Here is a 113304-nt window from a genome sequence, read left to right on the forward strand (position 1 = left end):
GAGGCCACCCAGAGCTGGGTGGCCTCTTTCGCGTTAACGGCCGTTCAGCCCACGACCGTGGGCATCACGAGGCTCACCGCGATGCCGATCATGACGACGGCGATGAGCGCATCCAGGACGCGCCAGGCGCGGGGTGTGCTGAGCCAGCGGCCCAGGTAACGGGCACCGAATCCCAGCGCGGTGAACCAGACGGCGCTCGCCACGATCGCGCCGCAGGCGAAGAGCCAGCGTGCGTCGCCGTGGGTCGCGGCGATCGAGCCGAGCATCAGGACGGTGTCCAGATAGACGTGCGGGTTGAGCCAGGTGAGGGCGAGGACGGTGAGCACGACCGGCGCGAGAGCGGTGCGCTGCGTCATGCGAACGGTTCCGCCGGTCGAGATCGTTTCGGGCGTCTCCTGCTCGGCGGCGGATCCCGCGCCGGTGGCTTCCGCGGTTTCCAGACCCTGACCCGTGCCGCGCCACGCGCGCCCGGCGGCGAGCAGGCCGTAGCCGAGCAGGAACACCGCGCCGAGCCAGCGTGCGGCGTCGACCAGCCAGGGCACGGACTCGAGCACATATCCGAGCCCCGCGACGCCGGCGACGATCAGCGCGGCGTCGGAGATCGCGCACACGAGGACGACCGGCAGAACGTGCTCACGACGGATGCCCTGCCGAAGGACGAAGACATTCTGCGCCCCGATGGCGACGATGAGCGAGAGTCCGAGCCCGAGGCCCGCGAGGAACGAGATCATGCACCCACGCTACGTACGGGCCTTCATTAGGTACAGCGAAGAGATCTAACCGCGCATTAGGCTGGTTTATGTGCAGGCGAGGATCCCTCTGGACGCCGCGGTCACGGTCGCGGCCATCGTCGACGGCGGGAGCCTCGACCAGGCTGCTCGGGCGCTGAACATCACGCCCTCGGCGGTGAGTCAGCGGCTGAAGGCTCTCGAAGAGCAGCTGGGACGCGTGCTCATCGTCCGCGGACGTCCCGCTCGGCCCACCTCGGCGGGCGAGGCCATCGTCCGGCTCGCACGGCAGCTCGCCCTCCTCGAGCACGATGCGCTGTCGGGCTTCGGTCTCGACGATGCCGAGGACGCCCGGGTGTCCGTTCCTCTGGCGGTGAACGCCGACTCGATGGCGACGTGGTTCCTGTCGCCTCTCGCGCGTCTGGCCGAGCGCCACGGCATCGACTTCGACCTGCATCGTGACGACCAGAACTTCACCGCACGGCTCCTGGAGGCAGGCACCGTGATGGCGGCCGTCACCTCGGAGGACAACCCGGTGGCCGGCTGCACCGTGACCGCTCTGGGCGTGCTGAGCTATCGCGCGATGGCCACGCCGGCGTTCATCTCCCGCTGGTTCCCTGACGGGGTGAACCGGACGACGCTCCGCCGTGCGCCCTTCGTGGACTTCGACCGGCGTGACTCGCTGCAGCACGCTTGGCTGGCGTCTCAGGGTGTCGACGAGCACGGGGTTCCCCGGCATTACGTCCCCGCATCGCACGACTATGCGCAGGCGGTGCGGCTCGGCCTGGGGTGGGGGATGGTGCCGTCACTGCAGGCCGAGGAACCCGGGACGCCGGGCCTCGAGCACCTCGGCGGCCGGACCGTGCGCGTGCCGCTGTACTGGCAGCAATGGAATCTGCGCTCGGAACTGCTCGACGCGATCGCCGCGGAGATCGCGGTCGAGGCGCGGCAGGTGCTCGAGCGCTGAGGGATCAGTCCGACAGAGCGAGCGCGCGGAACATGTCACGCTCGCGCAGCGCGTCACGGCGGGTGTCGGCGGGGGCGATGCGGGACGGCGGGCGCTGGCCTGTCGTGCGATGGTAGAGCTCGTCGATCAGCCGGGTCGCCATGTGGACGAGTCGGCCGATCTCCTTGTCATCGCGGTCGATCCACACGCATCGCGGCTCGTCGTGGACGGGGCGGAACTGATCGTGCTCCTCCCAGACGAACAGCGTGCGCTCGGCGCCGAGCACATGCTGCTGCCACCAGACCTGACGAAGATATGTGCGCGGGATGGATCGCCAGTCCTTGTTGGTGGTTTTGATCTCGGCCAGCGTCACGCGCCCCGCCGCGTCCTGGGTGATCCCGTCCGGGGTCGCGAGATGGCGGTGCTCCAGCTCGGCACGGAACAGAGCGGAGGACGGCTGGATGCCGTGCGTGGCCGCGACCCAGGCGGCGATCTCCGGCTCGCGCCTGCGCCCGTGGTCGGTGAAGGCGTTGCCGCCGAAGCGCGCCCCGCCGCCGAGCTTCGCATCCGCGGCGCGGGTGATCGACTTCTCGCCGGACAGACCTGCGACGTCGGTCGCGGTGATGCCCCGGGCCCTGGCGCGAAGCCAGGCGACGCGGTCGCGGGAGTCCGCGATGATGCGCGCTTGGAGTTCCGGAGTCACCCTTCGACCATAACCCCGATGGCGGACGCCGTCCGCCCGACGCACCGTCCGGTCAGCGGGACGACGCCCAGTCGGCGGGTCCCGCGGACCCGGCCTGGTAGTCCTCCAGCGGCACGTCACCGCGCTCCCAGACTGCAGCGATCGGCTCGAGGATCCGCCAGCACTGCTCCGCAGCGTCTCCCCGGACGGCGAGCATGGGGTCGCCGTCCAGGATGCTGGAGAGGACCTCCGCATAGGCGCGCAGCGCCCCTTCGCCGAGCTCGGCCGACAGCGTCGTCCGTTCGAGCTCGAGAGGATCATCGGCCCCGTTCACGTTGATCTCGAGGTCCATCCGATCGGGCCCGAGCCAGAACCGCAGCACGGCACCGTCGGCGGAGCCTGTGAAACCGGAGGGCAGGTGCCGCACGGGTCGGAAACGGACCTCGACGACCTGGCGCGGTTCGCCGATCGCCTTGCCCGAGCGCAGTGTGAACGGCACCCCCGCCCAGCGGGAGTTGCGCACCTCGAAGGTCGCCTCGGCCAGCGTCTCGGTGCGGCGTTCGCGGTCGACGCCCGGTTCGTCCACGTAGTCCGGCATCCTGACGTCGCCCACCCGACCGGCCGTGTACCGCGCACGACGGGACGAGGAGAGAGGATCATCGCCCCACACATGCGTGGCGCGCAGGACCGCGGTCGTGGACTCGCGGAAGTCGATCTCGTTCAGGGCGGCCGGCTCCTCCATGGCGAGGACGGCGAGCACCTGAAGCAGATGACTCTGGATCATGTCGTCCATCGCGCCGGCGTGGTCGTAGTAGCCGGCGCGGCCCTCGAGGCCGAGTCGCTCGTCGTACACGATCTCCACGGACTCGATGTCCTCGGCGGACCACACGGGGGCGAGGAGACGGTTCGCGAAGCGGGCGCCCAGGAGGTTCAGCGTGGTCGACCGGCCGAGGAAGTGGTCGACGCGGAAGATCTGCCGTTCGGGCACCAGCCTCGCCAGCGTCGCGTTGAGCTCGGCAGCGCTGCGCTGATCCGTGCCGAAGGGCTTCTCGAGCACCAGCAACGTGCCGGCCGGGAGGTCGTCGGGATCCAGCGCCGCGCACGCGGCCGCGGCCACCGACGGCGGCACCGCGAAGTAGAGGGCCGAATTCGCCGGGATCGCTGCGAGGAGCTCGCGGACCTGGTCGGGGTTCATCAGGTCGCACTGCCGGTAGGCGATCGCCGTGCGGTCCACGGCGGGCGCGGCATCCGTGGTCGAGAACGACGAGGAGACGACGTCGCGGAGCCGTTCGTCCGACCAGTCCTCGCGATCCGCGCCGATCAAGGACACGCGCCGGGACGACTCGCGCTGGAGCAGCTGACCCAGCGCGGGAAGCAGCAGGCGGGCGCTCAGGTCTCCGCAGACGCCGAAGACGACCAGTGTCGTCGCATCCCCCTGAGCGGCCTCGTGCTGCATGCTGTCACCGTAGACGTCCGGTCCCGGCTCCGCCACCCCGTTGCCGGGCTGGTACCCGCGTGCCACAATCGTGCCCCATGCCGGCTCCGATCGAAGACTATGCCCTGCTCAGCGACTGCCGGACGGCCGCGCTCGTCTCGAAGGACGGCAGCGTCGACTGGTTGTGCCTCCCGCGGTTCGACTCCGCTTCGGTGTTCGGCGCACTGCTCGGTGAACCGACGCACGGATGCTGGAGCCTTCGACCGTCGGCGGGCGAGGCGCGCGTGACACGGCGGTATCTGCCGGACACCTTCATCCTCGTCAGCCGCTGGGAGACGCCGGACGGCGTGGCCGAGGTGCACGAGTTCCTCTCGATCGACGAGGAGCAGACGCACCTCGTGCGACGCGTGGTGGGCGTGTCCGGCGCCGTCGACATGGACACCGAGCTGCGGCTGCACTTCGACTATGCGCGGGCGCTTCCGTGGGTGCGTCAGATCGGGACGGAGACGGAGCCGGCGCTCTGGGCCACCGCCGGTCCCGACGCCGTGGTCGTGCGCGGTGCGAGGTTCCAGGCGAGCGACCATGCCCACGTCGGCGCGTTCACGATCGCTCAGGGGGAGATCCGCGACCTGGTCCTCAGCTGGTTCCCCTCCTCGGAGCCCGTGCCGGAGCCGCTGGACGTCGAGCGGGCGATCGCCGGGACCAGGTCGTGGTGGCAGGGGTGGGCGAGCGGGATCCGTCACGAGGGGGAGCACCGCGACGCCGTCACGCGTTCGCTGCTCGCGCTCCGCGCTCTGACGCACCGCGACACCGGCGGCATCGTCGCGGCGGCGACGACGTCCCTGCCCGAGGACTTCGGCGGATCGCGCAACTGGGACTACCGCTACGTCTGGCTGCGGGACGCCGCGCTGACGCTCGAGGTGCTCATCACGCACGGATTCCTCCTGGAGGCGGAGCACTGGCGGCGCTGGCTGCTGCGCGCGGTCGCGGGCGAGCCGCAGGAGGTGCAGATCATGTACGGGATCGCCGGCGAGCGGGACCTGCCGGAGCGGGAACTCGCCTCCTTCCCGGGGTACGGCGGCGCCGCTCCCGTGCGCATCGGCAACGGGGCGGTGTCCCAGTATCAGGCCGACGTGATCGGCGAGGTCCTCGTCGCGCTCGAGGCCGCGCGGCTCGCGGGCCTGGAGGAGACCGAGTTCTCCTGGCCGCTGCAGAGGGCGCTCATCGAGCGGGTGATCGCCGGGGCCGGGCAGCCGGACAACGGCATCTGGGAGATCCGGGGGGTGCCGCGCTGGTTCACGCATTCCCGGGCGATGATGTGGGCGGCGCTCGACCGCGGAGTCCGGGCCGTGCGCGAACACGGCCTCGCCGGAGACGCCGATCGGTGGGCGGACATGCGAGACGGCCTCCGCGCGGAGATCGAGGAGCGCGGAGTGCACCCCGACGGGTACTTCGTGCAGCACTACGACACGGACGAGGTCGACGCATCGCTGCTCGTGCTGCCGCAGGTCGGCTTCTGCGCCGCGGACGACGAACGGATGCTGCGCACCGTGGCGCGGATGGAGCAGACGCTCCTGCGCGACGGGCTGCTGCTGCGCTACCGGGCATCGACCGGTGTCGACGGGCTTCCCGGGGACGAGCATCCGTTCCTGGCCTGCGGCTTCTGGCTGGTCGAGCAGTACGCCGCCAGCGGGCGGGCCGCGGATGCCGAGGCGCTCATGGACAGACTGTGCGCCCTCGCCAGCGACGTGGGCCTGCTGTCCGAGGAGTTCGACGTCGACGCGCACCGCCAGGCCGGGAACACCCCGCAGGCGCTCTCGCACCTCGCGCTCGTCCGCGCCGCGGACGCCCTCGCGGGGCACCCGGGACGGGCGGCCGATCGGCACTGAGCCCGATTTGCCGGGGGTGGCGCGGGTCGGGTAGCATGGACCCAACCGAAGACCGCTGGTCATCGCCGTGCGCGAGCGCGACGATCGAAGCACTGCATCGCAGGGGCCCGCGCAGGTGACACGAACTCTTCAGCTCCGTGCGCTTGCGCCGGAGCTTTTCTGTTGCCGTGAAGGTCGAGGTCGGCGCCCCACCACCGTGAGGTGCCTCGTACACATCAAGGAGTGACCATGGCACAGAAGGATGCAACGGTCGCCGAGCTCACGAAGTCTTTCGAGAACTCGAGCGCCGTCCTGCTGACCGAGTACCGCGGTCTGACGGTCGCCCAGCTCAAGGAGCTGCGCAACAGCATCCGTCAGAACGCCGAGTACGCCGTGGTGAAGAACACGCTGACCAAGATCGCCGCGAACAACGCGGGGATCTCGGACCTGGACGACGACCTCAAGGGTCCGTCGGCCGTCGCTTTCGTGCACGGTGACTTCGTCGCCACCGCGAAGGCTCTGCGCGACTTCGCCAAGGCCAACCCGCTTCTCGTGATCAAGTCGGGCGTCTTCGAGGGCAACGTCCTCACCGCCGACGAGGTCAACAAGTACGCCTCGCTCGAGAGCCGTGAGGTTCTGCTGGCGAAGGCTGCGGGCATGATGAAGGCGACGATGGGCAAGGCCGCCGCCACCATCGACGCGCTTCGCGAAAAGCTGGAGACCGCCGAGGCCGCGTGAGCGACCGGCGATCTTTTTCCCACACAACCCCATCAATCTAGGAGATACATCATGGCTAAGCTCACCACTGAGGAGCTGCTCGAGCAGTTCGCCGGCCTGACCCTCATCGAGCTCAACGAGTTCGTCAAGGCGTTCGAGGAGAAGTTCGAGGTCACCGCCGCTGCCCCCGTCGCCGTCGCAGGCGCTGCCGGCGGTGCCGGCGAGGCCGCTGCCGAGGAGGAGAAGGACTCGTTCGACGTCATCCTCGAGGCTGCCGGCGACAAGAAGATCCAGGTCATCAAGACGGTCCGCGAGCTCACCTCGCTGGGCCTCGGCGAGGCCAAGGCCGTCGTCGACGGTGCTCCGAAGGCCGTCCTCGAGGGCGCCAACAAGGAGACCGCCGACAAGGCGAAGGCCGCTCTGGAAGAGGCCGGCGCGACGGTCACCCTCAAGTAATCACCGCGTCTGACGCTCGAAAGGCCCCGGGTCCGCCCGGGGCCTTTCTGCGTCCTTGAGGCCCGATCAGGATGCCGGGGACACGGTCGAGCTGCGCATCACCAGGGCGGACGGCGCGGCGACGTGCTCGATCGCGGCATCCGGATCCTCCAGTCGAGCGAGCAGCAGCCGGACAGCTTGGGCGCCCTGATCGCGCGGTCGCTGCCGGATGGTCGTGAGCGCGAACATCTCGGCGTCGCGATGGTCGTCGATGCCGATCACGCTCAGCTGGGCCGGGACGGCGATGCCGAGCCGGCGGGCGGCGATGATCGCCCCGATCGCGGCCTCGTCGCAGACCCCGACGACGGCGGTGGGGCGCGTGCGCCGGTCGCTCAGCAGGTCTGCGGCGGCCGCGTAGCCGCTCGACATCGTGGACTCGGCGAAGGCGACCCGGATGCGGGCTCCGGCGGCCGACATCGCCTCGCGATACCCGGCCAGGCGCCTCTCGTCGCCGACACCGCCGTCGCCGTGCTCGCCGGTTCCGACGAAGGCGATGTCGGTGTGGCCGAGATCCAGCAGGTGCTCGGTCGCGATGCGCGCGGCGCTCGTGTCATCGATCGAGACCGCGCTCGCGCCCTCGCTGTAGGGGCCGACGCCGACCACGGGGCGGTCGAGGCGGAGCAGGCGGTCGAGCTCCTGAGCGCTGGGCTGGATGCCGGCCGCGATGAGACCGTCGAAGCGTCGTCGGGGGAGGACCTCGGCGAACACGCGCTCCCTGGTGCGGCTCCCCTCGCGGAGGTCGTACAGCGCGAGATCGAGATCGGCCGCGAGCAGTTCGTCCTGGATGCCGGCGACCAGTTCGGTGAAGAACCAGCGGTCGAGCGTCGGCACGATCACGGCGACGGTCCCCGTGCGCCCGGTCGCGAGGCTCGTCGCGGAGGAGTGCGCGACGTAGGACAGCTCGGCGGCGGCGTCGACCACGCGCTGCCTCGTCGATGCGGAGACGTAACCGCGTCCGCTGAGTGCACGGCTGGCCGTCGCCTTGGACACCCCGGCGCGCGCCGCGACATCCGCGATGGTGCTCATGCGTCCTCCTCGACACCGCGCGCGTCGGCGCGCACGGTGTCGAGGATAGCCCTGCGCGAGATGAAACGGAACCGGTTCCACACGAATTCCAAGGGAGCGCTCCCATGGGACGGATCGCGGCGCGGCAAAAGGTTGTGCGGTTGTGATGATTCCCCATTGTGCCCGGCACGGTGGGCCAAGTAGGTTGGCCTGGAATCGGTTCCCGATTCGGTCGCGTTCGCCGCGATCGATTCCGCTGGGGACGTGAACTCGAGGAGGAGAAATCACATGGCTCTTTCGCAGCGCAGAAGGCTGATCCTGCCGCTCGCCCTGATCGGTGCGACGGGGATCGCCCTGGCGGGGTGCGGTGCTCCCGGCGCCCCGAACGGCGGCGGCGGAGGCGGGGACGTCGAAGGCGAGACCGTCACCATCTACGGCACGATCGTGGATGCCGAGGCCGAACTGCTTCAGGAGTCCTGGGCGGACTTCGAGGAGGAGACCGGCATCGACATCAAGTACGAAGGCAGCCAGGACTTCGAGACGCAGCTCGGAACGCGTGCGCAGGGCGGCAACCCGCCCGACATCGCGATCTTCCCGCAGCCGGGTCTGTTCGCCGACTTCGCGTCGCGCGACTTCCTCGTTCCTGCTCCCGAGGCTGTCGCCGAGAACGCCAACGAGTACTGGTCCGAGGACTGGGTGAACTACGGCACGGTGGACGGCACGTTCTACGGTGCGCCGCTCATGGCCAGCGTCAAGGGCTGGATCTGGTATTCGCCCACGAAGTTCGCCGAGTGGGGCGTCGAGGTTCCGACCACGCTCGCCGAGCTCAACGAGCTGACCGCGACGATCCAGTCGACGACGGGCACGCCGCCGTGGTGCGCGGGTTTCGAGTCCGGCACGGCGACCGGATGGCCTGGAACGGACTGGATCGAGGACTACGTGCTCCGTCAGTCCGGCACCGAGGTCTACGACCAGTGGGCGGCGGGTGAGGTGCCCTTCACCGATCCGCAGATCAAGTCCGCGTTCGACGCGGTCGGCGAGATCCTGCTCAACCCCGACTACGTCAACGCCGGGTTCGGCGACGTCCGCTCGATCAACTCGACGGCGTTCGGTGACGTGGCACCGGCGCTCGCGAGCGGCGAATGCGCGCTGACGCACCAGGCCTCGTTCCTCTCCGGCTTCTACCCCGAGGGGACGAACGTCGCCGAGGACGGCGACGTGTGGGCGTTCATCCTCCCCGGCGAGGCCGAGGGCGAGACGACCGTGACCGGCGGCGGCGAGATCGTCGGCGCGTTCAGCGACTCCGAGGCGACGCAGCAGGTGCTCGAGTACCTGTCGAGCCCCGAGTGGGCGAACTCGCGGGTGAGCCTGGGCGGTGTCGTGTCGGCCAACAGCGGCCTCGACCCGGCGAACGCCCAGGATCCGATCCTCCAGGAGACCGTCAAGATCCTGCAGGACCCGGAGACGACGTTCCGCTTCGACGCGAGCGACCTGATGCCCGGTGCGGTGGGCGCCGGAACGTTCTGGAAGGGCATGGTCGACTGGGTCAACGGCACCGCGACCGACGACGTGCTCACGCAGATCGAGACCGGCTGGCCGAGCGAATAGTCGGCAGCGACGGGCCGCCCCCGCTCCGGCGGAGGCGGCCCGTCCCGCACTCCGATGCGCGCATCGTGGCGCGCATCGCTCCACTCCGCGTCATGAAAAGGGGACTGCGTGAACGCGACAATGTTCTTCGACTGGATCAGCGCGATGCCGCCGGTCCTGCAGGCCGTGGTGGTGGTGATCGCCTTCGCCGTCGTGGTGGCGCTCATCCTGCTGCTGGTCGACATCGCGCCGCGACGGGGCGCGATCTACACCTGGATCCGCCTGGCGATGTGCCTTCTCATCCCGCTGGCGGTGATGTGGTTCTTCAACTCCTGGTACTGGGCGATGGGCGTCGCCGTCGCCGTGGGAGCGCTGTTCTTCTTCCTCGACTACCGATCCCGTGACGGAGCGGGGTACCTGATCCAGCTGGTCGCCTTCATGGCGCCCGCCATGCTGCTCCTGCTCGTGGGGCTCATCCTCCCGTCCATCCAGACCGTGTACGCGTCGTTCTGGAACTCGACGGGCAACGACTTCATCGGCTTCGCGAACTACATCTGGATCTTCACGCAGTCCGACGGGATCACGGCCGTGGTGAACACGATCGTGTGGGTGCTGATCGTGCCGGTCGTCTCGACGCTGGTCGGTCTCGCCTACGCCGTGTTCATCGACCGGACCCGCGGCGAGAAGATCTACAAGGTTCTCGTGTTCATGCCGATGGCGATCTCGTTCGTCGGTGCCAGCATCATCTGGCGGTTCATGTACGAGTACCGCGGTCCCCAGTACGACCAGATCGGTCTGCTCAACCAGATCGTCGTCTGGCTCGGAGGACAACCGCAGCAGTGGCTGCTGAACGAGCCGTGGAACAACCTGTTCCTCATCGTCGTGCTCATCTGGGTGCAGACCGGATTCGCGATGGTCGTGCTGTCCGCGTCGATCAAGGGAGTCCCGGCCGAACTGCTCGAGGCCGCCGAGCTCGACGGTGCCAATGCGTGGCAGCGGTTCTGGTCGGTCACGGTCCCGTCGATCCGTCCGGCGCTCATCGTGGTGCTCACGACGATCTCGATCGCCTCGCTGAAGGTCTTCGACATCGTCCGCACTATGACCGCCGGAAACTACGGCACCAGCGTGCTCGCGAACGAGATGTACACGCAGTTCTCGAAGTTCGAGGCGGGGCGCAGCGCGGCCCTGTCCGTGATCCTGTTCATCCTGGTGCTGCCGATCGTCATCTACAACGCGCGCCAGATCAAGAAGCAGCGGGAGATCCGATGAGCGACACCGTCAAGCTCGACCCCTCGAGCACCCGCGCGATCACGACGGGCGGGAAGTTCGAAGCATCCGCCGCGCGCACGCGCAAGCGGCTGAGCAGGCCCTGGGCCACCGTCGCCTCGATCGTCATCGCGGTCCTGTGGACCATCCCGACGCTCGGGCTGTTCATCTCCTCGTTCCGCCCGCGGGACGACATCAACACGACCGGGTGGTGGACGATCTTCGCCGACCCCCAGTTCACGCTGGAGAACTACGTCGAGGTGCTGCAGTCGGGTACGACCCAGCTGACGATCCTGCAGTCCTTCGTCAACTCCATCGCGATCACGATCCCCGCGACGCTGATCCCCCTCATGATCGCGGCCATGGCGGCCTACGCGTTCGCGTGGATCGACTTCAAGGGACGCAACGCGCTGTTCGTGTTCGTGTTCGCGCTGCAGATCGTTCCGATCCAGATGGCGCTGGTCCCGCTGCTCACCTCGTTCTCGCGCGGCATCAACCTCTTCGGGGTGCAGGTGACCGAGTCGATCGACGCATCGCAGGGATACGCGCAGGTCTGGATCGCGCACACCATGTTCGCGCTGCCACTGGCGATCTACCTGCTGCACAACTTCATGTCCGAGATCCCCTCGGAGATCATCGAGGCCGCCAGGGTGGACGGGGCGTCCCGCGGACAGATCTTCTTCCGCGTCGTGCTCCCGCTGACGATGCCGGCGATCGCCTCGGTGGCGATCTTCCAGTTCCTGTGGGTGTGGAACGACCTGCTCGTGGCGCTGGTGTTCGCCGACGGACCGGCAGCGCCGATCACCAAGGTGCTCGCCGAGATCACCGGACGCGGCGAGGGGTGGTACCTGCTCACGGCCGGGGCGTTCGTGTCGATCATCATCCCGCTGATCGTCTTCTTCGCCCTGCAGCGCTACTTCGTGCGCGGCCTGCTGGCCGGCTCGACGAAGGGCTGATCGCCTGTCGCGGGACGTAACAGGCGCGGGTGACGAGGGAGCATCGGACGTAGGCTGAGGCCATGTCCGAGCACTCCTTCGCCACCCGCGCCATCCACGCAGGGCAAGCGCCCGATCCGCAGACCGGCGCGATCATCCCGCCGATCTACCAGGCCTCCACGCACGTCCAGGACGGCATCGGCGGATTCCCGCGCGGTTATGAGTACAACCGCGCGGGGAACCCGACCCGCAGCTCCCTGGAGACCCAGCTGGCGGCACTCGAGGGCGGCTCGGCAGCGCTGTCCTTCGCATCCGGTCTCGCCGCCGAGGACGCCCTGCTGCGCGGCATCCTGAAGCCCGGCGACCACGTCGTGCTCGGCAACGACGTGTACGGCGGCACGTACCGCCTGCTCACCAGGGTGCTCGCACCGTGGGGCATCGAGACGTCCACCGTGGCGCTCGAGGACGCCGACGCGATCCGCGCGGCGATCCGCCCCGAGACGCGGATCGTGTGGCTCGAGACGCCGAGCAACCCGCTGCTGAAGATCGTGGACATCGCCGTCATCGCCGAGATCGCGCACGCCGCCGGCGCCGTCGTCGTCGTGGACAACACCTTCGCCTCGCCGGCGCTGCAGCAGCCCCTGGCGCTCGGTGCCGACCTCGTGGTTCACTCGACGACGAAGTACCTCGGCGGTCACTCGGACGTGCTCGGCGGGGCGATCGTGTTCGGTGACGACCGCCATTACGAGCCGATCGCCTTCCAGCAGTTCGCCGTCGGAGCCGTCTCGGCTCCCCTGGACGCGTGGCTCACGACGCGCGGCATCAAGACGCTCGCCGTGCGCGTGCGCCAGCACAGCGAGAACGCGCAGGCCATCGCCGAATGGGCGGCGGAGCGGCCGGAGTTCGAGACCGTCTTCTACCCCGGACTCGCGACCCACCCCGGTCACGACGTCGCCGCACGACAGATGAGCGGATTCGGAGGCATGCTGTCGCTCGCGCTGAGCGCAGGACCCGAGGCCGCGCGGGCGTTCGCCGAGAGCACCCGGCTGTTCCAGCTCGCGGAGTCGCTCGGCGGCGTGGAGTCGCTGATCGGTTACCCGCCGGAGATGACGCATGCGTCCGTGCGGGGCACGGCGCTCGCCGTCCCCGAGAACGTGGTCCGGCTGTCCGTCGGCATCGAGGACGTGCGCGACCTCATCGCCGATCTGGAGCAGGGCCTGGAGCGCGTCGCCGGCTGAACCCGATCCCGAGGTCCGGAGGGCAGGGGAGTAGCATGGTCGGATCGACGTTCTCGAATCGATTCGAACCCCGCGCCCCGGAAAGCTCTCTTGACCGACTCATCCCGCCACGACATCCCTACGACTGACACGAACTCCGACACGCCACAGCCTCCGGCATCCGACCGCACACCCAGCGGGACGATCCGGACCATCACCGGCAGCATCCGCACGTCGACCGCGACCGGCGCCATCCGCACCCTCGGCCCGAACCCGGCGACCGCGCCGATCATGCTGCACCCGGGCGATGCGATCTCGACCGGGCGCCGCACCGTCTACATCATCCTGCTCGGCGCGCTCACGGCGCTCGGACCGTTCACCATCGACCTCTACCTGCCGGCGTTCCCGCTGCTGGAGAGCGACTTCCAGACGACGGCGACGGCGATCCAGCTCACGCTGACCGGGACGATGATCGGCTTCGCGATCGGACAGCTCGTGGTCGGCCCGCTCAGCGACAAGGTCGGCCGGCGGGTCCCGCTCATCTCCGTCACGGCTCTGCACGTGCTCGCCAGCGTCGCGGCGGCGCTCGCGCCGGATCTGCTCCTGCTCGGCGCCGCGCGGGTGTTCATGGGCATCGGCGCCGCGGCCGGCGGCGTGGTCGCGATGGCGATCGTCCGCGACCTGTTCGGCGGACGCCGGCTCGTGGTGATGCTGTCGCGACTGGCTCTCGTCTCGGGCGTCGCGCCCGTGGTCGCACCCCTGGCCGGATCTGCTCTGCTGGCGGTCATGGACTGGCGTGGCATCTTCGTCGTGCTCGCCTGCTACGGCGGCGTCATGCTCGTCTCCGGGCTGTTCCTCATCCCGGAGACCCTGCCGCGCGAACGCCGCCACGATCGCGGCTCGTCCACCGTGCTCCAGCGCTACAAGAGCGTGTTCTCGGACCGGGTGTTCCTCGGCGTGCTCGTCATCGGCGGCATGACGTTCTCGGGGCTGTTCTCGTACCTCTCGGCATCCCCCTTCCTGTTCCAGCAGACGCACGGGCTCGACCCGCAGCAGTACGGCTGGCTGTTCGCGGCGAACTCGATCGGCGTCGTCGTCGGGGTCCAGACCGCGTCGCGGCTCGCGGCGCGGTTCGGCCCGCAGTGGGTGATGGCGATCTCGACCGCGGGACTGCTGCTCTCCGGAGTCGCGATCATCGTGACGGACCAGCTCGGCCTGGGACTGTGGGGCACGGTGATCCCGCTGTTCCTGTTCATGACCTCGTGCGGTTTCACGTTCCCCTGCGTGCAGGTGCTCGCCCTGGACCGGCACGGCAAGGCCGCAGGCACCGCGGCATCCGTGCTCGGCGCCTGCAACAACGGCGTCGCGGCCATCATCTCGCCGGTGGTCACCCTCCTCGCCGGAGGAGCGGGCATCACGGCCACGACCATGGCGTCGGTCATGGTCGGCTGCGCGGTCGTCGCGATCCTGGCGCTCTGGCTGATCGTGCGCCCGCGCACGGTGGGAATGCTCAACCCCTGAGCCGGATGCCGCGTCCGCGCACGCCGCACGGCAGAATGGCCGGATGAGACGGCACCTTCTGTGGTGGGGCATCGGCACCCTGCTCGCGGCCATCGCGCTCGGGGCGTATCTGACGATCGACGGCGGCGCGGACGATCCGTCCACGCTCGACGCCTGGTGGCACGACGCGATGGTCGATGCGCGGCCCGATGCCCTCGTGGCCTTCTCGCACGTCATGAACCGTATCGGCGGCGGCTGGATCGCGGTGTTCGCCGTGCCCGGGATCGTCGCGGTCGCGTTGCTGATCGCGCGACGGTGGAGGTCGGCGATCTTCGCGCTCGCCGCGTTCATCACGAGCGCGGCGCTCGTGCAGCTGCTCAAGCAGCTGTTCGGGCGTGCGCGTCCGGAGGACATGCTCGTGATCAGTGACTACGGCTCCTACCCGTCGGGGCACACCGCCAACGCCGCGACGATCGCGATCGTGCTTTGGGTGCTCTTCCCCCGGGTGTGGATGGCCGTGCTGGGGGCGGCCTGGGTGCTGGCGATGGCGCTGTCGCGGACGGTGCTCTCGGTGCACTGGCTGACGGACACCGTCGGGGGAGCGCTCGTCGGGGCATCCGCCGCGCTGCTGGTCGCGGCACTGCTGCTGCCGTGGGTGCGCGGCGACGCGCCCGTCGCCGTCACGGCAGCGATCGCCGGCGGGACGGATAGGGTGGATCCGGCCGTGACGACCGCCGGCCGAGAACTCGCAGAGGAGTCCGCCGTGCCGCAGATCCGCCCGTACCGCCCCGAGGACCGCGACGGCCTGTTCGACGTCTGCGTCAGGACGGCGGATGCCGGAGCCGACGCGACCGGGATGTTCACGGACGACGATCTGTGGGGTCTGCTCTTCGCCGTGCCGTACGCCGAGCGGGATCCCGGGCTGTGCTGGGTCGTCGAGGCCGAGGACGGCCGCGTGATCGGCTACATCGTCTCGACCGACGACACCGACGCCTTCGAGCAGTGGTTCCGCGACGAATGGTGGCCGCGCTACACCGACCGGTTCCCGAAGCCCGCCGACCCGCAGACGGCCGAGGAGCGGATGCTCGCCTACGCGTACGGTCGAGGCCCCGGCCGCGAGCCGAACGCCGCCGAGTATCCGGCGCATCTGCACATCGACCTGCTGCCGGAGACCCAGGGGAAGGGGCTCGGACGCCGGCTGCTGGAGACGCTGTTCGCCGAGCTGCGCCGTCGCGGCGTGCCCGGCCTCCACCTCGGCATGAACCCGGCCAACACGGGGGCCGCGGCCTTCTACGACCGCGTCGGGATGCACCGTCTGCCGAGCCCCGAGGGGTCCTGGGTGTACGGGGTGCGGTTCGACGGGTGACGGCGGGGAACGGGCGGTGATGCGCCGAAGCGCGGCGGTGACGGCGGGACTCCGGTACTCGCTGCGCTCGTGCCTCCCCGAATCCCACAGCACGGGATAGACGAAGGAAGGGCCCCCGCTGACGCGGAGACCCTTCATTCGTCTGGCGGTGACGGCGGGACTCCGTCGCTCGCCTGCGGCGTGCTCCTCCCCGAATCCCACAGCACGGGATAAACGAAGGAAGGGCCCCCGCTGACGCGGAGACCCTTCATTCGTCTGGCGGTGACGGCGGGATTCGAACCCGCGGTTGCTTGCACAACACACGCTTTCCAAGCGTGCTCCTTCGGCCGCTCGGACACGTCACCAGGGAACAACCTGTCCATCTTATCCGATCGCCCGCGGGCTCGTGACCACGCCGGATCCTCGAACCTCGGCCGGGCGCCTAGAATCTCGGGGTGGCAACTCCCAAGATCGTGCTGTTCTACGTGTTCACCCCGCTCGCCGACCCCGAGGCGATCCGGCTGTGGCAGCGCGACCTCGGCGAGGCACTGCGCCTGCGCGGACGCCTGATCATCTCGAAAGACGGCATCAACGGAACCCTCGGCGGCGATCTTCCCGCCCTGAAGAAGTGGGCGCGATCCTTCCGCTCCTATGCGCCGTTCGCGAAGGCCGACATCAAGTGGAGCGAGGGGACCGGCATCGACGAGACCGGACACAGCACCGACTTCCCCAAGCTCAGCGTCAAGGTCCGCGACGAGATCGTGTCGTTCGGTGCGCCCGGCGAGCTCCGCGTCGACGAGAACGGGGTCGTCGGAGGCGGAAGACGGCTGACTCCGGAACAGTTGCACGAACTCGTCGCCGACCGCGACGACGTCGTCTTCTTCGACGGGCGCAACGCCCTCGAGGCGCAGATCGGCCGCTTCCGCGACGCGATCGTCCCGGATGCCGAGACCACCCGTGATTTCGTCCGGTTGCTGGACTCGGGGGCCTACGACGACCTCAAGGGCAAGCCCGTCGTCACCTACTGCACCGGCGGCATCCGCTGCGAGGTGCTGTCCAGCCTCATGACCGCGCGCGGCTTCGGCGAGGTGTACCAGCTGGAGGGCGGCATCGTCCGCTACGGAGAGGCCTTCGGCGACGACGGCCTCTGGGACGGGTCGCTGTACGTGTTCGACGGGCGCGGTTCGGTCGACTTCTCCGACCACGCCGCCGTCATCGGGGAATGCGCCGGATGCCGCCGGCCCACGAAGCGCACCGCGAACTGCCCCGACGCGTCGTGCCGCGTGCAGCAGGTGGTCTGCGAGGAATGCGTCTCCCTCCCGTGCCCCGCTCACGTGCGCGACGGACAGCCCACCGGCTGAAGGGCGCCTCACGCCGCGATGACCGCTGACGGACGCTGTGCGAACAGCGACCGCGGCGCGAACAGCGCCTTCAGACGCGACCGGGTGTCGACCGACTCGCGCACCTGATGCAGCACCCCGGTCAGGGGCTCGGCCAGGTCCCCGGCATCCGAAGCGGTCGGCGCGTAGCTCGCCCGCTCGATCGACCGCACCAGCGGAGCGAGGAGCGCAGGATCGACGTCGTTCTCCGCCGAGAGTCCCGAGGCGCGCACGCGCGGACTCTCCGCCTCGGACGGGTTCAGACCGAGGTCGACGAGGCTGTCGCGCAGCTCCGCCCACGCGCTCGCCGCGTCACCGCTGCGCGCCCGGCCGATCCGCACGGCGCGGCGGAGAGCGCGCACCATCAGAGGCAGCAGGAGCACGACGATCACGCCGCCCGTCACCAGCAGCACCGGCGTCGGGTCCAGGCGTTGCAGTGCGCCCCCGCCTGTCCCCGCGGCGCCGGCGTCATCCGGGGCGATCGTGGGGCCCGTCGTCGGCGCGGCCGAGGGGGCGGTCGTCGGCGCCGGCGTCTGCCCCGGTCCGTTGCCCGTACCGCCGGCGGTCTCCGCGCGCGCGAACGCGGTCGGCACGCCGAGCGTCGCGGTCGGCTCGAACGGCACCCAGCCGATGCCCTCGAAATGGACCTCCGGCCAGGCGTGCAGCTGGTCGCTCATGACGGCGTAGACGTACTCGTCTCCGCGCTTCTCGTCGGTCAACTGCCCCGGGAGGTATCCGACCACGACACGAACCGGCATCCCCAGCGTCTTCGCCATCAGCGAGAACGCTCCGGCGAAATGGACGCAGTACCCGGACCGGACCTCGAGGAACGTCGCCACGGCGTCGGCGCCGGTCCCGTCGAAGTCCTCCTCCACGGGAGTGTCGACCGAGTACTCGAACTCGCTGCGGAACCAGTTCTGCAGCGCGATGAGCTTCTCGTAGTCGCTCGCGGCCTCCGCGGTGATCTGCATGGCGGTCTGCGCGATGACCGGAGGCAGCTCGGCGAGGTCGGTGCCGTCGTCGTCGCCACCGGCCGCGCGGGAGGCCGTGATCTGCTCGAACGTCGGCTGAAGCTGCGCCGACGTGACGGTATAGTCCCGACCGGATGCGTCCGCGACCTCGGACAGCACCGTGCGGTTGGAGGTCATCACCTCCCACCCCGTGGAGACCCCCACGATGCGCTCGGCGGGGAACGGCACAGGAAGGCGCGAGCTGGATAGCCCCAGCACCCGGATCGACGTCAGCCGGTCCGTTCCGGTGAGCTCGTCGTTCCACTCGGGATCGCCGAATCCCTCCGACACGGGCTGCGTGTCGGAGGTGTCGGGGCGCCAGACCTCGCCGGTGAAGCGTGACAGGGTCGCGATGCGGAGGTACGGTGCCGTCTCCGACGTCGTCGCGAGCGACATCACCTGAGTCGGGTTCGGGCGGCGCAGGTCGTCGCCCAGGCGCAGAGAGGCGTCCACGGTGACCCCTGCTCCCGGCACCATCCAATTCGCCGACACGGGCAGACCGGGCACCACGATCAGCGTCGCCGCCACCGCCGCGGCTCCGACACCGGCGGTGACGGCCGCGGAGGTGCGACGCGCGGAACGACGATCACGGCGGGCACTGCTGCGCAGCAGCAGGAGCACCAGCACCGCGAGCACGACGAACCACACGACGTTCGGATCGCCGAGCGTGATGATCATCGGCAGCGCCCCGACGACCGTGACGGTGATGATCGCCAGCAGCGCGAGGCGCTGCGCGACGAGGTGGTCGATGAGGATGATGACGACCGCGAACGCCGCGCCGAGCATGCTGCGCAGCGCCAGGGTGTCCTGCAGCGGTGCGCTGCCGTTGTACACCTCGGCGGCCGCCTGGGTCGCGAGCTCGCCGAACGCGATGAGCGTGGCCGGGGTCGGGACGACCCCGAGCAGCGCGGTCTGCGGCAGCAGCATGGCCGTCAGCAGGGCGACCGACGCCGCGACCTGCACGAGAAGGGCCGAGAGCTCCCGCGCCACCGCCGAGCGCCGGGCGAGCATCGTGCGCACCACGATCCCGGCGAGGGCGACGACGAAGATCAGGGTGCTGATCACGAAGCTCCAGGGCCCGGCCTGCACGACGGGGATGTACGGCCACAACGCCACGACCCCCGCGAACGCCGCCAGCAGCGCCCGGGTCACGACGCCCTCCCGGGGCGGCGACACGTCCAGCGCCCACGCGCCCGTCGGAGACTCAGCGCGGGACACGTCCGCCTCCGGTCAGCATCCGCTCCGGCAGCGCGAGCTCCCAGGAGGCCGATACGTCGTCCGTGAGCACGGCGCCGGTCCACCCCATCGAGGAGGCCGCGACCAGGGCGCCTTCGGCGGGATGGGTCGCGAGCAGGATCGGGACGGCGGCGCCGCCGTGGTGCAGCAGATCCCGCTCCTCGACGGACAGGCGCCCGGTGAGCACGACGAGGGGTCCCGGCGGCGTGCCGCCGACCACGGCAGCCAGGTCGCGCGCGTCTCCGCGGGGAGTGAGGATCGCGAGCGCGACCAGCAGCTCGTCCCGGTCGTCCTCGTGCCCGCGCAGAGCGCCGATGAGGGTGCCCGCGCTGTCGACGACGTCCACGCTGTATCCCTCGCCCGCCAGATGCAGCGCGATCGAGGCGCACGCCGACACGGCGGTCTCGAAAGCGGGGTCGATGCCGCGATCCGCACGAGCCCACCGCGCGGCCGCGCGATCGATCACGACGATCGCGTCGGGGCTGGATTCCTCCTCCTCCTGGCGCACCATGAGCTCTCCGCGATGCGCGGTCGCGCGCCAGTGGATCCGCCGCATCGAGTCGCCCGAAACGTAGTGCCGCGGCGACAGGTTGTCGCTTCCCTGTCCGAGCCGACTCGACGCCGTGTGCGCGGTCCCGCCGGCGGCGCCCCAGTGCGCTGCGAGCGGCGCGAGGGGGATGACCTCCGGTACGACGGTGACCGTCCGGGTGGAGCCGAACTCCTGTTCGCGCTGAGCGAGGCCGAACGGATCGGTCGTGCGGAGCACGAGCGGGCCGACCGGCCACACACCCCGCCGCACGCCCGTGATGGGGTAGCGCAGCACCCCCGTCTCCGGCGGGTACTCTCCCGCGGCGTGGCCGGTCACGGCATCCGGCAGCACGTCGCGCCACAGGCCGTGCGGGATCCGCAGCGAGCGCAGGGCGAAGCGCACCGTGACGCGCGACTCCTCGCCGACGGTCAGCAGGTCCGTGGAGATCTGGCGGCTCACGGTGCCGCTGCGGCGCGGCACGTGCACCACGAGCACAGCCAGCGCCGTGAGCGCGAACAGCAGCACCGCGACGTACAGCAGGATCGGTGCCGAGACGATGTTCGCGGCGATCACGAGGAGCAGGCCGATGAGCAGGGCACCGGCGCCCCGGAGGGTGAGGACATGCCGGCGACGGGCGGACACGAGGGCTCCGTTCAGGCCCGTGTGGCCACGGGCACGCGCACCCGCTCGATGATCTGCGAGAGGGCGGCCTCGACCGGCTGAGCGCCCGCGCGGTGGACTCCCCGCGCCGGGAGCAGGCGGTGGGCGAAGACCGGCACCAGCAGATCCGTGAGGTCGTCGGGGATGACGAACTCGCGGGCGTCCAGCGCCGCCCACACCTTCGCGGCGCGGACGAGCTGCAGCGTGGCCCGCGGACTCGCGCCCAGGTGCAGGCTCGGGTCCGAGCGCGTGGCCTGGGCGAGCGCGACGGCGTACTCCTCGATGCTCGGGGCCACGTATACGGCTCTGGCGCTCTCGATCAGTGCGCTGACGTCCTGCGCGCCGACCACGGGCCGGATCGCCTGGAGCGGGTTGACCGTGTCGCGCTGCCGGAGCATCAGCGCTTCGGCGGCGGCATCCGGGTATCCCATCGAGATGCGCATCATGAAACGGTCGCGCTGTGCCTCGGGGAGCGCGTAGGTCCCCTCCATCTCCAGCGGGTTCTGCGTCGCGACGACGAGGAACGGATCCGGCAGCGGGTGCGTCCGGCCATCCACCGTGACCTGCTTCTCCTCCATGGCCTCCAGCAGCGCGGACTGCGTCTTGGGGGAGGAGCGGTTGATCTCGTCCGCGATCACGATGTGCGCGAACACGGCGCCCTGCTTGAACTCGAACTCGCGTTCCACCGGGTTGTAGACGCTCACGCCGGTGACGTCTCCCGGAAGCAGGTCCGGGGTGAACTGGATGCGCCTGACCGTCGCGTCGACGCTCGCGGCGAGGGCCCTGGCGAGCATCGTCTTGCCGACACCGGGGACGTCCTCGATGAGCAGGTGCCCCTCGGCCAGCAGGCACACCAGGGCGCTGCGCACGGCATCCGCCTTGCCGTCGATCACCTCACCGACGGAGGCCAGGATGGCGGAGGTCTGCTCCGCGAATCGCTCTGCCGTCATGACGGATGCGTCGTGCATGCGTCCCCTTTCGCCCTGCCCCTCCACCCCTCGTCGGGTGTGAACCGATCGTAACCCGCGGAGGGCACCGGCGGACCCGCGGATGCCGCGCATTCCTGGCGATCTCCCGCACCCTGCGGTTAGCCTCGAGTCATGGGACTGTTCCGGAACGACCCCCAGCGCGTGCGAATCGAGACGCGGGACGTGGAGCTGACCGCCACACGAGCCCCGTGGAGCCTGTGGGCGGACGGGTTCGGCAAGCTCGGCATCCGCGCGATCCAGATCATCGTGGTGGTGGCCGTGGCGGCCGGGATCATCTTCGCGATCCAGCAGCTCACCCTCGTGACGATCCCGCTCGTCATCGCGCTCATCCTCGCGTGCGCGTTCACGCCGGTGATGTCCTGGATGCGCCGGCGCGGTGTGCCCTCGGTGCTCGCGACCATCATCACCCTGCTCGCGATCGTCATCATCCTGGGGCTCCTCGGCTGGCTGATCGTGTGGGCCGTGCGCGACCAGTGGGACGATCTCTACACGCAGGCGGAGGACGGATTCCAGCATCTGCTGGCGTGGGTGCAGACGCTGCCCTTCGACTTCCTCCAGCCGGAGCAGATCGATGAGTGGATCGGTCAGCTCACGGACTTCGTCACGAGCGCGCAGTTCGGCTCCGGCGCGATCGCGGGTGTGAGCGCCGTCGCCAACTTCGTGACCGGCTTCGTGCTCATGGTCACGATCCTGTTCTTCTTCCTCAAGGACGGACCGCAGATGTGGGAGTTCCTCCTGCGTCCGTTCCGCGGCGAGAACTACCGGCGCGCTCGCCGCATCGGCGACAAGACGGTCAGCACCCTCGGCTCCTACGTCCGCGGCACCGCCACGGTCGCCGCGGTGGACGCGATCGGAATCCTGATCGGCCTGCTCATCCTCCAGGTGCCGCTGGCGATCCCGCTGGCCGTGCTGGTCTTCCTGCTCGCGTTCATCCCGATCGTCGGGGCGACCGTGGCGGGCATCCTCGCGGCCCTCGTCGCGCTGGTCGCGAACGGATGGGTGAACGCCCTGTTCGTCGTCGGGGTCGTGGTGCTCGTGAACCAGCTGGAGGGGAACTTCCTCCAACCGTTCCTGATGGGCCGGTCCATGAAGCTGCACGCGTTCGTCATCCTCGTCGCCCTGACGGTCGGCACGGTCCTCGGCGGCATCGTCGGCGCGGTCCTCGCGGTGCCGATCGCGGCAGCGATCTGGGGCGTGATCCAGGTGTGGGACGGCCCGGACACCCCTGCGCGCTGGGCGCGGGCGAAAGCACCGGTCGAAGCCGGGTAGACTGGTTCCAGCCCTCCGCGTGACGGCATCCAGGCCAATTCCCCCAGGACGGAAACGTAGCAAGGGTAACCGGGCTCTGCCGGGTGCGCGGAGGGTCTTTCCGTCCCCGGGCGCCGTCGCTTTCAGCATCCTCCTGGCAGGCACTGACAGGATCACGACGTGACCACTCCCTCGGCCCCCGCGCGACGCGGACTCGTCGCGCGCTTCGCGTCCCCGGTGATCCTGCTGGGGCTGATGTGGGTCGTCCAGACGGCCGACGCCGTTCTTCCCGGATCCTTCACGGGCTTCGGACTGCGGTCGTGGGACCTCTCAGGGCTCGGCGGGATCGTCGTCAGTCCGCTGCTGCACGCGAGCTGGACGCACCTGATCGCGAACTCGCTGCCCTTCCTGGTGCTCGGCTGCCTCGTCGCGATCGAGGGGGCCGCGCGCTTCTGGCTCGTGACCGCGATCGTGGCGCTCGTGGGCGGGGCCGGCACCTGGCTCGTGAACGCCCCCGGCACGCTCACGGTCGGAGCGTCGGTGCTCGTGTTCGGATACTTCGGCTACGTCGTCGTCCGGGTGTTCGCGCCGGGGAGGGTGTCGCATCGCATCGGCTACGCCGTCATCGCGATCGTCGTGATCGCCCTGTACGGCACGGCCATGGTCGCCGGCGTCTTCGGCGCGGCCGACGGCGTGTCCTGGCAGGCGCACCTGTTCGGCGCCGTCGGCGGTGCGCTCGCCGCCTTCGCGGGACGCCCGAGGAGTGCGGGGGCGTGAACCCGAGAAGGACGCGGTCGCGCCGGGCAGCCTCGAAGGGGCGGAGCACGGCGAAGCGCCGCGGATCACGCCGGGGGACGGCGAAGAGGCGCCCGAGCGGCCGCCGACGCCTCAGTGCGCGCGAGCGCGCGTCGCGGCGCGTGCGGCGCACCCGGCTGCTGCGCCGCATCCTCATCGGAGCGGGCGCGGCCTCGGCGGTGGTGGCCCTCGCGGTGCTCGTGCCGCTGTCGACAGCACAGGCGCCGGTGTGCGCATCGGAGCCGGCGACCTTCCCCGCGGCGGGTGTCGAGGGCTGGGAGGGCGAGCAGCTCGAGAACGCCGCGACCATCGTGCTCACCGCCCGAGGGCTCGGCTTCGGGCGGGACGGGCAGGTGGTGGGCGTGATGGCGGCCATGGGGGAGAGCTCGCTGCGCGCGATCGAGTACGGCGACTGGGAGACCGCCGGGGTCACCAATCCCGACGGATCGCGCACGACGAGCATCGGCCTGTTCCAGCAGCAGGAGTGGTGGGGCAGTGCCGAGGAGCGCCTGGACCCGGCATCCTCGGCCGCCCTGTTCTTCGACCGGCTCGCGCGGCTGCCGGGCTGGGAGGACATGGAGCCCTCCCACGCCATCCACCGCGTGCAGGTCAACACCGATCCCGAGCACTACGCCCGGTTCCAGGAGGATGCCGAGGCGGTCGTCGACGCGCTGTCGGGCGCCTGCACGCCGACCGACTGAACTTCTCCGGCCGGCGGCCCTCCGCCACGGGGACGAACGCGCATAGGCTGGGAGCGTGGCGCGGAGCATCTACATCACCTCGGCCGAGGGGCACACCGGGAAATCCACGATCGCCCTGGGCGTGCTCGATGCGCTCATGCGGGTGACGCCGCGCGTCGGGGTGTTCCGCCCGATCGCGCGATCGTCGGCCGAACGCGACTACGTCCTCGAACTGCTGCTCGCCCACGACGGCGTCCAGCTCGACTACGAGGACTGCATCGGCGTCACGTACGACGACGTCCGCGCGGACCCCGACCGCGCGCTGTCGACGATCGTCGCGCGCTTCAAGGCGGTCGAGGCGCAGTGCGACGCCGTCGTCATCATCGGCAGCGACTACACCGACGTCGGAAGCCCCGCCGAGCTCGGGTTCAACGCGCGGATCGCCGCGAATCTCGCCGCCCCCGTGCTCCTCGTGCTGTCCGGCCGCGACCAGCAGCACCGGGCCGAGCAGCTGGGCACGACCTCGGCGCGGACGCCTGCCGCCGTCAGCCAGCTCGCGGCGCTCGCGCTGGCCGAGCTCGCCACGGAGCGCGCCGAGCTGTTCGCCGTGATCGTGAACCGGGCGGATCCGGATGCCGCGCAGGACACGATCGACGCCGTGCACGCCGTCCAGTCCGACGCCACGCCCGTCTGGGCGATCCCCGAGGACCGCTCGCTGGTCGCGCCGTCCATCCGCGGCATCCTGTCCGCCGTCGAAGGGCGGCTCGTCAAGGGCGACGACGCCCTGCTCACGCGGGAGGCGCTGAGCGTCGTCGTCGCGGGCATGTCGATGGTGAACGTGCTTCCCCGGCTCACGCCGGACTCGGTCGTGATCATCCCCGCCGATCGCACCGAGGTGCTGCTGGCGACCCTGCTGGCGGATTCCTCGGGGACGTTCCCCTCGATCGCCGGCATCGTCCTCAACGGCCCTTTCCCGTTGCCCGAGTCGATCGAGCAGCTCCTGGACGGGCTGGCGTCCCGCGTGCCGATCATCGCGACGGATCTCGGCACCTACGAGACCGCCGTGCGGGTGATGGGCGCACGGGGCCGGCTCGCGGCGGATTCGCGCCGTCGCTATGACACGGCGCTCGGGCTGTTCCAGACGCATGTCGACATCTCCGAGCTCACTCGTCAGCTCGGCCTCGCCGAGGCGACGGTCGTCACGCCGCTCATGTTCGAGTACGCGCTGATCGAACGCGCGCGGTCGGATCGCAAGCGCATCGTCCTGCCCGAGGGCGACGACGACCGCATCCTGCGCGCCGCGGCCACGCTGCTCGCACGGGATGTCGCCGACCTCACGATCCTCGGCGACGAGAGCGCGATCCGCGCACGCGCGGTGGAGCTCGGCGTCGACATCGCCGAGGCGCAGATCATCAGTCCGACGGACCCGGAGCATGTCGAGCGCTTCGCGGCCGAGTACGCGCGACTGCGCGCCCACAAGGGAGTGACCGTCGCGCAGGCCGCCGACACAGTCACGGACGTGTCGTACTTCGGGACCATGATGGTCCATCTCGGGCTCGCCGACGGCATGGTCTCCGGCGCCGCGCACACCACGGCGCACACGATCCGCCCCTCGTTCGAGATCATCAAGACGCGTCCGGGGGTGGACGTCGTCTCGAGCGTGTTCCTCATGGCCCTCGCGGATCGCGTGCTCGTGTACGGGGACTGCGCCGTGATCCCGGATCCGACGAGCGTGCAGCTCGCCGACATCGCGATCTCGTCGGCGCAGACCGCGCGGCAGTTCGGCATCGATCCGCGCGTCGCCATGCTGTCCTATTCGACGGGGGAGTCCGGGTCCGGAGCGGACGTCGACAAGGTGCGCGAGGCGACCGCCCTCGTGCGGGAGCGCGCCCCGGAGCTGCTCGTGGAAGGGTCGATCCAGTACGACGCGGCGGCTGACGCCGCGGTCGCGAAGGCGAAGCTGCCGGAGTCGGCGGTCGCGGGGCGAGCCACGGTCTTCGTGTTCCCCGACCTGAACACGGGCAACAACACCTACAAGGCGGTGCAGCGCTCCGCGGGGGCCGTCGCGATCGGCCCGGTGCTCCAGGGGCTCAACAAGCCGATCAACGACCTGAGCCGCGGAGCCCTGGTGGAGGACATCGTGAACACCGTCGCCATCACCGCGATCCAGGCGCAGGGCGGTGCGGCATGAGCGTCGTCCTCGTGATCAACAGCGGCTCGTCGTCGCTGAAGTACAGCCTGATGGACATGCAGCGGGAACTGCCGCTCGGCGAGGGGCTGATCGAGCGCATCGGACAGGAGTCCGGGGACATCACCCACACGGTGCGCCGCGTGTCCGAGGGGGAGGCGGCGCCTGCCGTGCTGGACCGGAAGCACCGCAGCGCGCGCCGGATCGCCGATCATGACGAGGCGTTCGCCGTCATGCTCGAGCAGTTCGCCGAGCACGGCCCGGTGCTCGAGGAGCATCACCCCGTCGCGGTCGGACACCGCGTCGTGCACGGGGGTGCGCGCTTCTTCGCCCCGACCCCGATCGACGCCCTGGTCGAGATCAACATCGAGGACCTGTCCGAGCTCGCCCCGCTGCACAACCCGGGAGCCGTCGCCGGCATCCGGGCGGGACGGCGCGCGTTCCCGGACGTGCCGCACGTCGCGGTGTTCGACACCGCCTTCCACCAGACGCTGCCACCCGCCGCCTACACGTACGCGATCGACAAGGCGGTCGCGGAACGGCATCGTGTGCGGCGCTACGGCTTCCACGGCACGAGCCACAAGTTCGTGTCCGAGCAGGCGGCGGCCTTCCTCGGCCGCCCGCTCGCCGAACTGCGGCAGATCGTCCTGCATCTCGGCAACGGCGTCTCGATGACGGCGATCGACGGCGGGCGCTCGGTCGAGACGTCGATGGGAATGACGCCGCTCGAAGGGCTCGTGATGGGCACCCGCTCAGGGGACATCGACCCGGCCGTGCTGCTGCACCTGTCCCGCCGTGCGGGAATGAGCATCGACGACCTGGACGCGCTGCTGAACAAGCGCAGCGGCCTGCTGGGCCTCGCGGGGCGCAGCGACATGCGTGACATCCTCGCGGGCGTGGAGGACGGGGAGGATGCCGCGACGCTGGCGTTCGAGGTCTACATCCATCGGCTGCGCGCCTATGTCGGGGCCTACGTCGCCCAGCTCGGAGGAGTGGACGTCATCTCGTTCACAGCGGGCGTGGGGGAGAACGCTGCGCGGGTGCGCGGCGAGACGCTGGCGACCTTCGGCTTCCTCGGTCTGGAGATCGATCCCGAGCTCAACGAGCGGCCCAGTCCCGGCATCCGTCGCATCTCGACCGCCGGCTCGAGCATCGAGGTCCTCGTCGTCCCGACGAACGAGGAGCTCGAGATCGCCCGTCAGGCCCTGAGCCTGGTCTGAGCGGCACGGCTCGCCCGCCCCACGGTGCGGAGCGTCGGTCCGGCGTGCCCGCGCAAAACGCTCGAAGTAAACAGATAACAACAGGTTCGAACACTCTGTTACCCAAGCGTTACCGCCTCGAATTGACCTGATCCGCCCGCTCCGCGATGCTTGAGCGGCACCCTTCCGGGATCTGCCCCGCAACAGCGATCGAGTCCGCACAGAGACGTGGGAAACATGACTTCACAAACAATCACAGAAGTGAACAAGCCGAGACGCATCTCGGACAAGCTGTTCGCCTTCCTCCTCGTCGTCCCGGGACTCGCACTGCTCGCCGCGGTGGTCGTGTACCCGTTGATCACGAGCCTCATCACGGCCTTCTTCGAGCAGAGCCTGTTGTACCCCGGACGCGAGTTCGTGGGACTGCAGAACATCATCGACGTGCTGCAGGGCGAGTTCCTGACGCTGTTCGGACAGACGATGGTCTTCACCCTGGGGACCACGCTCCTGCCCTTCGTCATCGGGTTCGCCCTGGCGCTCGCGCTGAACACCCGCATCGCCGGTTCCAAGGTCATGCGCGGTCTGATGCTGATCCCGTGGCTGGTCCCCGGCGTCGTGGTGTCCTTCCTGTGGATGTGGATCTTCAACGCCAACTACGGCGTCATGAACGCGCTGCTGCAGGCGCTCGGCCTGATCGACGAGCCACAGGCCTGGCTGGCGCAGCCCGGAACGGCCATGCTGGCCGTCATCATCGCCAAGACGTGGCAGTCGTTCCCGTGGATGATGGTGATGCTCCTGGCCGGCCTGCAGACGGTGCCCCGCGAACTGCACGAGGCCGCTGAGATCGACGGCGCAGGCACCGTCCGCCGCTTCTTCGCGATCACCGTTCCGCAGATGCGCGGCATCATCGGCCTCGTCCTGCTGCTGGAGTTCATCTGGAACTTCCAGCACTTCGACATCATCTACGTCCTCACCGGCGGCGGCCCGGCCGGCAGCACCCAGACCTTCGCCACGGCCGTGTACGAGACCGCCTTCCAGGGCTTCGACCTCGGGCACGCCGGCGCGCTCGGACTGCTCTGGCTGCTGCTGCTGATGATCCTCGTCGTGGTGTACGTGCGCTTCTCGGAGAAGGGGGAGAGGAAATGACCGCCACTCTGCTGCCGGAGACCCCGGCGTCCCCCGACGCCACCGCCGCCCAGGTGCTCCCGGCGCGGCGCACCCGCAGGCCGCGCCCCGCCTCCGCCGAACGCCGCGAGCGGCCGGGCGTGCGGATCGCGGCGTGGATCGCCGTCATCGTCTGCGGCGGATTCGCGCTGCTGCCGGTGTACTGGCTGCTCGCGACGTCGCTCACCCCGAAGACCGAGGTCTTCTCGTACCCGCCCAAGATCTTCCCGACCGAGATCTCCTTCGAGGCGTACGCGTCGCTGTTCACCAACCCGCAGCTGTTCGTGTACCTGCAGAACAGCGTCATCGTGTCGGTGATCACCGCGATCCTGTCGGTGCTCGTCTCGGCGTACATGGGGTACTCGTTCTCCAAGTTCCGCTACACCGGCCGCCGGTCCCTGATGTACTTCGTCCTGGCGTCGCAGATGTTCCCGCAGGCGCTGCTGCTGGTGACGCTCTACACGGTGTTCTCGGCGTACAACCTCCTCAACACCTACACGGCACTGGTGCTGTCCTTCACGACCTTCACGCTGCCGCTGTGCGTGTGGATGCTGAAGGGGTTCTTCGACACCATTCCGGACGAGCTCATCGAGGCGGCCCGTGTCGACGGCGCATCGCGGCTTCGGATCATCCACTCGATCGTGCTGCCGCTCTCGGCGCCGGGACTGGTGGCCGCGGGGCTGTTCGCCTTCGTCCGCGGCTGGAACGACTTCATCTTCGCCCTCACCCTCGCCGGTCCCGAGAAGCAGACTCTGCCGCCCGGTCTCGTCAACACGTACGTCGGCGAAGCCTCCACGGCGTGGCCCGAGCTCATGGCCGCGTCCCTCGTGGTGTCGCTTCCGGTCGCCGTCGCCTTCATCCTGCTCCAGCGCTTCCTCGTCAGCGGCATGACCGCCGGCGCGGTCAAGGGCTGATCCGCCCACCTCTCCGCACGACACATCGACAAGGAGGACGATATGTCCGATTCATCCCTCATGAGCATCGAGTTCAGCAGGCGCCGCGCCCTGCAGCTGTTCGGCATCGGCGCCGCGGCGGTGACCCTGGCCGCCTGCGCGCCGACCGGCACGGGGTCGGGCACCGGCACGGGCCCGGCGAGCGGCTCCGCCGCCGGCCTGAACGGCGCGGACCCCACCGACTTCTCCTTCGCGTCCTGGTCCTTCACCGAGGAGGCCGCGGCGCCCGCGCTGGAGGCGATCGTCGCGTCGTACCAGGACAAGCAGTCCGTGACGGTGGACGACGTGTCCTTCCCCTACAACGAATACTTCAACCAGCTCATGCTGCAGGTGCGCGGCGGGCAGTTCACCGGCGCCGCGCACGTGGACGTCGCGTGGCTCGGATCGCTCGCCGCGCTCGGCAAGCTCCAGGACCTCTCGTCTCTCGCGGAGGGCAGGGGATACACGGATGCCGCGCTGAAGGCCGCCCAGTTCGACGGCACGCAGTACGCGCTGCCCTGGACGATCGGGGCCATCGGGCTGGTCACGAACGCGGAGATCCTGGCGAAGGTCGGCGTCGCCCCCGAGGAGTTCCCGACAACGATCGACGCCTACGAGAAGACCCTCAAGGACCTCAAGGGCCTCGGCGGAGGTCTCATCCCGTACGCGGCGTCCACGAAGGCGGCCCAGCTCAAGGACATCCTCATCTGGATGCAGACCTTCGGGAGCCCCCTCGTCGACGGGGGCACCGTGACGATCGGCGACGACGCCTCGATCGAGGCCGTCACCTGGTACAAGGGCCTGTACGACCAGGGGCTCATCGCCGCCGACGTCGACCGCTTCGATGCCCGCTCGCTGTTCGCGCAGGGCCGGGCCGCCATCTACGACGACGCCCCGGTGGGCCGCAACGCCGTCGTCGGCGAGTCTCCGGACCCCGATCTCGCCGACAAGCTCGCCCCGGTGTCGCGTCCGGTCCTGAAGGACGGCGACACTCCCCGCGCCCTGGTCTGGGGCGGCGCCATCGCCGTCGTGGACGGCGACGGGGCGCCCACGGCCGGCGACTTCGCGCAGTTCGCGACCAGTGACCTGGACACGGTGCTCGCGGACTACGCCGTTCGCGGCCTGCCGCCCGTGACCACCGAGGCGCAGGAGTCCGCGGTCGTGAAGGACGACGTGTTCGGCACGCTGTTCAGCGAGCGCATCACCGCGACGGCGACGTCGAACCCGTTCTGGGCGTTCACCAGCTACTCGCAGATCGAGACCGAGATCGCCGAGCAGGTGCAGGCGGTCCTGGTCGGCTCCGCGACTCCCGCCGACGCGATGAAGGCGGCCGGCGAGGCCGCCCAGAAGCTCATCGGCTGACCCGGCATCCGCCCCGCACACACCCCACAGGAAGGAACCCATCGTCATGCGCACGCAGTCCGTCGAGACCGACGTCGTCGTCGTCGGAGGAGGTCTCGCCGGCGTCGCGGCGGCCGTCTCAGCCGCCCGGCTCGGACGGCGCGTCGCACTGATCGGGAACCGGCCGGTCCTCGGAGGGAACTCCTCCTCCGAGGTCCGGGTGTGGGTGTGCGGGGCGACCGCGCACGGCAACCAGCGCTGGGCGCGCGAGACCGGGGTCATCGGGGAGCTGTACGTCGAGAACCAGTACCGCAATCCCGAGGGCAACCCGATCCACTGGGATGACGTGGTTCTGGACGCCGTGCGGGCCGAAGACAACATCGAGCTCTTCCTCAACACCGACGTGCGGGAGGTCGCGGCGCACGGGCCCGAGGAGGCGCGCGTGATCGACGCGGTGACGGGGTGGACCATGGGCTCCGAGATCACGACGACCTTCACGGCCCCGGTGTTCCTGGACTGCACCGGCGACGGGCTGGTCGGACACCTCGCCGGCGCGCGCTACCGGCTCGGCAAGGAGGGCAGGAGCGAGTTCGGCGAGGACTGGGCTCCGGAGGAGCCCAAGCGCGAGTTCCTCGGCTCGACGCTGCTGTTCTATTCGAAGGACCTGGGGCGCCCCGTGGACTTCGTCGCGCCGGATTCCACCATCGACATCACGCAGACGCCGATCCCCGAGTCGCGCATCATCCGCTCCGGCGACAGCGGCGCTGCCTACTGGTGGGTCGAGTGGGGCGGCGAACTCGACATCGTGGACGACAACGAGCGCATCCGCGACGAGCTGCGCGGCGTCATCCTCGGGATCTGGGACTACATCAAGAACTCCGGACGCTTCGACGCCGAGACCCTCGACCTGGAGTGGATCGGCAACATCCCCGGCAAGCGGGAGTATCGGAGATTCATCGGCGACTACACGCTGCACCAGGGCGACATCGTCGGCCAGACCTCGTTCGAGGACGGCGTCGCCTTCGGCGGCTGGTCGATCGATCTGCACCCGGCGGGCGGGATGTACGCGACGGGGTCGGGCGCCGTGCAGCGCTTCTCGAACGGGGTGTTCGAGATCCCCTACCGCTCGCTCTACTCGCAGAACGTCGGCAACCTGCTCATGGCCGGCAGACTCGTCTCGGCCACGCACATCGCGTTCGGCGCCGCCCGCGTCATGGCCACCTGTGCGGCGATGGGAGAGGCGGCCGGCACCGCCGCGGCGATCGCCGTCGCGGAGAGCACGACGCCGCGCGGCGTCCACGATAGCCATCTGGCGCGGCTGCGGCAGACGCTGCTCCGTCAGGACGCGACGCTCATCGGCGTGGCGAACGATGACCCCGACGATCTCGCCCGCCGGGCGACCGTCACGGCGTCCAGTCACACGCGGAGCATCGCCACGGGGGAGGAGGGGCAGCCCCATCCGCTGGCCGACGACCTCGGCATCGTCGTGCCGGTGAGCGAGGAGCTCGGAGGTCTCTCGCTGCACCTGGAGAGCACAGCGGACACGACCCTCGTCGTCGAGGCGTACCTCACGGATCTGCCGCAGAACGTGATCCCGGTGCACCGCGTGGCGGCGGCATCCGTGCCGGTCATGGCGGGCGGTGCACGGTGGATCGACGTCGAGCTGCCGTACGCCGCGGATCGTCCGCGCAACGTGATCGTCGTCGTGCGGGCGGACCCCGCCGTGACCGTCTTCACGACGACGCAGCTCCCGCCCGGCGTCCTCACCCTCGTCCACCGCGTCGACAACGACGACCAGAACGTCGAGATCAGCCGGGACGAGCTCATCGTGCAGTGGCCGACCAAGCCGCTGCGCGGGCGCACGGTGCTGTTCCGCGCCTACCCGGAATCGGCCGTGCTGGCGCCGGAGCGCGCCACGAGCGGATACAGCCGTCCGTACGACGGTCCGAACATGTGGGCGTCGGAGCCGATGTCCGAGGGGCGCGACGAGTGGCTGCGCCTGGACTGGGACGAACCGGTCACCGCGCGGGAGGTCCGTCTCGTCTTCGACGACGACGTCGACCTCGAGCTCAACACCCTGCATCACCATCGCAGTCCCGACCGCGTGATCCCGCAGCTCGTCAGGGACTACCGGGTCGAGGTGCAGTCGGAGGCCGGATGGGTCGTGGTGGCCGAGGTGGCCGGCAACCGCCGCCGCCAGCGCGTCCACGCGCTCCCCGACGACCTCGGCGCGTTCTCCGCCGCCCGGCTCGTGATCTCCGCGACCAACGGCGCCCGGGAGGCGCGGGTGATCGCCTTCCGGGTGCAGAGGTGAACGGCCGGTGGACGGTAGCGTGAGATCCAGGAGCATCTCGGCGAGGAGCGGGACCGTGAACGAAATGCGGGCGCGACGCAGCGCACCGGTCAGCCGGCGCGAGCGCACCGGCATCGTCGCGCTCGCCGTCCCCGACCTGAACGAACCGTACTTCGCCGAGCTCACGTCCCTGTTCGTCACGCGGGCGCACGAACGCGGGCTGTCGATCCTCATCCAGCAGACCGCCGGCGGACACGAGCGCGAGGTCGACATCGCCAACGGCGTGGGGCTGCCGCCCATCGACGGGCTCATCCACATCCCTCGTTCGCTCACCGTGGGCGACCTGACCCGGCGCACCGCGCCGGGTCCCATCGTGCTGCTCGGCGAGCACATCCAGGTCAGCCCGTTCACGCATGTCACGGTGGACAACAAGGCGGGCACGGATGCCGCGACCGCTCACCTCGCCGCGGCGGGCTGCCGGAGAGTCGCCTTCGTGGGGCGGCGCGACGCGCGCCCGTCGGACGCGGCCGACCAGCGCTTCGCGGGATACCGTCAGGCCGTGGCGCGGCTGGGCCTGAGCGAGGACGTCGAGCTGATCGCGACGGTCGACGCCTTCACCCCTGAGGAGGGGCGTCGGGCGATGTCCGAGATGCTCGGCCAGGGGGTGCGCTGCGACGGTGTGGTGTGCTCCAACGACTCGCTCGCCTTCGGAGTGCTCTCCGCTCTGCAGGACGCCGGCCTCGTCGTGCCCCGGGACGTCGCGGTGATCGGCTTCGACGACGTGCACGCGGCGCGGTTCTCGACGCCGGCGCTGTCATCGGTGGCGCCCGACGACAGCGCTCTGGTGGAGGCCGCTCTGGACGAGCTGGAGCGTCAGATGAGCACCCCGCCCGGCATGGACATGCCGGTGCGCAACGTCGTCGTGGGCGCCCGCATCGAGTCCAGGGCATCGACGGCGCGCTGACTCATTGCGCGGCAGGCTCCTCGAGCGGCGCCAGCGTCAGCGCCACGTGCTCGGAGAGCTGCCCGGCGGCCTCGGAGTCGAGTCCGTCGTCCATGATCAGGCGGTCGACATCGTCGACGTCGGCGATCGTCGTGAGTCCGACGGCGCCCCACTTGGCGTGATCCGCGAGCACGACCGACGTGCTCCCGGTGGCGATGAGCGCACGATCGGTCTCCGCCTCCAGAAGGTTCGAGGTCGTGAGTCCCGCCTGCAGGTCGACCCCGCGCACCCCGAGGAAGACGAGGTCGCAGTGCAGGACCTCCAGCGCTCGGACCGCGATCGGCCCGACCAGCGCGTCGGCCGGCGTCCGAACGCCTCCGGTGAGGACCACGGTCTGCGTGTAGGGCTCGTCGGCGCGATCCGGCCGGGCGAACACGTCCGCGACCGGAAGGGAGTTCGTCACGATGGTCAGATCGGGGATGCCGCGCAGCGCCTGGGCCAGCGTCCAGGCGGTGCTCCCGCCGGAGAGACCCACGGCCATGCCCGGCTCGACGAGGCCGGCCGCGCGGCGCGCGATCGCGCGCTTCTCGGCCACGTGCAGGCGCGCCTGGGACGTGAAGTCGGCATCCACGCGGTCGGTGATCCGCGGTGTGGTGGCGCCACCGCGCACCCGGTCGATCACGCCCTGTTCCGCGAGCACGTCGATGTCGCGCCGGACCGTCATCTCGCTGACCTTCAGCGCGGTCGCGAGCGCCGACACCTGCGCGGCACCCGCGCGGCGCACCTCGGACACGATGCGTGAACGGCGTTCGGCAGCGAGCACCTGGACCCCTTTCGATCTGCACGTCAGTCTGCCATGCGGCGAGGGGCGGCCTGCGGACGGAAGACGCGCGTGCCCGGCGTGGCGTCCGGCTCGGACGCGCACTACGCTGACAGAGGCACACGGAGGTGCCGGCCCGAACTCCCTCGGATCCCCCTTGGAGGCACGCGTGTCCGACACCCTTCCCGACCTGCGCACGACGTCCGGCGTCCTGTTCGACCTGGACGGCGTCCTGACGCCCACCGCCGAGGTGCACATGCGCGCCTGGAAGGCCGTCTTCGACGACGTGTTCGCCCAGTGGGGCATCGCACCGGCCTACACGGACGAGGACTACTTCGCCTACGTCGACGGCAAGAAGCGCTACGACGGCGTGGCGAGCCTGTTGCGCAGCCGCAACGTCGAGATCCCGTGGGGGTCGGTCGAGGATCCGCCGACGGCGGAGACGATCTGCGGGATCGGCAACCGGAAGAACGCCGCGTTCTCGGCATCCCTGCGCGCCGAGGGGATCGCCCCGTATCCCGGCTCGCTCGCGCTGCTCGAGCACCTGCGCGCGGCCGGGATCCGGATGGGCGTGGTGTCGAGCTCCAAGAACGCCGAGGAGGTGCTCGCCTCGGCCGGCATCCGCGACTTCTTCGAGATCGTGGTCGACGGCGTCGTCGCGGAGCGCGACGCACTCGTCTCCAAGCCCGCCCCGGACATGTTCGCGGCGGGCGCCGCAGCACTCGGCGTCGACCCCGCCTCGGCGGCCGCCGTCGAGGACGCCGTGGCCGGCGTCGCCTCGGCCGCAGCCGCCGGATTCGCGTCCGTCGTCGGCGTCGACCGCGGCGCCGGGCCCGACGCGCTGCGCGAGGCCGGCGCCACGAGTATCGTCGATGACCTCGCCCGGCTCCTCCCGCCCTCCCCGGAGACCGCTGGCGACGAACTGAGCGACTGGAAGGAATCGAAGTGATCGATCGCGACCGCTTCCCCGTCGACCCCTGGCGTCTGGTCGAGACGCGCTACACGGAGGACGGCGTCTCCGAGACGCTGTTCGCCGTCGGCAACGGCTACCTGGGTCTGCGCGGCAATCACATCGAGGGACGCGGCGCCCACGAGCACGGCACCTTCATCAACGGGCTGCACGAGACCTGGCCGATCCGTCACGCCGAGCAGGCGTACGGCTTCGCGGAGGTCGGGCAGACGATCGTCAACGCGCCGGACGCCAAGGTCATGCGGGTGTACGTGGACGACGAGCCGATCTCGTTCGACGAGGCGGACGTCCGCGAGTACTCCCGCGTCCTCGACATGCGCACCGGCATCCTGACCCGCGACCTGGTGTGGGAGACCCCCTCCGGAAAGCGCGTCCGGATGCGCGACGAGCGCCTGGTGAGCTTCGAGGAGCGCCACCTGGCCGTGCTCCGGCTGGACGTCACGGTGGAGAACGCCGACGCGCCGGTCACGATCAGCTGCCAGATCCTCAACCGGCAGGACGGCGGGAACGTGTACGGCGGTACGCCCGCGGCCGCGCAGAAGGCGGGCTTCGACCCGCGGCGCGCCGAGAAGATCACGCAGCGGGTGCTCCAGCCTGTGGAGTACTGGCAGGACGGGCTGCGCTCCGCGCTGTCGTATCGCGTGACCGAATCGGGGATGACGGCGGCTGTGGTCGCCGATCACATCATCGAGACCGACAACGACTACAGTGCGCGTCAGCTCATCGAGCAGGACATCGCGAAGAACGTCTTCCGGGTGCAGGCGAAGGCCGGCATCCCGATCCGGATCACCAAGCTCGTCAGCTATCACACGTCCCGCGGCGTGCCGGCGCGCGAGCTCGTCGACCGCTGCCGCCGCTCGCTCGATCGCGTCGCCGTCGAGGGCGTCGACGCGCAGTTCCGCGCCCAGACCGACTGGCTCGACGCGTTCTGGGAGCGCAGCGACGTGCGCATCGAAGGTCAGGACGCCCTGCAGCAGGCCACGCGCTGGTGCCTGTTCCAGCTCGCGCAGGCCTCGGCGCGCGCCGACGGGGCCGGCGTCCCCGCCAAGGGCGTCTCGGGGTCCGGCTACAGCGGCCACTACTTCTGGGACACCGAGATCTACGTCCTGCCGTTCCTCACGTACACGTCGCCGCAGTGGGCGCGCAACGCGCTGCGCGCCCGCGTGCTGATGCTGCCCGCGGCGAGGCGCCGCGCCGCCCAGCTGAACGAGGCGGGGGCTCTGTTCCCCTGGCGCACCATCAACGGCGAGGAGGCCTCGGCGTACTACGCGGCGGGTACCGCGCAGTACCACATCAACGCGGACGTCAGCTTCGCGCTCGGCAAGTACGTGCGCGCCACCGGGGACATCGACTTCCTGCGCCGCGAGGGCGTCGACATCGCGGTGGAGACCGCCCGGCTCTGGGCGACGCTCGGATTCTGGCGCGGGACGAACGGGGACGCCACGTTCCACATCCACGGCGTCACCGGACCCGACGAGTACACCACGGTCGTCAACGACAATCTCTTCACGAACGTCATGGCCCGCTACAACCTGCGCTACGCCTCCCGGGTCGTCCGCGAGATGGCCGCGAGCGATCCGCGCGCGTTCGACGCGCTCGTGGAGCGCACCGGCCTCGACGCCGGCGAGCCGGATGCCTGGGAGCAGGCAGCCGCGGCGATGTACATCCCCTTCAGCGAGAGCCTCGGCATCCACCCCCAGGACTCGCTGTTCCTCGAGCGCGAGGTCTGGGACCTCGCGCACACGCCCGACGATCAGCGTCCGCTGCTGCTGCACTTCCACCCCCTGGTGATCTACCGGTTCCAGGTGCTGAAGCAGGCGGACGTCGTGCTCGCGCTGTTCCTGCAGGGCAACCACTTCACGGATGCCGAGAAGCTGGCCGACTTCGAGTACTACGACCCGCTCACCACAGGCGACTCGACGCTGTCCGCAGTCGTGCAGGCCATCCTCGCGGCCGAAGTCGGCTACCAGGACCTGGCCAGGGAGTACTTCGAGCAGTCGCTGTTCGTGGACCTGGGCGACCTGCACCACAACGCCGCGGACGGCGTGCACGTGGCGTCGGCGGGCGGCGTGTGGACCGCTCTCGTGAGCGGGTTCGGCGGCATGCGCGATCACGGCGGCGAGCTGAGCTTCGACCCCCGTCTGCCGGTGGACTGGCCGTCGCTGTCGTATCCGCTGCAGTGGCAGGGGACCGCGCTGGACGTGCACGTGACGCGCGACGAGCTGAGGGTGAGCGTGCGGGTCGGTGACCCGGTGCCGTTCACGGTGCGCGGTGCGTCGTACACGGCCGCCGAGGGGGCGGACGTCGTCGTGCCGCTGGCCGACCAGGGGCCGGTGATCCCCGGGCGGCCGACGCTGCGGAAGTTCGCGGATGCGCGTCGCGACGACGGCACCCTCATGTCGGCCTCGGTCCCGGTCGTCACGAGCGCGATCCCGGTGATCACGGGTTACCCGGACTGACCCGGCCGGCTCCGCGCGCAGGAGCCGGCCGAGCGATCCGAATGTCGGCGGCACGCCGTAGGCTGGACGGGTGACCACAGCCCTTTACCGCCGCTATCGGCCTGAGACCTTCGCGGAGATGATCGGGCAGTCGCAGGTGACCGAGCCGCTCATGACGGCGTTGCGCGGTGACCGGGTCGGGCACGCCTATCTCTTCTCCGGCCCGCGCGGCTGCGGCAAGACCACATCGGCGCGCATCCTCGCGCGCTGCCTCAACTGCGCCGAAGGGCCGACCGACACCCCGTGCGGCGTGTGCCCGAGCTGCGTCGAGCTGTCCCGCAGCGGTGGCGGCTCCCTCGACGTCGTCGAGATCGACGCGGCCAGCCACAACGGCGTCGACGACGCCCGCGACCTGCGCGAACGCGCCACTTTCGCGCCCAGCCGCGATCGCTTCAAGATCTTCATCCTCGACGAGGCGCACATGGTGACGCCGCAGGGCTTCAACGCCCTGCTCAAGCTCGTCGAAGAGCCTCCGGCGCACGTGAAGTTCATCTTCGCGACGACCGAGCCCGAGAAGGTGCTCGGCACGATCCGCTCGCGCACGCATCACTACCCGTTCCGGCTGGTGCCGCCGGCCGCGATGCTCGAATACGTCGAGAAGCTCTGCGCGGAGGAGGGGGTCCGGGTCGAGCAGGGCGTACTGCCGCTGGTCGTGCGGGCCGGCGGCGGATCGCCCCGGGACACGCTCTCGCTGCTCGACCAGCTGATCGCCGGCTCCGACGGAGACAGCGTGGCGTACGAGCGCGCGGTCGCGCTGCTGGGCTACACGCACGCCGCCCTGCTGGACGAGATCGTGGACGCCCTGGCCGCCGGCGACGCCGCGGCGGCGTTCCCCGCCGTCGACCGCGTCGTGCAGACCGGCCAGGACCCGCGACGCTTCGTCGACGACCTCCTGGAGCGGCTGCGCGATCTCATCGTGATCGCCGCGGTCGGAGACGGGGCGTCGGCCGTGCTGCGCGGCATCCCGGCCGACGAGATGCAGCGGATGCAGGATCAGGCCGCCGCCTTCGGTCCGTTGCGGCTGTCGCACACCGCCGACATCGTGAGCGCCGCGCTGGACGACATGTCCGGGGCGACGTCGCCGCGCCTGCACCTCGAGCTCATGATCGCGCGGGTGCTCGCCCCGTCTGCGGGCGTGGCCGCACCGGCTCCGACGACCGCACCGGGCACGCCGGCCGCGTCGACGCCGGCTGCCACGCGGCCCGCCGCTCCGACACCCGCCCCGGCGGTTCCCACCGCGCCCGCACCGGAGCGTGCCGTGTCCGCGGCCCCAGCCGGGACGCAGGCCCCGGAGGCCGCGCCGAACCACGGTCTCGACGCGCCGGAACCGGCGGCGACGACTGTCTCCGTCGACACAGGAGGGGCCGCCTCCGGTCCGTCCGCGCCTGCCGATCGGGCAGAGGCGCCGGGGACCGGCGCGGCTCCCGCCCCGGCGGAACAGGCGGCTCCGTCCGGGGCTGCTCCCGCATCGTCGCCCGCCCGCGCGGAGGGACCGGTCGACTTCGACCGCATCCGTGCCGCCTGGCCGGCCGTCCTGACCCGGCTCGAGACGATCAGCCGCTCGGCCTGGCTGATGGTGACGGCGATCCAGCCGCTGGCCTACGACACCGACTCCGAGGTGCTGACGCTCGGCTTCACGAGCCCGCAGGACGTCGCGCGGTTCAAGGGGACGACGCCCGGCACCGGCACGCCCGATCACCTCCGCACCGCGATCGAGCAGGAGCTCGGGGTGAAGGTGAAGTACAAGCCCGCTCCGCTGCCCGCTGGCGGCTCGACGGCCGCCTCCGCCTCGTCTCCGCCGTCCGCGCCGGCATCCGATCCTGCCCCGCGGCCGAGTGCGTTGTCCTCGGCGCCCGTGACCGAGTGGGCCGTCGCGCCGATCCCGAAGGGCAACGAGCCCGCCCAGACCCCCCTGCCGGTGGACGAAGAGCCGGCGGATGCCGAGTCGGCGTCCTCCGCGCCGCAGCCCCCCGTCGACGGAGGCATCTCGGACGAGGAGCCGCCGCTGCCCGGCGACGACGAGGCTCCCGACGAGGACGAGCCGCCGTACGAGCCTCCCTATGACGCGGGGCCGAGCGTTCCCGCCGGTGGACCGGCTCCGGCCGCTCCCGCCGTTGCCTCCCGGCCGGCTGCGATGCCCGCGGCGGCCTCATCCGCCGCGGTCGTGAACGCGCCGGCAGGTCCCGCGCCGCAGGCGCCCGTCGTCACCGCGCGCTCCGCGGCCCCCGACGGCATCCAGCGCTACGGCGAGGCCGTCGTGCGCCAGGTGCTCGGCGCGACGTTCGTGCGCGAGGAGCCGTTCGAGCCCCCGACGGCGACGAGGTTCAGCTGATGTACGACGGCATCGTCCAGGAGCTCATCGACGAGTTCGGCCGTCTCCCGGGGATCGGTCCGAAGTCGGCTCAGCGCATCGCGTTCCACATCCTCCAGACGCCGTCCTTCGACGTCGCGCGTCTCGCGGAGCTGCTCACCGAGGTGCGTGCGCGCGTGCGGTTCTGCGAGATCTGCGGCAATGTGTCCGAGCAGGACCGCTGCGCGATCTGCCGCGACCCCCGCCGCAACGCCGCGCTGATCTGCGTCGTCGAGGACGCGAAGGACGTCGCCGCCATCGAGCGCACCCGCGAGTTCCGCGGTCTCTACCACGTGCTCGGCGGCGCGATCAGTCCGATCGCCGGCGTCGGTCCGGATGACCTGCGCATCGCTCAGCTCATGACGCGCCTCGCCGACGGGACGGTGCAGGAGGTCATCCTCGCCACCAACCCGAACCTGGAGGGCGAGGCCACCGCGAGTTATCTCAGCCGCCTGCTCACGACCATGCAGATCACGGTGTCGCGTCTCGCCTCGGGCCTTCCCGTGGGCGGCGACCTCGAGTACGCCGACGAGGTGACGCTCGGCCGGGCCTTCGAAGGCCGGCGCACGCTGTGACGGTCCGCGACGCGATCGGCGTGCCCGCGTGAACGCGCATTCCGCGGTCACCCGGCGCGGCTGGCTGCTGTTCGGCGCCATGGCGCTGCTGTGGGGAGTGCCGTACCTGTTCATCCGCATCGCGGTGGAGTCCTACTCCCCGCCGGCGATCGTCGCGGGGCGCACGCTCATCGCGGCACTGCTGCTGCTGCCGTTCGCGCTCCGCAGCGGGGCGCTGCGGCCGGCCCTGAAGAAGTGGCCGTGGGTCCTCGCCTTCGGACTCGTCGAGATGGGCGGACCCTTCGTGCTGCTCGGCCACGCCGAGCAGACGCTGCACTCCGGGCCGACGGGACTGCTGGTCGCCACGGTGCCGCTGTTCGCCGCGCTCATCGCGCTCGGCGGAGGAGACCGGACCGTGCTCAGGCCGCTGCGCCTGGCGGGCCTGCTGGTCGGGTTCGCCGGCGTGGCGATCGTGGTCGCCGGTCCAGGACTCGCCTCCGGGGACCTGCTCGCGGCGGGGGAGGTCCTGCTCGTCGCCGTCCTGTACGCGATCGCGCCGTTCATCGTCGCGCGCAAGCTGGCCGACGTGCCCTCCCTCGGGACCATCACCCTCGCCCTTCTCGCGATCGGCATCATCTACCTGCCGATGGCCTTCGCGACGCAGCACGAGGTGCCCACGCTCGAAGCCACCGGCGCGCTGCTCGTGCTGGCCGTCGTGTGCACCGCGGTCGCCTTCCTCGCCTTCTTCGCCCTCATCCGCGAGGTCGGTCCGGTACGCGCACCGCTGTTCACCTACGTCAACCCGGTGGTGGCGATCATCCTGGGGGCGATCGTGCTCTCCGAGCCGATCACGCCCGGTCTGCTGATCGGCTTCCCGCTCGTGATCGTCGGATGCTGGTTCGCCGCGACCGGCGGACGCCTGCGCCCCGCAGCGCCCGTCACGCCCGCACCGCCGCAGACGCTCTGAGGCGCCCCGATCCCGGCGCCGTCACATGCGCAACGGGGCATATGGCACGAAAGTAGAATGTGCGGTGGGCGGATCCGCCCGTCATCCCTGGGAGTGATTCGTGGCCCTCATCGTGCAGAAGTACGGCGGCTCGTCTGTCGCCGACGCAGAGAGCATCAAGCGCGTCGCCAAGCGCATCGTCGACACCCGCCGCGCCGGACACGACGTCGTCGTCGCGGTCAGCGCCATGGGCGACACGACCGATGAGCTGCTGGACCTCGCCGCCGAGGTCGCGCCCATCCCCGCGCCGCGCGAGATGGACATGCTCCTGTCCAGCGGTGAGCGCATCTCGATGGCGCTTCTGGCGATGGCCATCCATTCGATGGGCTTCGAGGCGCGGTCCTTCACCGGCCCGCAGGCGGGGATGCGCACCGACGACAAGTACGGCTCCGCGCGCATCGTCGAGGTGAATCCGACGCGCGTGCGCGAGGCGCTGGACGAGGGCGCGATCGTCATCGTCGCCGGCTTCCAGGGCCTCAACGACGACACGCAGGACATCACGACCCTGGGGCGCGGCGGGTCCGACACGACGGCGGTCGCGCTCGCCGCGGCGCTGGATGCGGATGTGTGCGAGATCTACAGCGACGTCGACGGGATCTTCACCGCCGACCCGCGGGTCATCCCGAGGGCCCGCAAGCTCGACCACGTCTCCAGCGAGGAGATGCTGGAGCTCGCCGCGAACGGTGCGAAGGTCCTCTACATCCGCGCCGTCGAGTACGCGCGCCGTCACGGCGTCCTCATCCACGCCCGCTCGTCGTTCTCCGCGGCGGAGGGCACCTACGTTCTTGGTCGGGGGATGCTCAACCCCCGCGAATCCGAGGGAGAAGTCATGGAAGAACCGATCGTCGCCGGTGTCGCCACCGACCTCAGCCAGGCCAAGATCACGATCATCGGCGTTCCCGACGTGCCTGGCAAGGCCGCAGAGATCTTCCAGCTCGTCGCGAAGTCGGGTGCGAACGTCGACATGATCGTGCAGAACGTGTCGGCGGCCGCGACCGGCCGCACGGACATCTCCTTCACGCTTCCGAAGGCGGACGCCGCGACCGCGCTCAAGGCGCTCGCCGGCGAGCAGGAGGACATCGGGTTCGAGAGTCTCGTCCACGACGACCAGATCGGCAAGCTCTCCGTCGTCGGCGCCGGCATGCGCACGCACTCCGGCGTCTCCGCGAAGCTGTTCGAGGCGCTGTCGATCGCCGGCGTGAACATCGAGATGATCTCGACCTCGGAGATCCGCATCTCGGTGGTGCTGCGCGGCGACGAGCTCGCGGACGCCGCGCGCGCCGTCCACACGGCCTACGGCCTGGACAACGAGATCGAGGCCACGGTCCACGCCGGCACCGGACGCTAGGAGACTGCGCAGCGACTCCAGCGGATCACTGCCGCGCGGATCCTGCTCGGCGTCGTGCCGGGATCCGGAAGGACGCACGAGAGACGGAGAACCGCGCTCTGTTCCTCCGGATCTCGTGCCTTGCTCCGGAACCCGTGACGCCCGTCCGCAATGTCGGAGTTCCGGGATGCCGAGGGCGCCGGTGCATCGCGCCGTCACGACCACGCACTTCGGCCGGGGGACTCCCGTGCGGCTGCCGTGGACGCCGACGCTCCGGGAGCACGGTAGACTCGCCGAAACCCTGACATCGGCGCCAGGCGCGGCATCCGCACTCCGACGCCGCGCCGGGCGCCTCGCCTGCAGTTCTGCACCACGCTCGAGGAAAGCCCATGACCCGCATCTCCGACTCAGGATTCTCCGTCGCCATCGTCGGCGCCACCGGACAGGTGGGCACCGTCATGCGCGAGATTCTCAGCGAGCGGTCGTTCCCGATCCGGGAGCTGCGGCTGTTCTCCTCGGCGCGGTCGGCAGGCATCGCGATCGAGTTCGGGGGAGTGACGGTGATCGCCGAGGACGTCGAGACCGCCGACCCCGCGGGCATCGAGATCGCACTGTTCTCCGCCGGGGCGACGGCCAGCCGTGCCTATGCTCCGCGCTTCGCCGAGGCCGGCGCCGTCGTGATCGACAACTCCAGCGCATGGCGGAACGACCCCGAGGTCCCGCTGGTCGTCAGCGAGGTCAACCCGCACGCCATCGACGATCGGCCCAAGGGGATCATCGCGAACCCGAACTGCACGACGATGGCGGCCATGCCGGCGCTCAAGGCTCTGGATGCCGAGGCAGGCCTCGAACGCCTCATCGTGTCGACCTACCAGGCGGTCTCCGGCTCGGGGCTCGCCGGCGCGCAGGAGCTGCTCGGGCAGGTCGAGGGCGTGCTGGCGCAGGGAGACACGCTGCGCCTCGTGCACGACGGCTCCGCGCTCGACTTCCCGCAGCCGGAGAAGTACGTCGCGCCGATCGCGTTCGACGTCATCCCGCTCGCCGGGAACCTGGTCGATGACGGCCTGAACGAGACCGACGAGGAGAAGAAGCTCCGCAACGAGAGCCGCAAGATCCTCGAACTGCCCGACCTCCGCGTCGCCGGCACGTGCGTGCGCGTCCCGGTCTTCACCGGCCACTCGCTGTCGATCCACGCCGAGTTCGCGCGGGACATCTCGCCCGAGCGAGCGCGCCAGGTCCTGGACGCGGCGCCCGGGGTCGCCCTCGAAGAGGTGCCGACGCCGCTGCACGCGGCGGGCAAGGACCCGAGCTTCGTCGGGCGCATCCGGGCCGACCAGTCCGCGCCCGAAGACAAGGGGCTCGTGCTGTTCATCAGCAACGACAACCTGCGCAAGGGAGCCGCGCTGAACGCCGTCCAGATCGCCGAGATCGTCGCCGAGCGCCTCCGCGTACCGGCCTGACCCGCCGCACGCCCCGCGGTACGGATGTCAGGGCCGTGCTCGGATGTCGGGCGATCCGGCATCGTCCGGCCCGGCATCCGGGGGATCTCCCGACATCCGTACCCTGATCGCGTCTGGCCGGGCGGATCGCCGGCCGGTCGGGGCACGCGCCGGGGCGAACTAGACTGGTCGAGTGACTGAATCCGTCGACGTCGTCCTCATCGGTGGCGGCATCATGAGCGCCACCCTCGGAACGCTGCTTCACGAACTGCAGCCCGACTGGAAGATCGTCGCCTTCGAGCGGTTGAGCGACGTGGCGCAGGAGAGCTCCAACCCGTGGAACAACGCGGGCACCGGGCACGCCGCGCTCTGCGAGCTCAACTACATGCCGAGGAACCCGAACGGCCCGCTCGACCCGGCGAAGGCGGTGTCGATCAACGAGCAGTTCCAGCAGAGCCGCCAGTTCTGGTCGTCGCTCGTGGACAAGGGTGTGCTGGACGCGCCGTCGACCTTCATCAACGCCACGCCGCACATGACGTTCGTCCGCGGCGAGAAGGACGTCGCCTACCTCAAGGAGCGCTACGAGGTCCTCAAGCAGCAGCCGCTGTTCGAGGGCATCGAGTACAGCGAGGACTCCCGGGTCATCAACCAGTGGGCGCCGCTGCTCATGCAGCGCCGTCGCAAGGGCGAGCCGTTCGCTGCGACGCGGGTCCCGGCGGGCACTGATGTCGATTTCGGAGCGCTGACGCACCAGTTGTTCGACCACCTCACCGCCAAAGGCGTCGCCTTGCGCACCAACCAGGAGGTGCACAGCCTCAAGCGCCAGAAGGACGGCACCTGGCTGGTCAAGTACCGCACGACCCTCGGCCGCACGCCGGGCGAGATCAAGGCGCGATTCGTGTTCGTCGGGGCCGGAGGCTGGGCCCTGAAGCTCCTGCAGCGCTCCGGGATCCCCGAGATCAAGGGCTACGGCGTCTTCCCGATCGGTGGTCAGTTCCTCAAGACCACGAATCCGAAGGTCGTCGCACAGCACAAGGCGAAGGTGTACTCGCAGGCGTCCGTCGGTGCACCGCCGATGTCCGTGCCGCACCTCGACACCCGTGTCGTCGACGGCGAGGAGTCGCTGCTGTTCGGCCCGTTCGCGACGTTCAGCCCGAAGTTCCTGAAGAACGGATCCTGGTTCGACATCGTCGGTCAGGTGCGGACGCACAACCTCTGGCCCATGCTCCGAGTCGCGTTCGCCAACCCGGACCTCATCACGTACCTGATCGGCGAGCTGGCCAAGAACCACCGCAAGAAGGTCGACAGCCTGCGCGTCTTCATGCCGACGGCGAAGGACGAGGACTGGACTCTCATCCAGGCCGGTCAGCGCGCCCAGGTCATGAAGAAGGACCCCGAGAAGGGCGGCATCCTGCAGTTCGGCACGGAGGTCGTCTCCTCCGCCGACGGCTCCATCGCCGGCCTCCTCGGAGCGTCGCCGGGTGCCTCCACGGCGGTGCCGATCATGCTGCAGCTGCTGAAGACGTGCTTCCCCGACGATTTCCCGGGGTGGGAGCCGACGCTGCGCGAGCTGATCCCCACCTACGGCGAGAAGCTCAACGCGGACGCCGCGATCGCAGAGGCGTCGATGGCGTCCACAGCGGCCACGCTCGGCATCTCCCGGTAGCAGGCGACCGTGGCGAAGCTCTACTTCCGCTACGGCGCGATGAACTCGGGCAAGTCCACGGCCCTGCTCCAGGCCGCGTACAACTACGAGGAGCGCGGGCAGCGAGTGCTGCTGGCGAAGCCCGAGATCGACACCAAGGGCGCGTCGCAGATCGAGAGCCGCCTGGGTGTCACGCGCGAGGTCGACTTCCTCATCGGCCCGCAGGACGATGCGCGTGAGCTGTTCCTGCAGGAACGCGAGCGGATGCGGCAGCTCGACGCCGAAGGACTCATCCCGTCCGAGCGGCCGACCGAGGTCGCCTGCCTTCTCGTGGACGAGGCGCAGTTCCTCACACCCGAGCAGGTCGACGACCTGTTCCGCATCGCCGTGGTCGACGGCATCCCGGTGATGGCCTACGGCATCCGCAACGACTTCCTCACCCACGCGTTCCCCGGATCGGCGCGGCTGCTGGCGATCGCGCACTCGCTGGAGGAGCTGAAGACGATCTGCCGATGCGGCCGGAAGGCGGTGTTCAACGGCCGTGTGATCGGCGGACGCTTCGTGTTCGACGGCGACCAGGTGGCGATCGACGAGGGCGCGGCCGGCGGGGCACCCGTCGACGTCGTCACGTACGAGTCGCTGTGCGGCCACTGCTATCTCGAGGAGTCGGGCGGGCGGCTGGGCTGAGTCCGGGTCGCCGACTCCTGGTTCTGGTCGCAGTCCGCGTCGCTTCGCGCCGTCTCCGGGTCGTCCCGGTCGCAGTTCGTGCCGCTCCGACGCGGTGACCGACGTCGACTGCGACCCGAACCAGGGGAGCGAGAGGCTTACCGGCGCGAACTGCGACGGGAGCGCATCCGGCTCGCTTGCGTGGTCTGACCACAGTCGGCTAATCTGTGGTCAGACCACAGGAGGATCGGATGCCGGAGTCCACGACGCGCGCCTGGCGCACCGTGCTCGAGCACATCGAGACCGATCTCCTCGAGGGGCGTCTGGGGCCCGGCGACCGCCTACCCTCGGAGCGCGACCTGTCCGCCGACCTCGGGGTCGGCCGCTCCAGCGTCCGCGAGGCGCTGCGCGTGCTGGAGGTCATGGGGCTGATCCGCACGGCGACCGGCTCAGGGCCACAGGCGGGCGCGATCGTCATCGCGACTCCCACCGGGGGCCTGTCGGCGCTGCTGCGCCTCCAGGTCGCCGCACAGGGCTTCCCGCTGGCGGATGTCGTCAAGACGCGCCTGGTCCTCGAGGATGCCGTTGCCGCCGCGCTCGCCGCCGATCCCGATCGCGACACCGGCGAGGCGCATCGGATCCTCGCCGCCATGGACTCCGAGGCGCTGACCTCGGGTGAGTTCCTCGCCCTCGACGCCCAGCTGCACCTCGCGCTGGCCGAAGCATCCGGCAACGCCGTGATCGCGGCGATGATGGCGGGGCTGAGGACCGCCATCGAGTCCTACGTGCAGGCAGGCGCCGAAGCCATCGCCGATTGGAGTGTCATGGCCGCGCGCCTGCGCGCCGAGCACCGCGCCCTCGTCGCGGCGATCGACGCCGGAGACGTCGAGAGCGCCCGCGAGCTCGTGAGGACCCACATCACCGGCTACTACACCGCGGCGGGTCTCACCCGCGCGCCGTCCGACCGACCCTGAACCCCGCCATCGAAAGGAAGACCATGGTCAAGCGCCAGCTCCCGAACCCGGCCGAGATCCTCGAGCTGATGTCCTTCAAGAAGCCGGAGTTCGACGGACGCAAGCGTCGCCTCGATGCGGCCCTGACGATCTACGATCTGCGGAAGATCGCGAAGCGGCGCACGCCGAAGGCCGCGTTCGACTACACCGACGGTGCAGCTGAGGGCGAGCTGTCGCTCTCCCGCGCGCGTCAGGCGTTCGAGGACGTCGAGTTCCACCCCGGCATCCTGAAGCCCGCCCCGCAGGTGGACACCACCGTGGACATCCTCGGCGGACCGTCGTCCCTGCCGTTCGGCATCGCACCGACCGGCTTCACCCGGCTGATGCAGACCGAGGGCGAGGAGGCCGGTGCGGGGGCCGCCGCAGCAGCCGGCATCCCGTTCACGCTGTCCACGCTCGGCACCACGTCGATCGAGGGCGTGAAGGCGGCCAACCCCCACGGGCGCAACTGGTTCCAGCTGTATGTCATGCGCGACCGGGAGATCTCCTACGAGCTCACGCGCCGCGCAGCCGCGGCCGGCTTCGACACCCTCCACTTCACGGTCGACACCCCGGTCGCCGGCGCCCGCCTGCGCGACAAGCGCAACGGATTCTCGATCCCGCCGCAGCTGACGCTCGGCACCATCATCAACGCGATCCCGCGGCCGTGGTGGTGGTACGACTTCCTCACCACGCCGAAGCTTGAATTCGCCTCGCTCAGCTCCACGGGTGGCACCGTCGGAGAGCTCCTCGACGCCGCCATGGACCCGACGATCAGCTACGACGACCTCGCCGTGATCCGCGACCTGTGGCCCGGGAAGATCGTCATCAAGGGCGTGCAGAACGTCGAGGACTCGGTCAGGCTGAAGGATGCCGGAGTCGACGGCATCGTGCTCTCCAACCACGGGGGGCGCCAGCTGGATCGCGCGCCGATCCCGTTCCACCTGCTGCCGAAGGTGCGCGAGGCCGTGGGCGAGGAGTTCACCGTGATGATCGACACCGGCATCATGAACGGTGCGGACATCGTCGCCTCCGTCGCGCTCGGTGCGGACTTCACCCTGATCGGTCGCGCCTACCTGTACGGACTGATGGCCGGCGGGCGGCAGGGCGTCGACCGGGCGATCGCCATCCTGCGCACCGAGATCGAGCGCACGATGCGCCTGCTCGGGGTCTCCTCGCTGGCCGAGCTCGAGCCCGGCCACGTCACGCAGCTGCAGCGGATGGTCCCGGTGGGCGGGGTGGGCGCAGAGGCGTACTCTTCCGTTCGCTGAGCCGAGCGGCGTGCCCCTCGCTCGTTGAGCGGGCCGTTGAGTGAGCGTCACCCCATCTCGTTCGTTGAGTGAGCACCGCCCCCTCGTTCGTTGAGCGCGCGTCACCCCAGATCGCTCGTTGAGCGAGCGTCACCCCATCTCGCTCGTTGAGCGAGCGAAGCGAGTCGAAACGCCGCGACGGCTCGGCGGCCGTCACCGCGTTCCGGTGCGGTCGGCTCCGCCGTCCTCGCTCAGCGAGCGGGCACTCGCTCCCGCGGCGGCCACGGCACGATCATCGACGTGCGCCGACGGTAATCGGCGTACGCGGGGTACCGGGAGGCCGAGATCGACTCGGTGAAGATGGTCGATCCGACGAACAGCGCGGTCAGCAGGACGGGGCCGATGAGCGAAGCGTTCAGGACACCGCCGACGAAGCCGGCACCGGATGCCGCGGCGGCGGTGGCCCCGAGGGCGTAGAACACCCACCACTGGGCCTGCTCGAAGAAGAAGTTCGGGTGCCGGCTGTATCGGAAGAGGCCCGTGGTGAGGAAGCCGTCGGCGAGGACGCCGCCCGCGGCGGCCTTGCGCTGGTGGAACTCCCACTGCTGCTGGTCGGCGATCGTCTCGCCGGCCAGCAGCAGGACGAACAGCACGGTGAACGCGGCATCCCACCCGGTGAACGGCGCGGGGTGACGCAGAGCGACGCCCGCCGGCAGCGTGATGAGCACCAGGAGCGTCATCTGGAACCCGACGATGAAGAGCAGGTTGAAGACCTGGAACTGCCCTGCGGACAGGCGCGCACGCAGGATCGCCCAGCGGTAGTCCTCGGTGCCGGTGTAGCCGCCCTTCCGGGCGAAGTTGAAGGTGAGCCGCACGCCCCACGCGGTCACGAGCACGGCCATGACCACGAGCCGGGTCGCGTCGGCCCCTGACGCCAGCCCGTCGACGGCGAAGATCCAGACGTAGATCACCGGCACGATCGACCACGCGCGGTCCACCCACGAGGTGTCGCGCGTGAAGAGGGACAGCACCCAGCAGGCGGCGCTGGTGACGGCGGCCACGATGATGACGAGGGTGAGCGGTTCCATGCCGCCATGCTAGGGCGTCCGCCGCCCCATCGCCGGCTACAGCGTCGTGAGGAGCTCGTCCAGCTTGTCGGCCGTGTCCTCCCAGCCCTCCACGGCGATCGAGCGCACACCGAGAGCCAGGACCGGGTAGTCGTTCCCGCCGACGTCGAGGCGGTCGCCGTAGAAGAGCATGTCCGCCAGGGGGATGCCGGTGTGCTCCGTGAGAGCGGACATGCCGTAGGCCTTGTCGATACCCGCGCGGGTGATGTCGATCGACGTGGAGCCTCCGGAGCGCACCTCGAGCCCGGGGAGGCGTGCCGCCACGGCATCCCGCAGCGCGCCGCGCTTGGTGCCGTCGGGATCCCACGCGTGCTTGGCCTCCCGGGGCGCCTGCTGTCCCAGGGCGGAGAAGGTGATCTGCGAACCGCGGTCCTCCAGGATCGGACCCCACGGCTCCGGCTCCCACAGGCCCAGGCGCTCGGCCTCCTCGCGCAGCGCGGTCAACGCGGCATCCTTCTCCTCCGGGGAGAGGTCATGCGCGTAGACCGCGGCGAAGTCCGTGCCGTCGTGCCGGAGGTACCGGGTGCCGCACGTGGGGAGCAGATGGAGGCGTCCGAGCTCGGCGGCGTCCGCGTCGCCCAGCTGGGCGATGACCTGGCGGCGGAACTGGTCCTCGTTGCCCCCCGAGATGATGGCGACCTCGACGGTCTGCAGCAGGGCGCGAAGCAGCCGCGCGATCCGGGGGTCGATGGCTCCCTTCGAGGGCGCGAGCGTGTCGTCGAGGTCGAAGGCGACGAGGCGAGTGGGGTTCATCGGATCTCCAGCGTGTCCTGATACGCGAGAGGGCCCACCTTGCGGCGGGCCCTCTCGTTTGTCGGGGTGACAGGATTTGAACCTGCGGCCTCTTCGTCCCGAACGAAGCGCGCTACCAAGCTGCGCCACACCCCGTCGACAACCGTTCGAGTCTACAACGAATCTCCGCTGAGACCGAATCGGCGCCGCCTCATCCGCGTGCCGTGAGGGTCAGCAGCGTCGCCTCGGGGCGGCAGGCGAATCGGACGGGCGCGTAGATGGAATGGCCGCACCCGGCGCTGACGTTCAGGGGCACCGCGCGTCCGCCGTGCGTCCAGGTGCTCAGCCCCTTGGCCTGCTTCAGCGGGATGTCGCAGTTCGCCACGATCGCTCCGAATCCGGGCAGGCACACCTGGCCGCCGTGGGTGTGCCCGCCGAAGATCGCGTCCGCGCCGAGATCGACGTACGCGTTCAGCACCCGCTGGTAGGGGGCGTGCGTGACACCGAGCAGGGGAGTGCCGTCTCCGGCGCCGATCGCCGCCAGGGCGTCCGGCAGCAGGTCCAGTCGATCCCAGTCCCGGTGCGCGTCGCTCACCCCGACGAGGTCGAGGTCGGCGCCGGCGACACGAAGGCGAGCGGCTGTGTTGTTCAGATCCGTCCAGCCCAGTTCGTCCGTGAAGTACGCGTCCATGGCCTCGGTGTCGAGCAGTTCGGGGGCGCTGTGCCGTTTGGACGGGCCGGTGAAGTACTTCACGGGGTTGCGAGGCGAAGGGGCGTGCACGTCGTTGGATCCGTGCACGAAGACGCCCGGGATGCCCTTGAACGGGGCGAACGCACGGCGGATGCCGGCGAGGCCCTCGCGGTGGCCGAGGTTGTCTCCCGTGTTGACGATCAGGTCAGGCTCGAACGACGCGAGCGACGCCAGCCAGTCCTGCTTGCGATGCTGCCAGGGCGCCATGTGGGCGTCAGAGACGTGCAGCACGCGGATCGGCGGGGAGCCCGGCGGGAGAGCGGGTGCGGAGACCTCACGGAGTGTGAACAGGTATCGCTCGATGCCGATGCCCCACACCGCGGCGGCGACGCCGGCGGCCCCCACCGCGCCGAGCGCGATGAGGGCCGGGTGCGTCGAGGATGACCTCGTCATCAGTCGTCGTCGCCGTTGCCGTTGCCGTTGCCGTTGGCGCAGGTGATCGCGATGCTGGCGCTCTTGTTCACCGCGGTGTTCGCGGCCGGGTTCGTCCCGGAGACCTCGGCCCCCGGCACCGCGCAGGACGCATCCCAGCTCAGGTTGCTGAGTCCCGCGCCCGCGAGCGACGCCTGCGCCTGGTTCGCCTTCTGCCCCGTCACGTCGGGCACCGTCGTGCCCTGTCCGTTGCTCGGCGAGATGGTGACCGTCGCGCCTCCGGCGACCTTTCCGGCGCCGGGCGACTGCGCGGCGATGACGTCGGTCGGCTGGTCGCTGTCGACGGGAGCGCCGACCGTGACCGTGAAGCCGGCCTTCTCGAGGGTCGAGGTCGCCTCGTCGACCTTCATGCCGACCACGTTCGGCAGGTCCTTGAGGACCTGACGGGTCAGGTTCTTGTCCGGCTCGGGGAACGACTCGCCCCCGAAGGCGCGGTTGGCGGTGCGCTGCATGTCCTCCGCGATGGCGAAGCGCTTGTTGTTCAGGCCGTGTGCGCGCAGGGACGCGTTGCCGCTGGCGTTGCCGACCCAGACGGCCGTGGTGACCTTCGTGCTCGACTCGATCATCATGGTCTGGGTCTTCTCGTGCGTACCCGTCTTGCCGATCAGCGGCGTGCCGTCGTACGGGTTCGCCGACGACCCCGTGCCGCCGTTCATCACACCGCGGAGGGCGAAGGCCGCAGTGGCGGCGACCTCGGGCGAGATCACCTGCTCGCATGACGAAGCCGGCAGCTCCATCTCGGTGCCGTCCTGCTTCACGATCTTGTCGATCGCGCGAGGGGTGCAGTAGATGCCCTTGTTCGCGACCGTCGCGTAGGCCCCCGCCATGTCGAGAGGCGCGATCGCCTTGTCGCCGATCACGTTGTTGGGGAAGTTCTGCTCGGTCACGGATCCGCCGTTGCCGAGCTTGACGCCCAGGCGCTCCGCCATCTTGTTGATGTCGCAGAGGTCGAGCTGCTGTGCCATGGCCAGATAGCCCGTGTTGAGCGACGCGGACGTGAAGCGCATCGGGGTGCCCGTGTACCCTCCGACGTTGCCGGAGTTCTCGATCTTGGTGCTGTTCGGCACGGACTCGCCGCAGATCGTGAACGGGGTGATGGTCCGCACACGGCCGTCCAGCACCTCGTTGACCGAGTGTCCCTGCTCGAGCCAGTCCAGCAGCGTGAACAGCTTGTACGTCGATCCGACGTTGAAGCCGTTTGCACTGCCGTGCGCGCTGTCCGCGGCGTACACCTGCGCGGACAGCCCCGATCCCGGGGTGGCGCTCGCGGACTCACTGAAGTCCGTGTTCTGAGACATCGAGAGGATCCGGCCGGTGCTCGCTTCGAGCTGCACGCCCACCGCTCCGACGTTGATGCCGTCCATGCGGGCCGGCACGTTTTCCGCCATGGTCTCGATCGCGGTCTGCTGGAGGTCCAGGTTCAGCGTCGTGTAGATGTCGAGGCCGCCGCGCTGCAGCGTGTCGCGCCGGTCCTGGTCGGTCTCGCCGAACGCTTCATCGGACTGGATGACCGACTTCACGTACTGGCAGAAGTAGGCGTTCTTGCCGGCTGCGGCGCACCCCTGCGTCGCCGGGTGGATGCTCGGCGTGATCGGCTCCGCGATGACGGTGTCGTACTGCTCCTGCGTGATCTTGCCGTCGGCGAGCAGACGCCCCAGCACGTAGTCGCGTCGGTCGAGGGTCTTGGCGTACCCGTCCGCTTCGCTGTTGATGGGGTTGCCGTCCGCATCCGTCATCGACCCGGCCTTGATGTCGATGCGGAACGAGTTCGGGTTCTGCACCATGCCGGCCAGCGTCGCGGCCTGGTTCAGATTCAACTTCGCTGCCGACACTCCGTAGTAGTACTGGGCCGCGGCCTCGATGCCGTAGGTGGTGCCGCCGAAGTTCGCGAGGTTCAGGTACCCGAGGAGGATGTCGTTCTTCGAGTACTCCTTCTCGATCTGGAGCGCGTAGCGCATCTCCTGGAGCTTGCGCTCCATGCCCTCGGCGCCGGACGCGTTGGTGGCGTCGGTCCAGCACTTCGCCAGCTCCTCGGCGTAGCCCTCCTGGGAGGGGGACGCCTGCTTCTCGCACCGCTGCACGAGTACGTTCTTCACGTACTGCTGGCTGATCGTCGACGCGCCTCGGCTGGACGTCCCCTTGGCGTAGTCGATGAGGGCCTTCGCCGTCGCGCCGATGTTGATGCCGCCGTGCTCGTAGAACGTCTTGTCCTCACTGGACAGGATCGCGTCGTACAGCACCGGCGCGACCTGCTCGTAGGTCACCGGGATGCGGTTCTGGTCGTAGAACGACGCGAGCTTGACGTTGGAGCCGTCGCCGCGCGTGGCCCAGATCGTCGTCGGCTCCATCGGGGCGTCCGGCTTGAGGTCGTTCGGCAGCTCTTCGAAGAGGTTGATGGCTGCGGAACCCGCGAGGCCCGTCATCGCGATCGCGGGGGTCACAGTCGCCGTGACGAGGACACCGGCGACGGCGCTGAGGCCGACGAGCCCGACGAGACCGCCGAGCACGCCCTTCAGCGTGCGATTGTTCTGAGGCATACGCTAGATCGTAGGGGAGTTCCCTGAAAAACCACCTCGACGCCGGGCCTGCGCCCGCAGCGTCACCGACCCGCAGGAGTGCCATGACCACGTGGGAATACCTCACCACGCCGCTGCTGATCCACAACACCGCAGCCATCCTCAACAACTGGGGCAAGCAGGGCTGGGAGCTCGTGCAGGTCGTCCAGGGGCCGGAAGGCGGCCTCGTCGCGTACTTCAAGCGGCCCGCCGCCGGTGACGGCGCGAACGACGCGGGCCTCGCCGCCGCGGAGCAGGCCGCGCGCCAGTTCGAGGGCGGCGCGGCATGAGCCTCGCCGACCGCCTGTCCGAGCTCGGCATCGAACTGCCCGCGGTCGCCGCCCCGGTCGCAGCCTATGTGCCCGCCGTGGTGCACTCCGGTCTCGTCCACACGTCTGGCCAGCTGCCCTTCGTTGACGGCGCGCTCCCCGCGACCGGCAAGGTCGGCGCCGGTGTCGACCCCGAGGACGCCAAGGGGTACGCCCGCACGTGCGCGCTGAACGCGCTGGCGGCGGCCGCGGATGCCGCGGGCGGCCTCGAGAGGATCGGGGGAGTCCTGCGGGTCGGCGGCTTCGTGGCGTCGGATCCGGCGTTCACCGGTCAGCCGGGCGTCATCAACGGCGCGAGCGAGGTGCTCGGCGAGATCTTCGGGGATGCCGGACGGCACGCCCGCGCGGCGGTCGGCGTGCCGGTGCTGCCGCTGGACAGCCCCGTCGAGGTCGAGGTCGTGTTCCTCCTGGCGTGAGCCCGCTCGGGCCGGGTGTCGTCCGGCATCCGTGTCGACCGATACCCAGCGCCCTCAGCGACAGACCCCGTCTGAATGACGAGACCCCGCCCTGTTCGCGTGGACAGGGCGGGGTCTCGTCAATCAGGAGAGGTCTGCCCTACCGGACCTGCGCCGAGATGATGCTCATGACCGCGGTGTCGGCGAGCGTGGTGGTGTCGCCGACCTCGCGTCCCTCGGCGACGTCCCGCAGCAGCCGCCGCATGATCTTGCCGGAGCGGGTCTTGGGCAATTCGCCCACGATGTAGACGTCGCGGGGACGGGCGATCGCGCCGATCTGCTCGCCGACCCAGAGCCGCAGCTGCTGCGCCAGTCCCTCGGGGGTGTGCTCCGCGAGGAAGCTCTCCTTGAGGATCACGAACGCCACCACCGCCTGGCCCGTGGTCGCTTAACGTTGTTTAATGGTTTCGCGTAGGTTTTCGGCGAGGAGCAAAAGTGGCGTTTGACGGAAGAGCAGTCATCTACTGCCGGATCAGCGATGATCGCGAGGGGGAGGCAGTCGGCGTTGAGCGTCAGGAGAAGGATTGCCGTGAGTTGGCGGCGCGTCTAGGCCTTGAGGTAGTAGACGTGAAGATCGACAACGACATTGGGGCCAGCAATAGGACTGGAAACAAAGTCCGCCCTCGTTACCAGGAGATGCTATCCGCGGTGCGAGCAGGCCTCGTTGACACGATCATTGCCTACTCCAACTCTCGGCTCACTCGACGACCGCTTGAATGGATCGAGCTGATCAACCTCGCTGAGTCTGGTGCCCTTCAGATCAAGACAGTTGTTTCAGGCAGCCACGACCTCACCACGGCTGACGGTCGAGCTGTTGCCCTCACAGTGGCCGCCTGGGACGCCGCTGAAGCTGACCGAATCTCGGAGCGCATCAAGGCCACCAACCGTCACAAAGCACTCAAGGGGGAGCCAGGGATCCAACACCGGAGGCCCTTCGGCTTCGAGAAGGACGCGATCACCCACAACCCTGAGGAAGCCGCTCTGATCAGGGCCGCCGTGAAGGACATTCTCATGGGCGCCTCAATCACAAGCATCCGGCGTAAGTGGGAGAAGCAAGGCGTGCTCACCACGGACGGCTCAAGCAAGTGGGGTTGGACGCCGGTTCATCGCGTGCTCTTCAGTTGGCGCACGGTAGGTATCCGAGAGCTCAATGGCGAACCCGTGACGGACGAGAACGGTGAGTTCGTCAAGGGAGTCTGGGAACCGATCATCTCCCTGGAAGATCGTGAGGCCGCCCTGGAGATGCTGAAGAAGAGGACACGCAAGGGGGAGCGGCAAGGCAAGTGGTTGCTTCAGGGTCTCCTACGCTGTGGCCGCTGTGGCAAGCCTCTCTATGGAGCCCTCATGAAGCCGCCACGCACGCACTCCTACACCTGCACGGCTAACGGCTCGACACACCTAGGCATCGCGGCAGAGCGCTTAGAGAACTACCTGCGAAGGGTTGTGTTCCGCTACCTGCTTGAGAAGACGATACGCCTGGACAACGAAGCTTCCGGTGTACAGAAGCAGACCTGGCCCGACGAGCACAAGCTTGAATCAGTCGCCCGCAAGATTGACGAGCTCATGGAGGCGTACAACACGGACATGCTCTCAGGATCCATCGTGTTCCCTCAGGTGGAGCGCCTTGATCAAGAGCGGCGACAGCTTCAGAAGGAGCGTTCGGTCTTCTACAGTGAGCAGAGGGACAAGCCCACACTCATCGCGACGCGGGAAGAAGCTTGGGCGCGCTATAAGAAGATACATGAACAGTCTTTCGAGGACACCCAACTTGCTTTAAGGCAGGAGATCAACTCTGTGGTGATCGGTCCCGGCACTCGCGGACACGCTGGCAAGTCCTACGAGGTCTTCAAGAAGCGAGTCACGATCCACTGGAACGAACCTCACTACGAGTTCGATGGCATGACCGCTGAAGAGTTGGCGGACACTCCATTGCGCAAGCTTGATGTAGGTGAGCAGGAGTGGGGAGCGCCGCTGTCTGAGGAGGAGCAAGCTCGCCTCGACGCCTTGGAGAACCTTGGCCGCACGGAAGAGTAGAAGTCGGTCATGAGCGGTCACCAGACGCCGCTAGAGCGAGTCTCCTGAGCCGGACGCACAATGACTCGGCCTTCGAGTCCGCGAGCGGAGAACACAAGCCAGTGGTCTCTTGAGAGCCGGTCCACTTCGCAACCACCTAACAGAGTCCGGTTACCACTAGTGGTTTAGCTACCGGCTTCTAGATCGAGTGACGCCACAACCACTAATGGTTCTTCTGGCTTAAGCGAGCCGGTTAGCCCTGGCTTAGTGGTTGCGCTTCTCAGTAGACCGGTTACGGTTCCAGTCCATGACAAGGCTAAACCGGCTCGTGCTGATTGGCTCCGTGACCATCCTCGCGCTGTTCGCAATCTTCGTGGTTTCTCGGCCCTTCCTGCGTGAACCGGTTGCGCCAGTGGTCCACGTGACCGTTGAGCCAGAGGCCACGGACGAAGCCACTACGCCACCGAGCGAGCCACCCACTGGCTCGCTTCCGGAAGCCACCGAGCCGCCCAGTGAGCCACCCACTCCGGCTTACGAGACCGGTCAGCGAGCCGGTGAGCAGGTGGACCGGTTGTGGCAAGAGACCAAGGAGTTCAGCAAGGGCTTCTGGGACCAGCTAACCAACAAGGAGGACTGAGATGGCAACCGTTACCAGCAAGCAGTGGGTCGAGTCCGAGGAGTGGCGTTCCATCGTTTCGCCTGAGCACCACGAGGACTTTCTGAACACCCTCAAGGAGATGCGCGCAGATGGAAGCGAGGTAACCAGCGTGCTCGTCATCGGTGGCACGCCCATCACCTACAACACGCGCGGCTGATCGACAGCACAGGGGTCACGGTCTACGGATCGTGACCCTTTCGCTTGCGAGCTTGAGCTTCCGGTGTACAGAGCCATAGGAGGCACGCCGACGCTGGCTCGTGATCTGGGGTCGCAGAGTGGATGGGCGTGTGATCGTGCGTCCGATTCGAGAAGCTCGCGGAGACTGCGAGCAGTGACCTTCTGATATTGGTTCTGCGTCGTTGTTGGTACGGCCTCCTTAAGGCAAAGCCCCCGAAGCTCATCTTTGTGTACTTCGGGGGCTTTGCGTTTGAGCTTTAATCGCTGAGTGTGAAGTTTCCTCGTCTGCGAAGGTCGCTCGTGGTGGTCTGCCATAGGCGTGCCAGTTCTTCATGAGTGATACCGAGACGCATAGCAAGGGCGTGCGAGTTCCCGGAGAAGTCACGAGGAACCTCATAGCCGCGCTTCTGTAGCTTGCTAAGCATCCCGTAGTGAACATAGCCATCCTCTGACATTAGTTGCGTCTCCCGCTTGTAGCTCTTCTTCAGCGCGTCATAGTTCCGCGGTCGCGTGGGACGCCAGCCCTTGCCGGAGGTTCGCTTGTTGCCCCGACCGTCATAAAGCTCGTAACCGCAGTGACCGCAATCTATGGGTAGACCCGGATCCTCTGCTATGGCCTCATCGATGGTCATAGGCTTCATGCCCAGACGAGTCTTACCGGGGGATATGTAATTGATGTTCCGCTTACATTGTGGGCAGATTGACTCACTCATTTCCTTTCTCCTTATTTGATGGGCGGTAGGCCCGCCTCGCCGTTATCGTCTTCGTCATCTTCCTCGGGGCCGTCCACGAAGCCCCAAGATTCTTCAATGTCCTTCTCGGTTGGTTCCTCGAACGGATCTTCCTCCTGAACCTGGACCCTGGAAGCCAGTGGCTTACGGTTAGCGAGAACCAGATCGGCAATGTCGCGGTCCGAACTGTAGGCAAAACGCACGCGCACGGGGTTGCCGGTCTCTTCCTTCACGAAGCCAATACCCGCGGTGGCGTAACCGTTGCTCTTGTTCGCGGGCGCAATCTTCGTGGAGTCGAAGCCAGCGGCGGCGGCACCCTCGCCTAGGAAGAGATCATTGAAGTAGGCCGAGGGCTGCTTCAGCACGATCACATTAGCGAAGTTGTTACGCATCCTTCCCAGAAGTTCCTTGTCGGCTTCCTGTGTAGCGGCAATCACGATGACACCCAAAGAGCGCCCCTGAGCGAGGATGGTAGTGAGAAGGGTGATACAGCGCTTGCCCTCCTTACCTCGATCCTGGAAGGCGATCAAGAGGCTAAGTAGCTCATCGATCATCAGAAGGATCAGCGGTGTCTCGGTGGTGTAATCCAGTGAGCGTCCGAGGTCAGCGTCTTCAAGATTCACCCGGACCTCCCGCCCGCGCTTCATCATGAGGTCATAGGTACGCTCAATCAACGCCATCGCCTCTGGCACGTTGTCCTCAGCCTGTCCAAGCACAAGCTGTTCAAACAATGAGGACTCAGAGAAGGACTTGAACTCACTGTTCTTCGGATCAATACCAAACAGGCGCACTCGACCCTCCTTTACAGCGGGAGCCACTTGTCGGATCAGGCCTTGGAGCGGCGATCCTTTACCGGAACCAGTCATGCCGAGGATGAGCCCGTGGTGCGTGGGGTAGTTCCAGACCTCACCGTTAGCTGTCACCGCGAGAGGGATCGAAGCAAGGTTCTCGACAGGGTGAGCCTCGAAGAAGTCACGCCCGTGCTTCTCGTTCGTCAAGCGATCCACAGGCTCGACAGTGTGCGCCTCGAAGCGAACCGAGCGGTAGTCCGAGGAAGGCATGGGGAGGAGGGAGTGAAGGCCTAGCTGAGCAATGATGTGCGGTGCCAGACCCTTGATCTTCTGCTCAGTCAGCCCGCGAAGCTGGAACGTGATGAAGAAGTGCTCAGGACCGGCGTTGGCGGGCTGTAGTGCTTCAGGCATGACCTCGACGGAGACCATGCTCGCGGCGGCGGCGATCTGCTTGCGGGTGAGGGTGTATTGCTTGCCCTTCAGCTCGTGCTTGCGGCGCTTGTTCGCGGCCTTCACGGCTTCCGGGTACGGGGAGAGCCACGGCTTCTGCTGATGTGGCTTCTTGTTGCTCTCGCGGTCGATGGGCACTTGGAACGCCTGCGGGGGAGCGAGGGTGTCCACAACCTCACCGTTCTCAAGTAGCTCTGCCAGCACATCGAACTCGGCCAGTTGGGCCTCATTGAGCTTGCGCAGTGCCATCTTGCGAATCAGCCGCGGTAATAGAAGCCGCACGGCCACAGCACCGCCAACGAGAACGGTGAGGCCGACAGCGGCAAGGGTGATTATCTGGGTTGCGTCCATTAGAGGTCTCCTTTCTAGTTCTCGGACATTTGGGCGAGTAGGTCAGCGACGATACAAAGGGTTTCGCACTCATCGCACTGGAAGATGTCGGTAGTCAGGGCGCGGTAGCGAGCACGCCCCGTGCGGATCCACCACTCCATCGGTTGACGGTGTGGCACGTCCACGGCAAGTTGAGCGTGAATGTTGCGAGCCTTTTGCTCAGCTAGCTCACCCTTGGTGAACCACGAATCCTTCGGTAGGCCAGGAGCGGGGTGCTTGTACTCAGTCATAGGTCCCACTCCAATTCCGGGAAGGCTTCTTCAAGGAAGGCCTTCAGTGAATCAAGGTCACTTGATTCTGGCTTCTGCTCGTCCATGTCAATCACCGATCCTTCTCTTGAGCTTGACCGGTGAACCGTCACGGTGAGTCAGCTCGATCACGGAAAGCGCGCCGCTCTTGAACAGGCCGAACTCGTGCTTCTGGTCAATCCTCTTCATGAGTGCTCCGACACCGTTCTGAACCGTGAAGTAGATCACTCGACCGTAGGCGAACCTGTGACGAAGCTCGGCCGCGTACAAGCGCAATAGAGATTCGTAATCGTCCCAGTGCTTCTTACTAAGCTCAATCTCAACCATGATCGACTTGCTCTGGGCGCCCTTACGGACAGACTCAAGGGAAACAACTAGGTCTGGTAGGTGCTTCGTCTTCGGTCGAGAGTTGGGGAACTTCGATGCGGGGAGCCCCATTACGCGAAGCTCAGGGTGCGCCTCTAGAACCTCGTTCCAAGAGAGAAACCCACCCTCAACCTCCTTCTGAATCTCCTCAATCTTCTGACTACGCCAAACGCCAAAGTCACTGAGCTTACCCTCCTTCTTGTTCGCTCCTAAAGCGGTTTCCAGAGGTTTGAAGTCACGGCGCACCTGCTGCTCACTGATGAGATACTTGAGTGGCACCGGAGGGAGAGAGAGCTTATCCTTAAAGAAGTTTTCCGGAGAGGCGAACTGAGCCGCCACGAGAGCGACGAAACGCAAGTGGTTCAGATGCGACAAGCTCATACCCTCAAGGGCGTCAGGACTCGCCTCGTTAGGTTCTTCGAGGAAGCCGAACTGCTGAGCCGCGAGCACGCCAGCCTCGGTAGCACCCCAATGAGTCACTGCCTCACCGTTGTTAGAACGGCGGTGAGACTCAACCAAGCCGAGCCTCTTGAACTTCTCCAGTTGCTTCATCGCACCGGGTACAGTGAGTAACTTCCCACCCTCGTACACGGGGCTAGCCTGTGACTTACGCAGGATCGAGACCGCCTCAGCGGTGGCTCCAGGGAACTTCGCCACGAACGCAAGCAACGGCGCGCCACCCTCAGTGAGGCGCGCTCGTGGGGTTGCTCGACGGGGGTTCGGCACACCCTTCCTGTAGCCCTTCTCACCGAACTTCGGAGCGGAAGCCACCGGCTTCACTGGCGTAGTCACCAGCGTTCTAACAGGCGCGGGAGCCTCTGGCTCGTCGTCTTCTAACAGTGGATTCACCGGACTCGCTGGTGGTTCAGCCACTAGTTCAGCCACGGGTTCACTAGTCGGCAAAGTCGGGCGCTGGATGCGGAAAGTAGGTACACGAGGCGCTTCTGGGGCGCCGGTTTCCTCATCTTCGTCAAGAAATGGGTTGACCGGTTCAGTCATGGTGGACTCCTTTCGTTGTTGTGAAAGGAATATCGGCACGGGCTGACTGAACCTAGGGACTGAACCTAGAGCCTGAAGTAGTGGGTGAAGATAGTGGGGACCCCTCTTGACGAGTTCAACCACTAACTTCAAACATGGCTGAACCCGTACTGCGCGCGAGAAACCCACGGCGCTCGGTAATCTTGCGTTTCGTCTTACGACGACCAAGGGGTACCCCCCTGGACCCCCACTCCCTCCTTTAAGAAGCTTCCTAAAATCCTGCCAACGTAGAGCCTCCTTGGATGCGACTCCCTTCAAGCCAACAACGGCTTTCAACCCCGCCAACGAAAAGAGTCCCTGGACTGCTCTGTCTCCAAGTCTTCAGCGCCTTTCAACAACTGCCGTAACTCATCGTTTACTGGATTACACCCTGAGCTCCGACGGCCGCTCTGTTTAACAAGCCTTTCCACACTGTAAGCAGTATGCGAGCACTTCTGGGAAATGAAGCTTTCCCGGACCGCCTTCTGAATGAACCTTCAGCGCGTTCCAAAATAGAGCGTTTGTGGATCACTCTTTCGGCTCGTCGGCTGGAAGCGACTCGCGGTAAGCGAGCGAGGCTCTTGGTGTGACACGTTCTCAAGAAGAGGTCTCTCTCCCCGGTGAGTCGCTTCTTGGTGTGACACGTTCTCGCGCTATGTGTCACACGTCCTCAAGTTCAGTCAGCGAGCGGCTGTCTGTCTTCAAATGTGTGTGTCGCACATAGCTGAGCCGAGAGCGAGTGCGGTACGCGAGAGTCTTTGAGAAGTTGCTCTTGGTGTCACACGCAGTTGAGTCGAGCTGGCGACTCATGCTCCATAGTGAATCGCTTCTTGGTGTGACACATTCTCAAGCTCACAAGTGAATCGAGGGCGGCTGTCTCTTGGTGTGACACGTTCTCGGGTAATGAAGTCACGAGGAGGCTTGCTGAGCTTCCGGTGTACGGAGCCTTCTGGCAGGGATCGTTAGAGATGTGGTGGGCCGTGATATTCGGCACAACAACAACCACCCGTCAAGGAGGCGGACGACCATGAAGCTTAAGAAAGGATTGACAGCTCTAGTCCTCGGACTCGCTCTCGTTTTCACAGGCGCTACAGCCGCAAGCGCGCTCACCGGTCTACCTGGTGGAGGCACCGGAAGCGGCGGCGGAGGAGGTCTACCCTCCGGCTGGCGCTGGACCTACAGCAACAACATCAACGACCTACGTAACGCTCAAGGTATCGGCGCACACGGAGGCTATGACTCCTACGTTCGCGGGTCCTCCGGTGGACAGGCCCTCAAGGACATTTGCGAATCGCCGGACTTCGTGAGGGCTTACTGGATCGTTTGGCCTAACGGTAACGCGGCGAAGATGAGTTCGGGAACGGCCACCCTTGCGTGGTCGAATCCGGCTGGCGGTGACGCCATCGATCAGTACGCGGGAGGGCTGAACCGCAACGGTACTTACGTGATTTGCGTGAAGGACGACGTTGAGCGCCGCACCACAACGCAGGCTGAGACTCGACCGGGAAGCACTGCCGAGACCATCACCGGCATCTACTCCTGGCAGACACAGATTGCTCCCGAGACTCCGAACGGTTCAAGCAAGCTGAATCGAGAGACACAGACTCAGAAGAGCGCCTTCGGTGAGCTTTATGACTCCATCGCTACGAGCGGCAACGGCGGGTACGGCACCAAGAAGTCCAGCATCGAGGCGGCCAAGAGCACGACGGACAGGACGACGCCGAACGCGCCTACCTTGAACGCCAACAATAGGGCCGGCCTCGCGGAGGGGGGCGTGCTCAGTATCAGCCGCTTCACCACCAGCGCTACCTTGAGCCTGAGTCAAAGCTGGACCGAACGCCGCACCCGCAGCGCGACCTGTGACTACAGGGACGGCGTGAACATCGGCAACTGCTCTTACGGGGCGTGGTCGAGTTGGAGCGAGGTCAGCGGATCGAGGAGCCACAGCGTAGGCAAGACTCTGGGCACGCAGCGTATCGAGAACTTCTGGCAGATTCTGGCCGTCAAGTGTAACGTCTCCTGGTTCAACGAACTCAAGAGTTCCTACAGCGGACGCACCACGGACGGCACGGGTATCGCTGGCGTGAATCCGTCAGGCGTGAATGTGCTCCACACTCAGAGCTACAGCGCCCGTCCCAGCTTCTCGGGGGACAATCGTGTGATCCTTGGCGCAAGGGGAGATTCAAGCAGTGCGGCGAACGCTAACGCTGTGGAACGCTCCCACTATGCGGACTTCTACGGGCGCGCTTGTGCTGAAGGCCGATGGGCTAACGAGACTGCCTTCGTACAGGGATCGACCCGCTGGACGGAGCCTTACGCCTACGTCACGGACGTAACGAGAATGATTAATCTCAATGGCAAGGACCCCATTGGCGAGGACAACCTAAGGGATCAGTCCGGTACGGCGGCGCGAACAAACTTCGGAGCCGTGCGTGACAGCCTCTCTCGTGACACCAGCATCTACGAGACCGTTGAGGGTGCTATCCGTGCCGATGTGGGCTTCGAGACTCCTGACCTTGAGCTGAACCAGTCCAACCAGGAAGGTCTAGCCGAAGGAGGTGTGCTCAACGTGTACGAGCGCACTACATGGGCAACCATCGAGAGTGAACAGACCGACCGCTGGCTACGCTCTGTCGCCCAAAGCCGCATCCAAACCTGGAACGGTTCTCAGTGGGTATGGGGAACGTGGGTGAACAACGACAAGCTTCCTGCCGCCTACGAGCTTGAGAACGTGTGGCACACGGGCCGCAACTCGGAAGGTTCACCGCACGCTGGAAAGAACGAGCGCTTCGGAGAGGAGTACCACTGTGGAGCCGGTCGCGCTCCTGAAGACTGCCGCACCACGGTCACCTACCCGTTGGTCACAGTGGACGATCCGCGAAACTACAACATCTCAGACGCGATGAGCGGGGCAGGCATCCAGACTGAGGGCTGGTACAAGAGGAGCGAGTCTTTCATAAACTGGCACAACACGCGAACTCCGGAGGTTACTGGCTTCTGGCAGATCCTCTCGGTTCACTGTAACCCTGAGGAGCTTGCCGCGGCGTTGCGTGCTTACGGCACCGAAGGCAAGGACTACAGGATCGTCAGCCAGATCCACACCAACACCGGTGTGACGGCAGTGATCCACACCACGGCTCAATCAAGCATTCCCACGGCTCAGGGATCGAAGCTATTCGGATTCAGTGGCTACCCCGTGACCGATGGAGCTTTGATCCGCACGAGTGATCTGGGCTTCTACGACAAGCACTGCTCGATCCAGTGTACGACCAACCCGAACGCTGCCGGTGCCTCTTCACGAAATGGAGCAACGGACAACGTTTCAAGCCACAGCAACCGCGTGGAGGGAGGCAACGGAGGCGCGGCCTATGAGGACACAATCTCGAACTACTACGAGATGTTCCGCGACAACAAAGAGCGCGAGGTCAGCGTGAACGTGGCCTATCCCGTGGCCGATCAGGTTTGGCAGTACGACGGTGCGGCACCGATCGCTACCACGGTGACCCTCTGGCACGATCCTGCTCTTGACCCTCGGGAGCGCTTGAGCATCCCTGAGGGCGAGAAGGGCTACCCGCGTATCGGTAGTACGCCGGACACGAGCCCTCAAGGTGGACAGCTTCGAGTGAGCGCCGTGAATCAGGGAGGAGTGGTTGAACTCTTCACGGGTAACAGCGCACCTGTCACCCAGAAGAACTTCTCCGTGGACACCTACAGCGGCCCGTGGGCCACGAAGGTGCGAGGAGCCTACAGCGACTTCGAGGTCTCCGGCACGTGGGCAAGCCTCGAGGATCAGCCGGTGGTCATGAACGTGAAGTGGGAGTACCGCCCCACGACAGAGACCACCGTGCCCGCTGTCGTCGGCTTCGGTGCGCACACTGTGGCACGCACGGAGAACACTCGATTGCCTCAAGTGATCGATGTGGACTGTTACGGCGTGTTCGGTGCGAGCGGTTCACCGGCTCCAAGTGAGTACGCGGCGGACCGTCACACCGGTACCGGCACACCGAACGTCATTGACCGAAATGTGCTTAAGCCGAACCTCGCTGGTTCGGAGGCACGAGCCGATCAGCGTAACCTCGTGATCCGCTTCATCAGGGGAGTGAGCGAGTAAATCAATCCAAGAAGGGTCACGGTCTACGGATCGTGGCCCTTCTTTCGTTTTCGGTGAGCTACCGGTGTACGGAAGGGCGGTAGAGCAAGAGCGGCTGGCTGACGTTCTCCGCTCAAGTATGGAGGGATGGCGTGATTATGCGTGAGTCTCGGGAAACTCGCTCTGGCGGCGTCTGGTGACCTCTGGTGGCGTGTCCTATGCGCATCGTCGGAGCTTGAGTTATATTCGGGCTCATGGCGCGACAGATTATCTTGGCAGACGACCTGGACAACTCGATCACCGAGAACGTTCAGACCCTCACTTTCGCTCTCGATGGCAAGCAGTACGAGATCGATCTAGGGGAGGAGAACGCCGCGAAGCTCCGTGACGCGCTCGCTCCCTTCATTGAGAAGGCGCGACGGGCTGGCGGTGGGTCCTCTACGGCAAGCACCACACGACGCGGCGGCTCCGCTGTGCCCTCGAAGGAGATTCGAGCGTGGGCGAAGGAGCAGGGCAAGGAGGTCAGCTCCCTGATCAAGAGTGACCGCGGCGCTGTTCCCCGTGCCGTGATCGAGGCCTACAACAAGGCTCACGGCACGAACTACTGAGCATCCACATACAGCGAGGGGTCACGGTCTACGGATCGTGGCCCTTCTTTCGTTTTCGGTGAGCTACCGGTGTACGGAGCCTAGTTCTGGCGATACCTCGCGGCCAAATAGCTCTCCGCGTTCGGGGGAATCGAACCGTCTGGGGATAGCGACCGCATCCAGGTTTCGTACTTTGACACGAGACTGTCGGGGGCAATCGGATTGTTGACGACCTGGAAGACGGCTTCGTGTAACTCATTCATCTGCTCAGGCGACTTGATCATGAAGAAGATCTGTCCGGTGAGTGTTTCCCAGGTTTCCTCCAATATTTCGGGCGTTGGCATTTGAGGTGCCGCTCGCTTCAAAATACCGATAGCGTTCAGCAGCTCAGTCTCGTTCCAAGTCGAGGGGTCGGGATTGCTCGGCACATTACTGCTACCTCGCCTGAAGGCTTCACCGTTGTTGTCGCTCATGGTCACAGCCTACAGAGCTACCGGTGTACGCTCTGCCGACGCGCTGGCTCGCGTTCTCCGCTCGTCGGCTCCCAGATCGTGTGATTATGCGTCCGGCTCAGGAAACTCGCTCTGGCGGCGTCTGGTGACCGCTGGCACGGTGCCTACGATCCTCGGTAGAACAACCTCATGAACGTTGAGCTTGTACCCCTGTATCCGCGCCTCGAGGCCGCCGCCGTGAGCGGTCCAGGCAAGCACGAACTCGTGAAGATGTTCAACGCATACCAGTGCCGCGAGCGGAAGCGCTTCTGGACCCTGACGGATTCTTACGGTCGAGTATGGGTGAGGCCGAAAGACGTGCCGCTGATCCAAGAGGCGCTACTGCCAGAAGTCAGAACCTCAAGGCCTGTTGACACTCTTGCGCGGTAAGGCTGACGAACTTACCGGCCCCCTGAGATTGAGTTGCTGATCCTCTCTCGGGGGGCTTTCTCTTCGCCGGTCGAGCTTCCGGTGTACGCGGGACCACGGACGCGCTTTATAAAGTTTTCTGGCTCGCGGGGCGCGAGGTACCACAGTGGCAAGTATCCGCGAGACCGTTCCAGGCACCGTTGGTTGTTGCTCACTAGCGTTCGCGTCAAGGCCCACGGCCTTGTTTCTGTAGAGCAGGCTGGAACGCGGCTAACGCCGTCAAGGATGGCACCGTGACGCGGCGCGAAGGACTCTATTATCTCCAACCAGCAGTGAGACTTAAGAGAGTCACGGGTGGCGGGGCGACGTTGGCGAGCTACGGGGGCTCGCACGAGATGCGGCTACATCCCTGTTTTTTCGTTACAAGCAAAGAGCGCCAGCTCCGGTGCCGGTGAGCGAGTGGTGCCAGCACCACAAGCTGAAGAGAGACAAGAACAAGAGGGCTTGGCCCGAACGCGAGCGCTAGCGAGCACAAGCAACAGCCTTCCAGGGGTTTTCTACAACGCAGATAGCACCCAGAAGAGTTTCTATAGCTTGACTGGCCCCCTAAGCACTTTTCGACCCACAGAAAGACGCGCTTTTTACCGTCTCCCGATAGGCCCCCTAAGCGACGGTTTTTCGAGGTCGAGAAAGACGCGCTTCTTGCTGGCTCCCGATAGGCCCCCTGTCAGCACGATCTCTTGAGCCCCCTTTAGCTCCCGTCAACACCGAGCTCTCGGAGCGTCATCTGAGAAAATCTCCGAAGCGCGCGGTCTTCTGGCCGCTTTGTTGATATAAGGCTGTGTGACGTTCTCCGTTACATTTGTGTAGAGGCAAGGGACCAAATCTTGCCGAAGCCCCGCGGGATTGAGTTTTTCCAGATTTTTCCTCTCCCGCGGGGCTTCGTCTTTCGGCTGTTAGAGAGCTTTGTTGATATAAGAACCGTGAGCGTTTGGTCCCGCTCGCAAAAGCCTCTACCAAGGAGAAAAATCATGGCATACAAGTCTCAATCCCAGAAGGCTATCCATAGCCTCAAGCTGTCCGTCAAGATCGCGGACATTCTATTGGAGATCACTACTCCCAAACCGGGTGGTCGCCGCCGTGCGTATCCCGCTCATGACGCCGCGATGGACATTATCCAGCTGATCGTGGCTCCACGGATCTTAAGCGGGAAGAAGCTACACGCTGTCACTCGCCCAATGGTCCAAGAACTGGGAGAACATAGCGACAAGTCCGCTAAGAACGCCATCGTCATGCTTCGTGGGAAGGACGTACTCCGCTTAGTGAAGCGTTCTGAGGCGCACCGTGATCCTGAGACCGGCAACATCACACGCGGTCCGCACCTGTATGAGTTGAACCCTAAGTACATAGAGAAGCTGACTCCGCGTAACCAGGATGAGGCTCTAGAGGCGATCCTTCAGCACGGAGGTACCCGAAACGACTTCATTGATGCGCTCGCTACTTGCGAACTCATGGGGCTCAGAAGGGCGAGTGGCGAAGCGATCTTGCGAGCGTGGGAAGAGAAGAAGCGAATCATTAAGCGTCGTCAGACCGCAGCTGCCGCAAAGGGACGCACCGTTGTTCCTCGCATCGCCAGCGACAACAGGGAGCTACAGAAGGCCCTTGAGGATCTTCGTAAGCAGCGTGAGCGTTTCGAGCAAGCCACAGAGGACGGTGAGTGAGATGACGTACTTACACTTCAACCCGGAACTTCAAGCAGCCGAGCCTTGCGAGGCGCCCACTCCCGAAGACTGCCCGCTCGGACTATGGACTGTTCACAGTGACAATGCGGAGGATCTAATAGAGACCTACCGCGCGTGGTTAAGAGAGGGCGAGGGCATTGTGATGCGCTACTACTCCAAGACTGAACTGCGTGACAGTGGCGAGCTAGGAGAAGAGTCATGATGAAGCACTGGAGCCCCAGCCTGGAAGAGCTCGCCCTGTATGAGCCAGCCAACTACGACGAGATTACGGACGACGACGGAAGAGTGATCGCGTGGGAGCTTAAGCCTGAGATTGTCGCTCAAGTCGAAGCGATCCGAGCACGCATCGAGGAGAAGACCAATGGCTAACTCAAAGTTCCAACAAGCGCGTGAGGACGTTCTGGCGTTCATCGGGGAGCTTACTGCCGACTGGACTGAGGAGGAGAAGCGCGAGGTTACGAACACCGTCAACGGGATCTTCTTCAGCGGCCAGATCAAGCCGCACCCCCTTGTGGAAGCACGTCTAAAGGGACAGCCGCGGGTCAACTCCCGCCGTCGAGGGAGGGAATGACAATGACTTACGAAGACAAGATCCAGGAGATGCTTAACGGCTTCCCGCCAGACACTCACGAGTGGCTTCAACTCCATGTAGGTCAGGCCATGACTGGGTATCACGGGAGCCAGATCTTAGTGCTCCAAGGGCCTCAGATCAGAAAATCGACCCTTCTGGAGGTCTACAAGCAGATCCTTGGGGAAGGTGACTCCAGCTACGGCTTACAGGTGACTCACGAAGACCTCCTGCCAGAGAATCGACGAGTTCTCTTCAAGCGACTGAGGGGCAAGCGGTCACTACTCGTTGACTTCTACGACACTTCCCTGGACGAGTACCTTCCCACGCTGGTTAGTCTCCTGCGAGACCGCTTGGACGTAGGGACAGGGGAGTGGATAGACAATCAGGTGAACGTCTTCATCTATACCGAGTACCTGCCTCGGGCTGAAGACAAAAGTTCCTCAATCTTTAAGGAGTTCGCCCAGTCTCTCTCGATTATTGGCTACTGGCCCGATGGATGGAACCAAGAGGCTGAGCGCTACTTCAGAGACCTTTACGCAACAGCTCAACCCACGCGGGATAGATCCAAGTCTGGGAAAGCTCGACGTAAGGCACGCCGAAGCGCCCGACGTGTTGAGAACATCGAAAGCGCGGGAGTCTACGCCTACAGCTATCCGACGCACATCGAGAGCAAGAATGAGGACAAACGCTTCCTAATCAAGATCGGTCGTGGGATTGACATGAAAGCCCGAGTAGGCCAGCAAGCACGCCGTACTGAGGTGCCAGAGGATTTAGTGCTACTACGAACCTATCCGAGCACGAACCCTGTGGAGCTTGAGCGGAAGGTTCATCAGCACTTCAAGGACAAGGGTCAGCACCACAAGACCACCTATGGCGGGTCGGAGTGGTTCCGAGTGTCCCTGTCTGAGCTGGATGAAGCGCTCTCTGGCTTTGGCGTGACGCCCGCAACTACCGACGACAAAGGAGATAGCTCATGTTCCGTCTAATCTGGGGAGTCGTCAGTGCTCTCATCCTGTCGGGTATCGTGCTCGCCCTGCTCACGGTCTTCAACTGGGACCTCGTGGCCCTAGGTGAGTGGATCGTTGGTCTTGTCACGTCCACCGTGAACGCTGTGGCTGACTTCTTCATGAGCCTGTCGTGGTTCCAGAACCTCGTGAGCCGCTGACTCAAGCCGATATTAGTTGCCGATGTAAGGAGGTTTCTCGAATCACAACCATCACCTTCATTTCCTATGTTGGGAAGAGCCCCACACCGTAACTCAGAACTCCGGTGTGGGGCTTCTTCTTTGCGTCTTGAGCTTCCGGTGTACGTAACGCTTGATCGGCTGGCTCGCGTTCTCCGCTGTCGAGTGCGCTGGGCACACGATGATGCGTCCACGCTGGGAAGCTCGCTCAGAGCGTCACTGGTGACCTCCTGGAACCGTTTGAACGGCTTTCTGGCTGAGCGCGTTAGAAAGCCACCCAAACCCCTAACTAAGGAGAAACCATGTTTGACCAGATCGCCCCGTACACTCGACCGCTTGAAGACTCTGAGCGTGCGTTCCAGATCCAGCACGCTCTTGCGACTGCCCGTGTGCGGCGTTCGCTTCGCTTAAGGGCAGAAGAGTTGAGAGGGAGCGATGAGCGAGTTCAAGAGCAGTTGCTACGGCTCCGAGCTGAGGCTCGTGAGCTTGCGCACGTTGAGCCGGATCAGGCTCGCGCTCTCAAGCGCGCCTTCCGTGCCGCGCTCCTGTCACCTGAGTTCCCCGACCTCTATCCGCCTTACGAGGAGTTCACGGACGAGGAGCTTGAGCTCTGATATTCGTTGCCCAAACAAAATGGCAAGCAAGCGCCCCCTCCGAGCTTTAACCCTTCTTTCGCTCGGAGGGGGTTTGCTTTTGCTCGCTTGAGCTACCGGTGTACAGAAGGCTTCGGCGCTGGCTCGCATTCTGCGCTCGTCGGGCACGGATAAGCGTATTGATTCGTGGTTGCTGTAAAGCCGCGTCAGAACGGCGCTGGTGACCTCTGAGGGGTGCTTGTATGGATTCGGTGGAAGCGGCTTCTGTCTACGGGAGATTAGTTTCAAGCAGTCTTGCTAGAAAGTTGCGCTTCTAGAGAGTCCTGTCAGAGTGGACTTAACGACGAAAGGCCGCAGAGATAAGCATCGACCCTTGGGTTTATCCCTGGCGAAGATCACTTTCAGGTGCTCTGAGACTGATCACCCATCCATCGACTTCTGTAGGAGGCAATCATGACTGACGACGTGACTCGGATTCTTCTCGCTATTGAGGACAACACGGGCTACACGCCCGACCAGGTTCAGAACACCGTGACGGTGCGAGACCTTATGCGCGCACTTCAGGAGGCGGCCGATCAGTACGGCGAGGACACGCTGATTGTTCTCGACAACGGCCAGCGCTACGGTGCTCAGTTCGGAGGTATCGACATCTACCGTGACCTCATCACTCCGGTGGAGGCTGATGACGATGAGTGAGTCTTGTTGATATAACGCTGTGACGGCTTGGACAGCTGTTCTCGTGTGTGACGGACCCCCGTAAGGTTTTGGACGATTTCCTTACGGGGGTCCTTCTTTTTGCCCTGTGAGCTTCTGACTCACGGGGCTTTCTCGTGCGTGCTTGAGCTTCCGGTGTACGGAGCCTAAAGAAGTGCGGTGGCTCCGTGGTTTCTGGGGCTGTTCTTTTGTTTCAGCTTACGGACTCGCCTACCAGATGCTCAATGTTGATATTAGAACCAACTCATAAAACAGGTTCCAGAAGTAACTCGTTAGAAAGGCCTCTGGAACGTCAAAACCAACAAGGAGAACCGCAATGTACGTCACCAACAAGCTCAACCTCACTCGCAAGGGTCGCTCCTTCGCCATCGTCAAGGGACTGGAGGAAGTCGGCGTAGGCAAGCTCGCCAAGAAGTTCACCTACGACTGGTCTGACAGCCGTAAAGGCTTCTCACGCGAGGAGATGACTCAGCAGATCCAGCTTCGCCTAGAGGTGCCGAGGATCGTTGCCCTCAACCTTCTCGAAAAGCTGGACAACTCCAACGTTGAAGAAGAGGAACCCGTGCGCCGTGTTGATCCCGGTGCCCCCGCCTTAGGCCGTCCCGGTCTCCCTGTTCGCCCACTAGCCACCGTTCGCTGAAGGAGAGGAAGAGATGAGACTCCTAGCAACCATCCTTGGCGGAATAGTCGGGGCCGCTCTGTTCGTGATCGCTGTCATGATTGTCGCCGCGCTCCCAACTCCTGCCAAGGTTCAGGCAGAGCAAGCCGAGGCCGCCCACCACGAACTGATGGAGGCCACTGAAGCCGGTGAGTACGGGGTGACCTTCGAGGAGGGTACTGCCGCCTTTGAAGGTGTGCTCATGCCTGGTGGTGCGCCGGTCGAGACTACAGCCGTCCTCACGAACACGGGTGCGGCGGCAGGCACCGTTCACCTGTTCGGCGGCGTCCTCGAGGCCAACGCCGCGAGCTACGCGCTCGTGGATGAAGCCCAAGTAACCATTACGAGTCTTCAGGACGACCACCGAAGCGTCACGGTCTCACTGCGCGACTTCGCTGACTCCGAAACGATGGCGGCCTACGCGGACGGCAATCCCGTGGAAGTGGGAGAGACCGTTGCTTACGCCATCAGCATCGAGTGGCCCGAGACCGAGGATCCCGAGTTTGAAGCCGTCAATGTCTTCGTTCAGCTCGAAGCCACCTTCACTACCGACATCTTCACCGCAAACCTAATCGACTAAGGGGAAACATCATGACCGTCAAACTAGGGTACGCCCGCGTCTCGACTACAGGGCAGAACACGGACAATCAAGTACAGCGCCTCAAGGATGCTGGTTGCTCCGAGGTATTCGAGGAAACCATGAGCGGCACTCGCAACGCTCGCTCACCAAAGTTCCGCAGTCTTTTTGACCGAGTTCGACAGTTGCGAGAAGAGGGGGAAGAGGTCGTGGTTGTTGTTACGAAGATCGACCGCCTCAGCCGCTCACTCAAGGATTTTATCGAGTCGGTAATGGAACTCGCTGAACTCGGAGCTTCGTTCCGCGCCCTCGACAACTCGTTGAACTATGAGCCCAATGATGCCGCTTCTAAGCTAATGCTCCACATCTTCGGCGCTCTTGCTGAGTTTGAGCGTGAACTGATTGTCTCCCGCACTACCGAGGGCAAGAGGGCCGCAATGGAGCGAGGCGTGAAGTTCGGCGCACCACCGAAGCTCACTGCGAAGGACGTTGAACGAGTCAAGGAGCTTTGGGCTACTGGTCTCTACTCACCAAAGCAGATAGGGGACATGGTGAAGGGAGTGAGTCGAAGCACCATTCATCGTGTGCTCGGACTCTACAACGCCGCTCCCTACATCGACCGCGACGAGTGGGCTCGCTCTCAGAAGAAGCCCGCCAAGAAGTAACCCACACCAACAACTCAATCAATCATCCAACAACGGCTAGCACTACCACCTAGCCCCTTCACGGGGAGAAAGGAAATGACCGAATACGCACCACCGACCGAAGCCGAGCTAAGTGAGCACTACGGCTACATCTACAAGATCACGAATCTCGTTACAGGCACCGTCTACATCGGGGAGCACAAGCACGTGCCGGGAGAGGCCTGGACCAGCTACATGGGTTCCAGCAACTACCTCGACCAGGAGAAGAGAAGCTACGGCCTAGAGAACTTCAAGAAGGAGTGGATCGCTTGGACTGAGAACGAGGTCCAAGCCCTCCTCCTCGAAGCACGCTACATCAGCAAGCAACTCGCCAAGGAAGGCTTCTGCTACAACTCCTCCAACAGCTATGCCCTACACCGTGACCCTCAGGAGAACACGAAGCACTTTGCTTTCAAGGCTTCCTTCCGTCCTAAGGCGCGGCTCAAGGCCATCATCAAGGAGCTAACCGCCCTCGGCAAGCAAGCCAGCGATGACCTCGCGGAACAAACAGCGCTAAGTGAACTCGTCTTCGCTCACAAGCTGGCGCTCCACATCAAGCAACGGCGCGTTGAAGCTACTGGCCGCCTGGACGACGCCGACAGCAAGCAAGCACGCTCATAAGCCAACTACTACCGACAATCGACACAAGGAGAAAGGAAATGTATACCGACGCAACCATCGAGCACGCCCGTCAGCACCGTGAGGAATGGATGAAGGGCCTCTATCGGGCTCTGATCAACGATCCCAGCATCGAGACTCAGGAGGTTAATGCCCTCATCCAGCACTTCGCGCGATGCCTAAAAGCCAGTGCTCCCCAGGCAGAAGAGCTTGCGGAGAACTGACCCCCTAACGATATTCCCTACGTCTGAGGCCTAAGGAGGCTCTACCACCAGACGCAAACTCCAAGGAGAAAAACAATGTCATTCAGCAACGTACTTAACAACCGCAAACGAGTCATGGTTCTCGGCACCGTGGGCACTGTGTCCGCTCTCGCCCTCGTGGGTGGCGGGCTCGCATCGCTCACCGCAATCGACAAGCTTGAGGGTCACGAGGTTAGAGCGAGTGTCAATCACGCAATCGAGCACGTCACTTCAGACTTGATCGACGTGGACGTTAGCCCCGGAGCTGACATCTCACCCAACTACATTATTCAAGGCCAGAACACCGGAGCTCAAGCGGGTCACGTGGCCTTCCACATCGAGGATGGTACCGCCGTAGCCGAGGAGTTCTCTGACGCGGTTCTTGATCAGACGCTCGTGTACATCAACTTCTTCGTGATGGGTACAGACGGCCTAGCGAAGGATGGCATAGGAAGCTACGGTAAGTCCGTCACTCTCCGCGAGTTCCTAACCTTCGGATTCATGATGCTCCCGGACGACCCCGCTGCGATCCTTCAGCCGGGGGAGACCTTCGAGGTTAACGTGAACTTCATTCCGGCTGCGGACGCCTCTCAATGGGACGCTTCCGCCGTAGGAGACTTTGCCGCTCGGTTCACTAGCGTGCTCACCTTGAGCGCTGTTGACGGTAACGGCCGCTCTGATCTTGCCGCATACTTCCTTGACAAGGGTCAGGAGATCGAATCCGGGATCTACGTGCTGCCTGAATCTGACGTTCTGGACGCTTCTGGAACTGAGGCACAGCGCATCGAGACTACGGTTTCGGTCACTGATCCTGCCGAGTAATCCATAACCACCAAGAAGCCCCGCACTGATTCTCGATAGGTGCGGGGCTTCTTAGCGTGCGCGTGAGCTACCGGTGTACGGAAGTCGATATTCGCCGTACCAACAACCAACAAGGAGGCTAGCTATGGAGGCTACACCAGCAACCAATCTGGCACGCGAAGAGAAGAGGCTCAATCGCCGCATCACTTTGAAACAACGTGCCTTTGACTTAAGCGCCATCGTTCTACTCATCGCGCAGATTGCCACACTGCTTTGCGTGCTCTTCGCGGCAGTGCCGGCGGTTCAGATCGTGTTTCAGAAGTACAGCTACAGCACGGTACTCACTGGATCGATGACTGGATCGATCAATCAGGGCGACGTTGTGATTATGAAGCAGTACCACGGCGAAACCCTCAGTGAGGGAACCGTGATCGGGATTAACAATCCAAGCGGATCGCCCTTCATTCACCGTATCGTCGCCGTCAACGAGGATGGCACGTACACGACTCAAGGAGACGCGAACGACCGCCCCGACCTGTTTAAGCCTCGCGGTGGCAAGGACAGTGAGGATATCTGGGGAGTGCTCGAAGCCGTTCACGGTCAGCCGTTGGCTACAGCGATCACGTTCTTTGCGCCAGATAAGCAGTGGACGGACGAGTTCTTGGGAGCGGTCTCAGGCGGAGACTTCATCGGCGCGGTCGGGATGCTCTCGTCGGCTCCAAAGGGCTACGTGGGATTGATCGCGGCGTTCTTCCTCTCGTGGTGGCTCGTGCCGGACTTCCTGACATGGCTCCACAAGCGCTCACAGGCACGCGACGAGAAGGCAAGACGTGAGCTTGAGACAGCCTCAGGCAGGAGCACGCCGCCAGCGCCGTCCAGTGACGATCTGGACGAGCTTCCTGACTCGGACGAACAAACACCCGCCGAGACGAGTACGGGCGACAGAGACGAAGCCAGCGCAGGGGAGCAACCGCTTCCGGCTCTTCTCACTCTGGACGCCGACGAGTTCAAGAACCAGCTCGCAGCTACCGCGCGAGCCAACAGAAAGGAGAAACAATCATGGTGAGCTACCACAAGACAGGAAGCGGTGACTGGACCCGCTGTAGAGCGCGCGTGCGTCAAGGCCAAGGAGTGACGCTATGCCCGATAGGCGATGCTCAGCACAGGAACGGGCTTGAGGGCATAGCTGAAGCTGGCGGCGGTGTGCTCAAGCGCTGGATCGCTGACGACACCTACCGCGAGACCAAAATCGTGCCGGATAAGAGCAAGGGCACGTTCATGGCGATCACCGGTCGCCGCACGAGTGTCTTCAGGATGGACGGTAGGCGCGTCACCCTGAAGGAGAGAGTGAAGGGGGAGAGGAGCGAAGTCATAGAAGGCGAGTTCGGGTGGCGATTCGATCCTAGAACTGGGAAGGCTACCGTGAGTGAAGACTCTCCAATCACGCTAGTCAACTCGGTCGTCTATTCTGAGTCCGACGAAGACACCATGAGGAAGATAGCCGCGTTTGGACATGACCGCGAAATGGTTGCGAAGTTCCTCGAAGGCTATCCGTACGTGCCGAAACGCCTCCTGAAGGCAGTCAAGGACAAACACCCCGACCTCTACGCTTCTTACACTCCGAAGAAGAAGATCGAGCTAACGCCGCTCATGGAGGACTTTTCGCTTCTGCTCGTTGAGCTTCATCGAGCAGAAGATGAGAATCGTCGGGAGAGGGCAGACAAACTGATCGAGTCCCTTCCGTCCGTGTTCCGCGACCACGTAAAGGGGCTTCTGGAGGAACGGGAAGCAAAGGCAGAAGCTACCGGTGTACGGAACGTGAGTGAGGAGGCCGAAGCTAAGATGGAGACCGTGAGTGAAGATAAGCCGGGCTGGTTGAAGGCCTCAGAGGAACGTGCGGATCATTACCGCATTATGCGCGACATGGGTGATGAGCCTATTCGAGCATTGAGGTTCATGGTTACCGAGTACGGGGTCAAGTCAGATGTTCTGAGACTCTACTTGTCCGAAGTGTCCCCGCAGACAGTCGAGTATTACCGTGAAAGTATCGACTACTTCGCGGACTACTACTGGAAAGAGCGCATAGTTGGCGAAGATTTCATGTGGGACGCCGAGGAGGCTCGTGATTATCTGAAGGAGATGTGGCGCGAGCAAGTTGACGTGAGGAACAACGCTGACTATTACGAGAACCGCGAGGACTACGCTACTTGGCCCGACGCCTCTAGGAGCGCCGATGAGATGATTGACATGCTCATTGAGCTACATCGTCCGGCGTTCGACCAGTGGTACCAAGACGGAACAGGGGGGTGGAGAAAGAAATGATCAGACACGTCTACATTGATGAAGCTGTGTTCATCGACCCGGAGACAGGTGAACCCTATGAGATGTGCGTACTACACGACCAAGAAGGAAACATCGAGACCTTCCCGAAGTAAGCAGAACGCACGAAGAAGCCCCGCACCACTTGTTCTAGGTGCGGGGCGTCTTCTATGTGTGCTTGAGCTACCGGTGTACGGAACCCTTCTAAGAGTCGAGCTTGTTCCCCCGGTACACGTCGCCCTCAATGTAGGTGATGGTCTCGCCGGTCCTCGAGGTCGCTACCCAGAGGTAGTCGCCCTCCCGCCAATCGATACGCCAACCAGCTTCGTAAAGCGCGTCTCCAAGGGTCTCGTCAGCACCGCCAGGGAAGAAGGCGTCACCGGCTGAAGGCTCATGGAAAGCGTCGAGAAGACCCTTGAGCGAGTCAAAGGTCTGAGGCTTCTCATCAGCGATCTTCTTGAGGGTCGAGTGGTAGGCGGCCCAGTAGTTGTTGAGGTCCATGTACTGCCAAAGTACACGGCGGCTACGACATTTACACCCGCGCGCGTGGGAGCCGTGCCAGAGGTCACCAGTGACGATCTGGCACGGCTTCCTCCACTGAACGATGAATGATGCGGGTGGCTGTCTGGTGACCTTAGAGCACGTCCTAGCCTCACGAGTCTTATGGGCCTCCAGGAACGAATCTAGAAAAAGTTCCAGGGAGAGTTGCGCTTCTGGAGAGTCCGGTTAAAGTCAGTCCTGCCCAAACCAGCACCACCCAAAACTTCACACCGAATCAGACACCAATCATCCAACAGAAGGAGAAGCATCATCATGGCTACCGCCACCAAGAACGAGACCACCACGAAGAACGAGGCCGTCGCCGTCGAGGAGACGGAGTTCGACATGAAGGAGATCACGCAGGCGTTCCGCGTGCTGAAGTTCAAGCTGTCCACGCTCCAGGCCGATGCGCGTCGGCGCCTTCCCTACATGAGCGCCACCAAGGAGGAGGCCGAGCGCAAGTACGCCGAGGCGTTCAAGTCCGTGCGGGACATGACCACCCAGCTCGCGCGGGAGCTCGGCTAAGGTCGCTCCCTTCACTTCAACGAACAAAGCCCTCGTAGGTTTCGCGCCTACGGGGGCTTTGTTGTGCGTTCTCGGAGATGAGCTGGCTCGGTTCTCCGCTCAAAAAGCGTTAAAGCCGTACGACTACCCGCGGTTGAAACGAGCACCGAAAGAACCATGGTTCTACCGTACTTTTTTCCCTACCTAAGAAACTATGGTTCTACCGTACTTTTTTCGAGAAATCGGAGCTGGCTCGGTTCTCCGCTCACTTTTCAGCACGGGCTTTTCTGGCGAATCTACGCACTCTCGTTGACTCTGCTGGAGAACCATGTTTAGTGGACCCCATGACGACCACGACTTCTTACTTCCCTAAGCTTTTCAGCACGGATATGGCGGACTCTGTTAAGTACGAGACTCGTTCAGAAGATGACGGGCTCTACGTAACGTCGATCTATCACGGTGATGATGAGGGAGAAGCTACTGCCACCTATGGGCCGCTCAGGCTGATGACTTCCGCTGAGCTTGTGGCTGCCGAGATTGAGCATTGGGGTGGCCCAACTTCTTTCCTTGAGGGTGAAGTTCATGAGTCCACTACGGCCACCGGCGCTATCGTGCTCTTTGCGAAGATCAATGGAGCCTTCTACAAGGGCGTCGAGCCTGGCACGCTCTGAGCTACCGGTGTACGCTCTGCCGACGCGCTGGCTCGCGTTCTCCGCTCGTCGGCTCCCAGATCGTGTGATTATGCGTCAGGCTCAGGAAGCTCGCTCTGGCTGCGTCTGGTGACCGCTGGCGGTGACTCTAAGGCTTACTCAAGAGCAACCTCTTCTAGCAAAAAAACATACTCGGCATAGTGGGGGAGTAAAAACATACTCGGCATAGACATATAACTTGTGGTGGGGGGTATGGGGGGAAGAGCCCAACTTGGAAGAGTTTTAAAACAGCGCGAAAGTCACCGAAGAGCACAGAGCTACCGGTGTACGTAAGTTAGACTCGCGCTATGGACTCGATCTATATCCCGTCTCGTGGACGGTTCCGCACCATGTCCACTCACAAGCACTTTCAACGGTACGGGATGGACAAGTGGTTCTACGTGGTGGAGCCCTTCGACTACGCCAACTACGTGCGAGCCCTGGATGAAGAAGGCATCCCTGAGCCTGAGCGTCACGTTCTGATGTTCGACGTGGACACCTATAAGGAGCCCTACCACGAGTACAGGAACCCTAAGGGCTTCATGTATGAGGACGGGCAGGGGTGGGACCCTAACAAGACCACCGGCCCTGGTCCTGCTCGCAACGCTCTCATTGACTTCGCGCGGGAACGCGGTGAGAGCCACTGCTGGATGATGGACGATGACATTCTTGGCTTCGGCGTAGACGCCTTCCACTTCCAGAAGGGTGTTTACGCGCGGGGAGAAGAACGCCTCAACATCGTTGAAGTCTTCGAGCTGTACGAGCGGCTGCTGGACAAGTACGACAACCTCGGCCTCGCTGAGTTCGAGAAGGCTGGCATGGCTCACAACCACGGGAAGAACAGCCACTTCTCGCTGAGCAAGACCTACACCTGTATCCGCATCAACACGGCGATTGACATTCCCTGGCGGGCGCGCTTCAACGATGACGTGATCTACTCGCTGGACTACCTCTGGCACGGCTACGTGAACTTGTCGAGCAAGATCGTTTCCTACCAGACGCCTGACACTCAATCTCAGGCGGGCGGGATGACAGAGGCATTTAAGCAGGAGGGCGACGATGAGGAGCTAAGGGAGATTGCCAAGCTCAAGGGGGCGCCTCCGCTTGAGGAGATTGAGATGAGCAAGTACCGCGGCACCCTGGCGAAGGCGCGCGTGCCTCACAACTTGTACCCGTCCGTGGCTGAGCCGGTCTGGAAGTACAGCCGCCCGCATCACGAGGTCAGCTACAGCAAGATCGAGAAGGATCTAGTGCTCAAGGATGGCGCGAACCTAGACGATCTGGTGCTATAGCTCACGGCTCCACAAAGCCAACCGATCGCGCTGATTCGCCCGCTCAGCCTCACTAGGCTCACCCGTGAGCTTCGGCGCAACCTGAGGCGCTTCCTTCACATAACGCTTGAGTCTGCGGTTGAAGGCCTCCGCAGACTCAGCACCATGAAGTGCGGTGGCTTCCTCAGCGTCTAGGCCGAAGTGAGTTCGCGCGAGGATCACGAACTGACTGGCCGACATGAGGTAGGGATCCTCAACCGCTGTCTCGACAGTAGCCTCCAAGCGCGGTTCCGGCTCCTGAACCTTGAAGCGGTAGCGAGGCATTGCGGGATGCCGATACAGGCCGTCCTCATCAACGACCCAGCGCCAACCCTTCTTCGCCTCGATCTTGGCCCCGCGGTCCAGCATCTCGCGCTCTTCTTTGAGGTGTAGCTGAAGTTTCTCAACCACTCCGCCCGCAGTCTTACCCTCGCGGATCATCCTCTCTCGAACGTCAAGGATCTTCTCGCGTAGGGCTTCCACATAGAGCATCTGAGCCGGATCGAGCTTCGTGCGCCCTCCAAGCTGTTTTCTGATCAGCGTTCCCAGCCGATCAAGGGTCGCTGGCGAACACGTCAGGGTGATCTTCTCAGGGAGGAAGAAGAAGCCGACGGAGCGGAAGGCCTCACGCTCTTCCGGGGAAGCGGAAATCAGGGCCTCTTGAAGCTGGTTGTTCTTGCGGAAGGTCTTCTTAGTCTCGTCCTCCGTGCTGACGATGTAGCGGAAGCCCGCATCAAACGGCGCGTTCCTCAGGATCGCAACCGGCACGGCTTCGTATTCGTCCATCTCGGAGAGCGCCCAGAAATACTCCAAGCCAACGATGACTCTGAAGTCCTCATCGAGCACGAGCAAGACTCGATCCAAACCTTGAGCGGCTATGTGTGCCTTCGCCAACTCTTTGCTGAACTGTACCTTCTGAAGCAGGAAAGCGCCGGAGTCTTGCCAGAGTGTTACCTCGTTCCAGACCTGCCTAAGCTCTTCACCCGTGACGCCTTCGGGCAACTTCACGAGCGACTGATCGCCCTTCGAGAGAGCTTCGATCAAGGACTTGAAGGCAGGGATGAACTCTTCACCTGTGTGTCCAACGGGGATCGCATCGGCTAGGTCTTGAAGCGGCAGTCGGACATTTACTAGTGGGAACTTTGGTGCGTAATCGAAGCTCTCACCTAGGCTTGGCAGACTCGCAAGGGCGTCCCACCCGCCCTGCCGTACAGCTTCCTTCAGGGCGGGCAGAACATCCTCAAGCGGATCGGAGGTCATGCGTGAGAGAAGTTAAAACGCGAGGTCAGCGCTTACCGGCGGTCCGCTTGGCCGCTTCCTCGGAGCGCTTCTTCTGGAGCTTCACGAGTTCGTCCCGAACCTCCGAGGAGAAGTCGTCACCGTACTTCTCGATCATGTCCTTGGCCGGAACCTTGGACTTGGCGATGAACGACTCGACCACACCAACCTTGAGCTTTCCGTTCGCGGTGATCGTGTGGACTTCACCCTCGGCAATGTCCTCAGCCGTGATGTCAGAGAGCACAGAGCGCAGAGCCGCCACCAACTCCTTCTTGGCTTCACGAGTCTCACGCTCAAGGTTCTGGAAGTTCTCAAGGCGCTGATCGAACACCTGGCGCGAGTCCACCTTCTCGACCCGAACGCCGAAACCAGCCTGGATCGCCTCGTTCTTCACGAAGCCCTTGATCCACTCATCGATCAGAGATGCGTTGCTGGCCTTGGTCGTGTCGAGCTTGGGAGCGTAACGCGCCACAAGCTCAACGTCGGTAAGAAGTTCGGCCTCCGCGGCCTCGCTCTCATCCTCGACGGGGGACAGGTCGATCACGCGAAAGATGGCTCCGGCCACGATTAGCTCTCCTTGGGAAGGGGGTAGGGGTCCGCTCATAACCTAACGGAACCTGTAAACGCAAGATGAACCGCTACCCGCGGGCGTGTCGCACATTCACGAGGCATTCCAGCAACGAACCCCTCCGCCCGATGCTGTTGAGCTACCGGTGTACGGAGGGGTTCGTTGGGTTCAGGCTCGAACCGTGGTGCTGGCTCGCGATCTGGGACGTTGACCCTCAAGGCGGCGTAATGATGCGTCCCACTCGTGAAGCCTCGCCAGAGCGACGCTGGTGACGTGTGGTGACGTGCCTACGGGCGTCGTGACACCTGCTCGCTGATGGTGCTCATGACCATCGTGTCGGCGAGGGTTTGTGTGTCACCGACCTCGCGCCCTTCAGCAACGTCGCGGAGGAGTCGCCTCATGATCTTGCCCGAACGAGTCTTCGGCAGCTCCGTGACGATGTACACGTCCCGCGGGCGCGCGATTGGCCCGATCTGGTCACTGACCCACTGACGCAGGGACGCGATCAGATCGTCACCCGTGCCGTGCTTCGCCAGATACGATTCCTTCAACACACAATAAGCGACCACCGCCTGACCGGTCGTCTCGTCGGCGGCGCCGACGACGGCGGCTTCGGCGGTCGCTTCGTGTGCGACGAGCGAGGACTCGATCTCGGCGGTCGACAGGCGGTGTCCGGACACGTTCATCACGTCGTCCACCCGGCCCAGCAGCCATAGGTCGCCGTCCTCGTCGAGGCGGGCCCCGTCTCCGGCGAAGTAATAGCCCTGATCGGCGAACTTCTCCCAATACGTCTCGACGTAGCGCTCCGGGTCCCCCCAGATGCCGCGGAGCATGCTGGGCCACGGCTCGGTGATGACGAGGAGCCCGCCGTTGCCGTTGCCGACTTCCGCGCCCGCCTCGTCCACGACGTCGATCGATATGCCCGGCAGCGGCACCTGCGCCGATCCGGGTTTGGTGGCCGTGATGCCGGGCAGGGGAGAGACCATGATGGCGCCGGTCTCGGTCTGCCACCAGGTGTCGACGATCGGCGTCTTCCCGGCGCCGATCACGTCGCGGTACCAGATCCACGCCTCCGGGTTGATCGGCTCGCCCACGGATCCGAGCAGTCGCAGGCTGGACAGGTCGAACTTCTTCGGGATGCTGCGGCCGGTCTTCATGAAGGAGCGGATCGCGGTCGGCGCGGTGTAGAAGATCGTCACGCCGTACTTCTCGATGATCTCCCACCAGCGGCCCGGGTGCGGGGTGTCCGGTGTGCCCTCGTAGAGCACCTGGGTCGCGCCGTTGGCCAGCGGCCCGTAGGTGACGTAACTGTGACCGGTGATCCAGCCGATGTCGGCGGTGCACCAGTACACGTCGGTCTCAGGGTGCAGGTCGAACACGTTGCGGTGCGTGTAGGCGGCCTGGGCGAGATAGCCGCCCGACGTGTGCAGGATGCCCTTCGGCTTGCCCGTCGTGCCCGAGGTGTACAGGATGAACAGCGGATTCTCGGCCGGAAAGGCCTCGGCCTCGTGATCCGCGGATGCCGCGGGCACCACGTCGTGCCACCAGATGTCGCGATCGTCGACCCAGTCGACCTCGTTCTCGCCGCGGCGCACAACGAGCACGTGCTCGACGGTCTTCTGCTCGCCGTCCCCGCGATCGGAGAGGGCCTGGTCGACGGCGGGCTTGAGCGCCGAGACGCGACCCTTCCGGTAGCCGCCGTCCGCGGTGATGACGAGCTTGGCGCCCGCGTCGTCGATGCGCGAACGCAGACTGTCGGCGCTGAAGCCGCCGAACACGACGGAGTGGATCGCACCGAGCCGGGCGATCGCGAGCATCGACACCACGGCCTCGGGGATCATCGGCAGGTAGATGGCGACGCGGTCGCCGTGTCCGATGCCGAGGTCCGCGAGCACGTTCGCCGTGCGCTTGACCTCCTCGGTCAGCTCGGCGTAGGTGATCCGGCGCGAATCACCGGGCTCGCCCTCCCACAGCAGCGCCACGCGGTCGCCGTTTCCTGCTTCGACGTGCCGGTCAAGGCAGTTGTAGGCGACGTTCAGCGCGCCGTCGTCGAACCACTTCGCGAACGGCGGGTTCGACCAGTCCAGCACGCGGGTGAAGGGGGTGTGCCAGTGCAGCAGCTCGCGTGCCTGATCGGCCCAGAAGCCCTCGCGGTCGGCGGCGGCGCGCTCGTAGAGCTCCGGCTTCGCGACGGCATCCGCGGCGAACTCCGGCGACGGCGGGAACCGGCGGGTCTCGTCGAGGAGATGATCGATCTGGCTGCTCATGCACGCGCTCCTTTGCAGCGGACGAGGTCGTGCAGGGCACACGACCGTGACACGGTGAATCTAGTGTGCACCCCCGACGTCGAGTACTGCCGAAAGTCGGTAACGGCGCGGGTTTTGTCAGGACGGTGTCGACACGTACACTCGACGACAGCCGAATTCTCATTCCGGCCTTGGCGTGTCCCCTTTCCCCCGATCGGGGCGCGTCGTGGGCGGCATCTCATTCCCCCCGTGAGGTGCCGCCCATTCCGTTCTCGGCCGCTTCCCTGCGGCGCGGGAAGTCACTCGCTCTGCACGAGATCCTGCTCCCGATCTCTTCTGCACAGATCGCGGATTCCGCCCCTCCGCAGCGCCGCGCCGCCTTCTAGCGTCGACGCATGCCCACGCCGTTCGTCATCGCCCCGCTCGGCCCTGGAGGAGGATCCGAGGCCGTCGCGATCGATCCCGCCTTCGGTCCGCTGGCCGTGCACTGCGCGGACGAGGCGGTCACCGACGTGTTCGTCAACGGCGCCGACGGGCTCTTCGTGGACAGGGGCCGTGGTGCCGAGCCGGTGGCGGGATGGTGCGCCTCCGAGCGCGAGGTGCGCGACCTGGCCGTCGCGCTCGTGGGTCTCGGGGGTCGTCACCTCGACGACCGCTCGCCCTGCGTCGATGTCCGCCTGGCGCACGGCATCCGGGTGCACGCCGTGCTCGCCCCGGTATCCGCCACCGGCACGGCGCTGTCGGTGCGCATCCCGCGCGTGCACGCCGGCGATCTGTCCGGGCTCCGCGATCTCGGATGCTTCGACGAACGCCGCCGCCTCTGGCTGGAGGACCTCGTCGCTCGGAGGGCGAACATCCTCATCACCGGGGGCACGGGAACGGGGAAGACCACGCTGCTGAGCGCGCTGCTGTCCGCTGCCCCCGCTCGGGATCGCATCGTCACGATCGAGGACGTGGCCGAGCTCCGGCCGCGTCACCCGCACCATGTGGCGCTCGAGGCGCGGCAGGCGAATCTCGAGGGCGCCGGCGGGATCACGCTCGCCCGTCTCGTGCGCGAATCGCTGCGCATGCGCCCCGACCGGCTCGTCGTGGGCGAATGCCGAGGAGAAGAGGTGCGCGAGCTGCTCACCGCGCTGAACACCGGGCACGACGGCGGCGCGGGCACTCTGCACGCCTCCGGGCTCGCCGACGTCCCTGCGCGGTTGGAGGCGCTGGGAGCCCTCGCCGGCATGGACGCGACGGCGCTCGCGCGACAGGTCGTCAGCGCCTTCACGATCGTGCTGCACCTGGCGCGGGATGCCGACGGCATACGGCGGATCGAGAGCGCCGGCCGATTCGTCCTGCGCGGAGACCGGCTCGGCATCGAGGAGGCGGCACCATGGTGACGCTGACCCGCCGCACGGCACCGGATGCCGACACCGCCGTCGACGCAGCGGTCACGGTGCGCATGCTCGCCGTGCTGTTGCAGGCGGGCGCGGCGCCGCTGGCCGCCTGGCGGCATCTCGCCGCCACCGGCGACGCCCGTGCCGCACGGGTCGTCGCTCGCTGCGAGGCCGGGCAACCGCTCGCCGTCGCCATCGAGTCCGAAGGCGGTGCATGGCGCGACGTCGCGTCGGCGTGGGAGATCGCCGCACACGTCGGCGCGCCTCTGGCCGACGTCCTCCGTTCGCTCGCCGAAACGCTGCAGGATGCCGCGGCCGCCGCCGACGACGTGCGCATCGCCCTGGCCGAACCCGCCGGCACCGCGCGACTGCTGCTGTGGATGCCGCCGTTCGGTCTGCTGCTCGGGTTCGCGCTGGGATTCGACACCCTCACGGTGATCACGACGCATCCGATCGGGATCGCGTGCGTCGTCGGGGGCCTGCTGCTCGTCCTGGCGGCGCGACTGTGGACGGCGAAGCTGGTGCGCTCCGCGCAGCCGGACGCACGCACTCCGGGCATGCACACCGAGCTCGTCGCCGTCGCGCTCGCCGGCGGCGTCTCGATCGAACGCGCGCTGCGCCTCGTCGCGGACAGCCCGTCGGGCGGGAGTGCGGCCTCGACGCGGACCGGCGGGGTGCTGGAACTGTCCCGTGCCGCCGGTGTGCCGGCCATCGAGCTGCTGCGAGCGTCGTCGGCGCAGGAGCGCCAGGACGCCCGCATCGCCGGCCGGCTGCGGGCCGCGCGGCTGTCCAGCCGGCTGCTCATCCCGCTCGGCGTGTGCACGCTGCCGTCGTTCCTGCTGCTCGGCGTCGCGCCGCTGCTGCTGAGCGTGCTGGCCTCGACGCCCTTGCCGCCCCTGTGAGCCCCGGATCGTCTGCGATCCACCCAGAGAAGAAGGAAAGAAAGAGGTACATGATGAACAGGAACGAGAAGCTCCCCGCCCTGACCAGGGGCAGGGCCGCCCGGCTCTTCGCCGACGAGTCCGGTGCCGCGACGGCCGAGTATGCGATCACGACGATGGCGGCTGTCGCGTTCGCCGGACTGCTGGTGGTGATCATGCGGTCCGATGAGGTGCGCGGCATCCTGACCGACCTGGTGCGCCGGGCTCTCACGGTGTCGTGATGCGCGTGCGTCGCCGGGACGAGGAGGGAACGGTGGCCGCCGAACTGGCCGTCGCCGTTCCCGCGGTCCTCGTCGTCCTCCTCCTCGGTGTCTCGGCGCTGGGAGCGGCGGCGCAGCAGGTGACTCTGCAGGACGCCGCCGCCGACGCCGCGCGACTGCTCGGTCGAGGCGAGCCGGCGTCCGCTGCCGCAGCCGCCGTGGCGCGCGCCGTGGACGGTGCGCGTGTCAGCACGCAGATCCAGGACGACCTCGCCTGCGTGACCGCGCGCGCCGAGGTCAGGATCGGCCGCATCGTCTCCGTTCCGCTGCAGGCGTCCAGCTGCGCCCTGGCCGGAGGCCTGTGATGGCGGGCACCAGCATCTCCGCCGGCGTGCTCGCGATCGCGGCGACCCTCTCCCTGGGGCTCGCCGCGGTCGGGGGAGCGGCCGTGACCGCGCAGCGGGTGGCCGGTGCGGCCGACGCCGCGGCTCTCGCCGCCGCCGACGCGGCATCCGGAGCCGTTCCGGCCGCGGACGGTCCGTGCGCGCTCGCCGCGCGGGTCGCCGCGGCATCCGGGGCGCAGCTCGCGCAGTGCGATCTCGCCGGTCTCGTGGCGACCGTCACCGTCCAGGCGAAGTACGCTGGACTCGACGCCGTCTCCCGAGCCCGCGCCGGGCCACCCGAGGGATTCTGACGGTCGATTCCACACAGCCGCTGAGAAGACATCCGAACAGCGGTGTGTATGGTGTGCTTCGAAGAAAGGACGCACCCTTGGCTGAAGGCAAGAAGCTCGTCATCGTCGAGTCGCCGACGAAGATGCGGTCGATCCAGGGCTATCTCGGCGATGGGTACGAGGTGCTCAGCTCCGTCGGGCACATCCGCGACCTCGCCGACAAGAAGGACATCCCGGCCGCCGACAAGAAGGCGTACGGGAAGTACTCCATCGACATCGACAACGGCTTCGACCCGTACTACGTCGTCTCGGACCGCAAGTCCAAGACCGTCGCCGAGCTCAAGCGCGCCCTGAAGTCCGCCGACGAACTGCTGCTCGCCACGGATGAGGACCGCGAGGGCGAGGCGATCGCCTGGCACCTGCTGGAGACCCTCAAGCCCAAGGTCCCCGTCAAGCGGATGGTCTTCCACGAGATCACCAAGGACGCGATCCAGGCCGCCGTCGGCAACACGCGCGAGCTCGACCTGGCGCTCGTCGACGCGCAGGAGACCCGGCGCATCCTCGACCGGCTCTACGGCTGGGACGTCTCGCCCGTGCTCTGGTACAAGGTGAAGTCGGGGCTGTCGGCCGGTCGCGTGCAGTCCGCGGCGACCCGCATGATCGTCGACCGCGAGCGCGAACGCATGGCGTTCGTCTCGGCCGACTACTGGGATGTCGAGGCCGCAGCGTCCGCAGGCAGTGCGTTCCGCGTGCGCCTGGTCCGCGTCGACGGCGGCCAGCTCGCCCGCGGCACGGACTTCGACGACACCGGAAAGCTGAAGAAGGCCGTCGTCGTCCTCAGCGAGGAGAAGGCGCAGGCGCTCGCCCGTGCCGTCGACGCCGCCGGCACCGGCACCGTCACCAAGGTCGAGGCGAAGCCCGGCACGCGCAGCCCGTACGCTCCCTTCACGACGTCGACCCTGCAGCAGGAAGCGGGGCGCAAGCTCTCGATGAGCGCGAAGCAGGCGATGAGCGTCGCCCAGCGCCTCTATGAGAAGGGGTACATCACCTATATGCGCACCGACTCCACGGCGCTGAGCACCCAGGCGGTGCAGGCGGCGCGGAGTCAGGCCGTGTCCCTCTACGGCGACAGCGCCGTGCCCCTCAAGCCGCGCGTGTACAAGTCCAAGAGCAAGAACGCACAGGAGGCGCACGAGGCGATCCGCCCCTCCGGGGAGACGTTCCGCACTCCGGCCTCCGTGTCCTCGCAGCTCGACCGCGAAGAGCTGCGCCTCTACGACCTGATCTGGAAGCGCACCGTCGCCAGCCAGATGGCCGACGCCAAGTACGAGACCACGACCGTGACGCTGTCCGTCCAGGCGGCCGGCCAGGTCGCCGAGTTCACCGCCTCCGGCACGGTCTACACCTTCAAGGGCTTCCTGGAGGCGTACGAAGAGGGGCGCGACGAGAAGCGCAACTCGCAGGACGCCGCCGAGAACCAGTCCCTCCCCGCCGTCGCCGTCGGCGACGAACTCGGGATGTCGGATGCCGAGGCGAAGGGGCACCGGACGACTCCGAAGCCCCGTTACACCGAGGCCTCGCTCGTCAAGGCGCTCGAGGAGCACGGCATCGGCCGTCCCTCGACCTTCGCCAGCATCATCGGAACGGTGATCGATCGCGGTTACGCGACCAAGCGCGGTCAGGCGCTCGTCCCCACCTGGCTCGCGTTCAGCGTGGTCCGTCTGCTCGAGGAGCACTTCGCCGACCTCATCGACTACGACTTCACGGCGGCCCTCGAGGACGACCTCGACGCGATCGCCCGGGGAGAGCAGAACCGGGTCGAGTGGCTCAAGGAGTTCTACTTCGGCTCCGAGGCCCAGGTCGGGCTGCGCCAGGTCGTCGACAACCTCGGCGAGATCGATGCGCGTGCACTGAACTCGACGCGCATCACCGACACCGCGACCCTGCGCTTCGGCAAGTACGGACCGTATCTCGAGGTCGCCGATCCCGCGCATCCGGACGAGAAGCCGCGCATCGTCAACGTCCCGGAGGATCTCGCCCCCGACGAGCTGACGGCCGAGAAGGCGCAGGAGCTCATCGACGCTCCCGTCGCGGGAGACCGCGTCCTCGGCGAGAACCCGGAGAACGGCAAGGTGGTCGTCGTCAAGGACGGCCGGTTCGGTCCGTACGTGCAGGAGAACGATCCGGTCTCCGAGGACGCCGCGGTCGACGAGGCCACCGGCGAGGTCGTCGAGCAGCCGAAGAAGAAGAGAGGCGCGAAGAAGGAGGCTGCTCCCAAGCCGCGCACCGCTTCGCTGTTCCGCTCCATGTCCGTCGACACGATCGACCTCGACACCGCGCTGAAGCTGCTGAGCCTGCCCCGCATCGTCGGGGCGGACCCCGAATCCGGGGAGGAGATCACCGCGCAGAACGGCCGGTTCGGCCCCTACCTGAAGAAGGGCACGGACTCGCGCTCGCTGGAGAGCGAGTCGCAGATCTTCGACGTCACCCTCGAGCAGGCGCTCGAGATCTACGCCCGGCCGAAGTACGGCGCGGGATCCCGTCGCGCGTCGAGCGCCCTGGCCGAGTTCGACGCGGACCCGGTCAGCGGCAAGCCGATCCGCATCCGCGACGGACGCTTCGGCGCGTACGTCACCGACGGCGAGACGAACGTCACGATCCCGCGCGGCCAGCAGGTGCAGGACATCACGTTCGAGATCGCGGTCCAGATGCTCGCCGACAAGCGCGCCAAGGGGCCGGCCCCCAAGCGCGGCGCAGCGAAGAAGACCGCCGCGAAGAAGGCCCCGGCGGCGAAGAAGACGGCGGCGGCGAAGTCCGCGACGAAGAAGGCTCCGGACAAGAAGGCGCCGGCGAAGACGGATGCCGAGAAGGCGGCCGCACGGTCGGCAGCGGCGAAGAAGGCCGCCGCGACCCGCGCGGCCAACGCCGCCGCGAAGGCCAAGGCGTGACCGGGAGCACCGGCCTCTGGATCACCCTCGAGGGCGGGGACGGCTCCGGCAAGACGACGCAGGCGAACCTCCTCGAGGCCTGGCTCGCGGATGCCGGACGTCGGGTGCTGCGCACGCGCGAACCCGGCGGCAGCGACGTCGGTCAGCTCATCCGGGACATCGTGCTGCACCATCGCGGTGACATCGCACCACGAGCGGAGGCGCTGCTGTACGCCGCGGACCGCGCGCACCATGTCGCCACGGTCGTCCGCCCCGCGCTGGGGCGCGGAGACGTCGTGATCCAGGACCGCTACCTGGATTCCTCGGTCGCGTATCAGGGGGCGGGGCGGGTGCTGGATGCCGCCGAGATCCGCGAACTGTCGCTGTGGGCGACCGAAGGAGCGCTCCCCGATCTCACGGTGCTGCTCGATCTCGATCCGACCGCTGCCCGGGCACGCCTCGACGCGGACGACAAGCCGTTCGACAGGCTGGAGGCCGAGAAGGCCGAGTTCCACACCCGCGTCCGCGAGTCGTATCTCGCGTTGGCGGATGCCGAACCCGAGCGCTTCCTCGTGCTGGATGCCGCGGCATCCCCGTCCGAGATCGCGGACGCGGTCCGCGCTCGTGTCTCGTCCCTCCTCTGACGCGTTCTTCCTCTGACGCATCCCTCCCGCGACGCGTCCCTCCCGCGACGCGTCCTCCTCGCGTTCTGCGCCACTTCTCGACGTATGCGCCAGTAAGTTCCTGTGGCGGATGCCGAAAGGTGGCGCAGAACCGGCGGGACAGGGCCGCGGCAGTGGCGCAGAACTGGCGGGCAGGGCCGCGGCAGTGGCGCGGACCCGCCGGACGGGGTCACGTCGGTGGCGCCGGTTAGGCTGGAGCCATGACCGCCGCCCCCGTCGCCCCGTTCCCGTGGGCGGAGGTGTGGGGGCAGGAGGACGCCGTCGAGACGCTGCGTGCCGCGGCATCCGACCCGGCTTCGCTCTCGCACGCCTGGCTCATCACCGGTCCGCCGGGTTCCGGACGGTCGACCCTCGCCTACGCGTTCGCCGCGGCCCTCATCGCGAACGGCGCCGACGACGAGCACACCATGCGTCAGGTCCTGGCGGGCACCCATCCGGACGTGACGGCCCTGCGCACCGACAAGGTCATCATCACGATCGCCGAAGCCAGGGCTCTCGTCGAGCGCTCGTACTTCGCGCCCTCCACCGGCCGATACCGGGTGATCGTCGTCGAGGATGCCGACCGCATGGTCGAGCGCACCTCGAACGTTCTGCTCAAGGCGCTGGAGGAGCCGCCGGAGCGCACGGTCTGGGTCCTCTGCGCGCCGAGTGAGGCCGACCTGCTGCCGACCATCCGATCCCGCGTGCGCGCCCTGCGCCTGCGTGAGCCGGACGTCGACGATGTGGCACGGCTCATCACCCAGCGCACCGGAGTGGATGCCGCCACCGCCGAGCAGGCGGCCAGGCATGCTCAGCGTCACATCGGCATGGCGCAGCGCCTCGCCACGGACGACGCGACCCGTCGTCGCCGGGAGGACACCCTGCGCTCCGTCCTGGGCGTGCGCGGAGTCCGAGACGCGGTGGAGGTCGCCGGGACGATCATCCAGGCGGCCACGGACGACGCCAAGGCGCTCACGGCCGAACGCGACGAGGCCGAGCGCGCCTCCCTCCTGCGCACCGTCGGCGTGGCAGAGGGGCAGGCCGTGCCTCCGGCGCTGCGGGCACAGATCTCCGCGCTCGAGGACGAGCAGCGCAAGCGTGCGACCCGCAGTCTGCGCGACGGCATCGACCGGGTGCTCACCGACCTGCAGTCGCTGTACCGCGACGTCGTGATGCTGCAGTACGGACGCGGGGACGATCTGATCAACCGCGAACTGGCGTCCGAGCTGGGCGCGCTCGCCGCGGATTGGCCGGTGGCACGTACGCTGGTCGTGCTGGACCACCTGACCGAGACCAGGGAATCGCTGGAGCGCAACGTCGCCGCGCTGCTGGCCTTGGAGAGCTTGCTCGTGACCGTCGCGAGCGGGAGGAAACCGTGAACACCCGAAAGACTTCTCGCCTGCGTCGTGTCGCCGCAGCGGCCGCAGCCCTCGTGTCGGCATCCCTCGTCCTGTCCGGATGCCTGTACGCCGCGATCCCCGAGGGGCAGGCCCCGCGCCCGTCCACGACGAACGCTCCGGACACCGAGGGCGTCTCCGAGGAGCTGATGCCGTTCTACAGCCAGCCCCTGACGTGGGAGCCCTGCGGCGACGGTTTCGACTGCACGTATGTCACGGCGCCGCTGGACTGGGAGAACCCGTCCTCCGGCGAGACGATCGAGCTGTCGGTCCTCCGCCACCAGGCCACCGGCACCCCGCTCGGGTCGCTGCTGACCAACCCCGGCGGACCGGGCGCGAGCGGTGTCGACTTCATCCGCGACAACCTGACCTACGCCGTGGGCGAGGATCTGATCGAGAGTTACGACGTGATCGGCTTCGATCCGCGTGGAGTGGGGGACTCCACCGCCGTGTCCTGCTTCGACGCCGCGAACATGGACAAGTACCTCTACGACATCCCGACGGCTCCGCGGGGAACCGAGGAGTGGGAGAACGAGCTGCTGGGTGCGCACCAGGCCTTCGCTGACGCGTGCGAGGCGAACAGCGGCGGCATCCTGCCCCACATCACGACGGTGAACTCGGCGCGCGACCTGGACCTCCTGCGCGCGGTGCTCGGAGACCAGCAGCTCAACTACCTCGGCTTCTCGTACGGTACGTTCCTCGGGGCCACCTACGCGGAACTGTATCCCGAGAAGGCCGGCCGACTCGTCCTGGACGGCGCGATCGACCCCTCGACGCCCGGACTCGAGGTCAGCACGACGCAGGGTGTCGGGTTCGAGTCGGCGCTGCGCGCCTACATGCAGTCGTGCCTCGACTCCGGGGAGTGTCCGTTCAACGGTTCCGTGGATGAAGCGATGGCCGATCTCGGCGCCCTCCTCGCCTCCGTCGACCGCAGTCCGCTCGACAACGGCGACGGCCGTCGGATGGGCGCCGACTCGATGATGACCGGGATCATCGCGGCGCTGTACTCGCAGGACAGCTGGACCTACCTCACGCAGGGCCTCACCGAGGCGCTGCAGGGGGACCCGTACACGATGTTCGTGCTCGCGGACTTCTACAACGGCCGTGAGGACGGCGTCTATCTCGACAACTCGACCGAGGCGTTCCGGGCGTACAACTGCATGGACTACCCGGTCGAGGACGACCCGGATGCCGAGGCCGCCGCAGAGAAGCTCCTGGCCGAGAAGGCCCCGACCGTCGCGCCGTACTGGTCGGGCCCGGACTCCTGCTCCGTCTGGCCGTACCCGCCGACCGGCACGCGTGAGAAGATCCACGCGGAGGGGGCCGGACCCATCGTCGTGGTGGGGACCACGAACGATCCCGCGACGCCGTACGCGTGGTCCGAGGCGCTCGCTGAGCAGCTCGACGAGGGCGTGCTCGTCACCCGCGTGGGCGAGGGGCACACCGGCTACAACAAGGGCAACCGCTGCGTGGACGAAGCGGTCGAGGCGTTCCTCCTCCACGACACCGTCCCCGAGGACGGCCTACGCTGCGAGTGATTTCGCAGTAGGCGCTCCGACAGGGTAAGATCGTTGATCGTGCCGCTGTTCGCAGCGCACGCCGCCTTAGCTCAGTCGGCAGAGCATTTCACTCGTAATGAAAAGGTCGTCAGTTCGATTCTGACAGGCGGCTCCAGATCGAAGAGGGACCCGGTTCATCCGGGTCCCTCTTCTTTTGCGTTCGCGCCCCGATCGGAAAAACGGAGTATGCTCATTAATGAGCAAGCTCAGTAGTGAGGAGGCGAGATGACCGGCCGGCGCGACCGCAACATGCAGGAGAAGCGGACGCGGATCCTCGAAGCGGCGGCGGCGCTCTTCGAAGAGCACGGGTTCGCTGCGGTCACCACTCAGCAGATCTCCGACCGAGCGGATGTCGCCGCGGGCACGCTGTTCCGCTATGCGTCCTCCAAGGGAGAGCTGCTGCTCATGGTCTACAACGAGCGGTACCGCGCCGTCATCGACGAGGGTGCGCTCTACGCGGCATCCGCCTCGGATCCCGAGCAGGCCGTGCTCTCCTTCGTGGGCCCGGTGATCGAGTGGGCGGCCGGGCATCCGGAGAACAGCACGGCGTACCAGCGGGAGCTGATGTTCGGCGCGCCCACCGAGCGGTTCCGCGCCGAAGGACTGTCGCTGGTCGCGGATTTCGAGGACAGGATCGCAGAGCTTCTCGCCGGCTCTGCGGGCCGCGATCCGGCCGCAGCCGCGGCTGCCGGCGCGGTCTTCGCCGTCGTGCATCTCGCGATCGCGCGGCTGGCGCACCGTCCGCGCACCGCCGAGGACGCCGCGCTGCTGCGGCGTCAGATCGGCCAGATCATCACAGGTTTCCGCGCCGAACCCCGCGCGGAACAATAAGGGAAGGAAGGGCGATGACCGACATCACGAATGTCACCGTGCTCGGAACCGGCGTCCTGGGATCGCAGATCGCGTACCAGACCGCCTTCAGCGGATTCGAGGTGACCGCATACGACATCAGCGAGGAAGCCCTCGCACAGGCCGAGGAGCGATTCCGCGGCCTCGCCGACACGTATCGCGCCGACGGCGTCGAGGGCGCAGCCGAGGGCAAGGCAGACGAGGCGCTCGGGCGCATCCGCCGCTCCGCCGACCTCGCGGACGCCGTGAAGGATGCTGACCTCGTCATCGAGGCGGTCCCCGAGGTGCTCGAGATCAAGCAGCAGACCTATGAGAAGCTCGCAGCCGTCGCGCCGGAGAAGACGATCTTCGCGTCGAATTCGTCGACGCTGCCCCTGAGCGCGCTCAAGGAGCACACCGGACGCCCCGCCCGGTTCGTCGGCCTGCACTTCGCGAACCAGGTCTGGAAGTTCAACACCGGAGAGGTCATGGCCACGACCGACACGGATCCGGCCGTCTTCGACACCCTGCTCGAATTCGCAGCCGAGATCGGCATGGTCCCGATCCCGATCCACAAGGAGAAGCCGGGCTGGCTGCTGAACTCGCTCCTCGTGCCCTTCCTGAGCGCCGCGCAGGACCTCGCCTTCGGCGGCTACGCAGAGCCCGCCGACATCGACAAGGTCTGGCGCATCGCGACGGGAGCGCCCAAGGGCCCGTTCCAGATCCTGGACATCATCGGACTCACGACCCCGTACAACATCGCGGTCCACGGGGACGAGCACCAGCAGCAGATCGCCGCGTGGCTGAAGGAGAACTACATCGACAAGGGCAAGCTCGGCATCGCGTCGGGCGAGGGCTTCTACTCGTACGAGTGATCTCCTCGACGGCCCCGGCGCCCTGTGCGGGACCGGGGCCGTCGGCGTACGCTCGGAGTATGACCAGGGCTCTTCTCATCGTGGACGTGCAGAACGACTTCACCGAGCGCGGGGCTCTCGCCGTCGACGGCGGGGATGCCGTGGCCGCGGCGGTCTCGGAGCACCTCGCCGAGCATGCGGCCGAGTACGACGTCGTCATCGCCTCGCGCGACTGGCACGACGCCGAAGGCGACAACGGCGGCCATTTCGCGGACGAGCCGGACTTCGTCGACACCTGGCCGGTGCACTGCGTGGCCGGCACGGAGGGAGCGGAGTACGACCCGCTGTTCGCGACGGATGCCGTGACCCATCATGTCCGCAAGGGGCAGGGCAGGCCCGCGTACTCGATGTTCGAGGGCGTCACGGAGGACGGCGAGACCGTCGCCGACGTCCTGAGCGCCCACGGCGTGCTCACGGCCGACGTCGTCGGCATCGCGACCGACCACTGCGTGAGGGCCTCGGCGCTGGATGCGATCGCGCACGGCGTGCACATCCGGATCCTCACCGGGCTCGTGGCGGGCGTCGGGGAGGACTCCAGCGCGGCCGCTCTCGCCGAGCTGGCTCACGCCGGCGCCGAACTGGTCCCGTGATGCGCAGCGTCCTCCTGCTGCGCGCCGTGAACGTGTCCGGGCGCAACCGCGTGCCGATGGCCGAGCTGCGCGAGGCACTGGCTGCCAAGACCGACCTGCAGGACGTGAGCACGTACATCGCCAGCGGCAACATCATCTGCGATGCGCCGGCGGATGCCGCAGCGGCCTGCGAGCGGGTCCGGAAGGTGATCGCGGACGCGTTCGATGTCGACACGCCGGTCATCGCCCGAACCCACGAGGAACTGACGACCGCGCTGGATGCACTGCCGTTCGGCGACGGGGACGAGAAGTACGTGCACGCGATGTTCCTGGCCGCCGAGCCCGCCGACGGTGCGGTCGAGGCGCTCGAGGGAAGACTCGTGCCGGGGGAGCGGATCGCCCTGATCGGACGAGACCTGTGGATCGACTACGCCTCGGGGGTGCAGAACACCAGACTCACGAAGTCCGTGTTCGACCGGGCGCTCGGGGTCGCCGGCACCGGACGAAACCTCCGCACGGTGCGCAGACTCGCCGACCTGACCGCATGACGTCGTATCCGTCGACGATCGGCGCCCCCGTCGAGCACGAGCTGGTGATCAAGAAGTCCCGCTTCCTCGCGCACGTCGCGCCGGTCGGGTCGACGGAAGAGGCGGATGCCGTCATCGCGGGCATCCGGAAGAAGCACTGGGACGCCCGGCACAACTGCTCGGCGCAGGTCTCCGGGCTGCGCGGCGACCGAGCCCGGTCATCCGACGACGGGGAGCCCTCCGGGACAGCGGGAGTGCCGATGCTCGAAGTGCTGCGCCGACGGGAGCTGACGGATGTCGTCGCGGTCGTGACGCGCTACTTCGGCGGCGTGAAGCTCGGAGCCGGCGGGCTCGTGCGCGCGTACTCGTCCGCGGTGTCCGAAGCGCTGGATCTGGCCACGATCCTGGAGCGGACGCTGCTCGTTCAGGCCCGGATCCCCGTTCCGCACGCAGACGCCGGCCGCATCGACAATCTGCTGCGCGAGTGGGTCGCACGCGGCGCGGCAGCGCTCGGCGAGACGCGCTACGGGGCGCAGGCGGAGTTCGAGGTGTGGATGCCCGAGCCGGCGATGACCGCTCTCGAGGAGGAGCTGTCGGCGTGGTCCTCGGGCGCGCTGCGCGTCACGAGCACGGGTCTGTCCCGTGTGGCCGATGTGGCGCGGTGAGACGTCACCACCGTGCTTCGCGGACGTCCGCCGGCCGCCGGGAGGCGTCGTAGACGCGCACCCAGTCGAGGCGCACCGCGATCACGAAAAATCCGTCGTCGAGCGCGCGGGACCCGGGGAATCGACGCTGATACGCACGACCGTGCTGTTCGCGGTCGTCTCCTTCCGAGATCCGCGCCTCGCCCTCGAGCTGCACGCTGACCTCTTGCTCATCCGTCACCACGATCGCGACGCGCGGGCGCACGCGGACGTTGCCGACCTTTCGCGCGGACGCCGAGGTGTTGAAGATCAGGGTGCCGTCGTCGAGCGCCGCAAGCCCGACGAACGCCGCCTCGGGCGACCCGTCCGATGCGACCGTGGCGACGACGCCGCCTCCCACGCCGTCGACGAAGCGGGCGACCGAGGAGCGCGAGCACGGGTCGGGGATCATCGCTCCACGCTAGGGCATCGCCGTGCTCTGCGGCACGATGCCGCTCAGAGCCTGCGGCGGGACCGTTCCCGCGGATTCGAGGTCGACCCGTCGCGCACCGCATCCGGTGCAGCGGACGTACACGATCCGTCCCTCGCTCGTCGCGTGGCGTGATTCCGTGATCCAGCCGTGTTCGTGCGCGGGGCGGATCGGGGTGGGGACGGGCCGAGTGTGCAGCGAAGCCATGCGTTCATCGTGCTGTAATGGTCTTATGCATCTCAACCCTTACGGCGAATACGCGGTGCTCCTCGCGGCATCCCTGGCGAACGACTGGCCGGCGGATCGCGCCGCGATCGAGGAGCGCACGCTCGACGGCGGCATGACGATGGTCTTCCCGCCGGCGCCCGACGATCACGCCGCCGTCCGTGCGGTCATCGACGAGTGGCTGGAGATCGTGGACGAGGGGGACCCCGATCGGCGCGCGGCGCTGCTCAACACGCGGTTGGCCGAGGCGGCCGCCTATCCGCGACTCACCAACCACGACGGGGAGGGATGGCACCTGCACTATCGCGATGACGTGCCGTCGCTGCCGTTCGTGCTGCGCGCCATCATCAACCTGGGCACCGCGCTGCACCTGGTCACCCGCGGCATGCATCGCCTCGGGCGCTGCGAGGCGGCCCCGTGCACGAACGTCGTTGTCGATGTCACGCGCAACGGACGCCAGCGGTTCTGCTCCGTGCGCTGCGCGAACCGGGCCGCCGTGCGCCGGCACAGGGCGCGCACCGAGGGATAGGGATCACGCGTGCTGGCGCCGGTGGACGCCCTCGCCGATCTCCTCGATCACCTTGGCGTTGAAAGCCGGCAGGTCGTCCGGGGTCCGGCTGGAGACGAGGCCCTGGTCGACCACGACCTCCCGGTCGACCCAGGCGGCTCCGGCGTTGCGCAGGTCGGTGGCCAGGCTGGGGTAGCTCGTCAGGGTCCGTCCGTCCACGACTCCGGCCTCGATCAGGATCCAGGCGCCATGGCAGATGACGCCCACCGGCTTCTGCTGTTCGAAGAACGCACGGGCGAACGCGATCGAGTCCTGATCCAGACGGAGGTGATCTGCGTTCACGACGCCGCCGGGCAGGACCAGTGCGTCGAAGTCGTCGGCTGCGGCATCCGCCGCGGCCAGGTCCACGGCCTGCACATGCCCGTTCTTCCCGGTGATGTCGTCCTGCTCAGGAGACACCATCGTCGCCGCGGCCCCGGCACCGGTCACCGCCTGCCAGGGACTCGTCAGTTCGCTGTCCTCGAAACCGTTCGTCGCGAGGAACGCCACCGAGGCGTCGGTGAGATGGGTCATGGCTGCATCCTTTCGGGGAGGAGGGAGGTCCGGTGCGGACGACTCCACGATCTCTCCGATCGGCGCGCGCGTGCAGGGGGTCGCGCTGGATGGTCGAGAGTGATAACGGTGGGCCCCGTGGGGCTCGAACCCACGACCCGCGGATTAAAAGTCCGATGCTCTGCCAACTGAGCTAGAGGCCCGTCCTTCCAGTCTAGGGCGCGCGGAAAGGGCCGTCGGCGACACAGCCCGCCGACGGCCCGATCATCTCAGCTCATCCCCATGAGCCTGAGGCTGCGCCGTTCCTCCCCGAGACGGCGCTTCCCGGCTCACGCGGCCGGGGGCATGAGGACCGCGTCGATCAGGTACACGGTCGCGTTCGCGGTCTGCACTCCGCCGCAGACGATGTTGGCGTCGTTGACCATCCACATGTCTCCGCTTCCCGTGACCTCGAGGTCGCCGCCCTGCACGGTGGTGTGCGTCCCGGCGATGTCGGCGGGTTCGATCTGACCGGGGACCACGTGGTAGGTCAGGATCGACGAGAGGGTCTCGGAATCGCTCTTGAGGCCCTCGATGGTCGCGGGGTCGATGGCGGCGAAGGCATCGTCCACCGGCGCGAAGACGGTGAACTCGTCACCGTTCAGCGTGTCCACCAGGTTCACGTCCGGGTTGAGCTCGCCGCTCACCGCCGACACGAGGGTCGTCAGCAGCGGGTTGTTGGATGCCGCGACCGCCACCGGGTCCTGGGACATGCCCTGGATGGAGCCGTCGCCGTCCGGAACGGCCTCGGCGTAGGCCTCGCACCCGGGACCGACGAGGTTCGCGGCCGGATCCATCGTCTCGGGCGCCTCCTCCGATGTCTCCGGAGCGCTGGGCTCGGTGGGCTCCTCGGCCGTGTCCGTCCCCATCGAACAGCCCGCCAGCACGAGAACGCCGGCGAACCCGAGCGCCAGTGCCGCGGTCATCTTCTTCTTGGTGCTGAACATCTCTACCTCCGTAGATCCGAGCCACGGCCTTCCCGCGGCGTCATCCTCTCTTCGGAGCCTCCGCGCGATCGGATGGGAACCCAACCCGCTCGTAGTCGCGGCAATCCGATCCGGGCGTCCGAGCCGAAGCACTCATGACGGAAGGCGGGGACATGGATCTCATCATCATCGGGTTGCTCGGCGGCCTCATCACGGGGATATCGCCGTGCATCCTGCCGGTGCTTCCGGTCATCTTCCTCACCGGCGGGGCGCAGTCCGCGCGATACGAGAGCGCCGACGGCATCATCCCCGCGCGGCGCAGCCGTCCGTACCTGGTCATCGCGGGACTCGTACTGAGCTTCACCCTCGTGACGCTCACGGGATCGCTCGTGCTCGGTGCGCTCGGCCTGCCGCAGGACGTCATCCGGTGGGCCGGGATCGTCGTCCTGCTCGTCATCGGCGTCGGCCTGCTCGTCCCGCGGTTCGAGCAGCTGCTGGAGAAGCCGTTCCTGTGGCTGCCGCGGAAACAGGTCCAGAACCGCGGCAGCGGATTCGGCGTCGGACTGGCGCTCGGCGCGGTCTTCGTGCCTTGCGCCGGACCGGTGCTCGCGGCCATCATCGTCGCCGGAGCCACAGGGCAGATCGGCATCGGCACCGTGCTGCTGACCGTCTCGTTCGCCGTGGGCGTCGCCGTTCCGCTGCTCGTCTTCGCGCTTGCCGGTCGAGGGCTCGTCGAGCGGATCCGGGCCTTCCGCATGCGCGAACGCGGTTTGCGGATCGCAGCCGGCGTCGCGATGATCGCCCTCGCTGTCGGCCTCGTGTTCGAGGTGCCCCAACTGCTGCAGCGACTGGTGCCCGATTACACCGCGGAGCTGCAGCAGGGGCTCGCCGAGGAGCAGGAGGACGCGCTCGGTCTCGGCGGTCTCGTCACGGACGAGAACCGGGAACTCGACAACTGCACGAACGGCGCGCAGGAGCTGGAGTCGTGCGGTGCGGCGCCGTCCATCCGCGGCATCCAGGAGTGGATGAACACGCCCGGCGGCGCTGCCGTCGATCTCGAGGACCTGCGCGGCCAGGTCGTCCTGATCGACTTCTGGGCGTATTCCTGCATCAATTGCCAGCGCTCCATCCCGCATGTGGTCGCGTGGGATCAGACGTACGCGGACGCCGGCCTGCAGGTGATCGGCATCCATTCTCCCGAATACGCCTTCGAGAAGGACCCGGCCAACGTCGCCGCCGGCATCGCCGGCTTCGGAATCGACTACCCCGTCGCGCTCGACAACGATCTCTCGACGTGGACGAACTATCGCAACCGGTACTGGCCCGCGCACTATCTGATCGACGCCGAGGGCGTCGTGCGTCATATCTCGTTCGGCGAGGGCCACTACGCGGCGACGGAGAAGCTCATCCGGGAGCTGCTCGACGCGGCCGATCCCGGAGTCGTGCTGCCCCCGCCGACGGACGTCGACGACACGACCCCCGAGCTCGGTTCCACCACGCGCGAGACGTTCCTGGGGTCCTCCAAGGACGTCAACTACGGCGGCGAGGGACGGTACGGAGCGGGGACCACGACGTTCGACCTTCCCGAGGAGCAGCCGAAGGACAGTTTCGCACTGGGCGGCACCTGGGACATCGCCACCCAGTACGCCACGCCGAGCAGGCGGGGCGGGACGATCAGACTCGACTACCGCGCATCGGAGGTCCGAATGGTGCTCGCGGGGGCTGGGGACGTCGTGGTGCGGGATGGTCAGGGGAACCGGCGGGTCGTCACCGTCGAGGGCACTCCTCGCTCCTACGAGGTGTTGAAGGGTGACGACGGACACGGCATCCTCACGGTCGACGTGCCGGAAGGAGTCGAGGTGTACTCCTTCACCTTCGGGTGAGGCGGTGCGCCGGATGCGGGAGACAGGAGGTGGATGCGGCATGCTTGTGGAGATGGTCATCGATGGCGTGGACGTGCCGGAGGACGGCTCGGCGGGGGACCTCGCCGCCGATCTCCTCGTTCGCGTCGCCGGAGGAGACCAGCGCGCGTTCGCCGAGCTCTACGACCTGCTCTCGTCCCGCGTGTTCGGACTCATCCTCCGCGTCCTCGTGAATCGTGCTCAGAGCGAGGAGGTGCTCCAGGAAGTCTTTCTGGAAGTGTGGCAATCCGCTTCCCGCTTCGCTCCGAACAAGGGGCAGGGGAGAACCTGGATCCTCACCATCGCTCATCGTCGCGCGGTCGACCGCGTCCGTGCGTCGCAGTCCAGTGCCGACCGCGACGTCAAGGCGGGAATCCGTGATCTCGGCGTCGCGCACGACAGCGTGGCCGAGCAGGTCGAGTTGAGCCTGGAGGGGGAGCGGGTCGTCGCTGCGCTGGACGCGCTCTCGGAACCGCAGCGCGAGGCGCTCGTCCTGTCCTACTACGGCGGATACAGTCAGAGCGAGATCGCGGTGCTCACCGGAGCTCCGCTGGGGACGATCAAGACACGGATGAGGGACGGACTCACGCGCCTGAGGAGCGAGATGGGGGTGATCGCATGAACGAGAAGGACTTCGCAGAGCTGTCCGCCGGGCATGCGCTGCACGCCCTGTCTCCCGAAGAGGAGCGCCGCTACGCCGACGCCCTGCGAGAGCACCCGGAATGGCAGAGCATCGCAGCGGCGGATGCGGAGACCGTCGCCGTGCTCGCCGAGACGCCGCCGTCGCGCACGCCTCCACCCGCTATCCGGGACGATCTGCTCCGCCGGATCGCGAGCACCCCGCAGGATGCCGAGACACCCGGCGCGGGCATCGACGGTCCCGTTCCGCAGGGCGACGCGGTCGTGCCGCGGTCGTCGCCGCGGCGGCGGAGCCGGCTGCTGTTCGCGCTCGCCGCATGTCTCGTCCTGGTCGTGGGCATCGGCGCCGGGGCCGCTGTCCTCATCGGTCAGCTCCAACGACCGGCGGCTGTCGTGGCGCTGGAGCGCATCGAGAACGCCCCCGATGCGCAGGAGGCCTCGGTCGAGCTCGAGACGGGCGGCACCGCGACGGCGCACTGGTCGGAGTCCGTCGGAAGCGCCGTCCTCGTGACGGACGGCCTGGAGCCGCTGGCGGAGGACCGGACCTACGAGCTCTGGTACGTGCGCGGTGACGCGCCGGTCTCAGCCGGCGTGTTCGACGTCGAGGATTCCGCCGGCACCGCCGTGCTCGAAGGAGAGATGCAGCCCGGGGACGCGATCGCGGTCACGGTGGAGCAGGCCGGCGGGTCGCCGACGGGTGCTCCCACGACCGATCCGATCATCGTGATCCCCACCGCGTGACCGCGACTAGCCTGGAGAGATGTCCGAGTTCCATCGACCGGTTCGCCGACCCTCGGCTTCTTTCGACAACCTCGCCGGTTCTGCGAGCGCGGCCGAGAGGTCGCGGGTCGCGCACGCGACGGCGGCAGCGCTGGTCTCGCGTGCCCGGGCGGATGAGAGCGGGACGAGCACAGAGCGGCTGATCGCGTTCACGGACGAGCACGGGATCGACGAGATCGCCGAACTCTGGTCGGGCGCGCCCGCCGTTTCTCTGCCGGGAGCCCTCTGGCGCCTGTATCTGCTGCAACTGGCGATCCACCGCGACGCGCAGACCGCCGCGCTCCTCTACGAGCGCGGTCGCGTCGAGCTGCCGACCGTGGATGCCGCGGTGGCCGGTGCCCCGGCTCCGGCGAGCCCCGAGGAACTCGTGGTCCTGATCGATGCCATCCTCCGCGGCGCCTTCCGCGGCGACTTCGCGGTCGCCCTCGAGCGCGCGGCGGCGTTCTGCCGGGTGCAGGCCTCCGGAGCGACGCACGTCGCTGATGACTACGAGGCCACCGAGCCGGCCCGCGCGAGCGAGCTGACCACGAGGGCCCTGCGGCTGAGCACCTACGCCCGTGACCTCGCCTCGTGCGCGAACGCCTGGCGTGCCGGCATCCTGACCTGACGGCGGCGGATCGGGGCGAAAGCGGAGGGCAGAGAAGAGCCGGGCCGCAAGAACGCCTCTCGGCGGAAGGCCGCTCGCAGCGGCAGAAGTTGGAGCCCGGGGTTATGCGGCCCGGCCACTCCAGTGTAACGCGTGGGCGCGGCAGGTATTCCCGGCACGGGAACGGCCGTAGAGTCGAGCCATGACCCGGCGCTTCGCTCTGATCATCGACCCCGTGCCCGCCTCCGAGGAGCGCGCCGACTACTCGGACACGTTCACCGAGGTGGATGCCGCGGCTCCCGCCCTGAGTGTGGGGGAGTTGAGCACGCAACGCGGAGACGGCGTGTTCGAGTCGATCGGCGTGATCGACGCGCATCCTCAGGAGCTGGTGCCGCATCTGCACCGGCTCGCGCACTCGGCGCAGCTGTGCGATCTTCCGGTGCCGAACGTGGAGCAGTGGCGGCAGGCCGTGCGGGTCGCCGCGGCGCAGTGCCCGCCGGGGGAGTCCGTGATCAAGCTGATCCTCAGCCGGGGAGTGGAGCACGGGCCGACGCCGACCGCGTGGGTGACGGCGGCCCCGGCATCCGACTTCTCCTGGGTGCGCACCGAGGGCATCCGCGTCGTCACGCTCGACCGGGGCTACGATCTGGGCGCGGCCGAGCGGGCGCCGTGGCTGCTGCTGGGGGCCAAGACGCTGTCGTACGCCGTGAACATGGCCGCGCTCCGCGAGGCCGCACGCCGTGGCGCCGACGACGCCGTCTTCGTCTCGAGCGACGGGTTCGTGCTGGAGGCGCCGACCGCTTCGCTCATCCTCCGGTTCGGCGACCGGTTCGTCACTCCCGCGCCGAATGGCGGCATCCTGCACGGGACGACCCAGCTGAGCGTGTACGACCACCTCGCGAGCCGGGGTTTCACGACCGAGTACGCGCAGGTGCCGGCATCCGACCTGACGGAAGCCGATGCGGCATGGCTCGTGTCGAGCGTGCGCCTGGCGGCGCCCATCACGGCGATCGACGGTCATGCGGTCGCGACCGATCGTGCGTTCACGGACGCCCTGAACGCCTACCTGCTGTCCCCGCGCGACTGACGAGCCGGCAGGGTGCGGATCACCCGAAGCGGCCGGAGACGTAGTCCTCGGTCGCCTGCACGCTGGGCGTGGTGAAGATGGTGGTGGTGTCGTCGTACTCGATGAGTTTGCCGGGCTTGCCGGTGCCGGCGATGTTGAAGAACGCCGTCTTGTCCGAGACGCGGCTGGCCTGCTGCATGTTGTGGGTCACGATGACGATCGTGAACTCGTTCTTCAGCTCGCCGATCAGCTCCTCGATCGCGTACGTCGAGATCGGGTCGAGCGCGGAGCAGGGCTCGTCCATCAGCAGCACCTCGGGGGAGACCGCGATGGCGCGCGCGATGCACAGACGCTGCTGCTGACCGCCGGACAGGCCGGAACCGGGACGGTCGAGACGGTCCTTGACCTCGTTCCACAGGTTCGCGCCGGTCAGGGACTTCTCCACGAGGTCGTCCGCGTCGCTCTTCGAGATGCGCTTGTTGTTCAGCTTGACGCCGGCGAGCACGTTCTCCTTGATGGACATCGTGGGGAACGGGTTCGGACGCTGGAACACCATGCCGACCTGGCGGCGCACGAGCACGGGGTCGACACCGGGGCCGTAGAGGTCCTTGCCGTCGAGCAGCACCTCGCCCTGCACACGCGCGCCGGGGATGACCTCGTGCATGCGGTTGAGCGTGCGCAGGAACGTGGACTTGCCGCAGCCGGAGGGGCCGATGAACGCGGTGACGCTGCGCGGCTGGATGTCGAGGGAGACGCCCTCGACGGCGAGGAAGTCGCTGTAGTAGACGTTGAGGTCGTTGACTTCGATGCTCTTGGACACTTCGGGTTCCTTCGGGTTGCGGCTCAGCGGCCGGAGGTCTTCGGGGCGAACATCTTCGCGATCAGGCGCGCGAGCAGGTTCAGGACCATGACGATCAGGATCAGGGTGAGCGCGGACGCCCAGGCGCGGTCCAGCGCTGCTTCGGGGTTCGTGCCCTGGTTCATGTACTGGTTGTAGGCGAACACCGGCAGGGTCATCATCTGACCGCTGAACAGGTTCGTGTTCATGCTCAGCGTGAATCCGGCGGTCAGCAGCAGCGGCGCGGTCTCGCCGATCACGCGGGAGATGGCGAGCATGATCGACGTCGTGATGCCGGCGATCGACGTGGGCAGCACGACCTTGAGGATCGTCAGCCACTTCGGCACGCCGAGCGCGTAGGACGCCTCGCGCAACTCGTTCGGCACGATCCGCAGCAGCTCCTCGCTGCCTCGGACGACGACCGGGGTCATGAGCACGGCCAGGGCGAGCGAGCCCATGAAGCCCATCGAGACGCCGGGGCCCAGGATCAGCGCGAATACGGCGTAGATGAACAGACCGGCGACGATCGAGGGGATGCCGGTCATGACGTCGACGAAGAAGGTGATGCCCTTCGCGATCTTGCCCCGGCCGTACTCGACCAGGTAGATCGAGGTCATGAGTCCGATCGGCACGGAGATGATCGCCGCCATGAGCGTGATGAGCACGGTGCCCCAGATCGCGTGGACGATGCCTCCGCCCTCGCCGACGACGTTGCGCATGGAGTACGAGAAGAACTCGGCGTCGAAGCGCTGGATGCCGTTGGCGACGACCGTCCAGAGCAGCGATACCAGGGGGAGCAGCGCGATGAGGAACGCGGTGGCGACGAGAGCCGTCATGAGGCGGTCGACGGCCTTGCGCCGACTCTCGGCGATGGCCGAGATGACGGTGATCAGCACCATGTAGAGCAGGATGCCGACGATCACGGCTCCGGCGATGTTGAAATCCGCCAGGTCGGCGCCGATCGAGGCGACGCCGAAGATCGCGAACGAGATCACGAAGCACCCGGCGAGCAGGGCCCAGGGCGCCCACTTGGGGAGCTTCCCGGAGGTCAGAGCCGCGCTGGGGGCGGGGGCGGTGAGGACGGTCATGTCAGTTCGCTCCCGAGAACTCGGCGCGGCGCGCGACGATCCAGCGCGCCAGGGCGTTGACCGCGAAGGTCACGATGAACAGGATCAGACCCGTGGCGATGAGGGTGTTGACACCGGTGTCGTGCGCCTCGGGGAAGGCCAGGGCGATGTTGGCGGGGATGGGCGTCGGGTTCGTGGCGGTGAGCAGCAGGAAGCTCACGACGGCCGACGGGGACAGCACCATCGTCACGGCCATGGTCTCGCCCAGGGCTCGGCCGAGGGCGAGCATCGCCGCCGAGACCATGCCGCCGCGAGCGAACGGCAGGACGGCCATCCGCACCATCTCCCAGCGCGTCGAACCGAGCGCGAGGGCGGCCTCCTCGTGCAGCTTCGGGGTCTGCAGGAAGACCTCGCGGCAGATGGCGGTCATGATCGGGATGATCATCACGGCGAGCACGAGCGCCGCGGTGAGGATCGTGCGGCCCGTCGAGGAGACCTGACCGCCGAAGAACGGGATCCAGCCCGCGTTCGCGTTGAGCCAGGCGTACAGCGGCTGCAGCAGCGGCGCGAGCACGAGGCCGCCCCAGAGGCCGAACACGACCGAGGGGACCGCGGCGAGCAGGTCGATGATGTAGCCCAGCACGGCCGCGAGGCCTCGCGGGGCGTAGTGCGAGATGAACAGCGCGATGCCGATCGCGATGGGGGCGGCGACGAGGAGCGCGATGAACGACGCCCACAGCGTGCCGAAGATGAGTGGCCAGACGTACACCCAGAACGACTCGCCGCGCAGGATGTGGTTGCCCGAGGTGTCCGCCTCGAAGGCCGGCAGGCTCTGGATGATGAGGAACGTCGCGACCGCGGCGAGGACGACGAGGATGATGATCCCCGCGCCGAGGGCGGTGCCGGAGAAGACCCGGTCGCCGAGACGCTGCTTGGCCTTGATCGGGGCGGGTGGTTCCGTCTCCGTCGCGGTGATGACGGGGGCCTGCTCGGTCGTGCTCATGGTCTCCCTGTTTCGGGCGGGTGGGTGAAGAGCGGGTGCTGGACCCGCCGATGCCCTCGCGTCCGATCGGGACGCGAGGGCATCGGCGTCAGCGTTCAGCCATCAGGCTGCTGTCAGCCGACCTGGATGAGGTCGATCGCGGCGTTGACCTTCTCGCGAAGGCCGTCCGAGATGGGGGCGTTGCCGGCGTTCTCGGCGGCGGCGTCCTGGCCCTCGGCGCTGGCGACGTAGGTGAAGTACTCCTTGACGAGCTCGGCGACGTTCGCGTCCTCGTACTGCTCGCAGCCGATCAGGTAGCTGACCAGGGCGATCGGGTACGCGCCGTCGGCGGCAGCGGCCGGGTCGACGTCGAACGCGAGGTCGCCCTCGCCGCGGCCCTCTTCGAGAGCGGCGCCCTCGACGAGCTGCGAGGCGGCCTCGGCCGAGTAGGCGACGAACTCGCCGCCCACGCCGACGTGCACCTGTCCGAGGTCGCCGACCTGCGAGGCGTCGGCGAAGCCGATCGCGCCGTTGCCGGACGTGATCGCCTGAACGACGCCCGAGGTGCCCTGGGCGGCCTCGCCGCCCTGGATCGGCCACTCGTCCGAGACCTCGTAGGTCCAGATCTCGGGCGCGGTCGCGGCGAGGTAGTTGGTGAACGTCTCCTGCGTGCCCGACGGGTCGGAGCGGTGCACGGGGGAGATGGCGAGGTCGGGGAGCGTGACGTCCGGGTTCAGCGTCGCGATCGCTGAGTCGTTCCAGTTGGTGATCGTGCCGGCGAAGATGCTCGCGATGGTCGCGGCATCCAGGTTCAGGGTGTCGATGCCCTCGAGGTTGAAGGCGACGGCGACCGGCGAGATGTAGACCGGGATCTCGATGATGTCGTCGGTGGCGCAGCTGCCGAAGCCGCCCGCGGCGATCTCCTCGGCGTTGAACGCGCGGTCCGAGCCGATGAAGTTGCTGGCGCCGGCGAGGAAGTTCTCGCGGCCGGTGCCGGAGCCGGTGGGCTCGTAGTTGACCGTGACGTCGGGGTTCGCGGTCTGGAAGGCGGCCACCCAGGCCTCCTGCGCGGCGGTCTGCGAGGACGCGCCGGTCGCGTCCAGCGTGCCGGAGAGCGTCGACTCGGACGGCTCGTCGGACGAGCCGCCGGCCGGAGCCTCGTTCGCGGCGCAGCCTGCGAGAGCGAGAGCGGCGACGGCGCCGATGGCGCCGATACGTGCGATTCGGGAGATCTTCACTGTGGATCCTTCGATCGTGGATGGGTGAGGCCCGGTGCAGGGCACACAGTGACGCTAAGCGGGACGGTTAACGAGACTCTCCCCCTCAGGTAAACGAGAGGTGAACGGGATGCGTCCCCTTGGTGGGCGCCCGAGAGCCTCAGACCTTCGGGACGTGGGTCTCGATCGAGATGATCCCGGAGCCGGGATTGGTCGCCGAGAGGTGCACGACCGAGAACGCGCCGACCTCAAGGGCTGAGGCGCTGGACACGTATGAGCCGCGCAGCGTACCGGTCGCGAGCGCGATCTCGGTGAGGACGTCCGGCAGCACGGGGCCGTGGCTGCAGACCACGGCGGGCTTGCGGGCGCGCACGCGTTTGCCGATGACGGCGCGGACGTCGGAGAAGCCGTCCTCCCAGGCATCCTGGCTCAGCCGCGGCGTCTCGACCGGCTTGCGGTCCAGCGCCTTCGCGAGAGGCGCGACGGTCTGCACGCACCGTGCGGCGTCGCTCGTCACGATCCGGCGGACGCCGAAGGCGCGCAGCGGCTCGACGATCGCCCTGGCCTGGCGCCGGCCCCGCTCGGTGAGCGGGCGCGAGGCGTCCGGGCCGTCCCACTCAGAGCGCGACACGGCTTTGGCGTGGCGCAGAGCGATCACGGGGAACGTGTGCAGCACGCCGTCGTCGACGAGCGTGGCGAACGCGTCCAGGATCTCGACATCGACCGGATAGCTCAGCTCCGCCCTGGCCTTCTTCAGGCTCACCCATTCGATCGCGGCGATCTCGCTGTTGGGCACGAAGGTGGACCGTCGGATGGCCTCCTCGGTCGCCTCCGCCGCCCAGTAGTGCACGACCTTCTGGCGCTTCGGGCGCATGAAATAGCGGCTGACGCCGACCGGCACGCCGAGCGACACGCGGATGCCGGTCTCCTCATGAACCTCGCGCACGGCGGTCTCGGCGAGCATCTCGCCGGGATCCACCTTGCCCTTGGGGAGGGTCACGTCCCGGTACTTCGTGCGGTGGATCAGCAGGACGCGGAGCTTGCCGTCGATCAGGCGCCACACGACGGCCCCGGCGGCGTAGACCGCCTTGTCGTCGCGCACCACCTCCACGGGAGCGTCCTGAACCTGCCGGACCGTCATCGCACCGAGCGGCTGCGACGCCGCCTGCGGATCTGGCTCATCGTCCTGTCCTGCAGGTCGATGAGCGGCTTGCCCTCGGCATCCACCGTGTGGCGCACCCAGACGCCCTCGGCACCCAGGTGCCAGGAGTTCGTGCCGTCGTCCATGGCACGGTCGAACAGCGCGATGAGCTCCTCGATGTGCGCGGGGTCCACCACGCGCACGAGTGCTTCGACGCGACGGTCGAGGTTCCGGTGCATCATGTCGGCGCTGCCGATATGGACCTGCGGGTCCCCGTCGTTGTGGAACGCGAAGATCCGGGAGTGCTCCAGATACCGGCCCAGGATGCTGCGCACGGTGATGTTGTCGCTGATGCCGGGAAGATCGGTGCGCAGGCTGCAGATGCCGCGCACCCACACGTCGACCTTCACGCCGTCGGCGCTGGCACGGTACAGGCCGTCGATGATCTGCTCGTCGACCATCGAGTTGACCTTGATGCGGATGTGCGCCGGCTTGCCCTCGAGCGCGTTCTGCCGCTCGCGCTCGATCAGGCGCAGCAGCCCCTTGCGCAGGTGCAGCGGTGCGACGAGGAGGCGCTTGAACTTCTTCTCGATCGCGTAGCCGCTGAGCTCGTTGAACAGCCGCGTGAGGTCCTTGCCGACCTGCGGGTCGGCGGTGAACAGGCCGAAGTCCTCGTAGATCCGGCTGGTCTTCGGGTTGTAGTTGCCCGTGCCGATGTGGG

At 66.8% G+C, this 113304-nt stretch carries 106 protein-coding genes, 4 tRNA genes, 1 other RNA gene and 1 pseudogene (1 of these 112 only partly in view); 79 read left to right on the forward strand and 33 right to left on the reverse strand.

From position 1 onward, the window contains the following. Nucleotides 1-44: 44 nt before the first annotated feature. Nucleotides 45-731 (reverse strand): LysE/ArgO family amino acid transporter, encoded by a 687-nt coding sequence (locus tag KYX17_RS00005; protein WP_243224507.1) that lies wholly within the window; start codon nucleotides 729-731, stop codon nucleotides 45-47. 70 nt (nucleotides 732-801) lie between these two features. On the opposite strand from KYX17_RS00005, the gene KYX17_RS00010 reads away from it, so the two are divergent. After that, nucleotides 802-1695 carry a LysR family transcriptional regulator ArgP gene (locus KYX17_RS00010; RefSeq protein ID WP_243224508.1) on the forward strand — a complete coding sequence of 298 codons (894 nt, stop codon included), beginning with the start codon at nucleotides 802-804 and terminating at the stop codon, nucleotides 1693-1695. A gap of 4 nt (nucleotides 1696-1699) precedes the next feature. Here the strand turns inward: KYX17_RS00010 and KYX17_RS00015 are convergent, their stop codons facing one another. Both KYX17_RS00015 and KYX17_RS00020 read right to left on the reverse strand, forming a co-directional pair. Beyond that, the gene (locus tag KYX17_RS00015) at nucleotides 1700-2377 is read right to left on the reverse strand and encodes a YqaJ viral recombinase family protein (RefSeq protein ID WP_243224509.1); all 678 of its coding nucleotides are present in this window, start codon (nucleotides 2375-2377) and stop codon (nucleotides 1700-1702) included. 52 nt (nucleotides 2378-2429) lie between these two features. Further along, the gene (locus KYX17_RS00020) at nucleotides 2430-3812 is read right to left on the reverse strand and encodes a glucose-6-phosphate dehydrogenase (RefSeq protein WP_243224510.1); all 1383 of its coding nucleotides are present in this window, start codon (nucleotides 3810-3812) and stop codon (nucleotides 2430-2432) included. A gap of 77 nt (nucleotides 3813-3889) precedes the next feature. Here KYX17_RS00020 and KYX17_RS00025 point away from each other — a divergent pair, with 77 nt between their 5' ends. The 3 genes from KYX17_RS00025 (at nucleotide 3890) to rplL (ending at nucleotide 6832) form a co-directional block, all read left to right on the forward strand. Beyond that, nucleotides 3890-5680 carry a glycoside hydrolase family 15 protein gene (locus tag KYX17_RS00025; protein WP_243224511.1) on the forward strand — a complete coding sequence of 597 codons (1791 nt, stop codon included), beginning with the start codon at nucleotides 3890-3892 and terminating at the stop codon, nucleotides 5678-5680. 228 nt (nucleotides 5681-5908) lie between these two features. Beyond that, nucleotides 5909-6397: a 50S ribosomal protein L10 gene (gene rplJ / locus KYX17_RS00030; RefSeq protein ID WP_243224512.1), complete on the forward strand. Its 489-nt coding sequence runs from the start codon at nucleotides 5909-5911 to the stop codon at nucleotides 6395-6397. 51 nt (nucleotides 6398-6448) lie between these two features. After that, nucleotides 6449-6832, forward strand: coding sequence for a 50S ribosomal protein L7/L12 (gene rplL, locus KYX17_RS00035; RefSeq protein ID WP_243224513.1), 384 nt, complete (start codon nucleotides 6449-6451; stop codon nucleotides 6830-6832). A gap of 66 nt (nucleotides 6833-6898) precedes the next feature. Here rplL and KYX17_RS00040 read toward each other — a convergent pair whose 3' ends face one another. Next, nucleotides 6899-7897 carry a LacI family DNA-binding transcriptional regulator gene (locus KYX17_RS00040; RefSeq protein ID WP_243224514.1) on the reverse strand — a complete coding sequence of 333 codons (999 nt, stop codon included), beginning with the start codon at nucleotides 7895-7897 and terminating at the stop codon, nucleotides 6899-6901. Between the two features lie 267 nt (nucleotides 7898-8164). On the opposite strand from KYX17_RS00040, the gene KYX17_RS00045 reads away from it, so the two are divergent. The 6 genes from KYX17_RS00045 (at nucleotide 8165) to KYX17_RS32185 (ending at nucleotide 15747) form a co-directional block, all read left to right on the forward strand. Next, nucleotides 8165-9484, forward strand: a complete 1320-nt coding sequence (locus KYX17_RS00045; RefSeq protein WP_243224515.1) for an ABC transporter substrate-binding protein — start codon at nucleotides 8165-8167, stop codon at nucleotides 9482-9484. A gap of 108 nt (nucleotides 9485-9592) precedes the next feature. After that, on the forward strand, nucleotides 9593-10732 hold the full coding sequence (locus KYX17_RS00050) for a carbohydrate ABC transporter permease (RefSeq protein ID WP_243224516.1): 1140 nt from the start codon (nucleotides 9593-9595) through the stop codon (nucleotides 10730-10732). Next, nucleotides 10729-11685: a carbohydrate ABC transporter permease gene (locus KYX17_RS00055; protein ID WP_243224517.1), complete on the forward strand. Its 957-nt coding sequence runs from the start codon at nucleotides 10729-10731 to the stop codon at nucleotides 11683-11685. The genes KYX17_RS00050 and KYX17_RS00055 overlap by 4 nt, the downstream gene beginning before the upstream one ends. Nucleotides 11686-11747: 62 nt before the next feature. After that, nucleotides 11748-12902, forward strand: coding sequence for a cystathionine gamma-synthase (locus tag KYX17_RS00060; RefSeq protein WP_243224518.1), 1155 nt, complete (start codon nucleotides 11748-11750; stop codon nucleotides 12900-12902). 270 nt (nucleotides 12903-13172) lie between these two features. Next, nucleotides 13173-14402 carry a multidrug effflux MFS transporter gene (locus tag KYX17_RS00065; protein WP_243226132.1) on the forward strand — a complete coding sequence of 410 codons (1230 nt, stop codon included), beginning with the start codon at nucleotides 13173-13175 and terminating at the stop codon, nucleotides 14400-14402. A 43-nt stretch (nucleotides 14403-14445) separates the two neighbouring features. Then, complete coding sequence (locus KYX17_RS32185; protein ID WP_308220825.1) at nucleotides 14446-15747, forward strand: GNAT family N-acetyltransferase; 1302 nt, start codon at nucleotides 14446-14448, stop codon at nucleotides 15745-15747. Between the two features lie 256 nt (nucleotides 15748-16003). Here the strand turns inward: KYX17_RS32185 and KYX17_RS00080 are convergent. Continuing rightward, a tRNA-Ser gene (locus KYX17_RS00080) sits at nucleotides 16004-16091 on the reverse strand. A gap of 90 nt (nucleotides 16092-16181) precedes the next feature. Here KYX17_RS00080 and KYX17_RS00085 point away from each other — a divergent pair. Beyond that, nucleotides 16182-17087, forward strand: coding sequence for a rhodanese-related sulfurtransferase (locus KYX17_RS00085; RefSeq protein WP_243224519.1), 906 nt, complete (start codon nucleotides 16182-16184; stop codon nucleotides 17085-17087). Nucleotides 17088-17095: 8 nt separating this feature from the next. Here the strand turns inward: KYX17_RS00085 and KYX17_RS00090 are convergent, their stop codons facing one another. From KYX17_RS00090 to KYX17_RS00100, 3 genes are read right to left on the reverse strand one after another with little or no spacing between them, the layout of a single operon-like run. Continuing rightward, the gene (locus KYX17_RS00090) at nucleotides 17096-19333 is read right to left on the reverse strand and encodes a DUF3488 and transglutaminase-like domain-containing protein (protein ID WP_243224520.1); all 2238 of its coding nucleotides are present in this window, start codon (nucleotides 19331-19333) and stop codon (nucleotides 17096-17098) included. Beyond that, the gene (locus KYX17_RS00095) at nucleotides 19320-20522 is read right to left on the reverse strand and encodes a DUF58 domain-containing protein (protein WP_243224521.1); all 1203 of its coding nucleotides are present in this window, start codon (nucleotides 20520-20522) and stop codon (nucleotides 19320-19322) included. Before KYX17_RS00095 ends, KYX17_RS00090 begins: the two co-directional genes overlap by 14 nt. An 11-nt stretch (nucleotides 20523-20533) precedes the next feature. Next, a complete protein-coding gene (locus KYX17_RS00100; RefSeq protein WP_243224522.1) occupies nucleotides 20534-21508 on the reverse strand; it encodes a MoxR family ATPase in 975 nt (324 codons plus the stop codon). 132 nt (nucleotides 21509-21640) lie between these two features. Here KYX17_RS00100 and KYX17_RS00105 point away from each other — a divergent pair, with 132 nt between their 5' ends. The 11 genes from KYX17_RS00105 (at nucleotide 21641) to KYX17_RS00155 (ending at nucleotide 34333) form a co-directional block, all read left to right on the forward strand. After that, on the forward strand, nucleotides 21641-22798 hold the full coding sequence (locus KYX17_RS00105; protein WP_243224523.1) for an AI-2E family transporter: 1158 nt from the start codon (nucleotides 21641-21643) through the stop codon (nucleotides 22796-22798). A 9-nt stretch (nucleotides 22799-22807) separates the two neighbouring features. Next, an RNA gene (ffs, locus tag KYX17_RS00110) (signal recognition particle sRNA small type) lies at nucleotides 22808-22898 on the forward strand. 59 nt (nucleotides 22899-22957) lie between these two features. After that, on the forward strand, nucleotides 22958-23554 hold the full coding sequence (locus tag KYX17_RS00115) for a rhomboid family intramembrane serine protease (protein ID WP_243224524.1): 597 nt from the start codon (nucleotides 22958-22960) through the stop codon (nucleotides 23552-23554). Nucleotides 23555-23694: 140 nt separating this feature from the next. Further along, nucleotides 23695-24273 (forward strand): hypothetical protein, encoded by a 579-nt coding sequence (locus KYX17_RS00120; protein WP_243224525.1) that lies wholly within the window; start codon nucleotides 23695-23697, stop codon nucleotides 24271-24273. A 55-nt stretch (nucleotides 24274-24328) separates the two neighbouring features. After that, nucleotides 24329-26443, forward strand: a complete 2115-nt coding sequence (gene pta, locus KYX17_RS00125; RefSeq protein WP_243224526.1) for a phosphate acetyltransferase — start codon at nucleotides 24329-24331, stop codon at nucleotides 26441-26443. Next, nucleotides 26440-27660, forward strand: a complete 1221-nt coding sequence (locus KYX17_RS00130; RefSeq protein WP_243224527.1) for an acetate/propionate family kinase — start codon at nucleotides 26440-26442, stop codon at nucleotides 27658-27660. The genes pta and KYX17_RS00130 overlap by 4 nt, the downstream gene beginning before the upstream one ends. A gap of 240 nt (nucleotides 27661-27900) precedes the next feature. After that, entirely contained in the window at nucleotides 27901-28785 is an 885-nt protein-coding gene (locus tag KYX17_RS00135) for a carbohydrate ABC transporter permease (RefSeq protein WP_243224528.1), read from the forward strand. Continuing rightward, nucleotides 28782-29717, forward strand: coding sequence for a carbohydrate ABC transporter permease (locus KYX17_RS00140; RefSeq protein ID WP_243224529.1), 936 nt, complete (start codon nucleotides 28782-28784; stop codon nucleotides 29715-29717). The genes KYX17_RS00135 and KYX17_RS00140 overlap by 4 nt, the downstream gene beginning before the upstream one ends. A 42-nt stretch (nucleotides 29718-29759) precedes the next feature. Continuing rightward, nucleotides 29760-31097 (forward strand): extracellular solute-binding protein, encoded by a 1338-nt coding sequence (locus KYX17_RS00145; protein WP_243224530.1) that lies wholly within the window; start codon nucleotides 29760-29762, stop codon nucleotides 31095-31097. Between the two features lie 46 nt (nucleotides 31098-31143). After that, complete coding sequence (locus tag KYX17_RS00150) at nucleotides 31144-33390, forward strand: FAD-dependent oxidoreductase (protein WP_243224531.1); 2247 nt, start codon at nucleotides 31144-31146, stop codon at nucleotides 33388-33390. 64 nt (nucleotides 33391-33454) lie between these two features. Then, entirely contained in the window at nucleotides 33455-34333 is an 879-nt protein-coding gene (locus KYX17_RS00155; RefSeq protein ID WP_243226134.1) for a LacI family DNA-binding transcriptional regulator, read from the forward strand. Between the two features lies 1 nt (nucleotide 34334). On the opposite strand, the gene KYX17_RS00160 is transcribed toward KYX17_RS00155, so the two are convergent. Continuing rightward, nucleotides 34335-35135, reverse strand: a complete 801-nt coding sequence (locus tag KYX17_RS00160; RefSeq protein ID WP_243224532.1) for a DeoR/GlpR family DNA-binding transcription regulator — start codon at nucleotides 35133-35135, stop codon at nucleotides 34335-34337. 166 nt (nucleotides 35136-35301) lie between these two features. Between KYX17_RS00160 and KYX17_RS00165 the strand changes: the two genes are divergently transcribed. The 11 genes from KYX17_RS00165 (at nucleotide 35302) to KYX17_RS00215 (ending at nucleotide 49850) form a co-directional block, all read left to right on the forward strand. Beyond that, on the forward strand, nucleotides 35302-36081 hold the full coding sequence (locus KYX17_RS00165; RefSeq protein WP_243224533.1) for a beta-phosphoglucomutase family hydrolase: 780 nt from the start codon (nucleotides 35302-35304) through the stop codon (nucleotides 36079-36081). Further along, nucleotides 36078-38561, forward strand: a complete 2484-nt coding sequence (locus KYX17_RS00170; RefSeq protein ID WP_243224534.1) for a glycoside hydrolase family 65 protein — start codon at nucleotides 36078-36080, stop codon at nucleotides 38559-38561. Before KYX17_RS00165 ends, KYX17_RS00170 begins: the two co-directional genes overlap by 4 nt. A 70-nt stretch (nucleotides 38562-38631) precedes the next feature. Further along, nucleotides 38632-40932 (forward strand): DNA polymerase III subunit gamma and tau, encoded by a 2301-nt coding sequence (locus KYX17_RS00175; protein ID WP_243224535.1) that lies wholly within the window; start codon nucleotides 38632-38634, stop codon nucleotides 40930-40932. After that, nucleotides 40932-41525: a recombination mediator RecR gene (recR, locus tag KYX17_RS00180; protein WP_243224536.1), complete on the forward strand. Its 594-nt coding sequence runs from the start codon at nucleotides 40932-40934 to the stop codon at nucleotides 41523-41525. Before KYX17_RS00175 ends, recR begins: the two co-directional genes overlap by 1 nt. A 28-nt stretch (nucleotides 41526-41553) precedes the next feature. Then, entirely contained in the window at nucleotides 41554-42471 is a 918-nt protein-coding gene (locus tag KYX17_RS00185; RefSeq protein ID WP_243224537.1) for a DMT family transporter, read from the forward strand. Nucleotides 42472-42571: 100 nt separating this feature from the next. Continuing rightward, on the forward strand, nucleotides 42572-43858 hold the full coding sequence (locus KYX17_RS00190; protein WP_243224538.1) for an aspartate kinase: 1287 nt from the start codon (nucleotides 42572-42574) through the stop codon (nucleotides 43856-43858). A 368-nt stretch (nucleotides 43859-44226) separates the two neighbouring features. After that, nucleotides 44227-45297, forward strand: coding sequence for an aspartate-semialdehyde dehydrogenase (locus KYX17_RS00195; RefSeq protein ID WP_243224539.1), 1071 nt, complete (start codon nucleotides 44227-44229; stop codon nucleotides 45295-45297). A gap of 214 nt (nucleotides 45298-45511) precedes the next feature. After that, on the forward strand, nucleotides 45512-46942 hold the full coding sequence (gene mqo / locus KYX17_RS00200; RefSeq protein ID WP_243226135.1) for a malate dehydrogenase (quinone): 1431 nt from the start codon (nucleotides 45512-45514) through the stop codon (nucleotides 46940-46942). A gap of 9 nt (nucleotides 46943-46951) precedes the next feature. Further along, on the forward strand, nucleotides 46952-47608 hold the full coding sequence (locus tag KYX17_RS00205; RefSeq protein WP_243224540.1) for a thymidine kinase: 657 nt from the start codon (nucleotides 46952-46954) through the stop codon (nucleotides 47606-47608). 230 nt (nucleotides 47609-47838) lie between these two features. Then, nucleotides 47839-48561: a FadR/GntR family transcriptional regulator gene (locus KYX17_RS00210; protein WP_243224541.1), complete on the forward strand. Its 723-nt coding sequence runs from the start codon at nucleotides 47839-47841 to the stop codon at nucleotides 48559-48561. 23 nt (nucleotides 48562-48584) lie between these two features. Next, nucleotides 48585-49850 (forward strand): alpha-hydroxy acid oxidase, encoded by a 1266-nt coding sequence (locus KYX17_RS00215; RefSeq protein WP_243224542.1) that lies wholly within the window; start codon nucleotides 48585-48587, stop codon nucleotides 49848-49850. Between the two features lie 230 nt (nucleotides 49851-50080). Here KYX17_RS00215 and KYX17_RS00220 read toward each other — a convergent pair whose 3' ends face one another. The 5 genes from KYX17_RS00220 to KYX17_RS00240 form a co-directional block, all read right to left on the reverse strand. Next, nucleotides 50081-50917 (reverse strand): DUF1295 domain-containing protein, encoded by an 837-nt coding sequence (locus KYX17_RS00220; RefSeq protein ID WP_243224543.1) that lies wholly within the window; start codon nucleotides 50915-50917, stop codon nucleotides 50081-50083. Nucleotides 50918-50953: 36 nt separating this feature from the next. Further along, nucleotides 50954-51709 (reverse strand): HAD-IIB family hydrolase, encoded by a 756-nt coding sequence (locus KYX17_RS00225; RefSeq protein WP_243224544.1) that lies wholly within the window; start codon nucleotides 51707-51709, stop codon nucleotides 50954-50956. A gap of 61 nt (nucleotides 51710-51770) precedes the next feature. After that, a tRNA-Pro gene (locus tag KYX17_RS00230) sits at nucleotides 51771-51844 on the reverse strand. Nucleotides 51845-51899: 55 nt separating this feature from the next. Further along, a complete protein-coding gene (locus KYX17_RS00235) occupies nucleotides 51900-52832 on the reverse strand; it encodes a metallophosphoesterase (protein WP_243224545.1) in 933 nt (310 codons plus the stop codon). Next, nucleotides 52832-55408, reverse strand: a complete 2577-nt coding sequence (locus KYX17_RS00240; RefSeq protein WP_243224546.1) for a transglycosylase domain-containing protein — start codon at nucleotides 55406-55408, stop codon at nucleotides 52832-52834. Before KYX17_RS00240 ends, KYX17_RS00235 begins: the two co-directional genes overlap by 1 nt. A gap of 83 nt (nucleotides 55409-55491) precedes the next feature. Between KYX17_RS00240 and KYX17_RS00245 the strand changes: the two genes are divergently transcribed. Both KYX17_RS00245 and KYX17_RS00250 read left to right on the forward strand, forming a co-directional pair. Next, nucleotides 55492-55716 (forward strand): DUF4177 domain-containing protein, encoded by a 225-nt coding sequence (locus KYX17_RS00245; RefSeq protein ID WP_243224547.1) that lies wholly within the window; start codon nucleotides 55492-55494, stop codon nucleotides 55714-55716. Further along, the gene (locus tag KYX17_RS00250) at nucleotides 55713-56171 is read left to right on the forward strand and encodes a RidA family protein (protein ID WP_243224548.1); all 459 of its coding nucleotides are present in this window, start codon (nucleotides 55713-55715) and stop codon (nucleotides 56169-56171) included. Before KYX17_RS00245 ends, KYX17_RS00250 begins: the two co-directional genes overlap by 4 nt. A gap of 139 nt (nucleotides 56172-56310) precedes the next feature. Here the strand turns inward: KYX17_RS00250 and KYX17_RS00255 are convergent. Continuing rightward, a pseudogene (locus tag KYX17_RS00255) lies at nucleotides 56311-56595 on the reverse strand (acetyl-coenzyme A synthetase); the annotation flags it as partial. A gap of 50 nt (nucleotides 56596-56645) precedes the next feature. Here KYX17_RS00255 and KYX17_RS32190 point away from each other — a divergent pair. From KYX17_RS32190 to KYX17_RS00270, 3 genes are all read left to right on the forward strand, one after another. Then, entirely contained in the window at nucleotides 56646-58244 is a 1599-nt protein-coding gene (locus KYX17_RS32190; protein ID WP_243224549.1) for a recombinase family protein, read from the forward strand. A 322-nt stretch (nucleotides 58245-58566) separates the two neighbouring features. Then, the gene (locus KYX17_RS00265) at nucleotides 58567-58860 is read left to right on the forward strand and encodes a hypothetical protein (RefSeq protein ID WP_243224550.1); all 294 of its coding nucleotides are present in this window, start codon (nucleotides 58567-58569) and stop codon (nucleotides 58858-58860) included. A 1-nt stretch (nucleotide 58861) separates the two neighbouring features. Continuing rightward, nucleotides 58862-59038, forward strand: coding sequence for a hypothetical protein (locus KYX17_RS00270; RefSeq protein ID WP_243224551.1), 177 nt, complete (start codon nucleotides 58862-58864; stop codon nucleotides 59036-59038). Between the two features lie 744 nt (nucleotides 59039-59782). Here KYX17_RS00270 and KYX17_RS00275 read toward each other — a convergent pair. Continuing rightward, nucleotides 59783-61381 carry an FtsK/SpoIIIE domain-containing protein gene (locus KYX17_RS00275; protein ID WP_243224552.1) on the reverse strand — a complete coding sequence of 533 codons (1599 nt, stop codon included), beginning with the start codon at nucleotides 61379-61381 and terminating at the stop codon, nucleotides 59783-59785. A 356-nt stretch (nucleotides 61382-61737) separates the two neighbouring features. Beyond that, a complete protein-coding gene (locus tag KYX17_RS00280; protein ID WP_243224553.1) occupies nucleotides 61738-63033 on the reverse strand; it encodes a hypothetical protein in 1296 nt (431 codons plus the stop codon). 1045 nt (nucleotides 63034-64078) lie between these two features. Here KYX17_RS00280 and KYX17_RS00285 point away from each other — a divergent pair. Continuing rightward, nucleotides 64079-67162, forward strand: a complete 3084-nt coding sequence (locus KYX17_RS00285) for a hypothetical protein (protein ID WP_243224554.1) — start codon at nucleotides 64079-64081, stop codon at nucleotides 67160-67162. Between the two features lie 233 nt (nucleotides 67163-67395). Continuing rightward, nucleotides 67396-67749 carry an Lsr2 family protein gene (locus tag KYX17_RS00290; protein WP_243224555.1) on the forward strand — a complete coding sequence of 118 codons (354 nt, stop codon included), beginning with the start codon at nucleotides 67396-67398 and terminating at the stop codon, nucleotides 67747-67749. An 80-nt stretch (nucleotides 67750-67829) separates the two neighbouring features. Here KYX17_RS00290 and KYX17_RS00295 read toward each other — a convergent pair whose 3' ends face one another. Continuing rightward, the gene (locus tag KYX17_RS00295) at nucleotides 67830-68201 is read right to left on the reverse strand and encodes a hypothetical protein (protein WP_243224556.1); all 372 of its coding nucleotides are present in this window, start codon (nucleotides 68199-68201) and stop codon (nucleotides 67830-67832) included. Between the two features lie 1418 nt (nucleotides 68202-69619). Here KYX17_RS00295 and KYX17_RS00300 point away from each other — a divergent pair. The 15 genes from KYX17_RS00300 to KYX17_RS00370 all read left to right on the forward strand — a co-directional run bounded on the left by KYX17_RS00300 (nucleotide 69620) and on the right by KYX17_RS00370 (nucleotide 79292). Then, nucleotides 69620-70309, forward strand: coding sequence for a hypothetical protein (locus KYX17_RS00300; protein ID WP_243224557.1), 690 nt, complete (start codon nucleotides 69620-69622; stop codon nucleotides 70307-70309). Nucleotides 70310-70528: 219 nt separating this feature from the next. Beyond that, entirely contained in the window at nucleotides 70529-70699 is a 171-nt protein-coding gene (locus KYX17_RS00305; protein WP_243224558.1) for a hypothetical protein, read from the forward strand. Further along, on the forward strand, nucleotides 70692-70901 hold the full coding sequence (locus KYX17_RS00310; protein WP_243224559.1) for a hypothetical protein: 210 nt from the start codon (nucleotides 70692-70694) through the stop codon (nucleotides 70899-70901). Before KYX17_RS00305 ends, KYX17_RS00310 begins: the two co-directional genes overlap by 8 nt. 2 nt (nucleotides 70902-70903) lie before the next feature. Further along, nucleotides 70904-71887, forward strand: a complete 984-nt coding sequence (locus tag KYX17_RS00315) for a GIY-YIG nuclease family protein (protein ID WP_243224560.1) — start codon at nucleotides 70904-70906, stop codon at nucleotides 71885-71887. Further along, nucleotides 71875-72066, forward strand: coding sequence for a hypothetical protein (locus tag KYX17_RS00320; protein WP_243224561.1), 192 nt, complete (start codon nucleotides 71875-71877; stop codon nucleotides 72064-72066). Before KYX17_RS00315 ends, KYX17_RS00320 begins: the two co-directional genes overlap by 13 nt. 320 nt (nucleotides 72067-72386) lie before the next feature. Next, nucleotides 72387-72698, forward strand: a complete 312-nt coding sequence (locus tag KYX17_RS00325; RefSeq protein ID WP_243224562.1) for a hypothetical protein — start codon at nucleotides 72387-72389, stop codon at nucleotides 72696-72698. 432 nt (nucleotides 72699-73130) lie between these two features. Continuing rightward, complete coding sequence (locus KYX17_RS00330; protein ID WP_243224563.1) at nucleotides 73131-73373, forward strand: hypothetical protein; 243 nt, start codon at nucleotides 73131-73133, stop codon at nucleotides 73371-73373. 334 nt (nucleotides 73374-73707) lie between these two features. After that, nucleotides 73708-74031 (forward strand): hypothetical protein, encoded by a 324-nt coding sequence (locus KYX17_RS00335; RefSeq protein WP_243224564.1) that lies wholly within the window; start codon nucleotides 73708-73710, stop codon nucleotides 74029-74031. A gap of 13 nt (nucleotides 74032-74044) precedes the next feature. Then, the gene (locus KYX17_RS00340) at nucleotides 74045-74629 is read left to right on the forward strand and encodes a hypothetical protein (protein WP_243224565.1); all 585 of its coding nucleotides are present in this window, start codon (nucleotides 74045-74047) and stop codon (nucleotides 74627-74629) included. Between the two features lie 11 nt (nucleotides 74630-74640). Next, entirely contained in the window at nucleotides 74641-75291 is a 651-nt protein-coding gene (locus tag KYX17_RS00345) for a recombinase family protein (protein ID WP_243224566.1), read from the forward strand. A 75-nt stretch (nucleotides 75292-75366) separates the two neighbouring features. Next, nucleotides 75367-75930, forward strand: a complete 564-nt coding sequence (locus tag KYX17_RS00350) for a GIY-YIG nuclease family protein (protein WP_243224567.1) — start codon at nucleotides 75367-75369, stop codon at nucleotides 75928-75930. A 38-nt stretch (nucleotides 75931-75968) separates the two neighbouring features. Next, a complete protein-coding gene (locus KYX17_RS00355) occupies nucleotides 75969-76151 on the forward strand; it encodes a hypothetical protein (RefSeq protein ID WP_243224568.1) in 183 nt (60 codons plus the stop codon). Between the two features lie 75 nt (nucleotides 76152-76226). Then, nucleotides 76227-76991 (forward strand): hypothetical protein, encoded by a 765-nt coding sequence (locus tag KYX17_RS00360; RefSeq protein WP_243224569.1) that lies wholly within the window; start codon nucleotides 76227-76229, stop codon nucleotides 76989-76991. 124 nt (nucleotides 76992-77115) lie between these two features. Then, entirely contained in the window at nucleotides 77116-78036 is a 921-nt protein-coding gene (locus KYX17_RS00365; protein ID WP_243224570.1) for a S24/S26 family peptidase, read from the forward strand. Further along, complete coding sequence (locus KYX17_RS00370; protein WP_243224571.1) at nucleotides 78030-79292, forward strand: hypothetical protein; 1263 nt, start codon at nucleotides 78030-78032, stop codon at nucleotides 79290-79292. The genes KYX17_RS00365 and KYX17_RS00370 overlap by 7 nt, the downstream gene beginning before the upstream one ends. Nucleotides 79293-79493: 201 nt before the next feature. On the opposite strand, the gene KYX17_RS00375 is transcribed toward KYX17_RS00370, so the two are convergent. After that, nucleotides 79494-79790 carry a hypothetical protein gene (locus KYX17_RS00375; RefSeq protein ID WP_243224572.1) on the reverse strand — a complete coding sequence of 99 codons (297 nt, stop codon included), beginning with the start codon at nucleotides 79788-79790 and terminating at the stop codon, nucleotides 79494-79496. A 312-nt stretch (nucleotides 79791-80102) separates the two neighbouring features. On the opposite strand from KYX17_RS00375, the gene KYX17_RS00380 reads away from it, so the two are divergent. The 3 genes from KYX17_RS00380 (at nucleotide 80103) to KYX17_RS00390 (ending at nucleotide 82314) form a co-directional block, all read left to right on the forward strand. Next, a complete protein-coding gene (locus tag KYX17_RS00380) occupies nucleotides 80103-80354 on the forward strand; it encodes a hypothetical protein (RefSeq protein WP_243224573.1) in 252 nt (83 codons plus the stop codon). Between the two features lie 323 nt (nucleotides 80355-80677). Next, nucleotides 80678-81004: a hypothetical protein gene (locus KYX17_RS00385; RefSeq protein WP_243224574.1), complete on the forward strand. Its 327-nt coding sequence runs from the start codon at nucleotides 80678-80680 to the stop codon at nucleotides 81002-81004. A 326-nt stretch (nucleotides 81005-81330) separates the two neighbouring features. Beyond that, nucleotides 81331-82314 carry a hypothetical protein gene (locus KYX17_RS00390; protein ID WP_243224575.1) on the forward strand — a complete coding sequence of 328 codons (984 nt, stop codon included), beginning with the start codon at nucleotides 81331-81333 and terminating at the stop codon, nucleotides 82312-82314. On the opposite strand, the gene KYX17_RS00395 is transcribed toward KYX17_RS00390, so the two are convergent. From KYX17_RS00395 to acs, 3 genes are all read right to left on the reverse strand, one after another. After that, a complete protein-coding gene (locus KYX17_RS00395; protein WP_243224576.1) occupies nucleotides 82309-83592 on the reverse strand; it encodes a hypothetical protein in 1284 nt (427 codons plus the stop codon). The genes KYX17_RS00390 and KYX17_RS00395 overlap by 6 nt on opposite strands. Nucleotides 83593-83617: 25 nt before the next feature. After that, nucleotides 83618-84175 (reverse strand): hypothetical protein, encoded by a 558-nt coding sequence (locus KYX17_RS00400; protein ID WP_243224577.1) that lies wholly within the window; start codon nucleotides 84173-84175, stop codon nucleotides 83618-83620. Nucleotides 84176-84465: 290 nt separating this feature from the next. Then, on the reverse strand, nucleotides 84466-86445 hold the full coding sequence (gene acs, locus KYX17_RS00405; protein WP_243224578.1) for an acetate--CoA ligase: 1980 nt from the start codon (nucleotides 86443-86445) through the stop codon (nucleotides 84466-84468). 374 nt (nucleotides 86446-86819) lie between these two features. On the opposite strand from acs, the gene KYX17_RS00410 reads away from it, so the two are divergent. The 15 genes from KYX17_RS00410 to KYX17_RS00480 all read left to right on the forward strand — a co-directional run bounded on the left by KYX17_RS00410 (nucleotide 86820) and on the right by KYX17_RS00480 (nucleotide 99668). Next, nucleotides 86820-87809: a TadA family conjugal transfer-associated ATPase gene (locus KYX17_RS00410; protein ID WP_243224579.1), complete on the forward strand. Its 990-nt coding sequence runs from the start codon at nucleotides 86820-86822 to the stop codon at nucleotides 87807-87809. Continuing rightward, the gene (locus tag KYX17_RS00415) at nucleotides 87803-88708 is read left to right on the forward strand and encodes a type II secretion system F family protein (protein ID WP_243224580.1); all 906 of its coding nucleotides are present in this window, start codon (nucleotides 87803-87805) and stop codon (nucleotides 88706-88708) included. Before KYX17_RS00410 ends, KYX17_RS00415 begins: the two co-directional genes overlap by 7 nt. Before the next feature lie 50 nt (nucleotides 88709-88758). After that, entirely contained in the window at nucleotides 88759-88968 is a 210-nt protein-coding gene (locus KYX17_RS00420; RefSeq protein ID WP_243224581.1) for a DUF4244 domain-containing protein, read from the forward strand. A 32-nt stretch (nucleotides 88969-89000) separates the two neighbouring features. Continuing rightward, nucleotides 89001-89312, forward strand: a complete 312-nt coding sequence (locus tag KYX17_RS00425) for a TadE family type IV pilus minor pilin (RefSeq protein ID WP_243224582.1) — start codon at nucleotides 89001-89003, stop codon at nucleotides 89310-89312. After that, a complete protein-coding gene (locus tag KYX17_RS00430; protein ID WP_243224583.1) occupies nucleotides 89312-89641 on the forward strand; it encodes an Rv3654c family TadE-like protein in 330 nt (109 codons plus the stop codon). Before KYX17_RS00425 ends, KYX17_RS00430 begins: the two co-directional genes overlap by 1 nt. Before the next feature lie 77 nt (nucleotides 89642-89718). Beyond that, complete coding sequence (gene topA / locus KYX17_RS00435) at nucleotides 89719-92568, forward strand: type I DNA topoisomerase (protein WP_243224584.1); 2850 nt, start codon at nucleotides 89719-89721, stop codon at nucleotides 92566-92568. After that, the gene (tmk, locus tag KYX17_RS00440; protein WP_243224585.1) at nucleotides 92565-93191 is read left to right on the forward strand and encodes a dTMP kinase; all 627 of its coding nucleotides are present in this window, start codon (nucleotides 92565-92567) and stop codon (nucleotides 93189-93191) included. The genes topA and tmk overlap by 4 nt, the downstream gene beginning before the upstream one ends. Before the next feature lie 239 nt (nucleotides 93192-93430). Next, complete coding sequence (locus KYX17_RS00445; RefSeq protein WP_243224586.1) at nucleotides 93431-94588, forward strand: DNA polymerase III subunit delta'; 1158 nt, start codon at nucleotides 93431-93433, stop codon at nucleotides 94586-94588. Continuing rightward, entirely contained in the window at nucleotides 94585-96144 is a 1560-nt protein-coding gene (locus tag KYX17_RS00450) for an alpha/beta hydrolase (RefSeq protein ID WP_243224587.1), read from the forward strand. The genes KYX17_RS00445 and KYX17_RS00450 overlap by 4 nt, the downstream gene beginning before the upstream one ends. Nucleotides 96145-96204: 60 nt before the next feature. Then, a tRNA-Thr gene (locus KYX17_RS00455) sits at nucleotides 96205-96280 on the forward strand. A gap of 110 nt (nucleotides 96281-96390) precedes the next feature. Then, nucleotides 96391-96996, forward strand: coding sequence for a TetR/AcrR family transcriptional regulator (locus tag KYX17_RS00460; RefSeq protein ID WP_243224588.1), 606 nt, complete (start codon nucleotides 96391-96393; stop codon nucleotides 96994-96996). Between the two features lie 14 nt (nucleotides 96997-97010). Continuing rightward, complete coding sequence (locus tag KYX17_RS00465) at nucleotides 97011-97868, forward strand: 3-hydroxyacyl-CoA dehydrogenase (RefSeq protein ID WP_243224589.1); 858 nt, start codon at nucleotides 97011-97013, stop codon at nucleotides 97866-97868. A gap of 59 nt (nucleotides 97869-97927) precedes the next feature. Then, on the forward strand, nucleotides 97928-98497 hold the full coding sequence (locus tag KYX17_RS00470; RefSeq protein WP_243224590.1) for an isochorismatase family protein: 570 nt from the start codon (nucleotides 97928-97930) through the stop codon (nucleotides 98495-98497). Next, nucleotides 98497-99024, forward strand: a complete 528-nt coding sequence (locus tag KYX17_RS00475; RefSeq protein WP_243224591.1) for a DUF1697 domain-containing protein — start codon at nucleotides 98497-98499, stop codon at nucleotides 99022-99024. The genes KYX17_RS00470 and KYX17_RS00475 overlap by 1 nt, the downstream gene beginning before the upstream one ends. Then, a complete protein-coding gene (locus tag KYX17_RS00480; RefSeq protein ID WP_243224592.1) occupies nucleotides 99021-99668 on the forward strand; it encodes a YigZ family protein in 648 nt (215 codons plus the stop codon). Before KYX17_RS00475 ends, KYX17_RS00480 begins: the two co-directional genes overlap by 4 nt. 4 nt (nucleotides 99669-99672) lie before the next feature. On the opposite strand, the gene KYX17_RS00485 is transcribed toward KYX17_RS00480, so the two are convergent. Together KYX17_RS00485 and KYX17_RS00490 are read right to left on the reverse strand one after the other, a co-directional pair. Next, on the reverse strand, nucleotides 99673-100098 hold the full coding sequence (locus tag KYX17_RS00485) for a pyridoxamine 5'-phosphate oxidase family protein (protein ID WP_243224593.1): 426 nt from the start codon (nucleotides 100096-100098) through the stop codon (nucleotides 99673-99675). Nucleotides 100099-100107: 9 nt separating this feature from the next. Next, a complete protein-coding gene (locus tag KYX17_RS00490) occupies nucleotides 100108-100323 on the reverse strand; it encodes a hypothetical protein (RefSeq protein WP_243224594.1) in 216 nt (71 codons plus the stop codon). A 25-nt stretch (nucleotides 100324-100348) separates the two neighbouring features. On the opposite strand from KYX17_RS00490, the gene KYX17_RS00495 reads away from it, so the two are divergent. Next, nucleotides 100349-100870: a CGNR zinc finger domain-containing protein gene (locus KYX17_RS00495; protein WP_243224595.1), complete on the forward strand. Its 522-nt coding sequence runs from the start codon at nucleotides 100349-100351 to the stop codon at nucleotides 100868-100870. A 3-nt stretch (nucleotides 100871-100873) separates the two neighbouring features. On the opposite strand, the gene KYX17_RS00500 is transcribed toward KYX17_RS00495, so the two are convergent. The 3 genes from KYX17_RS00500 to KYX17_RS00510 all read right to left on the reverse strand — a co-directional run bounded on the left by KYX17_RS00500 (nucleotide 100874) and on the right by KYX17_RS00510 (nucleotide 102387). Further along, nucleotides 100874-101422 (reverse strand): type 1 glutamine amidotransferase domain-containing protein, encoded by a 549-nt coding sequence (locus KYX17_RS00500; RefSeq protein WP_243224596.1) that lies wholly within the window; start codon nucleotides 101420-101422, stop codon nucleotides 100874-100876. A gap of 109 nt (nucleotides 101423-101531) precedes the next feature. Further along, a tRNA-Lys gene (locus KYX17_RS00505) sits at nucleotides 101532-101604 on the reverse strand. A 126-nt stretch (nucleotides 101605-101730) separates the two neighbouring features. Continuing rightward, nucleotides 101731-102387, reverse strand: coding sequence for a fasciclin domain-containing protein (locus KYX17_RS00510; RefSeq protein ID WP_243224597.1), 657 nt, complete (start codon nucleotides 102385-102387; stop codon nucleotides 101731-101733). Between the two features lie 152 nt (nucleotides 102388-102539). Between KYX17_RS00510 and KYX17_RS00515 the strand changes: the two genes are divergently transcribed. The 5 genes from KYX17_RS00515 to KYX17_RS00535 all read left to right on the forward strand — a co-directional run bounded on the left by KYX17_RS00515 (nucleotide 102540) and on the right by KYX17_RS00535 (nucleotide 107359). Continuing rightward, entirely contained in the window at nucleotides 102540-104249 is a 1710-nt protein-coding gene (locus KYX17_RS00515) for a cytochrome c biogenesis protein DipZ (RefSeq protein ID WP_243224598.1), read from the forward strand. Between the two features lie 40 nt (nucleotides 104250-104289). Further along, on the forward strand, nucleotides 104290-104889 hold the full coding sequence (gene sigK / locus KYX17_RS00520) for an ECF RNA polymerase sigma factor SigK (protein ID WP_243224599.1): 600 nt from the start codon (nucleotides 104290-104292) through the stop codon (nucleotides 104887-104889). Then, nucleotides 104886-105647: an anti-sigma factor domain-containing protein gene (locus tag KYX17_RS00525; RefSeq protein WP_243224600.1), complete on the forward strand. Its 762-nt coding sequence runs from the start codon at nucleotides 104886-104888 to the stop codon at nucleotides 105645-105647. Before sigK ends, KYX17_RS00525 begins: the two co-directional genes overlap by 4 nt. A 19-nt stretch (nucleotides 105648-105666) precedes the next feature. After that, nucleotides 105667-106293, forward strand: coding sequence for a DNA-directed RNA polymerase subunit beta (locus tag KYX17_RS00530; RefSeq protein ID WP_243224601.1), 627 nt, complete (start codon nucleotides 105667-105669; stop codon nucleotides 106291-106293). A gap of 181 nt (nucleotides 106294-106474) precedes the next feature. Next, complete coding sequence (locus KYX17_RS00535; protein ID WP_243224602.1) at nucleotides 106475-107359, forward strand: aminodeoxychorismate lyase; 885 nt, start codon at nucleotides 106475-106477, stop codon at nucleotides 107357-107359. 19 nt (nucleotides 107360-107378) lie between these two features. On the opposite strand, the gene pstB is transcribed toward KYX17_RS00535, so the two are convergent. From pstB to KYX17_RS00565, 6 genes are all read right to left on the reverse strand, one after another. Continuing rightward, a complete protein-coding gene (pstB, locus tag KYX17_RS00540) occupies nucleotides 107379-108158 on the reverse strand; it encodes a phosphate ABC transporter ATP-binding protein PstB (protein ID WP_243224603.1) in 780 nt (259 codons plus the stop codon). Nucleotides 108159-108181: 23 nt separating this feature from the next. After that, on the reverse strand, nucleotides 108182-109264 hold the full coding sequence (gene pstA / locus KYX17_RS00545) for a phosphate ABC transporter permease PstA (protein WP_243224604.1): 1083 nt from the start codon (nucleotides 109262-109264) through the stop codon (nucleotides 108182-108184). Nucleotide 109265: 1 nt separating this feature from the next. Then, nucleotides 109266-110246, reverse strand: coding sequence for a phosphate ABC transporter permease subunit PstC (pstC, locus tag KYX17_RS00550; protein WP_243224605.1), 981 nt, complete (start codon nucleotides 110244-110246; stop codon nucleotides 109266-109268). A 113-nt stretch (nucleotides 110247-110359) separates the two neighbouring features. Beyond that, nucleotides 110360-111463 carry a phosphate ABC transporter substrate-binding protein PstS gene (locus KYX17_RS00555; RefSeq protein WP_243224606.1) on the reverse strand — a complete coding sequence of 368 codons (1104 nt, stop codon included), beginning with the start codon at nucleotides 111461-111463 and terminating at the stop codon, nucleotides 110360-110362. A gap of 139 nt (nucleotides 111464-111602) precedes the next feature. After that, a complete protein-coding gene (locus tag KYX17_RS00560; protein ID WP_243224607.1) occupies nucleotides 111603-112583 on the reverse strand; it encodes an NUDIX hydrolase in 981 nt (326 codons plus the stop codon). Next, nucleotides 112580-113304, reverse strand: the end of a protein-coding gene (locus KYX17_RS00565; RefSeq protein WP_243224608.1) for an RNA degradosome polyphosphate kinase. It continues 1441 nt past the right edge of the window; 725 of the gene's 2166 nt are visible here — the last part of the coding sequence; the start codon falls outside the window, past its right edge; it ends in the stop codon at nucleotides 112580-112582. The genes KYX17_RS00560 and KYX17_RS00565 overlap by 4 nt, the downstream gene beginning before the upstream one ends.

The organism is Microbacterium sp. CIAB417 (assembly GCF_022788845.1).

What these genes read in the sequence shown, in the direction of transcription:
- KYX17_RS00155 (WP_243226134.1), top strand. Translation starts at nt 33,455, where the DNA reads ATGCGGGCGCGACGCAGCGCACCGGTCAGCCGGCGCGAGCGCACCGGC.
- KYX17_RS00150 (WP_243224531.1), top strand. Translation starts at nt 31,144, where the DNA reads ATGCGCACGCAGTCCGTCGAGACCGACGTCGTCGTCGTCGGAGGAGGT.
- KYX17_RS00445 (WP_243224586.1), top strand. Translation starts at nt 93,431, where the DNA reads ATGACCGCCGCCCCCGTCGCCCCGTTCCCGTGGGCGGAGGTGTGGGGG.
- KYX17_RS00055 (WP_243224517.1), top strand. Translation starts at nt 10,729, where the DNA reads ATGAGCGACACCGTCAAGCTCGACCCCTCGAGCACCCGCGCGATCACG.
- rplL (WP_243224513.1), top strand. Translation starts at nt 6,449, where the DNA reads ATGGCTAAGCTCACCACTGAGGAGCTGCTCGAGCAGTTCGCCGGCCTG.
- KYX17_RS00240 (WP_243224546.1), bottom strand. Translation starts at nt 55,408, where the DNA reads ATGCCTCAGAACAATCGCACGCTGAAGGGCGTGCTCGGCGGTCTCGTC.
- KYX17_RS00130 (WP_243224527.1), top strand. Translation starts at nt 26,440, where the DNA reads ATGAGCGTCGTCCTCGTGATCAACAGCGGCTCGTCGTCGCTGAAGTAC.
- KYX17_RS00330 (WP_243224563.1), top strand. Translation starts at nt 73,131, where the DNA reads ATGACTGACGACGTGACTCGGATTCTTCTCGCTATTGAGGACAACACG.
- pstC (WP_243224605.1), bottom strand. Translation starts at nt 110,246, where the DNA reads ATGAGCACGACCGAGCAGGCCCCCGTCATCACCGCGACGGAGACGGAA.
- KYX17_RS32185 (WP_308220825.1), top strand. Translation starts at nt 14,446, where the DNA reads ATGAGACGGCACCTTCTGTGGTGGGGCATCGGCACCCTGCTCGCGGCC.
- KYX17_RS00515 (WP_243224598.1), top strand. Translation starts at nt 102,540, where the DNA reads ATGGATCTCATCATCATCGGGTTGCTCGGCGGCCTCATCACGGGGATA.
- KYX17_RS00395 (WP_243224576.1), bottom strand. Translation starts at nt 83,592, where the DNA reads ATGACCTCCGATCCGCTTGAGGATGTTCTGCCCGCCCTGAAGGAAGCT.
- KYX17_RS00300 (WP_243224557.1), top strand. Translation starts at nt 69,620, where the DNA reads ATGGCATACAAGTCTCAATCCCAGAAGGCTATCCATAGCCTCAAGCTG.
- KYX17_RS00280 (WP_243224553.1), bottom strand. Translation starts at nt 63,033, where the DNA reads ATGACTGAACCGGTCAACCCATTTCTTGACGAAGATGAGGAAACCGGC.
- KYX17_RS00490 (WP_243224594.1), bottom strand. Translation starts at nt 100,323, where the DNA reads ATGGCTTCGCTGCACACTCGGCCCGTCCCCACCCCGATCCGCCCCGCG.
- KYX17_RS00040 (WP_243224514.1), bottom strand. Translation starts at nt 7,897, where the DNA reads ATGAGCACCATCGCGGATGTCGCGGCGCGCGCCGGGGTGTCCAAGGCG.
- KYX17_RS00140 (WP_243224529.1), top strand. Translation starts at nt 28,782, where the DNA reads ATGACCGCCACTCTGCTGCCGGAGACCCCGGCGTCCCCCGACGCCACC.
- KYX17_RS00355 (WP_243224568.1), top strand. Translation starts at nt 75,969, where the DNA reads ATGTATACCGACGCAACCATCGAGCACGCCCGTCAGCACCGTGAGGAA.
- KYX17_RS00410 (WP_243224579.1), top strand. Translation starts at nt 86,820, where the DNA reads ATGCCCACGCCGTTCGTCATCGCCCCGCTCGGCCCTGGAGGAGGATCC.
- KYX17_RS00510 (WP_243224597.1), bottom strand. Translation starts at nt 102,387, where the DNA reads ATGTTCAGCACCAAGAAGAAGATGACCGCGGCACTGGCGCTCGGGTTC.
- KYX17_RS00320 (WP_243224561.1), top strand. Translation starts at nt 71,875, where the DNA reads ATGTTCCGTCTAATCTGGGGAGTCGTCAGTGCTCTCATCCTGTCGGGT.
- KYX17_RS00270 (WP_243224551.1), top strand. Translation starts at nt 58,862, where the DNA reads ATGGCAACCGTTACCAGCAAGCAGTGGGTCGAGTCCGAGGAGTGGCGT.
- KYX17_RS00275 (WP_243224552.1), bottom strand. Translation starts at nt 61,381, where the DNA reads ATGGACGCAACCCAGATAATCACCCTTGCCGCTGTCGGCCTCACCGTT.
- KYX17_RS00195 (WP_243224539.1), top strand. Translation starts at nt 44,227, where the DNA reads ATGACCCGCATCTCCGACTCAGGATTCTCCGTCGCCATCGTCGGCGCC.
- KYX17_RS00465 (WP_243224589.1), top strand. Translation starts at nt 97,011, where the DNA reads ATGACCGACATCACGAATGTCACCGTGCTCGGAACCGGCGTCCTGGGA.
- KYX17_RS00290 (WP_243224555.1), top strand. Translation starts at nt 67,396, where the DNA reads ATGGCGCGACAGATTATCTTGGCAGACGACCTGGACAACTCGATCACC.
- KYX17_RS00385 (WP_243224574.1), top strand. Translation starts at nt 80,678, where the DNA reads ATGACGACCACGACTTCTTACTTCCCTAAGCTTTTCAGCACGGATATG.
- KYX17_RS00345 (WP_243224566.1), top strand. Translation starts at nt 74,641, where the DNA reads ATGACCGTCAAACTAGGGTACGCCCGCGTCTCGACTACAGGGCAGAAC.
- KYX17_RS00430 (WP_243224583.1), top strand. Translation starts at nt 89,312, where the DNA reads ATGGCGGGCACCAGCATCTCCGCCGGCGTGCTCGCGATCGCGGCGACC.
- KYX17_RS00495 (WP_243224595.1), top strand. Translation starts at nt 100,349, where the DNA reads ATGCATCTCAACCCTTACGGCGAATACGCGGTGCTCCTCGCGGCATCC.
- KYX17_RS00535 (WP_243224602.1), top strand. Translation starts at nt 106,475, where the DNA reads ATGACCCGGCGCTTCGCTCTGATCATCGACCCCGTGCCCGCCTCCGAG.
- KYX17_RS00020 (WP_243224510.1), bottom strand. Translation starts at nt 3,812, where the DNA reads ATGCAGCACGAGGCCGCTCAGGGGGATGCGACGACACTGGTCGTCTTC.
- KYX17_RS00315 (WP_243224560.1), top strand. Translation starts at nt 70,904, where the DNA reads ATGACTTACGAAGACAAGATCCAGGAGATGCTTAACGGCTTCCCGCCA.
- pstA (WP_243224604.1), bottom strand. Translation starts at nt 109,264, where the DNA reads ATGACCGTCCTCACCGCCCCCGCCCCCAGCGCGGCTCTGACCTCCGGG.
- KYX17_RS00245 (WP_243224547.1), top strand. Translation starts at nt 55,492, where the DNA reads ATGACCACGTGGGAATACCTCACCACGCCGCTGCTGATCCACAACACC.
- KYX17_RS00220 (WP_243224543.1), bottom strand. Translation starts at nt 50,917, where the DNA reads ATGGAACCGCTCACCCTCGTCATCATCGTGGCCGCCGTCACCAGCGCC.
- KYX17_RS00295 (WP_243224556.1), bottom strand. Translation starts at nt 68,201, where the DNA reads ATGAGCGACAACAACGGTGAAGCCTTCAGGCGAGGTAGCAGTAATGTG.
- KYX17_RS00210 (WP_243224541.1), top strand. Translation starts at nt 47,839, where the DNA reads ATGCCGGAGTCCACGACGCGCGCCTGGCGCACCGTGCTCGAGCACATC.
- KYX17_RS00325 (WP_243224562.1), top strand. Translation starts at nt 72,387, where the DNA reads ATGTTTGACCAGATCGCCCCGTACACTCGACCGCTTGAAGACTCTGAG.
- recR (WP_243224536.1), top strand. Translation starts at nt 40,932, where the DNA reads ATGTACGACGGCATCGTCCAGGAGCTCATCGACGAGTTCGGCCGTCTC.
- KYX17_RS00525 (WP_243224600.1), top strand. Translation starts at nt 104,886, where the DNA reads ATGAACGAGAAGGACTTCGCAGAGCTGTCCGCCGGGCATGCGCTGCAC.
- KYX17_RS00005 (WP_243224507.1), bottom strand. Translation starts at nt 731, where the DNA reads ATGATCTCGTTCCTCGCGGGCCTCGGGCTCGGACTCTCGCTCATCGTC.
- KYX17_RS00215 (WP_243224542.1), top strand. Translation starts at nt 48,585, where the DNA reads ATGGTCAAGCGCCAGCTCCCGAACCCGGCCGAGATCCTCGAGCTGATG.
- KYX17_RS00470 (WP_243224590.1), top strand. Translation starts at nt 97,928, where the DNA reads ATGACCAGGGCTCTTCTCATCGTGGACGTGCAGAACGACTTCACCGAG.
- KYX17_RS00250 (WP_243224548.1), top strand. Translation starts at nt 55,713, where the DNA reads ATGAGCCTCGCCGACCGCCTGTCCGAGCTCGGCATCGAACTGCCCGCG.
- KYX17_RS00065 (WP_243226132.1), top strand. Translation starts at nt 13,173, where the DNA reads ATGCTGCACCCGGGCGATGCGATCTCGACCGGGCGCCGCACCGTCTAC.
- KYX17_RS00460 (WP_243224588.1), top strand. Translation starts at nt 96,391, where the DNA reads ATGACCGGCCGGCGCGACCGCAACATGCAGGAGAAGCGGACGCGGATC.
- KYX17_RS00480 (WP_243224592.1), top strand. Translation starts at nt 99,021, where the DNA reads ATGACGTCGTATCCGTCGACGATCGGCGCCCCCGTCGAGCACGAGCTG.
- KYX17_RS00390 (WP_243224575.1), top strand. Translation starts at nt 81,331, where the DNA reads ATGGACTCGATCTATATCCCGTCTCGTGGACGGTTCCGCACCATGTCC.
- KYX17_RS00285 (WP_243224554.1), top strand. Translation starts at nt 64,079, where the DNA reads ATGAAGCTTAAGAAAGGATTGACAGCTCTAGTCCTCGGACTCGCTCTC.
- KYX17_RS00560 (WP_243224607.1), bottom strand. Translation starts at nt 112,583, where the DNA reads ATGACGGTCCGGCAGGTTCAGGACGCTCCCGTGGAGGTGGTGCGCGAC.
- KYX17_RS00310 (WP_243224559.1), top strand. Translation starts at nt 70,692, where the DNA reads ATGGCTAACTCAAAGTTCCAACAAGCGCGTGAGGACGTTCTGGCGTTC.
- KYX17_RS00060 (WP_243224518.1), top strand. Translation starts at nt 11,748, where the DNA reads ATGTCCGAGCACTCCTTCGCCACCCGCGCCATCCACGCAGGGCAAGCG.
- rplJ (WP_243224512.1), top strand. Translation starts at nt 5,909, where the DNA reads ATGGCACAGAAGGATGCAACGGTCGCCGAGCTCACGAAGTCTTTCGAG.
- KYX17_RS00105 (WP_243224523.1), top strand. Translation starts at nt 21,641, where the DNA reads ATGGGACTGTTCCGGAACGACCCCCAGCGCGTGCGAATCGAGACGCGG.
- KYX17_RS00225 (WP_243224544.1), bottom strand. Translation starts at nt 51,709, where the DNA reads ATGAACCCCACTCGCCTCGTCGCCTTCGACCTCGACGACACGCTCGCG.
- KYX17_RS00475 (WP_243224591.1), top strand. Translation starts at nt 98,497, where the DNA reads ATGCGCAGCGTCCTCCTGCTGCGCGCCGTGAACGTGTCCGGGCGCAAC.
- KYX17_RS00530 (WP_243224601.1), top strand. Translation starts at nt 105,667, where the DNA reads ATGTCCGAGTTCCATCGACCGGTTCGCCGACCCTCGGCTTCTTTCGAC.
- KYX17_RS00340 (WP_243224565.1), top strand. Translation starts at nt 74,045, where the DNA reads ATGAGACTCCTAGCAACCATCCTTGGCGGAATAGTCGGGGCCGCTCTG.
- KYX17_RS00380 (WP_243224573.1), top strand. Translation starts at nt 80,103, where the DNA reads ATGGCTACCGCCACCAAGAACGAGACCACCACGAAGAACGAGGCCGTC.
- KYX17_RS00350 (WP_243224567.1), top strand. Translation starts at nt 75,367, where the DNA reads ATGACCGAATACGCACCACCGACCGAAGCCGAGCTAAGTGAGCACTAC.
- KYX17_RS00420 (WP_243224581.1), top strand. Translation starts at nt 88,759, where the DNA reads ATGATGAACAGGAACGAGAAGCTCCCCGCCCTGACCAGGGGCAGGGCC.
- KYX17_RS00025 (WP_243224511.1), top strand. Translation starts at nt 3,890, where the DNA reads ATGCCGGCTCCGATCGAAGACTATGCCCTGCTCAGCGACTGCCGGACG.
- KYX17_RS00235 (WP_243224545.1), bottom strand. Translation starts at nt 52,832, where the DNA reads ATGACGAGGTCATCCTCGACGCACCCGGCCCTCATCGCGCTCGGCGCG.
- KYX17_RS00485 (WP_243224593.1), bottom strand. Translation starts at nt 100,098, where the DNA reads ATGATCCCCGACCCGTGCTCGCGCTCCTCGGTCGCCCGCTTCGTCGAC.
- KYX17_RS00100 (WP_243224522.1), bottom strand. Translation starts at nt 21,508, where the DNA reads ATGCACGACGCATCCGTCATGACGGCAGAGCGATTCGCGGAGCAGACC.
- acs (WP_243224578.1), bottom strand. Translation starts at nt 86,445, where the DNA reads ATGAGCAGCCAGATCGATCATCTCCTCGACGAGACCCGCCGGTTCCCG.
- KYX17_RS00365 (WP_243224570.1), top strand. Translation starts at nt 77,116, where the DNA reads ATGGAGGCTACACCAGCAACCAATCTGGCACGCGAAGAGAAGAGGCTC.
- KYX17_RS00305 (WP_243224558.1), top strand. Translation starts at nt 70,529, where the DNA reads ATGATGAAGCACTGGAGCCCCAGCCTGGAAGAGCTCGCCCTGTATGAG.
- KYX17_RS00335 (WP_243224564.1), top strand. Translation starts at nt 73,708, where the DNA reads ATGTACGTCACCAACAAGCTCAACCTCACTCGCAAGGGTCGCTCCTTC.
- sigK (WP_243224599.1), top strand. Translation starts at nt 104,290, where the DNA reads ATGCTTGTGGAGATGGTCATCGATGGCGTGGACGTGCCGGAGGACGGC.
- KYX17_RS00145 (WP_243224530.1), top strand. Translation starts at nt 29,760, where the DNA reads ATGTCCGATTCATCCCTCATGAGCATCGAGTTCAGCAGGCGCCGCGCC.
- KYX17_RS00370 (WP_243224571.1), top strand. Translation starts at nt 78,030, where the DNA reads ATGGTGAGCTACCACAAGACAGGAAGCGGTGACTGGACCCGCTGTAGA.
- KYX17_RS00045 (WP_243224515.1), top strand. Translation starts at nt 8,165, where the DNA reads ATGGCTCTTTCGCAGCGCAGAAGGCTGATCCTGCCGCTCGCCCTGATC.
- mqo (WP_243226135.1), top strand. Translation starts at nt 45,512, where the DNA reads ATGAGCGCCACCCTCGGAACGCTGCTTCACGAACTGCAGCCCGACTGG.
- KYX17_RS00360 (WP_243224569.1), top strand. Translation starts at nt 76,227, where the DNA reads ATGTCATTCAGCAACGTACTTAACAACCGCAAACGAGTCATGGTTCTC.
- KYX17_RS00415 (WP_243224580.1), top strand. Translation starts at nt 87,803, where the DNA reads ATGGTGACGCTGACCCGCCGCACGGCACCGGATGCCGACACCGCCGTC.
- KYX17_RS00500 (WP_243224596.1), bottom strand. Translation starts at nt 101,422, where the DNA reads ATGACCCATCTCACCGACGCCTCGGTGGCGTTCCTCGCGACGAACGGT.
- KYX17_RS00375 (WP_243224572.1), bottom strand. Translation starts at nt 79,790, where the DNA reads ATGGACCTCAACAACTACTGGGCCGCCTACCACTCGACCCTCAAGAAG.